The 115,343-nt window shown below is 68.2% G+C and carries 87 protein-coding genes (2 of these 87 running past the window's edge); 55 read left to right on the top strand and 32 right to left on the bottom strand.

Annotated elements, in window-relative coordinates; genetic code table 11:
- The 4 genes in view from G361_RS44625 to G361_RS47185 are tightly spaced (at most 16 nt apart) and all read right to left on the bottom strand, a layout consistent with a single transcriptional unit that may run on beyond the window.
- Nucleotides 1-144: the start of a YbaB/EbfC family nucleoid-associated protein gene (locus tag G361_RS44625; protein ID WP_019929541.1), read on the bottom strand. Its footprint begins 216 nt before the window's first position; only the first 144 of its 360 coding nucleotides appear in the window; it begins with the start codon at nucleotides 142-144; its stop codon lies beyond the left edge, outside the window.
- A gap of 11 nt (nucleotides 145-155) precedes the next feature.
- Nucleotides 156-647: a YbaB/EbfC family nucleoid-associated protein gene (locus G361_RS44620; RefSeq protein ID WP_019929540.1), complete on the bottom strand. Its 492-nt coding sequence runs from the start codon at nucleotides 645-647 to the stop codon at nucleotides 156-158.
- Between the two features lie 12 nt (nucleotides 648-659).
- The gene (locus tag G361_RS0123365) at nucleotides 660-1,331 is read right to left on the bottom strand and encodes a hypothetical protein (RefSeq protein WP_019929539.1); all 672 of its coding nucleotides are present in this window, start codon (nucleotides 1,329-1,331) and stop codon (nucleotides 660-662) included.
- Between the two features lie 16 nt (nucleotides 1,332-1,347).
- Nucleotides 1,348-2,727, bottom strand: a complete 1,380-nt coding sequence (locus G361_RS47185) for a hypothetical protein (protein ID WP_052172702.1) — start codon at nucleotides 2,725-2,727, stop codon at nucleotides 1,348-1,350.
- Nucleotides 2,728-2,928: 201 nt separating this feature from the next.
- Here G361_RS47185 and G361_RS47180 point away from each other — a divergent pair, with 201 nt between their 5' ends.
- From G361_RS47180 to G361_RS47170, 4 genes are all read left to right on the top strand, one after another.
- Nucleotides 2,929-4,191 carry a hypothetical protein gene (locus G361_RS47180; protein ID WP_019929537.1) on the top strand — a complete coding sequence of 421 codons (1,263 nt, stop codon included), beginning with the start codon at nucleotides 2,929-2,931 and terminating at the stop codon, nucleotides 4,189-4,191.
- A 152-nt stretch (nucleotides 4,192-4,343) separates the two neighbouring features.
- Nucleotides 4,344-4,691 (top strand): hypothetical protein, encoded by a 348-nt coding sequence (locus G361_RS0123345; protein ID WP_019929536.1) that lies wholly within the window; start codon nucleotides 4,344-4,346, stop codon nucleotides 4,689-4,691.
- A 12-nt stretch (nucleotides 4,692-4,703) separates the two neighbouring features.
- Nucleotides 4,704-7,838: a hypothetical protein gene (locus G361_RS47175; RefSeq protein ID WP_019929535.1), complete on the top strand. Its 3,135-nt coding sequence runs from the start codon at nucleotides 4,704-4,706 to the stop codon at nucleotides 7,836-7,838.
- A complete protein-coding gene (locus G361_RS47170; protein ID WP_019929534.1) occupies nucleotides 7,835-9,058 on the top strand; it encodes a hypothetical protein in 1,224 nt (407 codons plus the stop codon). Before G361_RS47175 ends, G361_RS47170 begins: the two co-directional genes overlap by 4 nt.
- 386 nt (nucleotides 9,059-9,444) lie before the next feature.
- Here the strand turns inward: G361_RS47170 and G361_RS0123330 are convergent, their stop codons facing one another.
- On the bottom strand, nucleotides 9,445-10,143 hold the full coding sequence (locus G361_RS0123330) for a hypothetical protein (RefSeq protein WP_196814534.1): 699 nt from the start codon (nucleotides 10,141-10,143) through the stop codon (nucleotides 9,445-9,447).
- Nucleotides 10,144-10,852: 709 nt separating this feature from the next.
- Between G361_RS0123330 and G361_RS44590 the strand changes: the two genes are divergently transcribed.
- The 5 genes from G361_RS44590 to G361_RS47165 all read left to right on the top strand — a co-directional run bounded on the left by G361_RS44590 (nucleotide 10,853) and on the right by G361_RS47165 (nucleotide 18,713).
- Nucleotides 10,853-11,248: a hypothetical protein gene (locus tag G361_RS44590; RefSeq protein WP_019929532.1), complete on the top strand. Its 396-nt coding sequence runs from the start codon at nucleotides 10,853-10,855 to the stop codon at nucleotides 11,246-11,248.
- A gap of 82 nt (nucleotides 11,249-11,330) precedes the next feature.
- The gene (locus tag G361_RS0123320; protein ID WP_196814533.1) at nucleotides 11,331-13,667 is read left to right on the top strand and encodes an Hsp70 family protein; all 2,337 of its coding nucleotides are present in this window, start codon (nucleotides 11,331-11,333) and stop codon (nucleotides 13,665-13,667) included.
- A 123-nt stretch (nucleotides 13,668-13,790) separates the two neighbouring features.
- Nucleotides 13,791-15,947, top strand: a complete 2,157-nt coding sequence (locus G361_RS0123315; RefSeq protein ID WP_026343399.1) for a nucleic acid/nucleotide deaminase domain-containing protein — start codon at nucleotides 13,791-13,793, stop codon at nucleotides 15,945-15,947.
- Between the two features lie 41 nt (nucleotides 15,948-15,988).
- Complete coding sequence (locus G361_RS0123310; protein ID WP_019929531.1) at nucleotides 15,989-16,375, top strand: hypothetical protein; 387 nt, start codon at nucleotides 15,989-15,991, stop codon at nucleotides 16,373-16,375.
- A 229-nt stretch (nucleotides 16,376-16,604) separates the two neighbouring features.
- Complete coding sequence (locus tag G361_RS47165) at nucleotides 16,605-18,713, top strand: serine/threonine-protein kinase (RefSeq protein WP_019929530.1); 2,109 nt, start codon at nucleotides 16,605-16,607, stop codon at nucleotides 18,711-18,713.
- A 33-nt stretch (nucleotides 18,714-18,746) separates the two neighbouring features.
- Here G361_RS47165 and G361_RS47160 read toward each other — a convergent pair whose 3' ends face one another.
- Nucleotides 18,747-20,807, bottom strand: coding sequence for a serine/threonine-protein kinase (locus G361_RS47160; protein ID WP_019929529.1), 2,061 nt, complete (start codon nucleotides 20,805-20,807; stop codon nucleotides 18,747-18,749).
- Nucleotides 20,808-20,945: 138 nt separating this feature from the next.
- Here G361_RS47160 and G361_RS0123295 point away from each other — a divergent pair, with 138 nt between their 5' ends.
- Nucleotides 20,946-23,315, top strand: coding sequence for an Hsp70 family protein (locus G361_RS0123295; RefSeq protein ID WP_019929528.1), 2,370 nt, complete (start codon nucleotides 20,946-20,948; stop codon nucleotides 23,313-23,315).
- A 16-nt stretch (nucleotides 23,316-23,331) separates the two neighbouring features.
- On the opposite strand, the gene G361_RS0123290 is transcribed toward G361_RS0123295, so the two are convergent.
- From G361_RS0123290 to G361_RS0123275, 3 genes are read right to left on the bottom strand one after another with little or no spacing between them, the layout of a single operon-like run.
- On the bottom strand, nucleotides 23,332-25,434 hold the full coding sequence (locus G361_RS0123290) for an Hsp70 family protein (protein ID WP_155981561.1): 2,103 nt from the start codon (nucleotides 25,432-25,434) through the stop codon (nucleotides 23,332-23,334).
- Nucleotides 25,431-26,198 (bottom strand): ESX secretion-associated protein EspG, encoded by a 768-nt coding sequence (locus G361_RS0123280; protein WP_196814532.1) that lies wholly within the window; start codon nucleotides 26,196-26,198, stop codon nucleotides 25,431-25,433. Before G361_RS0123280 ends, G361_RS0123290 begins: the two co-directional genes overlap by 4 nt.
- An 11-nt stretch (nucleotides 26,199-26,209) precedes the next feature.
- On the bottom strand, nucleotides 26,210-28,021 hold the full coding sequence (locus tag G361_RS0123275) for a hypothetical protein (RefSeq protein WP_019929524.1): 1,812 nt from the start codon (nucleotides 28,019-28,021) through the stop codon (nucleotides 26,210-26,212).
- Between the two features lie 251 nt (nucleotides 28,022-28,272).
- Here G361_RS0123275 and G361_RS0123270 point away from each other — a divergent pair, with 251 nt between their 5' ends.
- The 10 genes from G361_RS0123270 to eccB (G361_RS0123225) all read left to right on the top strand — a co-directional run bounded on the left by G361_RS0123270 (nucleotide 28,273) and on the right by eccB (G361_RS0123225) (nucleotide 35,372).
- The gene (locus G361_RS0123270; RefSeq protein WP_019929523.1) at nucleotides 28,273-28,650 is read left to right on the top strand and encodes a hypothetical protein; all 378 of its coding nucleotides are present in this window, start codon (nucleotides 28,273-28,275) and stop codon (nucleotides 28,648-28,650) included.
- A gap of 30 nt (nucleotides 28,651-28,680) precedes the next feature.
- On the top strand, nucleotides 28,681-28,980 hold the full coding sequence (locus G361_RS0123265; protein WP_231386980.1) for a YbaB/EbfC family nucleoid-associated protein: 300 nt from the start codon (nucleotides 28,681-28,683) through the stop codon (nucleotides 28,978-28,980).
- A gap of 94 nt (nucleotides 28,981-29,074) precedes the next feature.
- Entirely contained in the window at nucleotides 29,075-29,398 is a 324-nt protein-coding gene (locus G361_RS0123260; protein WP_063711819.1) for a type VII secretion target, read from the top strand.
- On the top strand, nucleotides 29,395-30,804 hold the full coding sequence (locus G361_RS0123255) for a hypothetical protein (RefSeq protein WP_019929520.1): 1,410 nt from the start codon (nucleotides 29,395-29,397) through the stop codon (nucleotides 30,802-30,804). The genes G361_RS0123260 and G361_RS0123255 overlap by 4 nt, the downstream gene beginning before the upstream one ends.
- A 26-nt stretch (nucleotides 30,805-30,830) precedes the next feature.
- On the top strand, nucleotides 30,831-31,157 hold the full coding sequence (locus G361_RS0123250) for a PE family protein (RefSeq protein WP_019929519.1): 327 nt from the start codon (nucleotides 30,831-30,833) through the stop codon (nucleotides 31,155-31,157).
- Nucleotides 31,158-31,168: 11 nt separating this feature from the next.
- Nucleotides 31,169-32,224 (top strand): PPE domain-containing protein, encoded by a 1,056-nt coding sequence (locus tag G361_RS47155; RefSeq protein ID WP_081635460.1) that lies wholly within the window; start codon nucleotides 31,169-31,171, stop codon nucleotides 32,222-32,224.
- Complete coding sequence (locus tag G361_RS0123240; RefSeq protein WP_019929517.1) at nucleotides 32,221-33,012, top strand: ESX secretion-associated protein EspG; 792 nt, start codon at nucleotides 32,221-32,223, stop codon at nucleotides 33,010-33,012. The genes G361_RS47155 and G361_RS0123240 overlap by 4 nt, the downstream gene beginning before the upstream one ends.
- Nucleotides 33,013-33,116: 104 nt before the next feature.
- On the top strand, nucleotides 33,117-33,416 hold the full coding sequence (locus G361_RS0123235; protein ID WP_081635459.1) for a WXG100 family type VII secretion target: 300 nt from the start codon (nucleotides 33,117-33,119) through the stop codon (nucleotides 33,414-33,416).
- A 42-nt stretch (nucleotides 33,417-33,458) separates the two neighbouring features.
- Nucleotides 33,459-33,755: a WXG100 family type VII secretion target gene (locus G361_RS0123230; protein WP_019929515.1), complete on the top strand. Its 297-nt coding sequence runs from the start codon at nucleotides 33,459-33,461 to the stop codon at nucleotides 33,753-33,755.
- A 96-nt stretch (nucleotides 33,756-33,851) separates the two neighbouring features.
- Nucleotides 33,852-35,372, top strand: a complete 1,521-nt coding sequence (eccB, locus tag G361_RS0123225; protein ID WP_019929514.1) for a type VII secretion protein EccB — start codon at nucleotides 33,852-33,854, stop codon at nucleotides 35,370-35,372.
- Nucleotides 35,373-35,456: 84 nt separating this feature from the next.
- Here eccB (G361_RS0123225) and eccE (G361_RS44570) read toward each other — a convergent pair whose 3' ends face one another.
- Both eccE (G361_RS44570) and eccA read right to left on the bottom strand, forming a co-directional pair.
- Nucleotides 35,457-37,202, bottom strand: a complete 1,746-nt coding sequence (gene eccE / locus G361_RS44570; protein WP_019929513.1) for a type VII secretion protein EccE — start codon at nucleotides 37,200-37,202, stop codon at nucleotides 35,457-35,459.
- A 29-nt stretch (nucleotides 37,203-37,231) separates the two neighbouring features.
- Entirely contained in the window at nucleotides 37,232-39,055 is a 1,824-nt protein-coding gene (eccA, locus tag G361_RS0123215) for a type VII secretion AAA-ATPase EccA (protein WP_019929512.1), read from the bottom strand.
- Nucleotides 39,056-39,207: 152 nt separating this feature from the next.
- Between eccA and eccD (G361_RS0123210) the strand changes: the two genes are divergently transcribed.
- From eccD (G361_RS0123210) to G361_RS0123195, 4 genes are all read left to right on the top strand, one after another.
- Entirely contained in the window at nucleotides 39,208-40,683 is a 1,476-nt protein-coding gene (gene eccD / locus G361_RS0123210; protein ID WP_019929511.1) for a type VII secretion integral membrane protein EccD, read from the top strand.
- Nucleotides 40,680-42,104: a type VII secretion-associated serine protease mycosin gene (gene mycP / locus G361_RS0123205; RefSeq protein ID WP_052172701.1), complete on the top strand. Its 1,425-nt coding sequence runs from the start codon at nucleotides 40,680-40,682 to the stop codon at nucleotides 42,102-42,104. Before eccD (G361_RS0123210) ends, mycP (G361_RS0123205) begins: the two co-directional genes overlap by 4 nt.
- 20 nt (nucleotides 42,105-42,124) lie before the next feature.
- The gene (locus G361_RS0123200) at nucleotides 42,125-46,153 is read left to right on the top strand and encodes a type VII secretion protein EccC (RefSeq protein ID WP_019929509.1); all 4,029 of its coding nucleotides are present in this window, start codon (nucleotides 42,125-42,127) and stop codon (nucleotides 46,151-46,153) included.
- 69 nt (nucleotides 46,154-46,222) lie between these two features.
- Nucleotides 46,223-49,909 (top strand): hypothetical protein, encoded by a 3,687-nt coding sequence (locus G361_RS0123195; protein WP_026343396.1) that lies wholly within the window; start codon nucleotides 46,223-46,225, stop codon nucleotides 49,907-49,909.
- Here G361_RS0123195 and G361_RS0123190 read toward each other — a convergent pair.
- The gene (locus tag G361_RS0123190) at nucleotides 49,895-50,515 is read right to left on the bottom strand and encodes a GNAT family N-acetyltransferase (protein ID WP_019929508.1); all 621 of its coding nucleotides are present in this window, start codon (nucleotides 50,513-50,515) and stop codon (nucleotides 49,895-49,897) included. The two genes, G361_RS0123195 and G361_RS0123190, sit on opposite strands and share 15 nt — an antisense overlap.
- Nucleotides 50,512-51,351, bottom strand: coding sequence for a GntR family transcriptional regulator (locus G361_RS44565; protein WP_052172700.1), 840 nt, complete (start codon nucleotides 51,349-51,351; stop codon nucleotides 50,512-50,514). The genes G361_RS0123190 and G361_RS44565 overlap by 4 nt, the downstream gene beginning before the upstream one ends.
- A gap of 188 nt (nucleotides 51,352-51,539) precedes the next feature.
- Between G361_RS44565 and G361_RS0123180 the strand changes: the two genes are divergently transcribed.
- Nucleotides 51,540-52,040 carry a DUF4254 domain-containing protein gene (locus G361_RS0123180; RefSeq protein WP_019929505.1) on the top strand — a complete coding sequence of 167 codons (501 nt, stop codon included), beginning with the start codon at nucleotides 51,540-51,542 and terminating at the stop codon, nucleotides 52,038-52,040.
- Nucleotides 52,041-52,062: 22 nt separating this feature from the next.
- Here G361_RS0123180 and G361_RS0123175 read toward each other — a convergent pair whose 3' ends face one another.
- On the bottom strand, nucleotides 52,063-52,902 hold the full coding sequence (locus G361_RS0123175; RefSeq protein ID WP_231386978.1) for a class I SAM-dependent methyltransferase: 840 nt from the start codon (nucleotides 52,900-52,902) through the stop codon (nucleotides 52,063-52,065).
- A 74-nt stretch (nucleotides 52,903-52,976) separates the two neighbouring features.
- Between G361_RS0123175 and G361_RS44555 the strand changes: the two genes are divergently transcribed.
- A complete protein-coding gene (locus tag G361_RS44555) occupies nucleotides 52,977-53,471 on the top strand; it encodes a helix-turn-helix domain-containing protein (RefSeq protein ID WP_019929503.1) in 495 nt (164 codons plus the stop codon).
- 19 nt (nucleotides 53,472-53,490) lie between these two features.
- Here G361_RS44555 and G361_RS51120 read toward each other — a convergent pair whose 3' ends face one another.
- On the bottom strand, nucleotides 53,491-55,260 hold the full coding sequence (locus G361_RS51120) for an AAA family ATPase (protein WP_019929502.1): 1,770 nt from the start codon (nucleotides 55,258-55,260) through the stop codon (nucleotides 53,491-53,493).
- Between the two features lie 2,896 nt (nucleotides 55,261-58,156).
- Here G361_RS51120 and infA point away from each other — a divergent pair.
- The 8 genes from infA (at nucleotide 58,157) to truA (ending at nucleotide 62,976) form a co-directional block, all read left to right on the top strand.
- Entirely contained in the window at nucleotides 58,157-58,378 is a 222-nt protein-coding gene (gene infA, locus G361_RS0123150) for a translation initiation factor IF-1 (RefSeq protein WP_003886926.1), read from the top strand.
- Nucleotides 58,379-58,510: 132 nt separating this feature from the next.
- Complete coding sequence (gene rpmJ / locus G361_RS0123145; RefSeq protein ID WP_011207363.1) at nucleotides 58,511-58,624, top strand: 50S ribosomal protein L36; 114 nt, start codon at nucleotides 58,511-58,513, stop codon at nucleotides 58,622-58,624.
- A gap of 203 nt (nucleotides 58,625-58,827) precedes the next feature.
- Nucleotides 58,828-59,199, top strand: a complete 372-nt coding sequence (rpsM, locus tag G361_RS0123140) for a 30S ribosomal protein S13 (RefSeq protein ID WP_019929498.1) — start codon at nucleotides 58,828-58,830, stop codon at nucleotides 59,197-59,199.
- Between the two features lie 6 nt (nucleotides 59,200-59,205).
- Nucleotides 59,206-59,619, top strand: coding sequence for a 30S ribosomal protein S11 (gene rpsK, locus G361_RS0123135; RefSeq protein ID WP_019929497.1), 414 nt, complete (start codon nucleotides 59,206-59,208; stop codon nucleotides 59,617-59,619).
- Nucleotides 59,620-59,640: 21 nt separating this feature from the next.
- Complete coding sequence (gene rpsD / locus G361_RS0123130) at nucleotides 59,641-60,246, top strand: 30S ribosomal protein S4 (protein ID WP_019929496.1); 606 nt, start codon at nucleotides 59,641-59,643, stop codon at nucleotides 60,244-60,246.
- A 128-nt stretch (nucleotides 60,247-60,374) separates the two neighbouring features.
- Nucleotides 60,375-61,433: a DNA-directed RNA polymerase subunit alpha gene (locus tag G361_RS0123125; RefSeq protein WP_019929495.1), complete on the top strand. Its 1,059-nt coding sequence runs from the start codon at nucleotides 60,375-60,377 to the stop codon at nucleotides 61,431-61,433.
- A gap of 50 nt (nucleotides 61,434-61,483) precedes the next feature.
- Nucleotides 61,484-61,987 carry a 50S ribosomal protein L17 gene (rplQ, locus tag G361_RS0123120; RefSeq protein WP_019929494.1) on the top strand — a complete coding sequence of 168 codons (504 nt, stop codon included), beginning with the start codon at nucleotides 61,484-61,486 and terminating at the stop codon, nucleotides 61,985-61,987.
- Nucleotides 61,988-62,070: 83 nt separating this feature from the next.
- A complete protein-coding gene (truA, locus tag G361_RS0123115; protein WP_081635545.1) occupies nucleotides 62,071-62,976 on the top strand; it encodes a tRNA pseudouridine(38-40) synthase TruA in 906 nt (301 codons plus the stop codon).
- Between the two features lie 233 nt (nucleotides 62,977-63,209).
- Here the strand turns inward: truA and G361_RS48490 are convergent, their stop codons facing one another.
- The 5 genes from G361_RS48490 to G361_RS48485 all read right to left on the bottom strand — a co-directional run bounded on the left by G361_RS48490 (nucleotide 63,210) and on the right by G361_RS48485 (nucleotide 70,770).
- Nucleotides 63,210-63,488 carry a DUF6881 domain-containing protein gene (locus G361_RS48490; RefSeq protein ID WP_081635457.1) on the bottom strand — a complete coding sequence of 93 codons (279 nt, stop codon included), beginning with the start codon at nucleotides 63,486-63,488 and terminating at the stop codon, nucleotides 63,210-63,212.
- A 263-nt stretch (nucleotides 63,489-63,751) separates the two neighbouring features.
- Entirely contained in the window at nucleotides 63,752-64,108 is a 357-nt protein-coding gene (locus tag G361_RS0123110) for a hypothetical protein (protein ID WP_019929492.1), read from the bottom strand.
- Complete coding sequence (locus tag G361_RS51490) at nucleotides 64,105-69,768, bottom strand: putative T7SS-secreted protein (RefSeq protein WP_019929491.1); 5,664 nt, start codon at nucleotides 69,766-69,768, stop codon at nucleotides 64,105-64,107. Before G361_RS51490 ends, G361_RS0123110 begins: the two co-directional genes overlap by 4 nt.
- A gap of 21 nt (nucleotides 69,769-69,789) precedes the next feature.
- Entirely contained in the window at nucleotides 69,790-70,377 is a 588-nt protein-coding gene (locus G361_RS0123100) for a WXG100 family type VII secretion target (protein ID WP_019929490.1), read from the bottom strand.
- Between the two features lie 3 nt (nucleotides 70,378-70,380).
- The gene (locus G361_RS48485; RefSeq protein ID WP_026343395.1) at nucleotides 70,381-70,770 is read right to left on the bottom strand and encodes an SseB family protein; all 390 of its coding nucleotides are present in this window, start codon (nucleotides 70,768-70,770) and stop codon (nucleotides 70,381-70,383) included.
- A gap of 226 nt (nucleotides 70,771-70,996) precedes the next feature.
- Here G361_RS48485 and G361_RS0123090 point away from each other — a divergent pair, with 226 nt between their 5' ends.
- Both G361_RS0123090 and G361_RS0123085 read left to right on the top strand, forming a co-directional pair.
- On the top strand, nucleotides 70,997-71,395 hold the full coding sequence (locus G361_RS0123090; RefSeq protein ID WP_019929488.1) for a hypothetical protein: 399 nt from the start codon (nucleotides 70,997-70,999) through the stop codon (nucleotides 71,393-71,395).
- 52 nt (nucleotides 71,396-71,447) lie between these two features.
- Nucleotides 71,448-72,272, top strand: coding sequence for an LLM class F420-dependent oxidoreductase (locus G361_RS0123085; RefSeq protein WP_019929487.1), 825 nt, complete (start codon nucleotides 71,448-71,450; stop codon nucleotides 72,270-72,272).
- A 24-nt stretch (nucleotides 72,273-72,296) separates the two neighbouring features.
- Here the strand turns inward: G361_RS0123085 and G361_RS0123080 are convergent, their stop codons facing one another.
- Nucleotides 72,297-72,629, bottom strand: a complete 333-nt coding sequence (locus G361_RS0123080) for a metal-sensitive transcriptional regulator (protein ID WP_019929486.1) — start codon at nucleotides 72,627-72,629, stop codon at nucleotides 72,297-72,299.
- A 116-nt stretch (nucleotides 72,630-72,745) separates the two neighbouring features.
- On the opposite strand from G361_RS0123080, the gene G361_RS0123075 reads away from it, so the two are divergent.
- Both G361_RS0123075 and G361_RS0123070 read left to right on the top strand, forming a co-directional pair.
- Complete coding sequence (locus G361_RS0123075) at nucleotides 72,746-73,552, top strand: S-methyl-5'-thioadenosine phosphorylase (RefSeq protein ID WP_019929485.1); 807 nt, start codon at nucleotides 72,746-72,748, stop codon at nucleotides 73,550-73,552.
- Nucleotides 73,553-73,667: 115 nt separating this feature from the next.
- Complete coding sequence (locus G361_RS0123070; RefSeq protein WP_019929484.1) at nucleotides 73,668-74,228, top strand: NADPH-dependent FMN reductase; 561 nt, start codon at nucleotides 73,668-73,670, stop codon at nucleotides 74,226-74,228.
- 5 nt (nucleotides 74,229-74,233) lie between these two features.
- Here the strand turns inward: G361_RS0123070 and eccE (G361_RS0123065) are convergent, their stop codons facing one another.
- On the bottom strand, nucleotides 74,234-75,877 hold the full coding sequence (eccE, locus tag G361_RS0123065; RefSeq protein WP_019929483.1) for a type VII secretion protein EccE: 1,644 nt from the start codon (nucleotides 75,875-75,877) through the stop codon (nucleotides 74,234-74,236).
- Nucleotides 75,878-75,990: 113 nt separating this feature from the next.
- On the opposite strand from eccE (G361_RS0123065), the gene eccB (G361_RS0123060) reads away from it, so the two are divergent.
- Nucleotides 75,991-77,487: a type VII secretion protein EccB gene (gene eccB, locus G361_RS0123060; protein ID WP_019929482.1), complete on the top strand. Its 1,497-nt coding sequence runs from the start codon at nucleotides 75,991-75,993 to the stop codon at nucleotides 77,485-77,487.
- Between the two features lie 377 nt (nucleotides 77,488-77,864).
- Here eccB (G361_RS0123060) and mycP (G361_RS0123055) read toward each other — a convergent pair whose 3' ends face one another.
- On the bottom strand, nucleotides 77,865-79,283 hold the full coding sequence (gene mycP, locus G361_RS0123055) for a type VII secretion-associated serine protease mycosin (protein WP_052172699.1): 1,419 nt from the start codon (nucleotides 79,281-79,283) through the stop codon (nucleotides 77,865-77,867).
- 2 nt (nucleotides 79,284-79,285) lie between these two features.
- Nucleotides 79,286-80,761, bottom strand: a complete 1,476-nt coding sequence (gene eccD, locus G361_RS0123050; protein WP_019929480.1) for a type VII secretion integral membrane protein EccD — start codon at nucleotides 80,759-80,761, stop codon at nucleotides 79,286-79,288.
- A gap of 170 nt (nucleotides 80,762-80,931) precedes the next feature.
- Between eccD (G361_RS0123050) and G361_RS0123045 the strand changes: the two genes are divergently transcribed.
- From G361_RS0123045 to G361_RS0123035, 3 genes are all read left to right on the top strand, one after another.
- Nucleotides 80,932-84,951, top strand: coding sequence for a type VII secretion protein EccC (locus tag G361_RS0123045; RefSeq protein WP_019929479.1), 4,020 nt, complete (start codon nucleotides 80,932-80,934; stop codon nucleotides 84,949-84,951).
- A 143-nt stretch (nucleotides 84,952-85,094) separates the two neighbouring features.
- Nucleotides 85,095-85,409 (top strand): WXG100 family type VII secretion target, encoded by a 315-nt coding sequence (locus G361_RS0123040; RefSeq protein ID WP_019929478.1) that lies wholly within the window; start codon nucleotides 85,095-85,097, stop codon nucleotides 85,407-85,409.
- Between the two features lie 45 nt (nucleotides 85,410-85,454).
- Nucleotides 85,455-85,766 (top strand): WXG100 family type VII secretion target, encoded by a 312-nt coding sequence (locus tag G361_RS0123035; RefSeq protein WP_019929477.1) that lies wholly within the window; start codon nucleotides 85,455-85,457, stop codon nucleotides 85,764-85,766.
- 66 nt (nucleotides 85,767-85,832) lie between these two features.
- Here G361_RS0123035 and G361_RS0123030 read toward each other — a convergent pair whose 3' ends face one another.
- The 4 genes from G361_RS0123030 to G361_RS0123015 form a co-directional block, all read right to left on the bottom strand.
- Nucleotides 85,833-87,353, bottom strand: coding sequence for a serine/threonine-protein kinase (locus G361_RS0123030; protein ID WP_026343393.1), 1,521 nt, complete (start codon nucleotides 87,351-87,353; stop codon nucleotides 85,833-85,835).
- Between the two features lie 71 nt (nucleotides 87,354-87,424).
- On the bottom strand, nucleotides 87,425-88,648 hold the full coding sequence (locus G361_RS0123025; RefSeq protein WP_019929475.1) for a hypothetical protein: 1,224 nt from the start codon (nucleotides 88,646-88,648) through the stop codon (nucleotides 87,425-87,427).
- A 4-nt stretch (nucleotides 88,649-88,652) separates the two neighbouring features.
- Nucleotides 88,653-89,894: a hypothetical protein gene (locus tag G361_RS0123020; protein WP_019929474.1), complete on the bottom strand. Its 1,242-nt coding sequence runs from the start codon at nucleotides 89,892-89,894 to the stop codon at nucleotides 88,653-88,655.
- A gap of 15 nt (nucleotides 89,895-89,909) precedes the next feature.
- Nucleotides 89,910-91,121: a hypothetical protein gene (locus tag G361_RS0123015; RefSeq protein WP_019929473.1), complete on the bottom strand. Its 1,212-nt coding sequence runs from the start codon at nucleotides 91,119-91,121 to the stop codon at nucleotides 89,910-89,912.
- 362 nt (nucleotides 91,122-91,483) lie between these two features.
- On the opposite strand from G361_RS0123015, the gene G361_RS0123010 reads away from it, so the two are divergent.
- Nucleotides 91,484-92,596: a metallophosphoesterase gene (locus G361_RS0123010; protein WP_019929472.1), complete on the top strand. Its 1,113-nt coding sequence runs from the start codon at nucleotides 91,484-91,486 to the stop codon at nucleotides 92,594-92,596.
- Nucleotides 92,597-92,599: 3 nt separating this feature from the next.
- Here the strand turns inward: G361_RS0123010 and G361_RS0123005 are convergent, their stop codons facing one another.
- Together G361_RS0123005 and G361_RS0123000 are read right to left on the bottom strand one after the other, a co-directional pair.
- Complete coding sequence (locus G361_RS0123005) at nucleotides 92,600-94,213, bottom strand: type VII secretion-associated protein (RefSeq protein ID WP_155981558.1); 1,614 nt, start codon at nucleotides 94,211-94,213, stop codon at nucleotides 92,600-92,602.
- Nucleotides 94,214-94,341: 128 nt separating this feature from the next.
- Nucleotides 94,342-95,478 (bottom strand): hypothetical protein, encoded by a 1,137-nt coding sequence (locus tag G361_RS0123000; protein ID WP_019929470.1) that lies wholly within the window; start codon nucleotides 95,476-95,478, stop codon nucleotides 94,342-94,344.
- A 224-nt stretch (nucleotides 95,479-95,702) separates the two neighbouring features.
- Here G361_RS0123000 and G361_RS51105 point away from each other — a divergent pair, with 224 nt between their 5' ends.
- Nucleotides 95,703-97,571 (top strand): FHA domain-containing protein, encoded by a 1,869-nt coding sequence (locus G361_RS51105; RefSeq protein ID WP_231386974.1) that lies wholly within the window; start codon nucleotides 95,703-95,705, stop codon nucleotides 97,569-97,571.
- A gap of 10 nt (nucleotides 97,572-97,581) precedes the next feature.
- Here G361_RS51105 and G361_RS0122985 read toward each other — a convergent pair whose 3' ends face one another.
- Nucleotides 97,582-99,030 carry a hypothetical protein gene (locus G361_RS0122985; RefSeq protein ID WP_019929468.1) on the bottom strand — a complete coding sequence of 483 codons (1,449 nt, stop codon included), beginning with the start codon at nucleotides 99,028-99,030 and terminating at the stop codon, nucleotides 97,582-97,584.
- A gap of 336 nt (nucleotides 99,031-99,366) precedes the next feature.
- On the opposite strand from G361_RS0122985, the gene G361_RS0122980 reads away from it, so the two are divergent.
- The 8 genes from G361_RS0122980 (at nucleotide 99,367) to G361_RS47140 (ending at nucleotide 111,991) form a co-directional block, all read left to right on the top strand.
- A complete protein-coding gene (locus tag G361_RS0122980) occupies nucleotides 99,367-101,964 on the top strand; it encodes an FHA domain-containing protein (protein WP_019929467.1) in 2,598 nt (865 codons plus the stop codon).
- A gap of 175 nt (nucleotides 101,965-102,139) precedes the next feature.
- On the top strand, nucleotides 102,140-105,022 hold the full coding sequence (locus G361_RS51100; protein WP_231386972.1) for a hypothetical protein: 2,883 nt from the start codon (nucleotides 102,140-102,142) through the stop codon (nucleotides 105,020-105,022).
- A gap of 169 nt (nucleotides 105,023-105,191) precedes the next feature.
- Nucleotides 105,192-105,635 carry a 50S ribosomal protein L13 gene (gene rplM, locus G361_RS0122970; RefSeq protein WP_026343390.1) on the top strand — a complete coding sequence of 148 codons (444 nt, stop codon included), beginning with the start codon at nucleotides 105,192-105,194 and terminating at the stop codon, nucleotides 105,633-105,635.
- Complete coding sequence (rpsI, locus tag G361_RS0122965; RefSeq protein ID WP_019929465.1) at nucleotides 105,632-106,174, top strand: 30S ribosomal protein S9; 543 nt, start codon at nucleotides 105,632-105,634, stop codon at nucleotides 106,172-106,174. Before rplM ends, rpsI begins: the two co-directional genes overlap by 4 nt.
- Before the next feature lie 155 nt (nucleotides 106,175-106,329).
- A complete protein-coding gene (gene glmM / locus G361_RS0122960; protein ID WP_019929464.1) occupies nucleotides 106,330-107,697 on the top strand; it encodes a phosphoglucosamine mutase in 1,368 nt (455 codons plus the stop codon).
- Between the two features lie 186 nt (nucleotides 107,698-107,883).
- Complete coding sequence (locus tag G361_RS0122955) at nucleotides 107,884-108,207, top strand: hypothetical protein (protein WP_019929463.1); 324 nt, start codon at nucleotides 107,884-107,886, stop codon at nucleotides 108,205-108,207.
- Nucleotides 108,204-109,592, top strand: a complete 1,389-nt coding sequence (locus G361_RS0122950) for a hypothetical protein (protein ID WP_155981557.1) — start codon at nucleotides 108,204-108,206, stop codon at nucleotides 109,590-109,592. The genes G361_RS0122955 and G361_RS0122950 overlap by 4 nt, the downstream gene beginning before the upstream one ends.
- A 1,244-nt stretch (nucleotides 109,593-110,836) precedes the next feature.
- Nucleotides 110,837-111,991, top strand: coding sequence for a hypothetical protein (locus G361_RS47140; RefSeq protein WP_019929460.1), 1,155 nt, complete (start codon nucleotides 110,837-110,839; stop codon nucleotides 111,989-111,991).
- Between the two features lie 65 nt (nucleotides 111,992-112,056).
- Here G361_RS47140 and G361_RS0122935 read toward each other — a convergent pair whose 3' ends face one another.
- A complete protein-coding gene (locus G361_RS0122935; protein ID WP_019929459.1) occupies nucleotides 112,057-113,697 on the bottom strand; it encodes an ABC-F family ATP-binding cassette domain-containing protein in 1,641 nt (546 codons plus the stop codon).
- A 99-nt stretch (nucleotides 113,698-113,796) separates the two neighbouring features.
- On the opposite strand from G361_RS0122935, the gene G361_RS0122930 reads away from it, so the two are divergent.
- From G361_RS0122930 to G361_RS0122920, 3 genes are all read left to right on the top strand, one after another.
- Nucleotides 113,797-114,120, top strand: a complete 324-nt coding sequence (locus tag G361_RS0122930; protein WP_019929458.1) for a DUF6802 family protein — start codon at nucleotides 113,797-113,799, stop codon at nucleotides 114,118-114,120.
- 160 nt (nucleotides 114,121-114,280) lie between these two features.
- Nucleotides 114,281-114,601, top strand: coding sequence for a type VII secretion target (locus G361_RS47135; protein WP_019929457.1), 321 nt, complete (start codon nucleotides 114,281-114,283; stop codon nucleotides 114,599-114,601).
- A 20-nt stretch (nucleotides 114,602-114,621) separates the two neighbouring features.
- Nucleotides 114,622-115,343, top strand: partial view of a hypothetical protein gene (locus G361_RS0122920; protein WP_020647646.1) — the 5' portion only. Its footprint extends 652 nt past the window's final position; 722 of the gene's 1,374 nt are visible here — the first part of the coding sequence; the start codon lies at nucleotides 114,622-114,624; its stop codon lies off the right edge, out of view.

The following is a 115,343-nucleotide window of genomic DNA, read 5'->3' as shown; positions in this document are numbered from 1 at the left end:
GTCGGCGTTGACCGTGACGGTGACCCGGCGGCGCTCGGCGGTGCCGATGCCCATCAGCCGCGTCCGTTCGTCCTGTAACCGATTGATTTCCGCGGCCTGCTCCCGGAATTCCGCAACATCAGCGGTGAAATCGTTGTCGGACAAGACATTCCCTTTCAGCGATCGAAGGTGCCGCGCTGTTGCGGCCGATATTCGACCGCGTCCTCGTATTCTGTTCGTACCGAATTGTTCTCCCGTTCACCGGGTGGCGTCAGCGGCGCCGGCGGCGGGGCGGCGATGCTCTGCTGCAGGTCGGGCAGGCCCTCGATGAAATCGCCCAGCTTCGGCAGGTGGGCCCGGGCGGCGTGCAGCGGGGCCAGCAGTTCGTCCGCCTTGCGCTTTACCTCGGCCGCGGCCTGCTGGGCAGCGGTCACCGTGGCCCGGGCGATCTGGCCGTAGCTCAGATCGTCGACGTCCTCGGTGAAGGTCGTGCGCACGATGGACCCGGATGCGTTCACCTCCACGGTGATTCGCCCGCGTTCCACACTCGCCGACGCGGTGAGCGCATCCCGGCGCTGCCGCGCGTCGATCATCTGCGCCATGACATCGTGGAAGGAATCCAAGAACTGGGCGAAATCCGTGACCAGTCGTTCGTTGGGTCGCGACACGGAATCAGTACATCACAAATCGGACAGCATCGTGAAGGTCCGCTCGATGCCGTCGGTGCGCACCGGCAGGCCGGTGTACTCGACCAGATACTCGAGCACCTCGGTGGCGTCGCGCTGTCCCTCGGCGTCCGGCAGCGTCACGACGAACCGTGCGGGGCTGGACCGGGACTCGCCGATGAGTGCGAGCAGCTGACCGCCGCGCAGCCGCAACACCAGCACCGGCGCGCCCTCGCGACCGGCCTCGTCGAACGTGGCCTTCACGGCGTGCTCGACCAGCGGCGCCGACAGCTCGATCCAGCCGATCGGCACCCCGGAGCCGGGGGAGGGCCACTCGTCCGAATCGACCTCCGCGAAAACCGGTTCCGGCCAGGGCCGGCGCCGCTCCAGCTCGGCCAGCAACTGCCGCAGGAAGGCCAGGATCGCCGGTTCGCCGTGCCCGCCCGCCCCCGCCAGCGCCGCCGGCGGCACCTCGGCGGCGGTCACGGCCCGGACGAACGCCGGATGAAATTCGTCGACGGTGGCCCAGTGACTGATGCGATCGATCAGATCGGTCGCGGCCCGGCTCACGAGTTCGGCCTCGTCGAGATCCGCGACTTCGCTCATCGCGGCACAGAATTCGGCCAGCAGGGTCTCCTGCCACTCGATCTCGTCGAACGACTCCTGTAGTGACGGTTCGGGATTCACGCTCCACCTTCCGGGATCAGGTGCCGGGGGGCTTGGACCAGCCCGACTGCTCCCAGATGCCGCTGCCGGTCTCGGGTACGGGCTGTTCCGGTTCGTCGGGGCGCTCCGCCTTGGCCGGCTTGCGCTTCTTGCGTTCGGATTCCGAGGATTTTGCGCCGGAGCCGCCGCCCGGGCCGCCGCCGGGCCCGTACGGCATGCCACCGGCCCCGGCGGCGCCCGCACGCGCTCCCGCAGCCGTACCGGCGGTGCCCTTCGCCAGTTGCTCACCTTGGAAGGGACCCTGGGGATTCGAGGAGCTACCCGCGGTGCCGCCACTGCCACCGGCGGTGCCGCCGGTCTGGCCGGATCCGGTGGGGGTGCTGCCACCGGTGGTCGCGGAGCGGCTCAGCGCGTCCTGGTATCCCGAACCGCTGCCACCGGTCCCGTAGCCACCGTTGGGGCCGCCCGCGGCGTACCCGCCGGTGAGGGGCAGCCCGTCGGGACCCAGCGGCGTGCCGTCGGGCGCATAGCCGTAGGGATCGGTGCCGGCCTTGGCCGCGGCGTATCCGGGATCGGTGCTGCTGTACGGGCCGCCCGAGCTGCCGTAGGCGCCGTCACCCGAACCCGTTCCGTCCGAACCGGTTCCGTTGCCACCCAGGCCGTCGGTGCCGAGGCCGTTCGTGCCGAGGCCGCTCGAACCCTGGCTGCCGGAGCCGAGTCCGTCGGTGCCGGAGCCGAGTCCGCTCGTGCCCGAGCCGAGCGAGCCCAGGCCGGAGCCGAGTCCGCCGGTGCCCGAGCCGAGGGAGTTCGGCGAGGTCGCGCCGGAGCCGAGTCCCGAGCCCAGCCCGCCGAGCGATCCCGCGGTGGGGACCGCACCGGCACTTCCGGCGCTCTGGCCGGTGCCCGCGGAACCGGCGCCACCGGAGCTTCCGGCGGTGCCGCCGCCACTGCCGCCGGAGGTACCGCCGCCGGTACCGCCCGAGTTTCCACCGCTGCCCGAACCGTTCGCGCCGCCGCTGCCGGAACCGTTCGCTCCGCCGTTGCCACCGCCGTTGTCGCCGTTACCGCCGCTGCCGCTGCCGCCGATCGCCGCGATGTACTTCTCGCCGAACGAATCCTCGTGTTTCTGGAACGCGTCGGCGGCGTCGACCATATCGGCACCGTATGTGCTGAACAGGTTTTCGTAGGAGGCGAAGGCGCCGTCCTTGCCGAGCAGGTCGTCCCGGGAAGCGATGTAGCCGCTGGCGCCCTCCGAGAATTTCTTGCCCATCTCGTCGTCGCCCCAGGGCTCTCCGAGGCTGTTGAGGCCACCGGTGAGGGTCGACACGATGGAGGCCAGCGTGTCCTTCAGGGCCTCGAAATTCTTTCCGGCGCGACGCAGATCGTCGATGTGGACCTCGAGCGGATCGCTGGACACGGAACCTCCTCGCGGGCAGGGCGGACACTGCCATCACACCACGAACACGAGGACTGCGGGCAACAAGCTGATGACGGCCGGGCGAACTCGCGATCGGACCGCCGTCATCGGCCCACCGGTCGCCGGGAGCTGCGTCATCGCTGTGTCAGGATGGCAAGAGCTGACACCGGATTCGGCACGCGGACGAGGAGATTCGGCGAGGTGACCAGTTCCGAGGGTGACACCCCCAGCGCCTTCTCCGGCGCCGCCGACGTGCCGTTCCTGCTCGGCGAACTGGGCGTCGACCCGCTCGCGGGCGAGCGTAGCGTCGAAGCGGTTGCCGTGCAAGAGGTCTCGTCGCCGCCAGTGGAGGACCCGGCGCCGGTGCGCGCGGCCGATCCCGAGCGGGCCGCTCGCCTGCGTGAACTCGGCGGCCTGATCGGCCGCGACCTGATCATGCTCGGCCCCGCGGGCTGGTCCCGGATGGAGGCGGTGTTCGCGCTCACCACGGCGGCCGAGGCGGGTTATGTCGGCTTCGTCGACGACCAGGGCCGGGTGGCCCGGGTGGAGCCCCCCGAGCGGATCCTGGCCGCGGTGCGCGATCATCGCCTCCTGTCGACGGCCGACGACGACGGACCGTGGTGGCGACTGCTGATCGAGGCCGAGGCCGGCCGCGGATTCGACGTGATCCAGGACGGTGGCGAGGAGCCCTTCCCCGACGACCAGTTGTTCGAGCCCGAGGCCTATCGGCAGGATCTGCGGGCCTTTCCGCGTCGGCGGCTGCCGGTCTGGCTGGCCGCCTACATCCGGCACGACGATCGTCAGGTGCGCACGCCCCGGCAGGCGGCCGAGGCCGTCCGATCCGCGCAGACGCCCGCGACCTCGGACTCCGCATTGCCGGATCTGCCCGCGCTGTGGGGGCGGTGGGCGATCATCGCCGCCGCCTTCCTGGCGCTCGGTTCGCCACAGGGGCCGGGGGTGACGCCCGCATTGGCCTGGTTCGAGGACGAATGGCGCAGTGGCTCATCGCTGTTCGTGCTGCCGGGGGGCCGGGCTGTACTGTCCGGGGGAGTGAGTGAGGCCCCGGAACTGTACGCCGCCTACAACTCCGGTGGTCCGCTGCCGGATCTCTATGCGGGAGCACCGGTTTGGGTCGCCGATCCGGTACTGGACCCACGCTCACGCGGTGGCCTGCTGTCGTTCTGCTACTGGTGGTCCGGCGGGAAGTGGTATCACAGTGGCGCAGTGAGCGATCCGGGCCCGGCACTGCCCCCGGTGCACAGCACCGCGGCGACCGTACTCGTGCTCACCGAACTGCTCGGCGCGCACACCCCGCCGCGGCCCGGCGCGATCTCGGCCCTGGTCCGCGCGGCGGAGGCAGGCAAGGTACGGCGCCCCGACCTCGCCGCGGTATTCGCCGGGGCCGACCACGATCTCGACAGCGCGTACTACCAGTTGATCATCGCCGGCGTCACGGTGGACTGAGCGCCGGGACCGGAAATCACACCGATTTAACGCCGCTGTCCCACCGCGACGATCCGGAATCGCTAGAGTCTGCGGAACTACGAGAGGTGACATCGAGATTGCCGTTGCAGCAATCTCGGGTGAATCACAGGTGAGTGATCGGAGCAGGTGTCATGACGAGCGGCGCGATCGTGGTGTATCCGGACCGACTGGCCGATGCGGGCCGCCGGCTCAGCGGCGGCGGATCCGGTTCCGCGCAGGGTGAACTCGCCGCGATCGTCGGCGAACTGACCACCCGGCTGCACGATTACGGCCCGCAGACCTGGGGGACGGATTCGTACGGAAGGCAATTCGCGGACGGCCGGGACGGATATGTCGCCGCGCGGGACAACCTGCTGACCGGTGGCACCCAGATGGCCACCGCGATCGGCTCGATCGGCCGCGGCCTGATCGACGCCGCCGGGAACTTCACTGCCAACGAGGCCTCCGGCCGCGAGAACTTCCGGAATCTGCGCGGCTGAACGGCTTCCGTCGTGTCGCTGTACCTGCCGGAGGGATTGCGCTGGCTGGGCTGGGTCACCGGCGCCGAGTGGCCCGCCGGTGACGAGGATCGCATGTTCGCGATGGCCCAGGCCTGGCTGGACGCCGCGGACAAGATCGAGCGGGAGGTCGTCCCGCTGCTGTCCACCGCGAGTACCGGCATCGCCCAGGCCTATCTCGACGGCGCCGCCGTCACCGCGGTCAACGAGGAGATGAAACAGCTTCTCTCCGGGGACAATTCGGTCGCCAAACTGGTCGCGGACTATCGGCAGATCGGGCATTCGACCCGGCACGCCGCGACCACCCTGGAACAAACCAAGATCATGATCATTATGGCGCTGACCATGTTGCTGGCCCAGATCATCGGAGCCTGGCTGTGGCCGCCCACCGCGCCCGGAGTCGAGGCCGCGGCGATCGGCTCCACCCGCGCCTTTCTCTATCGGATCACCAATACGGCGCTCGACGCGATCGAGCGGATCCCCGGAATCGGCGGATATCTGGTCAAGACCATCAAATTCGTCCCGGTCATCGGTGACCAGCCGGGCCGGGTCGCGGGCATCATCGCGAAACCGTTCACCGATCTGGTGGCGAAGGCGGCCCCCGGCCTGGCCGGTGCCGCAGGCAGATTGGGCGCCGACGAGGCACTGGCGTTGTCGCTGGCCAAGATGCCGGAACAACTCACGAAATTCCTGCTGGAGAAGGCCGTCAACAACACGATCTGGGCCGGCGGCCAGGACGTGCTGGTGCAGGGCATCCAGATGGCCGAGGGACACCGGGACGAATTCGACGCCAAGGAATTCGGGATGTCGGTCACGGCGTCGATCGGCGGCTGGTACGCGGGCGCGGCGGTCGCGACCTGGGCCGAGAAGGGCGCCGCCGCCTGGCTGAAATCGCTGGGAAAGGATGCCACCGGCGGTATCTGGGGCGCCGGGGCCGGCATGTTCGCGGGCGTCGTCTCGACCGAGGCCGCCAGCGTGGTGGGCGCCGGCATCGCGGCGGCCTGGACGGGCACCTTCGACGTCACCGGGCTGTGGCACGGCATGATCGGCGCCGCGGCGAGCAACAGCATCATGGGCGCTCAGCGCGGCTACATCGGGGAATTGGGCGCCGCCCCCGGAACCGGGGCGCGGTTCGACGCCGAGGCCCTCGGCCTGCATCCACACGGCGCGGACGAGATCGTCCCGCCGGTCCGCGCGCACGAACAGATCGGCTCGTTCGACGAGGTGCGCGAACAGATGCGGCAACGCCACAGCGAGGAACTGCGTGCCGCGGGCGACGACCGCGCCGCGGTCGCGGACCGGCAGCGCGTGGAGATGTTGCGCCTCAACCGTTCCCAGGTGGCGGAGAAACAGGCCGAACTGGACGTAGCCCAGGCCCGCGGCCGGGCGGTGGCGGCGGGTGCGGCGGCCCCCGAGGAACATCCGGACGTGGTGAACGCCAGGGCCCAGCTGACCGAGGCCCGCCGCACCGCCACCCGCGTCCGCGCCGACCTACAGGATGCCGCCGAAAACGCCGGCGCCGCACCGCGACCCGCGCCCACCGCTCGGGAACAGGTCGAGACCCGCGCGCTGCGTGGCCGCGGCGCGCTGACCGACGACGAGGTGCGGGTGCTGGCCCGCCTGGAACCCGAACTGCCGAACCGCTATCGGAACCAGGACATCGGCGCCCACCGCTATGTGCGGGACACCATCGACGAACTCGACCGCCGCACCGCGGAACTCGGCAACGCCGACGCCGAGGTGCGCCGCCGCTACGCCGCGATCGGCCCCGAACTCCACGAACTCGGCAACAATCGCGCCGCGCACGAGGAGGCGCTGACCGCCGCGAAGGACGAGCACACCGCTGCGATCGACCGAGTTCGTCAGCGGCAGGACGCATTGGACGCGGCCGGCGACGACGCCGCACGCGACCACGCCCGCCAACAGTTGCGGGCCGCGACCGAGGACCGGGAAACCGCCGCCCGGCAGGTCGACCGCGCCACTGCCCGTCTGGAACTGACCGACCGTCGACTGGCGGCTCTGCGCGGCCGCGACGATCCCGGCGGCGTGGCCGACCTGGACACCGTCACGAACCGCCAGTCCGCCGCCGCCGACCGCGCCGACCGAGCACGAGGCGAGCTCGATCAGGCACTGCGCCAATCGAATCGCCGGCTCGCCCACCTCCAGGACGAACACACGAATCTGGAGACCGAACGCCGCGACCTGCAGGACGCCCAGGCGAACACCCACGCCCGGATCCGCGACCTGGAGGACACCCGCCGCGCCGTCGACCTCGGGGATCGGGGCCGGATCGCACAACTCAACCGCCAGATCCGGGACTTGAACGCCGAATCCGACCGCCGAGCCACCGCGATCGCAGACCGCACAGCGGCTCTCGGCCGACTGGCCGAGTCCCGCACCCAGCTGATCGACGACCGTGCCCGTGCCCGCGCCGTGGTGGACCGTCTCGACAACCTGGGCCACGCCAGGGAAGACGTGCTGCTGCGCTCCGGCACCACCGAAATCCGCCTCCGCCGCGAACTGGCGGAACTCGACAAGAACCTCCGCTTCGAACGCCAACTGATCGACGGCGGCTACATGAGCGGTAAACCCAAGGCCCGCAAACACAAACTGGACCAGTCCATGCCCGACCCCTTCGTCGCACGCACCCCACCCCCGGAATCCTTCTGGCTCGACCCGGCCGGCACCGGACAACCGGGCGAACCCGATGGCCAGGGTCCGGGTGGGGATCCGGGTGGGAGCGGTTGGGGCGGCAGCGGTCCGGGTGGGAGCGGTTGGGGTGGGAGCGGTCCGGGTGGGAGCGGTTGGGGTGGTGGCGGTCCGGCTGGAAGTGGTTCGGGTGGTGGCGGTTCGGCTGGAAGTGGTTCGGGCGGTAGCGGTTCGGCCGGGAGTGGTTCGGGCGGTGGCGGTCCGGCTGGCAGTGGTTCGGGCGGTGGCGGTTCGGCCGGGAGTGGTTCGGGCGGTGGCGGTCCGGCTGGCAGTGGTTCCGGTGGTGGCGGTCCGGCCGGGAGTGGTTCCGGTGGTGGTGGTCCGGCCGGGAGTGGTTGGGACGACAGTGGCCCGGCGGACACCGATGGGGGCAACGGCGCGGACGACGGTGACCCGGATACGGAGGAAACCGACCGATGAGCGACAACGAGATCGACGTCGAGGCGCTGCTGATCGCCGGCGCGAGTCCGGATATCCCGTTCAGCATGGACACGTCGGCGGCGGCCGAGGGATCGGCGACCGCGACCGGCACGGCATACGATCCGCAGCCCGATATCCACGCGTACGCCGCCGAACTGGCCACCGACATCACCGACGTACTGCTCGGCGACGCCCCGCGGGGCTGGCAACAGCTGACCGTGGCCGCCACGGTCACCGTCTCCGCTATCGCGGCCGACGCGCTGTTCATTGATGCCGCAGGCGAATCCGTTCCGGCCGAGGTACCCGAGGCAGCGGCCGGTCTGCTGCGCCTGCTGCGCACCGTGACGACGCCGCTGTCCGAACATCCGTGGTGGCGAGTCCAGCTGCGACGCACCGCCACCGGACCGGCGGCCTACGAATTCGACTACGGCGACCGGCCGTTCCCGGTCAGCCAATTGCTGTCCCCGGCCGACTATCGCGCCGACCTCGAAGCCTTTCCGCGCGAGCGCCTCCCGGTCTGGCTCGCCGCCCACCTCGACGAACGGCGTCCGCAGTTGCGCACGCCCCGGCAGTCCGTGGTGCGGGCCCGCATCGATCGCGACGCGGGCACGGTCGCGGACCCGGTACGGCTGCTCCACCCGGACCTGCTGTGGTCCCGCTGGGCGACCATCGCGGCGACCGCCGCGGCCGTCGGCTCCGATTGGGGGCCTCGGATGCTCGGCGCCACAGCGGTGTTCGAGGCCACGAACGGCAGCGGCGCGACCCTGCACCGGCTTCCGGGCGACCGGTCGGTGCTGTCCGGCGGCGTGTGGAACGCTCCCGAACTGGACGCCGCCTACAACGACGGCGCCCCTATGCCCGATTACTTCGCCGGAGCGCCGGAATGGGTGTCGGCACCCGTGCTGAACCCGCGCGTGTTCACCGGCCTGCTGTCGTTCTGCTACTGGTGGGACGGCGCCGGATGGTATCGCGGCCGGTCACCGGCACCGGCCCGGATCGGTGCGGCGATCCCCGGACTGTGGACCGCCGCCACCGTCACCGACGTGGTGTGCGGGGTGCTGGGCGCGCACGCCCCCCGCTCCGCGATCGACGATCTGGTCGCCGCCGCCGAATCCGCCGCGGTCACCCGCGAAACGGTCGCGGCCGCCTTCGATCTCGGCGAGGACGCCGATCTGGTCGGCGCCTACGCCCAATTCGCGCTGGCCGGTCTCACGACCTGAGTCAGCTGGCCACCTGAGTGTCGTCGTCGGTCGGCCCGAACCGCGTGGACAGCCGGTAATGACCGGCCGCGACGAGCGTGTCGAGGGCCGCACGCCGGCTCGGGCACGAGCGTGGACAAGCGCGATGTACCTGCATCAGCCGATGCGCCTCCTCTAGATCCGCTGGCCGTACATCCGCAGTACAGATCTGATTGTCGGACACGGTGATCCACCTCCCCGCCGGAAGCTGAGCGTCACTGAACAGGACGCCCGTACTCCATGATCGCTCCATCCGGACGGCGACGCACAGCCGAAACCGACCCGTTACCAACTCTTTACGCGGTCACGGGTCGCCCGTTGCCCCGTGGTCGCCTAGGATTGCGGCCGCCGTCCACCGTTTCCGCTGCTCAGGTCAGCCGGAAGTTGTAGGAGGCGTAGCGGGGCTGGTCGCTGCCCGCATCCTCCCAGGAGTAGCCCTTGCGGCCGATGTGGTTCAGCCGGATCCGCGAATCCGCCAGGATCTGGAACCCGCTGCGCCGCGCCCGCTCACAGAACGCGTAGTCCTCGCCCAGGTACCAGTGGTTGTTGCCCTCCGGCAACAGCATCGGCAGGAAATACGGCACCGTCACCCGCCCGAACTGCTTGTTGCACCACGGCAGCCCCTCGTGCATCCGGATCGCCTCGTACACGCCGCGATGGGTGAACAGGAAACCCGTTGCCGCGTACTTGATCTCCAGTAGCCCGCCACCCTCACCGAACAGCACGTTCTCGGTGCCCGGCTTCAGGTGGCAGGCCAGCTCCCGCACGCCCTTCTTCACGTAGATACCGCAGACCAGCGGAAGATCGTGCGCGAGCAGCAGATCCACGGCATCGGCATCGAAACCGATATCCGAGTCGATCCACATGATGCTCTCGAACCCGTCCTGGAGGGCATCGGTGGCCATCTGGCTGCGCGCCTGATCGATCGCGGCGTAACCGGTCACCACCCGCACGGTGTAGCCGCGCCGCTCGAGTTCGTTGAGTCCGCGGCCGCACTCCGGCTCCAGGTACCCACTGCACGGGACCAGTACGACGCAGCGACGTGGATCCATCGTTGTCCACTCCATCCTCGAACCGTCGGTCCGCTGGGCGAATCCGCAGACAAGATCGTAAGCAGACCGGCGGGCAGGTGCGAACCCGCCCGTACCGCAACGCCACTCACCGCGACCGTCGTTTCCCGCACGACGGCATGATGGACAATTCCACCACCCTGCCGGACATTTCGAGATCCACCGCCGAAAAGTACTTTCCCACAAGCGCCTTACCCGGCGGCCGGGATTCGAAATCACGAAGTGCGCGAGTTCGGCGATTCCGACACGCATTCGGCGCCGAAAACGCGCTGCGAAAGAGACACGGTGCTGTCGTTTCCGGCCGCCGGAGAACTACCCGCGGCGACCCGCACATGCCCGGTGTCACAATCCGCATGCCCGGGGTTCACTCGTCGGGTACGGTGAAGCCAGGCATAGTGAAAAGGGGGCGTGTCGAGGTGGGCGGCACAGACATTCGAAAGCGCGGGCGATCGTACCGATGCGCTTCCGCGATCAGATGACAGCCATTGCCGGCGCGCATCGCCGGGCGGGCCCACCGCCCGCCGCGAACGCGCGCAACTGACCGGCATCCGGAGCGCCTCCGGAGCTGCCGCGGCAATGGGAGGGACAGCGGCTGGTAGTCCGCTGCTCGACCGGCGGGCCGGTGCACCCCTCGGCCCGGGTCCGCCGGTCGAGACTTTCCCGCTACCATCCATCACCGAAAAACACCGCACATATGAGGATTTCGATGACCGACCCCTATGCCGGTAACGGCGCCCCGCCCCTGCGCTTGGCGCGCGTGTACAACGGGCGCGACGACTCCGGTCGCCCGGTCGTGGATCGCCCCGCGATCGACTCGGAAATGCGTGAGGCGCTGCTGATCTACCTGGAATCGGCGCCGGTCGTACTGGCGGCCCGGAGTTTCGCCGTCGACGAGTTCACTCCCGGGGAGCGCGACGTCCCGATGAATTACCGCACCGACGGAACGTGGATCTGGTCCGGTTCGGTGTCGCACTATCTCCGCAAACACGGACTGTCCCCGGAACCCGATCTGGCCCTGCACATCCTCGACCGCAATTTCGACCTCGGCGAAGTCGACGACGCCACAAAGGATCTCGCGGCCTCGGTCATCACCGGCGGCTGAACGCCGCGACAGCCGGGTGCGTCGCCGCGCCGCCCGCGTTACGATCGGCCCTGCGTGCGACAGAGAGGCCGGCATGGTGGGCGTGGACTCATCGGGATGGTTGTGCGTGGACATCGGCACCGCGGACACCGTGGCCGCGATGGGCTACGGCCCCCACGGCGAACCGAAAGCGGTACCCCTCACCGACTCCGGCGACCTGCTGCTGCCGTCCGCGGTATTCGTGCACTCCTCGACGGCGATGGAGGTCGGCGGTGCGGCGTTGCACCGCTCCCGCACCGTACGGGACGGCGTCACCATCGCCCCCAAACAGCGAATCACCCACGGCGACACCAGCTTCGAGGTCGGCTGGAGCAGTGTCCCGCTACGGGCCGCCATCACCGCCCTGCTCCGCGCGGTGATCGCACGGGCCCAACAGGTCTCGCAACGCCCGGTGACGGGAATCGTCCTGACCCACCCACAACTGTGGTCCCCCCAACAGGTCCAGATCCTGTCCGCCGCCGCCGCGGACATCGGCCTGCCGCGACACCGCATCCGCACGGTCCCCGAACCACTGGCCACCGTCCGCTTCCATCAGCGCACCACCCCGATCGCACCGGGCCGCCGCGTCGCGGTCGTCGACTTCGGCAACGGCTCACTGGATGTCGCGGTCCTGATGGCCGCCGCCGACGGATCGTTCCCGCTGCTGTCGGCCCGCTCCGACGAAACCCTGAACCTGACCGTGATCGACGCGGCCGTCCGCCGCTGGATCGACGACCACCTCCGCGACATCGACTCGGACCTGGCCACCGCACCTGCCGGCGACCCCGAGGCCGACGACCCGTCCTTCGCCGACACCATCCGCCTCGCCCGACACCGACTGACCACCAACGACAGTGCGACACTGGTGATCTCCGCCGGCGCCGAGGACGAGAAGATCACCCTCACCAGAGACCGATTCGACACCCTCGTCCACCCGTTCGCGGTCCGCCTCGGCGACCTGGTACAGGAAGCGCTGCACCTGGCCGGCGTACGCGGCCGCGACGACCTGCACGCGATCTACCTCACCGGCGGCGGAACCCGAATTCCGCTGGTACAACACCGATTGCAGAGTTTCGGCCCGATCGCCCGCGACACGGAACCCGAGACGGTGACCGCCCGCGGCGCCCTGTGGCTCCCGGACTCACAGTCCGCCACCGCCGCACCGATCGGCACGCCACCCCCGGTGACCAGCCGAGCCCCCGATTCCAGCGGTCTCACCGGTCCCCTGCGCCGCCTGCCACCACTACAGGTGTGGCAGGCCGGCAGCGCCGGCCCGGACACCGCCGTACCGGAGCCCGCACCACCACAATTGAAGGAGGTGATGGCCAACCGCCCGGCCCCGGAGCGCATTCGGCGCCGCCTCCGGCCCCTCGTGCTCGCCACCCTCGCCGCGCTCCTGATCATCACGGTCGTCACGATCACCGTCCTCGCCACCACTCGCCCCCGCCCCCTGGCCGGCTCCGTCACCGGCACCCCCGTCGCCCCCTCCTCCATTCCGCCCGCGGCACCGTCGATCCGCGCCACCGTCCCGATCGGCAACAATCCGATCGACGTCGCGGTACGCTCCGGCTCCGCCTATGTACTCGGCGCGGACGCCACCGTCTGGATCGTCGACCTGAAGTCCCGCGCCCTACGCACGGTGGTCCCGCTCGGCCGCAATCCCACAGCGCTGGTGACGGATTCGCGATACCTCTACATCTCCGCTGCCGACAACCGAGGCCACGGTTTCGTCCTGGTGGTCGACGGCGCCGCCGGCTCGGTACAGGCCAGTATCCCGGTCGGCACGGATGCCCGCCGCCTGGCGATCGATCCCGATCGCCACACGGTGTACGTGACCACCTCCGACGACCGCGACGCCGAACTCGTGGCGATCGACACCACCACCCGCGCGGTCACCGCCCGCCTGCGCCCGGACGGTGGCGCCCGCGACATCGCGATCAACTCCTTCACCCACACGCTCTACGTGCTGCCCGCGCCCGACGCCCGCGATCAGGCCCTGCACATCGTGGACGGACTCACGCTCACCGCGACCGGCACCGTCGCCATCCCCGACGGCGCAACAGGTTTGGCGATCAACCCGAACGTGCACACCGTATACCTCACGGCTACAACCGGTTCCACCACCGACGTCACGGTCGTGGACACCACCTCCGCAGCCGTGGTCGCCACCGTCCGGACCGGCCCAGCCGCCACCCGGGTCGCCCTCGATACGGGTAACCACTCCGGCTATCTCGCGATCACCGACCCGAGGGCCCCGAGACTCACTGTCGTCGATACCGTATCCGAAAAGGTCACCGCCACAGTCCCGCTCGACAAGGCCGCGACGGCCGTCACCGTCGACCCGGCCGACCACACGGTCTGCCTGGTCGGTGACGGCGCGCTGTGGATCGTCGGCGACTGACGGGTTGGCGTCCGCCACGGCACCCTGCACAATGTGTGACCGAAGGCCCGGAATGCCGGGTCCCGCGCCGCTGGGCCTCCGACGGGATGCGCAGCGAGTACGCAACGCAGGGGGAGCGATCGAATGTGGCGTTCACGAACGGTATTCGGCAAGAGGCGAATTCGACGCGGGGCCGGATTCGGTACCGTCCTGCTGAGCCTGGCGGTCCTGGCCGGATGCGGCACCACGGTCTCGGGACATGCTGAGCCGCGCGCCGATACCGCGCCGTTCTATCTGGCTGTGGTGAATCTGCTGAGCCAGCCGGTGGCCCACTACACCGGCATCTCGGCGGACGGAAGTGCCAACTGGGACCTCCGCGCCACCGACAGCGGCGAATCGCTCGGCTCGCTGACCCGAGGTAACCACCGGACCGACCTCCTGACCGCGGGCAACCGCACCTACGCCAAACCACCACCGGACGCGCTGCCCACCCTGCCCGGCAGCGTCGGCCGTAACAACGTCGCGGGCCGATGGCTGACCGGCGCGGACGATCTCACCGCGGGCCTGCCGCGGGGCTCGTGGTCGTCCCAGACGGTCGGCGCGGCGTTGCTCAACGCCCTGGACACGACTCCCGAATTCCCGCGCATCGGCGACCCCACCGTGCCGGTGGGCAACGACCGGGCCGTCGAGGTCACGACACCGGTTGGCGTTCTGGATGTTTCGGCGACGGAGCCCTACCGCGTCCTGCAACTGAAACCCGCCCCCGAGGGCACGAGAGTGACCCCCGCCGTGCGCCCGGCGGCGGCGCCGTCCACCACCCCGGACCCTGAGGATCCGGACGCCCCGCACGGACCACTGCCGGTGAGCGAATCACCGCTGTCCGACGATGTCGGCCCGATCGTGTTCGTCCCCATGACATTCGCCGACATGGATCGGACCTACGACGACCTGATCGCACAGACGCGCACCCTGACGGACGCGATCGACGTCGGCATCGACTTCCACTTCGACCAATCGGGCGCACTGAGCTGCAACACCACCAGCTGCACCGTAACCGCCAACGCCACCACCTCGACCACGGCCACCCGACCAGCCACCCTGTCCGGCACCGTAACCGCGTCGATGGCGGCCACGGTCACCGTGAACGGCCGCCCCGCGGGCGGATGCGGTGACACCCGGGCTCTCCCGATCAACGGTTCCGGCACCTTGAGCTGCGTCGATCCCGAAGTGGCCGCGGTAGTTTCACAGATCAGTGCCGAAAACCAGGCCCAAGCCGACGCCCAGGCGAGAGCCGCCGGTCACAACGTCTCGGTTCCCTACACGATCAACTACAACGCCCACATCGAGATGACGGCCCTGGCCGGCATCCAGGCCGTGATCGATCTGGTGGTGGCCACCCAGCAGAACGAGCAGCGCGCCATCGAGAACCGTGCAGGCCCGTGCAGCCGCAACAGCTTCGTGGCCGGCACCGCCGTCCTGATGGCCGACGGCACCACCCGCCCCATCGAAACGGTCGCCGAGGGCGACGAAATCCGCAACGCCGCCCCCGGATCCCCTGCGACCCAACCCAACCGGGTCACCGCAATCCACCGCACCGACGAGGACCGCGACTTCGTCCGCGTCACCGTAGCGGGTCCGAACGGCACCGGAACCATCGAAACGACTGCGGCCCATCGTTTCTACGACACCACCACCGCCACCTGGACCGAAGCCGCCACCCTCACCCCCGGCGACCACCTCCAAACCACCACGGGCACAGCCGTAGTCGAAGCAGTAGACCCCTACACCGCCACTACCCGCACCTACAACCTCACCGTCGAAGGCACCCCCACCTTCTTCGTCGTCACCAACGGCACAGCCGTCCTGGTGCACAACTGCACCTACACAATGGTGCCGTACAACGGTGACGAGCTGAGCCGCGCGGCATACCGCGCACGCATGGCCAACGGACCGTATTCGCCGAAGCGGAATGTGGCGGCTGCGAAGGTTCCCGGCTGGAACGACCCGACCACCGGCGATATCGTGGTCGGATTCAGTAAGGGCAGGCAGGGCGGCACGGTCGTCCACGCCGAGGACGACATCATGAACACATTGAAAGCCAAGGGTGTCTCCCCGGATCGAATCACTGCGCTCTATACCGAGCGGCAGCCGTGCTCCGAGAAATGCGAACCGATGCTGGAACAGACCCTGAAACCGGATGCGGCCGTGACCTACTCGGTGCCATGGGGAGACGACCCCCTGCTACGACAAGCTGCTGACGAGCTACTCGCGAAGCTGATCGAGCAAGCGGGTGGCGGCTAGAGGCAAGTGTGCTACGAGACGCTCCCCGATAGGCTGACGTGATGGCAGGATTCGAGCAGGTTCCCGAGGACGAACTTGCGCAGCGCTGGGAACTGGCTGAACGGGTCGTATCCGAGCTGCGTCGCGCGGGGCTGCCGTCATCCCTGTTCGGTCGCGGCGAACCATCGATCGGCGCCGTGGTCGCAGTGGACAGCGGTATCGACACGCTGGGTGGCGTCTGGGTCGATTGGCGCGTCGGTGCCGACCTCTCCGCAGTGATCCACGAAGCTGTGCTGTCGCGTCGCTCGGATGAACCGGCCCTGCAACACTTCGGGAACATCACCCAAAATATGGCACGAGCGATTGCGGCGATCCTGCGATCAGCCGGCCTCCGTGCGGATACGGGTTCGAACGAGGAAAGTCCGAATTCGGTCTCGGTCGAGAATTGATGTCCTGTGACCACGGCCGGGTCCGGCCTGGCCACCGCCGTCACCTGATCGACTTGTTCGGAAACGGCTCGGACACAGATATTCTGGGCGCCCGATATCAACCGCCCCTCGCAGGCGCGACTGCCGACACCCGTGGCGCGCTGGGCTGAAGTTGGATGACGCGGCGCGGGCTTCCGCCGTCACGGTTAAACTCTCGTCCTGCTCGTACCGCATGTGGATGAGGGGGGACATGGCCGAGTTGGCCAAAGGTGATCGGTTCGCCGGTTACCTGATCGAGAATGTGCTGGGTCGCGGTGGGATGGGAACGGTGTACCTGGCGCGTCATCCGCGGTTACCGCAATGGGTGGCGCTGAAGCTGCTGGCACGGGAGGTCTCGTCGGATGCCGAGTTGCGCCGGCGATTCCTGCGCGAGGCGGATGTCGTTGCGCAACTGGATCATCCGGGCATCGTGACGGTCAGCGATCGCGGCGACGACAACGACCACCTGTGGATCGCGATGCAGTACGTGCACGGCAGCGATGCTGCTCGGCTGGATGCGCGAACGGTGGCGGTGGAGCGTGCGGTCCGGATAGTCGCCGATGCAGCCGCGGCGCTGGACTATGCACACAGCCGGAATATCCTGCATCGGGATGTGAAGCCGGCCAACATCCTCCTCACCGAGCCCGATATCGGCCGCAAGGAGCGCGCAGTGCTCACCGATTTCGGCATTGCCAGGCTCGTCGGCGCCGACACACATCTCACTGCCACGGGAACCTTCCTCGCCACATTGGCTTTCGCCTCGCCGGAGCAGTTGTCCGGAGAACCGGTGGATCATCGGTCGGATCAGTACTCTCTGGCTTGCACGCTGTATGCGTTACTCGCCGGCGCGTCGCCGTTCGCGGCCACATCACCGGGGCAAGTGGTCGCCGGGCATTTGACCAGGCCACTGCCTCGACTGCAGCAATCGCGGGGCGATGTGCCGGACCGGGTCGACGCGATACTGGCTCGTGCCACAGCCAAGTCCGCATCGGAACGATTCGACAGTTGCGGCGAATTTGCGAGCGGACTCGTCGATTCACTGCGGAATGCCCGAACCGTCGCCACAGCGACGCCGACGCTGGGCGGGAGCCTTTTCCGGACCCCGGTTCCTTCGGCGCATGCAGCCCGGTCTGCGGTCGGCTCGCAACCGCAGGCCACCCCACCGCCGGTAGGCCACAGCATCAGCGCATCCATCGGCGCACGTCGGCGTATTCGGAGCCGGGTGCCGGTCGTCGTCGCGGTACTGAGCGCACTCGCCTTGGCCGCGGTGGCGACGGTTGTCGCGGTCCGGCATTTCGGTTCGGACGATTCCGGGTTGGCGGTGCGCGCGACGGTGCCGATCGGCAACTCTCCCAGTCGAATGGTCGCGACCAGCAGTGACGTGTACGTACTCGCCGACGACGGCAAGTCCATCTGGACTGTCGATGTCGCGACCGGCACCGTCAGCGGGATTCGTCGGTTCGACATGTGGATCAACAGTATCGCCGCAGAAAATGGCGTCTACGTATCGACGACCATGAAGGACAACGGCGGTGCGGTGCTGGCGATCGACCCCGAGCAGGGCACTGTTCGGGCCAGGATCCCGGTCGGTCAGGAAATCGTGGACGACATGGCATTCGATGCACTCGATCGGCACCTGTATGCATTGTCGGCGGATGCCGGCGGCGGTTCAGCGAATGTGAATGTCATCGACACCGCGGCGAACGTCGTCACCGGTCGAATCCCACTCGATCAGGATGCCGGGATGATGGTCGGGGACCCGACTTCGCACAACGTGTTCGTCGGTACTCATGCGCACGGGAACGTACATGTCACCGACGAGATCTCCGTTGTCGACGGCAGTACCGGATCAGTCGTCAAGAAGATTCCGATCGGCGAGGACATTCTCGCGATGGTGTACAGCCCGGACGCCGAGGCCCTGTATGCCTTGAAGTCCACCCCTGCGTCCGTGTCGGCAGACCCGCTGAAAGCCATGCCTTCGAAACTGCTGGTGATCGATATTCATTCCGGTTCGATCGTGAACACCATCGACTCCGGTACCGGCGGAAGCGATATTGCTTTCGACCGGAAGCGACACCGACTGTATGTCGCGAACACGGATGCCGCCGATCCACGGGTGACCGTGATCGATACTGCCGCAAACAAGGTCGTGGCCTCCGTACGGACACCGGCCATGCCGACAACGACCACCCGAGCAGGCGTCGAGCAGGCGGTGGCGAAACCCGGCGCGGTGGCCGTGGAGCCGATCGAGGGCACTGTCTATGCCTTGAGCAGGAACAGTGCCGACTGGAATTCCGGCTTGCTCTGGAAGATCTCGTGACAATAAGTTCGAAAGGATTCGCCGTTCGCGGACTCACCGCCGCAGTACAAATACGGAGTCTTCTCCGGCAATGTACAGGGCGGCGGATTTCTGGTCGAAGGCCATCGGTCCCGATCCGTATTTTCCGGCATCGATGGATACCCGGTCGACAATGGACCTCGATGCCGTGTCGATCACGGTGAGGCGCCTTTGCTCGGGTGTCAGGACATACAGACGGTGGCGGGTGGAATCGACTACCACTTGATGTCTGTCCTCGGGTCCGGAAGGATCTCTTATGTGATCGACGATCCCGTTCGTTCGGGTATCGATCACGAATACACCCGACTTCGTTGCCGCGTAGGCCTCCTGTCGGTCGGAATCGAACGCGATGTCGAAGACGAACTCCGAGGATCCCGAGTCGTCGAGCGGCATGGTGATCGTGTGTGTGCCGGTACCGGTCAGATCGATGAGCGTCAACGATCTGAAGTAGGTATAGGCAATGTGTGAGGCCGGATCGATCGCGAACGTCGGCCCACCGAAATCCTCGTGGACAGGCACGAGACTACGGGACGCCGGATCGATACGGGACAGATGACCGGGCCTGTACTGATTATCGGGGCCGAGAGCGCCCGGTTTCGGTGCGATGTTCCGATCGAGGACGTAGGCGGTGTGCGACGACGTATCGACAGCGACTTTCGAGGATTCTGCGAACGTGGGTATCGAGGCCACCACGGACAGCGTATCGGTATCGACGATCACCACGGCGGCGGCATTGCCACTGCCCATACAGAATTGAGGGTCGGACAGGACGTATGCGAGATGGGTGCTCTGGTCGACGGCAAGAGAACACAGGTGCCCGGACACCCGGACCGATCCCCGCACGGTCCGGCTCGCCGTGTCCGCGACCGAGAGCATTCCGCTCTGTCCGTCGGCGATGTACAGCGTTCGGCCGTCGGAGTCGATCGCCAGCGCATCCGGTGAACCGATGCCGGTGATCGTCGGATAGGCCGATGCGGCGGCATCGTGCGGGCCGGATCGGCCGTGCACCAGGATCGCGATGGTTGCGATCACCAGAACCACCGCCATCACGGCGATACCGATGACCGCCGGCTTGCGTCCGTCCGGCCGACCATCGGAACGCGCATTCGCCGTGGAGAATTCGAGGTCGTGCCGGTTCGGCGGGCCGGTGTCGACAGGCGGTGGCAACGTGCGAACAGTGGTCGCGGCAGTATCCGGGGACGGCACATCGATGCGGGACGGCGGAACGGCAACCGGCCCACTGCGCAGTGCCGAGGTCAGAGCAGATGCGAATTCGCCACAACTGCGGAATCTTTCGTGCGCGGACTTCGCGGTCGCCCGTTCGAGCACCTTATCGAAGGCCGCCGGCAGGTCGGGCCGGGTTCGAGTGATCCAGGGTATCGGCCGGGTGAGATGTGCCGCGATCATCTGCGCGGGCGCTGCGGCGGTGAACGGACCGGAACCCGTGAGCAATGCGAACAAGGTGCAGGCCAGCGAATACTGGTCGGTGCTCGGATCGACCTGCTGACCGGAAAGCTGTTCGGGGGAGGCGAAAGCCAGCGTTGCCAGCACTTCACCCGCATCGGTCAGTTGCGTCGCGTCACGCAATCGCGCAATTCCGAAATCGGTGAGCGTTGCCCGCTCGCCACGTCCGACATCGGCGGGCGCCAAGAGGATGTTCGAAGGCTTGACATCTCGATGAATCACCGACTTGCTGTGCGCGTAGTCGAGTGCGGCGGCGGCCTCGCCGATGATACGAACCGCCCGATCGGCCGTCACCGACCGCGGATCCACACGCCCCGCGTCGGTTCCGTGCACATAGCGCATGGCGATCCACAGGTGCCCCTGGTCCTCGCCGCGGTCGTTGATCGGAACGATTCCCGGATGATCCAGCAGTGCAACGACTTCCGCCTCCCGGTGGAAACGTCGGCGCAATTTGTCGTCGGCCGACACCTCACGGGCCAGCAGCTTGAGAGCCACCGATTGTGGCAATCGCGGATGCCTCGCCAGGTAGACCGTTCCCATCCCGCCGTGCCCGAGAACACCGTCGATCCGGTAGCCCGCGAAGACCTGGCCGATGGACAACCGGCCCGTCATGACATCACCATTCTGCGAGACTCCCCCTGTCGCCTGCGATGAACCGGGCGAACGGCTGCACTGTATCCCATTCGCGCGAATCGGGCTGATACGGGGCCGGTTACACTCGGTCTGCGCCACGGGTCGAAAGGGGTTGTTGTGCAGGGGGTTGCATTACCGGGCTGGCTCGCGGTCGATTTCGGTACCGCGTGCACGGTTGCTGTCCTGCTGGACCGGAACGGAGCTCCGCATCAGTTGATGCTGTCGGACGACAGTCCGGAGATGCCGTCCGCAGTGTACGTCGAAACACCGATGCGGCTGTTCGCGGGAACCGCTGCAATCGAATACGCACGCGGAGCGGTGGACTGCCTCATCGCGCAACCCAAGCGAGAAATAGCCGCCGGGCACAAGGAGTTTCGTGTCGCATCGGGAGCGGTGCCGGCCGAGAGCGTCGTGGCGGCGATCCTGTGGGTGGCGGTGCTGCGAGCCGAATCGGCGAGCGGTGCGCGCCCGAGGGGAATTGTGCTCACCTACCCCTCCGCCTGGTCGATGGAGCAGATCGCGACGCTCACCGGCGCGGCGCGGCTCGTCGGCTTCGGCACCGATGCCGTACGAATCTCCTCCGAAGCGTCGGCCGCCGTCTACAGCGTCGGCGAATTGCCGTCCGGAACTCCTGTCGCCGTAGTGGATTTCGGTGAAGCGGCGGTCCGGGTCACGATCCTCGTCTGCGAAAACAGGGGACCGGCCCGCATACTCGTGACCCGGAGCAGTGCGGAATCGGGTGGCGAGGTGTTCGACGCGGCGATTCGCCGATGGACCGACATGCAGATGGCGCAACGGAACCCGGCGTTGTTCGATCTGCTCGGCGCCGGTGCTGGCACGCCCGCCGACCTTGCCGGTTTCCGGGCCGCCGTTCGAGTCGCAAAGGAACGGCTGTCGAGGGAGACGGTCGCGACCATCGAGGCGCGCGCCGGGGACCTGCAGGAAACCCTGGTGCTCGAACGCACGGAATACGAGCGCTCGATCGGGCCCGATATCGCTCGGGCGATGGGTCTGTTGCGCAGTGCTGCCGAGGAGGCTGGGGTTGTACCCGCCGGACTGCACGTCGTAGCGATCGGCGGATCGGTGCGAGCTCCATTGATCGCGAACAGATTCCGGTCCGCGGCCGACAGGATCGTAACCGGCGATCCGAAACTGACGGCTGTGTTGGGTGCTTCGGGTGCATCGGTGCCGAGTCCGAGCGGGCAGAGTGTCACATCATCTCGTGCTGCGCCCCTGGCCCCTGTTGCGCGCGGAGATGTTTCGACCGGTGAATTGTCCATCCCGGTAGCACCTTTCGCGGACAACCCGACGCCTACTTGGCTCGTCGGAGAAGATCCACACTCACCGACCGTCGCGGTCGAGGTACCGACCTTGCGATCGAGAGCTGCGAATCGGCCCCGGCGTCGGGGTGGAATCGTCCTTGTCGGCGTGCTGATCGCAACAGTCGTGGTTGTGCTGGCAGCAGGTGGATTGGTCGTTTTCGAGTCAGTTCGTGGAAAGCCGGTCTCGGCGCGCCCAGCAGAAGCGACTCGTCCGGCCGCAGCGGGATCCCCGAGCACGATGAGTGTCAAGGCGACGATTCCGATCGACACCACCGCGGCGGGGATCTCGGCCTCCGCTGACACTGCGTACGTGGTCGGCACCACACAGGTGTGGATCATCGACACGAGGACCGGCGCGGTTCGCGCGGTGGTCGACACCGGAAAATTGTTGTCCGCTATGGTCGTCGATCCTGCGACCGGACTGATCTATGCCACGGCGAGTGACTGGGCGTCCAACAGCACAGTCGAAATCATCGACCCGGCGAGGAAGGCGGTCGTCGCATCCGTGCCTGTGGGTCAGCAGGCGACGAATATCGCCCTGGATTCCGACCTGCACCGTATATATGTCTCGACTCTGGGTTTCGATGATCGAGCCGGGTTGGTAATGCTCGACACCACCAGTCATGCCGTATCGGGGTCGGTTCCGGTGGATACCCAGGTGGTCCGGATCGTAGTATCCCCGAACGAACACGCCGTCTATCTGGGAGTCGGGAAATCCGACCGCAACACCGCAATAGAGGTGCTCGATCAGCAGGGCAAGGTCTCGGCGAAGATTCCGCTCGGCCCGCCGATCAGGAGCATGGCCCTGGATTCTGCGACGGGCAGACTGTTCGTCGCCGACGAAACGGGCACGGGTGACCGCTTCGATACCGAGTTGAGTGTGGTGGATCTGCGGTCGGGTACCGTGACGGCACGGGTTCCGACCGGTGTTTCGGGCTACGACCTGGCCTTCGACCCGGCAGTGAACATGATCTACGTGGCCAATTCGCATGTGCCGGACGGGCAGTTGACCGTAGTCGACGCCAAGGCGGCTTCGGTCGTTTCGCATGTTCCCGTGAGCGCCGGTAATGGAGTCCGAGATCGTCCCGCATTCGTCACTGTCGATCCCGCGACGCATGCGGTCTATGCAGTGGGTGACAGGTCGGTGTGGGTGATCGCGCGTTGAGGAAATCCGCACTCGATCATCCGTGGATCACCGCCAGCGTTCCGTCACCGTTGTCGACATAGACCATATGTGTGCCGGTATCGATGCCCAGCGCGGCCGAAGCAGTCGTACTCGGCAGTGATTTCACCACCGAAAGGGTGGTCGTATCCACAACGGCGATCGTCGGCGTTGTTTCTCCGCCCACGTATGCGCGGTGGGCGCCGGGGTCGACGACAACTCGGTACGGAGTGAAACTCAGGGCGACGGACTTCAGCACGGAATTCGTTGCGGTACTGATGGCCGTCAGGCCGGAGGAGGTACCACCGGGGTTCTGCGCGGTGGTGGTGACGTAGGCCAGGTGCGCGGATTCGTCCACCGTGACGTCGTATGGACGACCTTCCAGCTTTATCGCCGCCTTCGGCGCACCCGATGTCGTGTCGAAGACTCGCAGAGTGTTGTCGGCCCCGGCGACATAGACCGAGCGCGCCACCGAATCCACTGCCGCATAAGAAGAATAGACTCCTGCCGCCACTGAACCGACGATGCCCGGCCCCGTCGGATCTATCGTGGTCAGGGCGCTCGACTGAGGATTGTGTCCATCGGTGTTTCCGACGTCGCTGTAATCGACGACGTAGGCGAGGTGGGTCTGTTGATCGACAGCGACTCCCCAGCATTGATCCGGCATCGAGATTTCCCTCGTCACCGCACCGATTCGAGTGTCGATGATCGACACCGTACTGTGATCGGCCTGGCCCGGGCCGGAATTGACGACATACAGGGTGTGACCTTCGCGATCGAGCGCCACGCCGCGTGGATAATCCCTGACCTTGATGGTTTTCGTGACCACCCTTCGGGTGGTATCCACCACCGATACGGTGCCGTCGCTGCTGTTTGCGAGGTAGGCGAGGTTGTCGACGCTATCGATCGCTATCGATCCGTCGACACCCGATCCGACCCCTGTCACCGTCGCTCCAGGGGGTACGGGATGACTATTGCTGCTGCCGACTACCACGACAGTCACTGTGACCACCGCGAGCACAGCGACGACCACACCCACGAGAATGGGCAGCAGTACCTTCGCTCGCCGGCCTGAGCGCCTGCGTCGAGGCGGCCCGAACGGAACGGCCGAGGTATTCGGGGTGTCGTTCGGCGGTGGCGGTGAGCCGGGCGGTGTCCGGGCATGGATGAGTGTGGAGGCACCACCGGCCGTCGGCGCGACCAATCCGCCTCGGGCGACCTGGGTGTCCGGTTGTTCCGGGAGGAAAACTTTTCCGAGACTGCCGAATATGGTTCGTACGAGTGGAGTCCGAGCGCATCCACCGATCAACAGGACGGACTCGATGTCGGCCACGTCGGTGATCCCCGACTGCTCGAAAACCATGCGTGCGATACCGGCGGCTCGCAGGACATCCGGGCGGATCAGGTTGTCGAATTCGCCGCGTGTCAGGGTCAGCGGGACGACAGCGCCACTGTGGACCCGGACCACGATCTCCGCAGTCGGCTGTTCCGAGAGCTTCTGCCTCGCAACGCGGATCGTATTCCACAGCTCGGCTGTGTCGACCGGGGTGCTACCCGGCGTATGAGTGTCCACCCATCGTTGGATGGTGGCATCGAAACTGCGCCCGGCGACCGAGGCATCGCTTCGTGCAGCGATGGGCTGCCATGCTCCGTTCGACGTGGCTACCAAGACGGCTACGTCGAATGTGCCTGCGCCGTAGTCGATCACCGCTACGCGGGTGCCGGGCCTCGGTGGTCCGGTCTCCCTGCTGTACTGGGCTATTGCCGCGAGTGGTTCGGGCACTACACGGATCTGCGAGGATGTGTATCCAACCTGTGCCGCCGCCGCAGCCAGTGCGTCTGTACGGTCCGGGGGCCACGACAGCGGACAGGTCAGCACAATACGATCGGGTCTTCGACCGGACCACGAATACACCAGCCGATCGGTCAAGGACCGGACGACGGCCATTGCCGATTCGCGTGTCGACGCAGCGCCGGAATTCGTAGTGAGATACGGTCCGATCGGTTCGATCAACTCTTCGGCCGCAGCTGGTGGCGAATTCGAATCGGTATCGACCGTTGCGGCAACCGCCGCGACCGTCGCGCTGCCCATGTCGATGACCACCCACCGTGACGAGTTCACCGGCGCTCGTCCTTGATGGCCCGGATGATGGCCGCTATCTCCGTATTTATCAACCCGACGAAGCGCTCCGGACCGCTTCCGTACGCCAGAATCGGACTCCCATCGACTACCACGTAGCGCCCGTCATCGAGATGGTCGCGCCAGACCAGGCCGCGCGCGGTCCTACCACGCGGGCCGAAGTGGGTGATGCCCTGGCTGATTTCGATAGTTCCGATCGAGCCTGCCCTGGCGCGAAGGAATTCCCCGACGCCGCCCGGACCGTCATCCATCGTGTCCCATACTGTCGACACCCCCGAGATCTCCGCCGCTCCATCGTTGTCGGGTACCGGTACGGCGATATCGGATATCCGTCCTGCCGATGTCACCGGAAGTGCCGCGACGACAACATCTGCGAGCCGGATCGGGTCGCATTCGACCACAGTGAACCCAGCGCTGTGCTCGACCGTTGCGCCGGGCAACTGCGACACGAGATATCCGCGATTTTCCCGGCGAGCCGCGAGTAGTCGAATCAGCTGCTTCGGATCGTCTGGATATCGGACGTCGCCGCCCTGCACGATCAGTTTGACATCAGGCGCTGTGATATCGGCGAGAAATCGGTGGACGGCGGGATCGGACGCGATCGGAGACTGTTCCCGGATGCGTCGCATCTCTCGTTGATAGTCGTCTTCGAATTGAATATCGGACAGGAAACTGAACGGCAGCGGAAGTAGAAATTCATCACGTGTCGTCTGCCACAATGCGGCGAATTCGTGATCGGTGAACATCCATCGCGGATTCATTTCTCCACCACCGGTTTGACGACTTGTGGCCCCTTCCCGAGAGCATCATCCAGATGTTCCGTCGAATCGAGGTACGCTGCGCGCTTGCGTTCCTTGCTCTGCTGTCCACCCGCACCGTGCGCCGCACCGGCAGGCATGCCGGGCGAGCCCGCACCGGCGGCAATCCCGGCACGCCCGGCTGTCGTCGAGGATTCGGCGGCCGCATTCGTCGCGGCGGCCGGGGTGGCGGCCCGCGGAAACAGCCGCGCCGACTGCGAGGGGTTGCGGGACGAGCTCGAATTCGGGCCTCCGATACCTGCCGTGCCGCCGCCGGCACCCGAGCCGGCACCGCCACCGAGGCCGGGTCCGGCCAGGCCGGGTCCGGCCGACTCCAGACCGATGGGAGCCAACTTCGATGCGGCATCCGTGACGTCGCCGCGGACCCCCTGCGCCGCTTGCTGTGCGAATTGAGCAGCTTGTTGCGCAAGTTGTTCGGCTGTACCGGCAGCCTGCTGTCCTGCCTGTTGTGCGGTACTGCCGAGTTGTTGTGCGAGGCTTGCGGCCTGTTGGCCGAGCTGATCGAGCGGCGACCGGGTGGAGGAGGGATCCGCGGGCTCGGTGGCTGGTGGTTTCGCCTGCAAATCGTCCTGAGGCGCAGGGATGTCGGAAGGAACGGCGGGTGCATCGCCGGGGCCCAGTGCCGTGCTGATCGGACTTGTCGGCGACACTGCGGTTCCCGGTCCCGGCCCGACCGGCACGACCGGTGCGGGCGGAACCGGAGCGCCCGGATCGAGTATCACCCCCTGATCCGACGGAATGCCGTTGAAGGCCGCGGCGGGATGTTCCAGCACCGGAATGTGCGCGCAGGTGAATTGCATGCCCGGTACGTAAGTCTTTCCGTACGCATCCGCGAGACGATTGCGGTACTCCACGTCACCGGCATAAACGCGGTCGTGGAATACGAGGTAGCTCGTTCTCATCTTGGTGCTGTCCACGTTGTCGAGTGCATTCGTGGTCGCTTCGATCCATCCCGCAGTGTACAACAGCGTCTTTCCGAATGCTGTCATATTGTCCTGGAGGTGGGCCGAACTCTTGGCGTAGGTACGGATCGATCGCGCGGCTATGGCGCCACCCGGGCCGGTCCAGGACTGGTCGGTGACCCGATTGGCCCGGCTGGCGAATTCTGCGAATATTCCGGCGAGTTGCGCTGCCATGCCGTTCCAGGTGTCGGAGAAATCCCGGACCCGCTCCGGTATATTGGTGGTTCCCCATCCGTAGAAGCTCATGAGGGCGTTTAATTTTTCCAGAGAGAGGCTGGCCGGGGTCTCGGGCTGGATCGTTACATCTTCGAATCCCTGTGCATTCTGCAGATCCTTGGGCTCGTCGTGTTCTCCGACATTGGGTATGGAGGTGGGACCGGGAATATCGACGAGTCGTGCCGGAGCCGGATCCTTGTTGATCGAATCGAAGACGGCCTGATTGTGCCCCTCCGCTTGCGCGTATGTTTTCGCGGCGGCTTGGACGGTATCGATCATGTCCGAGAGGATCGCGAGGTGATCGTCGCAGATCTGGCCGAGTTCCTTGCCTTTGGCGGAGAATTGCTTGGCCAGTTCCTGCCCCGAGACCAGAGAGGACAGTGGCCCGTCGCCGGTGACCCGCCCGACCTCCTGCTTCAACGCCTTTACGCCCGCAATGAGATCCGATATCGTGCCGATGAGATCGGACGCCACCGAATCGTCGAACTTCATGTTGAATCCGCCGGTGGCTATGCCTTTCAGCGCGGGCCACGGTGTGACCGGCGGCGCTGGTTGGTCGTCATGTCCGGTCATCCGGATCCCCCTCCTGAATCCCGCAATGTCGAGCGTCGCATCACACGCTACGACGCTCGTCGCGCATGACGCTACCCGTGCGGCGACGCAACGGTACTCGGCGAATCTCTACCTCGGCAAAGGATGGAGGTCGGGCGCGCCGCATGGCCGAGGTTCGGTACTTCCATGGCCGGACCACAGCCGAATCCCGCTGGCGCACATGAGCCGTGGGTGCTATACCTGTTTTGCTACACAGGAGGGGAGTAAGAAGCATGGGTGACCTGGACCCGCCGGATGAGGATTTCGCCGGCGAAGACTCGGATCGTCTGCCTACCTGTACCGCGGCCTCGGTGACCGGTTCGATCGTGGTGCGGACCACGGAACAGGGTCTGCCGCTGGGGATTCGGATCGAGGCTGCCGAGTTGTACGGTAAGGATCCGATGCAGTTGGCCGGTGAGGTCCTGCGGTTGTGTCAGCGGTCGGCCAATCGGGCCGGGCTGGCGCGACGGAAGCAGTTGGCGGAGGCCGGGATCAGTGCTGCGAGCCTCGCGCACAGCGGGTTGCCGACGGAGGCCGAGCTGGCTCGGCAGGAGATCGTCGAGGAGCAGGACTACGACACGGAGCCGCAGAGCTGGCTTCGGTCGATCTGAAATATCGAGGGGTGGGCAGTGATCGAGTCGATGGACGACCTGGAGGCTCGGGTTCGTCGGCAGTTGTATCGGATGCAGGGTTTCTCGGAGGATGTGGCGCGCGTTCGCGCGCGCGAGGTCTCGGAGGACGGCGCCATCGCGGTCGAAGTCGACGGTAACGGGGCTTTACGGAATCTCGAGTTCTCGGGCGATATTTCGCGTATGTCGCCGGAGGAGTTCGAGCGGATCCTCGTGGACACCGCGAATGCGGCTGCGCAGCAGGCATTTGCTCGCCTCTCCGAGCTGATCACCGAGTTCAACGGTGCTGCGGCGGATCGGGCCGGCGGATAATCCGTCGCCACTGCCGAAATGCGATGAGATTCTGGCGCAAGCACTTTCATCTCTGTAACGTCAATCGGATCGACACATCCGGGAGGGAAATCCAATGGGCGACCTTGTGAAAGCAGATCCGGCCGCTATTGCGGCGTTCGGTACCCAGCACGCCGGGATGGCGGGGCAGGTGGCGGGGTCCGCGGCTGCCGACGTGGTGGGTTCGCTGGCGTCGGCCGTGCCGGTGTTCGGGCTGATCGGGCAGGACTTCCTGGCCGCATTCGCGCAGGCGCAGTTCAGTTTCCTGCAGTCGAGCGCCGAGATCGCCGCTGTGCATGCCGGTATCGCGACGGGTGCGCTCGAAGGGGCTGCCACGTACACCGGTACGGAACTCGGCAACGCGAACTCGTTCATATCGAGTATCGCCGGCCTGCTGTGACGACACCGGCCGTGGGGGCGGTGGGCGGCCGACTCGATCCGACCGTGCTGGATGTGCTGCGCGGCAGCCCGATCGGGCCCATGCTGGATCGGCCGGTCTCGGATATGTTGCGGGACGCGGGTTTACCGCAACTGCCGGCGCTGCCACAGCTTCCCGCGCTGCCGCAGTTGCCGAATCTGCCGCCCCTGCCGAATATCGATCCGTCGGCGCTCATCCAGCCGGCGCTGCAACTGCTGCAGGCCTTCGGCACCGGCAAGCTCGGTGGCGGGGGCTTCGATCCGACGCAATTGTTGTCGTCGGTGGCGAACGCGCTGATGTCGACGGCTTCCCAGGGCGCGAGTGCGAATGCCGCGGTCGCACCGAATTGGAACAGTGACGCGTCCGACAAGGCGCAGCACAAGAGCGATCAGGCGCAACAGGACAGCGTCAAGGTCGCCGATCAGGGACAGCAGCAGAAGATGATCCTGCTGCAGGCCCAGCAGGTCGTCGCCGAGGGGGCCGCCGAACTCACCGGGGTGATCCAGAAGTTCATCGCCGAGGTCGTCGCGGGCGGTGTCTTCCTGTTCACGCCGGTGGGGATCCCGTTGCTGATGGGCATGGCCACCGAGGCCGTCGGGGAGGCGACCACGATCGCCGCGAAGACCCGCGGCGAATTGACGGTGCAGACCGCGCAGATGGCCACGGCCGGTTTCAAGATACCGATCGACGGGGTGCCCGACCCGGGAGAGATCTCCGGTCTGGCCGCACAGGCGGTGAATCTCGTTCAGCCGTACCTGCAATCGGGTGCACAGGCCGCGACCCAGGTGGCCTCGGTCGGCGAACAGGCTGTGAGCCAAGCGGTCTCGGCCGGCCAGCAGGCCATCAGCCAAGGCGCGCAGGCGTTGTCGAGCGCGGCGAGTTCGGTGCTGGGCACGGCGGGGCAGGCCCTGCAGGGCGCGTCCACCCAGGCGGTGTCCGCGGCCGAGCATGCGTCGGCGGACCTCGGCCTCGACAGTGCGGCGACCGGTGAGACGGCGGGCGGCGGCGGAGTCGCGGGTATCGGCGGTATGCCGCTCGGCGGGGCCGGTGGCGGGGCCGGCAGCCCCTGGCAGGGTGGCGTCCCGCGCGCGGGACTGCCGAATCTCGGGCAGCCGCACGTGCCGCGCACCGGCGGCCAGACCGAGGAAACCGAAACGGAGACAACGACAACGACGACAGCCGCGGCTCCCGGCATGATGCCGGGCGCGGGCCTGGCCGGGGCCGCGCGCCCCAGCGAGGGTGGATCCGACGGCGAACACCGCCCGAACCTCGTCACCAGCGCCCACGGCGACGAGGTCGTGGGCACCATCGAGGGGGTCTCGCTGCCGGTGGTCGGTGCGGCCGAACCGATGCCGGAACCACCTCCCGACAAAGAGCTCACGCTCTGAAAATCCGGTAGGAACAGGAGATTGTCATGGTCACGAGCGATTTCGACGGCGTGCAGTTCGACCCGGTGGCGGCCCGGCAGGCGGCCGCGCAATTGGACGGTCTGGCCGGTCGGCTGGCCGGTGATCTGCAGGACGAGCGGCCGCGTCTGACGGCCGCGCCGGCCGGATCCGACGAGGTCTCGGTTCGGGCGGCGCAGACGCTCGAGGCCGTGGCCGAGTCGTTCCGGAGCAGTGCCGACGCGGGCGTGCTCGAGGTGCGCAAACTCGCCGCCACGCTGCGCGTGCAATCGGATCATTTCGGACAGGCGGAAGCCGACAACAGCGCCGACTTCGGCGGCGTCACGACGGCCTGATCGAGGCAGCGATGGTAGTGGAGCCGACGAAACCGGGATTCACCGGGACGGTCTGGGAATCCAGGCCGCCCGAGCAGCTCGCGCGCGAACTCGTCACGGGTGCGGGTGCGGCGCCGACCGCCGAGGCCGGACTGGCCTGGGCGCGGCTGTCGGCCGGATTCGCCTCGGCTGCCGTCGAATACGAGCGGATCCTCGGCCTGATCGACTCCGCCTGGCAGTCCCGGGCGAGCCGGGACGTGCTCGATCGGATCCGCGCCCTGCGGGATTGGCTGGCCGAGGCGGCGGCCTCGGCCGCCGCGAACGCGGCACACGCCGAGACGCACGCCGCCGCCTACGAGATCGCCCGCCTGGCCATGCCGGATGCCGGTGAGGTCGAAGCGATCCACGCCATGCAGAAGAACCTGGAACAGGTGGGCACCGCGCTGGGCGCGCCGATGCTGGGCAGCCTGGCGCAGCTCGACGGTCAGGCCGACGCGGCAAAAGCCGTTGCGGCACGGGTCATGCGCACCTACGAGGCGACGACCGAGCCGCTGGCCACCCCGTGGGAGCAGGAGGCTCCACCCGTGGTGGCCACCGAGGCGGCCCTGTCGGCGGAGACCGGCGCGGCGGCGGAGGTAGCGCCGGCGGCCGCGCCGCCGATGCTGCCCGGCGGTTTCGCGGGTCTCGGGCCGGTCGATTTCGCGCGGCCGCTCACCGCCTACCGCTCCCGCAACGTGAACCGGACGTCGACCGAGTCCACCGTGGAAACCACTGCGAACGAACAGGTTTCGGTGCAGTCGGTCGGTTCGATGCCGATGGGCGGAGCGCCGATGGCCGCCGCGGGACAGGCCAAGCGACAGCACTTCCCGCGTGCCGCCCTGCCGGGCGAATCCGCGGCCGCGGCGGCCCAGCTCGATGTGGAGTCGGGAATGCAGGCGGCTCCGGCGGTGCTCGGTGGGCTCGATCCCGCCGCGCCGCGTATCCCGACCGGGATAGAAGTTGTTTCCGCACAACGACACTCGGACGCACAGGCCGCGCCCGAGCCGGCCGGGGAGCACCGGGCGACCGCAGGGGAGGCGCCGTCGTGACCACACTGACCAACGACAGTCTGCTGGCGCTGGCCGGGCATCTCGGCGTGCAGACGCTGCCGCTGGTGCTCGCGGCGTCGCCGCGGCAGGACACGTACGAGGCGTGGTCCGCGGCGCAGGCCCGGGCGATCGCGGAGCTGACCGCCGATCGCCTGATCGATCGGCACGGCGACGTCGAGCCGGAGATCGCCACCTCACTGTTCGTGCTGGCGCAGCCGGAGCGTGAACTCGTCGCCCGGATCATCGCCGAGGACAAGCAGATTCGGGTGTGCCTCGCTCGTCGCGGCGCCGCTCATACGCTGGCCGTGCGCCAAGGCGACAGTTACGACATCCGCCCGATCTGGGCGGACGGGTCCAGCGAATCGCTGGCCCGGCCGATCCTGGACGTGCTGGGGCCGTCGACGGCAGCGGACGTGGTGAACGTGAGCGCGCCGGCGACCGACCTGCGGGACCGGCTGGACGGCGCCGCCGGCTCCGCCGGATATGCCGACGCCCTCTACGGGCTCGGCGTCGAGGACCGGGATGCCACGGCGTACGGGCTGGCCCTGGATTCGTGCCACCGCCACACCGAGCTGGTGGCCTATGCGCACGCCGACGGCGTGATCGACCGATCACCGGCCGGCGTCGTGGTCTACGACACGGCGCGTGGCCGGATCGTCGCGGCCCCCGGTGTCGCCGCGGATCAGCAGATCTGGGCGACATTGGCACCGGGTACCGATCACCGGATCGGACAAGCGATTCGGGGGCTGATCGAGTCATTGCCCGGGGGGAGGTGGCTGACGGATTAATTCAGATGGCACGGCGATCGGCGAATGCGCGATCGCCGGGATTTTCCCGTTCGGTGATGACTCGCTGACAAACAATTCCAATTCGACCCGAAAGGTGAGACAACATGACTGATGGTGTGAAGTTCATTGCGGACTCCTCCAAGTCCGCGAAGGACGATCTGTCGGAGGCCGTCGACAATATGCGGGCGACGCTCCGCGCGATCGACCAGACCGTGACCAATGTGTCCGGTTGGTCCGGCGACGCGCAGGGCGCGTTCACCGGTGTGGGTGTCGCGTGGGGCGACCAGTCCCGCAAACTGCACGCGACGCTCGACGCCATCTCCCAGCATGTGGAAACCGGCTCCAACACCTACATGCAGCAGGAGCAGGACAACATCGATATCTTCAAGCACATCAACATCTGATCGATCGATCGCACAATTGCCGCTTTCCGGGAGGGAATGACAATGTCGAGTATGGAATACCACGCCGCATCGTTGCACGAGCTGGCCGAGACCTTGAACGGCCATCTGACCCAGCTGCAGCAGCACGGCGAGCAGGTGGGGACGGCCGCCAAGACCCTGGGCGTGGCCTGGGAGGGCAACGAGGGTCACGAGCAGTTCGCCGCCGTGCACAGCAAGTGGGATCAGAACCACAACGAGGGGATGGAAGTGCTGGGGCGAATCACCAGCGCGGTCACCGAGGCGCTGACGCGCATCACGACGGCCGACTCCAACGTCGGCAGTGGTTTCGGCGGTCTCTGACCCCCCGCCGCGTCTCATCCCCGCGCACCCCTTCGGAGTCGTCTTCCCGAGGGGGTGCGCGACTGTGCCAGGCCGACCAACAGTGACGGAGTTGCCATGCCGGCTCAACTGAGCACCCGCGCCCAGGTCAACGGGTATCGCTTTCTGCTGCGCCGGCTGGATCACGCGATGGTCCGCCGCGATATCCGGATGTTGCACGATCCGATGCGGTCGCAGTTGCGGTCGTTGATCGTCGGTGCGGTGCTCGCCGTGCTGCTGGTGGCGGGGTGCTCGATTCTGGCGTTCATTCGTCCGCAGGGCACGATCGGGGACAAGGCGAAGATCGTGATGGGCAAGGACAGTGGTGCGCTGTACATCGTCGATCGGGATCAGAACGACGCGAGCAGGATGACGTTGCATCCGGTGCTGAATCTGGCCTCGGCGCGGTTGATCACCGGGAGCAACGAGGCCCCGAAATCGGTGAAGGACGCCAAGCTCAACAATGTTCCGCGCGGGCCGTTGCAGGGTATTCCGGGTGCGCCGGCCGCGCTGCTGGGTTCCGGTCAGGGTGACCATTCGAATTGGACGCTCTGCGATACCGTGCGTACCGGCCGGACGGGTGCGGCGGGGCCCGCCGGCGGTGTGCAGACCACCGCGGTGGTGGGGAAACTCGATCTGAGTTCCCGGGTGCGGGCGGCGGATCGGGATGCCGCGTTGCTGGTGCGCAGTGGGGACAAGACGTATCTGGTCTACGACGGTAAACGCGCGCAGGTGGATACGCAGAATTCGGTGATGGCGCGGACGTTGAATCTGGCGGCGCAGCCGCCGCGGCCGGTCTCGCTGGGGTTGCTCGGTGCGGCGGCGGAGGTGCCGCTGCTGACGCCGCCGGTGATTCCGCACGCCGACGAGCCGGGGCCGGGCCGGTTGGGCAATATGCGGGTGGGCACCGTCATGCGGGTGGGTGGCACCGCCGAGGCGAACAAGTCCGACCTGTACGTCGTGCTCGACGATGGGGTGCAGAACATTTCGCCGTTCACCGCGCAGGTGCTGCGCAATGCCGACTCGCACGGGATGAGCGATATCCCGCAGCTGCCACCGGATGTGCTCGACGGGATGCGAATCGCCAAGGGGGATCTGCCCGTCGACGACTTCCCGGCCGAGGTGCCGAAGATCGTGCGGGTCGAGGACGCGCCGGTCGCCTGCATGGCCTGGTCGAAGGATCCGGGTACCGCGCCGGGGCGCAAGGATGCGGCGGAGGGGCCCGCCGATCGCGCGGGTGTCACCCTGCTCACCGGAACCCGTCTGCCGCTGCCGGATTCGGCCGCGCCGATGGATCTGGCCTCGGGCAACGGCGGGGGCAGCCGCGCGGACAGTGTGTATGTGCCGCCGGCCACCGGTGAGTTCATCCAGGTCACGGGGACCGAGGCGGGCAGCGTGCGCCGGGACGGGCTGTTCTATGTGTCCGACAACGGGATTCGCTACGGCATCCCGGATGTCGCGACCGCGGAGGTGCTGGGGCTGGGCCGGACACCGCGGCTGGCGCCCTGGGCGGTCGTGAGTCAGCTGGTGCCCGGCCCGATGCTGGACAAGCAGAGTGCGCTGGTCACCCGGGATGTGCTGCTGTACGACAAGCATTGAGTCACAGCGTCGGAAAGTACTGCGGGACAGCATCTTCGGGTGCTGTCCCGCGGTGGTTTCCGGGCGGATGACGATCTCGGCCGGTCAGCGCTGTGCCGTGCCCGCGAAATACCGTTGTTCGGTCGGCGTGGTCACCAGTTGCGCGGTGGCGGTGGCCGACGGGGTGATCACCGTGATCATGTTGGTGGGGTTGCGGTGCTGCAGGATGGTGACGTCGGCGTTGGGCTGCCATTGTGGCGAAACACCGGGATACAGCGTGAGAATCGTCGCCGAGCCGGGTGGGGCGGCGGCGGTGACGCCGTCGAACACCACCAGGGTGGCGGCGGGCAGCGGCAGCCGTCCGCCGGGAACGGTGTTGTGCCGCAGGCTCTGGGTGACCGAGGAGGCCAGCGACAGCGCGTGCTGGTTGCCCACGCCCGCGATCATCGCCTGCCAGGCGCCGGGACGGTTGGTGTACACGACCGCGGCCGCGCCCAGCGCGATGGCCCGCAGGATCACCTGTTGCGCGAGCATCAGGCTGCCGACGATATCGATGCGACGCGAGCCGGAACCGATGAGCGGCACCGCGATTCCGCGGCCGGTCTCGTCGGCACCGATGAGCTGCCCGCAGCCCGAGGTGGGCACCGCGAAGCCCTCCAGCGCCTCCAGCGGGCCGCGATAGCCGGCGATGCTCGCCGGTCGCACGCCGAGCGGCAGGCTGTCCAGCAGGGCCCAGGACTGTCGGCGCGGCAGTTCGTGCAGGCCCTCGATCGGCGGCTGATCCGGTACCCGCGGCAGGTCGTAGCGCACGCGCGCGTCGACTTCGAGGAGGGTGCGCGAACTTTCACCGGGTGTCCGTTCCGCCGGGCGGAGGCGGACCGCCACGGTGGTCGCCAGGCTGGGGACGGCCCACACCCGGGCCAGGCCGCGAGCGTTGATCAGCTCACTGTCGATGCGGTAGTTGACCAGGTGAACGCCGTTGAACTCCAGCGACTTCGCGGTTTCGGTGTATTCCTCGACCGGGATGCCGCGGGTCAATTCGCGTAGCGCGCTGTTCATTTCGCTCGCGGTCAGGACCGAGGCGGTGATCCCGCGGGCGGCGAGGCGGTTGGCGACGCGGCGGGTGGCGGCGGTGGCGGTGCGCAGTGCGCCGTCGGAACCGCCGCCGCGATTGCCCACGGCCTTCGCGTTGGCCAGCGGATCCAGTCGCAGCACGATCCAGACCGTGCGATGCGCGATGGCCGGCAGCGGCCCGAGGATCTCGTCGTACATCCGCGCCAGCGGCACCACGGTGGCCGCGTACCCGGACAGCACGGCTTCGTTGCTGGCGGTGCGGGTTCCGGTGCTCACGACATCGATGGAGTCCAGTTCGATGTCGAATTGCAGCAGGCAGCTCGCGATTTCGGTCAGCGGCAGCAACTGGTCGGTGCTCAGCGAGCCGCGGCGCAGCATGGTCAGCGTGTCCGGTGGCGGATCGATGCGCAGCATGGTGGTGAGTGAGGTTCCGTCCCACTGCAATCCGTAGCTGCCGCCCTCGGGCAGCGGCGCGTCGATCAGGGTGGGTTCCTCGGCGTCGCGGTGGCGCATCTGCCGCCAGCGGAAGGCGGTCCAGCGGCCCAGCCGCCGGCCGATCAGCAGACCGGCGACCGCCGGTACCGCGGCGGCCGCGGCCACGCCCCACCACGCGATGTGCAGGGCCACGGTCACCAGGGAGGCGGCGATCGCCACCAGCGCGACCGGAATGACCAGGTGCAGTGGCAGATAGCGGAACAGCCAGGGGTCGTCGGACCGCAGCGTCGCGGCGGGTGCGGCGGCGTGCCGGGCCGAGGGCGCGGTCGTGGATGAAGTCACGATGGTGTTGTCCTGCCGGATCGGTCGGGCTAGGCGAGGCCGAGCGAGGAGAGCACGTTGTCGAGCGCGGTCGTCATGTCCGGCGCCTCGATCCGCATGAGCACGGACGCGTCGGCGGCGCTCAGGTCCAGGGAATCGTCGTTGGCGAGCCGGAATTCGCGTTCCTCCTCGGCCGCCTCGATCAGGTTGCGGATGAAGCGGCCGTTGCCGGCGAGGTCGACCCCGCGGCGCGGCTGCCCGCTCTGATCGGTGCTCTCCAGCTGGTAGAGCCGCTCGCAGGCGGCCACCAGCTGGGTCAGCGCGCCCTCGGACAGTTCCGAATCACGGCTGCGCGCAATGACTTCGCCGATGCGGCCGAGTTCCTCGGCGGTGTAGGAGGGGAACTGCAGCCGCTTGGCGAAGCGAGACGCCAGGCCGTCGTTGGCCGCGAGCAGCCGATCGATCTCGCCGTCGTAGCCGGCGATGATGACGACCAGCCGGTCGCGGTCGTTCTCCATCCGGGCCAGGATGGTGTCCACGGCCTCCCGGCCGAACGCGTCGCCACCGGAAAGTCCCTGCTGGATCAGCGTGTACGCCTCGTCGATGAACAGCACGCCGTCCAGCGCGGAGTCGATCAGCTTGTCGCTCTTGATGGCGGTGGAACCCAGGTGCTCGCCGACGAAGTCGGAGCGCTTGGTCTCGATCACCTTGTCGGTCTTGATGATTCCGAGGCCGCAGTAGATCTTCGCGACCACCCGGGCGATGGTGGTCTTACCGGTGCCGGGCGGGCCGGTGAAGGCCAGATGCTGTCCGCGCGCGGCGCTGGCCAGGCCCTTCTCGGCGCGGATCTTCGCCAGCTGGGCACTCGACTGCAGCTTGGCCACCTGGGTTTTCACCGCGGTGAGACCGATCTGCCGGTCGAGTTCGGCGCGCGCCTCGGCGAGGATCTTCTTCGCCCGATCCTGGGCGTCGGCCTGCTCCTTTTCCTGCAACGAGGGCGCCGACGCCGGATCCCAGCGGTCGGTGCGGGCCTCGATGACCTCCTTGCCGGTGACCGTGATCCGGTAGGTGCGGTCCCGCATGGCCTCGGCGTTCTCGGCGAAATCCGGTGCCTGCGAATACACCTGCTCGAACAGGGCCTGGGCCTCGTCGGCGTGGCCGGTCTCGCGCAGGCACAGGCCGCGGCAGAACATCGCCGCCGTGCGCGCGGCCGGAATCGGGCCGCCCTCGGCCTGTTCCATCCGCCGGATCGCCTCGCCGAACAACCCGAGCTGCGCGCAGGCCGTGCCGACCATGACGTGTGCGCCTGCGGCCAGGTAGGGGTCCTCCCACTGCGCGGATCCGGCGAGTACGGCCATCACATCCGGCCAGCGCTGGGTGGTGTAGTGCAGCACGCCGCGGACGTAACCGGCTATGCGATCGTCGATCTCGCGTTCCGGATCGTCGGTGCGTTCGCGGCGCAGCGCGGCCAGCTCGTCGAGAACGCGCTCGGCCTCGTCGAAGTCGCGCACGGAAATCATTCGGGCCGCATAGGCGAGCCAGATCTCGGTGAAACTCGCCAGCGGATAGTCGATGTAGAGACCGGGCAGGAATCGGCCCGCGAGAACTCTTGGGGCCAAACCCAATCGACGTTGTTCCCGATGCAAACTGACGGTACTCGTCTTGTGCAGGTGGTGGAGCACATCGAGGGTGACCTCGCCGGCCGCGGCCCGGCCGAGCCATGCGTCGCACATCGTCGGATCCCATTCCGTCGCACGCGCAAAGGCGAGCTTCGCGTACTCGAGATCGCGGGTCGATTCCTGTCCGTCGATGCTCAATCCCAGGGACAGCACGCCGGCATCGAAAGCACGCTGTGCCTGGCGAATGTCGGTCATGTTCGCCGAACCCCGAATTCGGCTGTTCTGCTTACAGTTTGCCCCATGATTCCCACCCCGGATCGTACCGTCGCGCCGAAACCGGCTCTCCGATACATTATGGACGACGGCCCCTCGTGGGCAACCGAGACTTCACAGGAGCAGATCGACACGTGACAGCACAGTCGATCGGTGGCCGCGCTGCCGCCGAACCCGAATTGTGCCGAGTGTCCGTCATCGGGGGGGATACCCAGCTCGACGTCGGGCTTCCGGCTACCGTGCCCGTGGCCGCCTTCATCGGCGACCTCGTGGCGTTGATCGAATCGCGCAATCCACGATTGCCCGATCAGGAGGATGGGGGAGTACCTTCGCGTCCACAGCACTGGACGCTGGCCCGGTTGGGCCGCAACATGATCGCGCCCGGCCAGACGCTCGGCGAGGCCGACGTCCACGACGGCGAACTGCTGGTGCTGCGGCCGGTGGCGGCGAAGGAATCACCCGCGCTGTTCGACGATGTCATCGACGCGGTGGCGCGGCTGACGGCCGAGGAGTTCCGCGGCTGGTCCGCCGGGGCCGCGCGCTGGACCGGTCTGATCGCGGCGGTGGTCGCGATGCTGGCCACCCTGGGCCTGGCCGCCGCCTCACGCGCCACCGGTGATCGCTGGGTGGTGCCGTCCTTGCTCACCGGATTCGCCGTTGCCGCACTGGTTTCCGCCGTGATCGTGGCCCGCCGCTACGGCGACGAGCTGACCGCGACCGTGCTCACCGCGTGCATGCTGCTGTCGATCTTCGGCGGCGCGGCGCTGTTCGTCCCGGGTGCGCTGGGGAGTCCGCACCTGCTGCTCGGCTCGGCGGCCGCCCTGTTGCTGGCCGTGATCGGCTATCGGCTGATCGGGACCGGACCCTCGGTGGTCGCCGCGGTCGTCACGATGGTGACCTGCACGGGTATCGCCGCGGCGGTGTCGATGGTGTGGGATCCGGGCCTGCCGAAGATCGCCGCCGGCCTGTTGGTCGGTGCGCTGCTGTTGATTTCGCTGGTGCCGCGCATGGCGGCGGGCCTGGCCCGGCTGCCGGTGCCCCCCGTGCCGACCGCCGGTGGCGCGATCGATCCGGCCGATCACGAACCGCGGCCGACGATCGAGGGCATCGGCGCGATCGGCGCGACCGTGCTGCCGTCGGCGGCCGGTCTCGGACAGCGCGCCCGGATCGCCAACCACTTCCAGACCGGCATGCTGTTCGGCTGCGCCGTGCTGGCCGGGCTCGGCGCGCTGGGTTCGGTGGGCCGGTTCGGGGCGAGTCATTGGCAGGGTGCAGCGCTGGCTCTGGTCACCGCGATCGTGCTGTGCCTGCGCGGCCGCGCCTTCGCCGATCTGGCCCAGGCGGCCGTGCTGATCTCCGGCGGCGCGCTGGTATTCGTCGGGTTGAGTATCCAACTCGCCGTGGACGATTCGCGGCTGGTGCCGGTTTCGGTGGGGCTGCTGTTGCTGTTCGCGGTCGCCGTGATCGGATTCGGTGTCGTCGGACCGCATGTCGAGGTGTCGCCGGTGGTGCGGCGGTTCGACGAGATCGTGGAGTATCTGCTCATCGTGCTGGTGGTTCCGCTGGTGATGTGGGTCATGGACGTCTACACGGTGGCCCGGAACCTATGAGGCGCCGGGCCGCGTGGACGTGTCTGCTGTGTCTCGTCACGCCGGCCGTGCTGATGTCGGCCGGGCCGTCGCCTGCCGGCGCCGAACCGCTGCGGACCGTGGTGCCGCCGGTGATCGATCCGGGTGCGCTCGGCGCCGCGCAGGCGCTCAGCGGCAAGCCCGGCCCGCCCGATCCGACCGAGCCGGAACGGGTGTGCGCCAGGCCTTTTCTGCAAGGGCCGCCACCCCGGGATCCGGTGGTCGCGCAGCGGGTGCTCGATCTGCCCGCGGCCTGGCAGTTCAGCCGGGGGGCCGGGGTGAAGGTGGCGATCATCGATACCGGGGTCACGCCGCATCCGCGGCTGCCGCCGGTGCAGGCCGGCGGCGACTATGTGCAAGCGGGCGGGGACGGCCTGGCCGATTGTGACGGCCACGGCACCTTCGTGGCGGGCATCATCGCCGCCCGGCCGAGTCCCGACGACGCCTTCGCCGGGGTGGCGCCGGACGCCGACATCCTCAGCATCCGGCAGTCCAGCACCGCCTTCCAGGCCAAGAATCGCGGCGGCAACGGGCAGCCGGGCAATGTCGACGACGACGGCTACGGCAATGTGCTGACCATGGCCGCGGCCGTGGTGCGCGCGGTCGACCTCGGCGCGAAAGTGATCAATATTTCCCAGGTGGCGTGCACCCCGGCGGGATCCGATACCGCCGACGCGGCGCTCGGGGCCGCGGTGAAATACGCCTACGACAGCGGCACCGTGGTGGTCGCGGCGGCCGGTAACGCCGGTGGCGAGGGCCGCTGCAAGGATCAGAACGAGATCGGCGGCTGGGACGGGGTGACCACCGTGGCCAGCCCGGCCTGGTTCAGCCCGTATGTGCTGTCGGTGGGGTCGGTGGCGCCGGACGGCGGCCCGTCGTCGTTCACACTGCACGGACCGTGGGTGAGTGTCGCCGCGGTGGGGGAGGGTGTGGTGTCGCTGGACAACCAGCCCGGCGCCGGCGGTCTGGTGAACGCGCTGCCGGATTCGGAGAACAAGCCGCAGCTGTACGCGGGGACGAGTTTCGCCGCGCCGTACGTCTCCGGGCTCGCCGCGCTGATCCGCGCCCGGTTCCCGGAGCTGACCGCACAGCAGGTGATGGACCGGATCACGCGCACCGCGCACGCACCCGGTCCGGGCCGCGACGATCGGGTCGGCGCCGGGCTGATCGACCCGTTGGCCGCGCTGACCGCACAACTGCCGGATCAGCCGGCCGCGGCGGGTGTCGACCAGCCGCACGCGGTCGCGCCGCCGGGGCAGCCGGTGGGCCCGCCCGCGCTGCCGCGGCGCATCGCCACGATCGGTACGATCGCGTGCCTGGCCGCACTCGGAATCGGTTTGCTGATCGCGATTCCGTACCGGCGCAGGCGGATCGGCGACGAGCTGCCCGATTTCGATTCGTAGTGCCGGGGAGGGACTGTTTCATGGCCACCGAGGGTTTCGTTCGCCGTCCGCGCATCGCGCCGCCGCGCGCACCGGGCGGCGAGGTCGGATTGACGCCGCCGCCGGAGATACCGCGGCCGGTCTCCGGTCCGCTGCTGACGAAACTCATGCCGGTGGTCATGGTCGTCGCCGTGGTCGGCATGATGGCGATGTTCGTCATGATGGGCCGCAGCCTGCTGTCCAACCCGTACATGATGATGTTCCCGCTGATGATGCTCATGTCGATGGTCGGCATGATGGCCGGATACGGCAGGGGCGGTAAGAGCGCCTCGGAACTCGACGAGGAGCGCAAGGATTACTTCCGCTACCTGGACCAGATCCGCCGCGACGTCCGGCGGACCGGGGTCAAGCAGCTGGCGATGCTGGTCTGGAGTCATGCCGAGCCCGCCGATCTGCAGGGGCTGGTCGGCACCCGGCGGATGTGGGAGCGTCGGCCCAACGATCCCGATTTCGGGCATGTCCGGGTCGGGGTCGGCAGTCATCGGCTGGCCACCAAGTTGGCCCGGCCGGAGACCGGCCCGCTGGAGGATCTGGAACCGGTGTCGACGGTGGCGCTGCGCCGGTTCGTCCGGACGCATTCGGTCGTGCACCATCTGCCGACGGCCGTCTCGCTGCGCGCGTTCCCGGCCGTCAACATCGGCGGCCCGGCCGCGGACGCGCAGATGCTGGTGCGCTCGATGTTGATGGAGCTCACCGCATTTCACGGTCCCGATCATGTCGCCGTCGCCGTGGTCTGCGCCGATCCCGATTCGCCCGCCTGGTCGTGGGCGAAGTGGCTGCCGCATCTGCAGCACGCCGGCCAGCGCGACGGTATGGGTTCGGCCCGGATGATGTACCAGTCGCTGGCCGAACTGGAGACCGCGCTCGCCGACGAACTGCTGGAACGCGGCCGGTTCATGCGCAATCCGCAACCGACACAGGGCCGGATCCATGTGGTGGTCGTCATCGACGACGGTTACGTCAGCGGCAACGAGCGGCTGATCAGCGAATCCGGGCTCGATTCGGTGACCGTGCTGGACCTCACCGCGCCGGAGACCGGGCTGGCCGCGCGCCGTGGCCTGCAACTGGTCGCCGCCGGTGGGGACGTCTTCGCGAAAAGCGCTGCGGGAGTAGAGAAATTCGCGACCGCCGACACCGTGACCGTCGCCGAGGCCGAGGCGTACGCGCGTGCGCTGGCCCGGTATCGGATCGCCACCGCGGCGCAGATCGTCAGCCTCGGCGACAACACCACCACGACCGATCCGGGATTGATGGCGCTGCTGAAGATTCCGGACGCGGCGAATATCGATCCCGCCAAGGTGTGGCGGCCGCGGGTCGGCCGGGAACGACTGCGGGTGCCGATCGGCGTCACCCCGGACGGGGCGCCGGTCGAGATCGACATCAAGGAGTCCGCGGAGTGGGGTATGGGCCCGCACGGATTGTGTATCGGCGCAACGGGTTCCGGTAAATCGGAATTCCTTCGTACCCTGGTGCTTTCGCTGGTCACCACGCATTCACCGGATCAACTGAACCTGATCCTGGTCGACTTCAAGGGTGGCGCGACCTTTCTCGGCCTGGATCCGCTGCCGCACGTCGCGGCGGTCATCACCAACCTGGAGGAGGAGATCGCGCTCGTCGACCGGATGCGCGACGCGCTGGCCGGTGAGATGAACCGCCGCCAGGAATTGCTGCGCGCCGCGGGCAATTTCGCCAATGTCACCGATTACGAGAAGGCCCGTGCCACCGGGGTGCCGCTGGATCCGTTGCCGGCGCTGTTCGTGATCGTCGACGAGTTCTCCGAACTGCTCTCGCAGAAGCCGGATTTCGCGGATCTGTTCGTGATGATCGGCCGGCTGGGCCGCTCGCTGCACGTCCACCTGCTGCTGGCGTCGCAGCGGCTGGAGGAGAACCGGATGCGCGGGCTGGAGCACCACCTGTCCTACCGGATCGGCCTGCGGACCTTCTCCGCCAACGAATCCCGGGCCGTGCTCGGCATCACCGACGCCTATCACCTGCCCGCCGTGCCGGGTTCCGGATATCTCAAGAGCGACGCGTCGGATCCGTTGCGGTTCAACGCGACCTATGTGTCGGGTCCGTATGTGGCGCCGCGGTCGGTGCGGCAGGCCGCCGGGCAGGCGGTCGCCGAGGTGCCGCCGCGGCTGTTCACCGCGGCGCCGGTCGAGATGCCGGTGATACCCGAAGTGCCGCAGTTCGATCCGCTGGATCTGCCGCCGGCCCCGGCCGACGAGGGTATTCCGGACACGCTGTTGCAGGTCGTGGTCGGGCAACTGGTCGGCCACGGCCGGCCCGCGCACGAGGTGTGGCTGCCGCCGCTGGAGGATTCGCCCACCGTGGATATGCTGCTGCCGGACCCGGATTGGCGTTCACCGGTCAACCGGCACGGCCAGCTGTGGATGCCGATCGGCATCATCGACAAGCCGTACGAGCAGAAGCGTGACGTGCTGACCATCAACCTGGCCGGCGCCGAGGGGCATATCGCGATCGTCGGCGGCCCGCAGTCCGGCAAGACGACCGTGATCCGCACCATCGTCACCGCCGCGGCCGCGACCCACAGCCCCGAGCAGGTGCAGTTCTACTGCATCGACTTCGGTAGCGGCGCGCTGTCGAGCCTCAGCGGACTGCCGCACGTGGGTTCGGTGGCCCGCGCCAACGATCCCGACCGGATCCGCCGCACCATCGCCGAGATGACGACGCTGATGAAACAGCGTCAGGAACGGTTCAGCCGGTGGGGAATCGAATCCATCAACGATTTCCGCAGCCGCCGCCACGCCGCGCTGGTCGCCGGCGGCGGCCGGATCCTGCCCGAGGATCCGATGGCGGAGGACCGGTTCGGCGACGTCTTCCTGGTCATCGACGGCTGGGCGACCGTCCGCGAGGAGTACGAGGCGCTCGAACCGCAGGTGAACGCGCTGGCCGGCGGTGGTCTGTCGCTCGGTATCCACGTGATCCTGGCGGCCCGGCGCTGGGGCGAGATCCGGCCGGTGATCAAGGATCAGATCGGTACCAAGATCGAGTTGCGGCTCGGTGACCCGTCGGATTCCGAGATGGACCGGCGCACCGCCGCACTGGTGCCGGTGGGCCGGCCCGGCCGCGGCCTCACCCCGCAGAAACTGCACATGCTGATCGCCCTGCCGCGACTGGATTCGGATATGGATCCGGCGACCCTGGCCGAAGGCGCCTCGGCCTCGAAACAGGCTCTGGCGGAACTGTATCCGGGCCTGCGCGCACCCGAGGTGCGGATGCTGCCGCACAAGGCCGAGCGCGAGCACGTGGTGGCGCTGGCCCGATCGCGCGGCCTCGAACTGTCCCCGACCCGGATCGCGATCGGGGTCGGCGAGGCCGAATTGCAGCCGCTGGTCCTCGATTTCGGCGCGGATCCGCATTTCATGGCCTTCACCGATCGCGAATCCGGCAAGACGACGCTGCTGCGCAACATCGCGATGGGTGTCGTCGAGAATTCGACGCCGGACCAGGCCCGCATCATCCTGGTCGACTACCGGCGCACCATGCTCGGGGTGGTGCCCGAGGAATTCCTCGCCGGCTATTCGACCGGATCGCAGACCTGCGCCAACATGATCCGGGAGATCTGCGTCTACCTGTCGCGGCGGACACCCGGCTCCGACATCACGCCACAGCAGTTGCGCGAACGCAGTTGGTGGACCGGTCCCGAGATCTACATCATCGTGGACGACTACGACATGGTGGTCACCGCCGGTGGTGGCGTCAATCCCCTTGCGCCCCTGGTGGAATACCTGCCGCAGGCGCGCGACATCGGCCTGCACTTCGTCCTCACCCGCAATATCGGCGGCGTGTCCCGGGCCCTGTTCGATCCGGTGGTCGGCGGTATGAAGAATCTGAGCGTCGACACGCTGATCGGCAGTGGCCCCCGCGACGAGGGCAAGATCATCGGTGATGTCCGGCCGGAGAAACTCCCACCCGGCCGCGGCATCCTGGTCTCCCGCAGCCGGGGGCACGAGATGGTGCAGATCGCGTACCTGCCCCCGCTGTGATCATTCCTCGTACCGGGAATTCGCGGTACGGGGTGCGAAAATCGGCCACGGTAGGTGAGAGGAACGTGCGTGGCCGATTTTCCGATGGAGCTGGTGGAACCGGTCCTGGGCCCGCGACCCGACGGCCGTCCGGCGCAGATGCGGCAGATGGCCGATGCGCACGCCGCGTCCGCCGAGCGGAGCCGGGAACTGGCGCAGGGATATCGCGATTCGGCCGGGTCGAGCAGATCCGCGCTCGGCGGTGACACCGGTGCGCAGGTCGCCTCGTATCAGGAGCGGATCGCGACGGCCCTGGACAACCAGGCCGACTACTCCGACAGTCTCGCGCAGCAGCTCTACCAGGGCGCCAACACGGTCGAGGAGGGCCAGTTCACCTGGGAGGGTATGGGCGTCGTACTGGTCGCGCAGCTCGCCGCCGACGCGCTGATGCTGCAGGCCGGCGCGGTGAAATCCGTGGAGGATCGGGCGGCCGCGCGGGTCGGCTGGCGGCGCTTCCTCGGCGACCGGCTCACCGGACTGGTCACCTCGGGCCGCGCGTTCATGGCGACCCGGGCCGGAATGCTGACCATGGCGGGCGCGCTGGGCGCCGCGGCCGGTGCGGTGGTCCCGCTCGTGGCCGAGGAACGCCAGATCTGGGCGGGACATCGGCAGCACCTGGACGGGCAGACCATCGTGACCGGCATGGTGAGCGGTCTGGCCGGTGGTCTCGGCGGCGCCGCGGTCGCGTCGGCCGCCGCTCCGACAGTGCAACGCTGGCTGGGGCGGATGGTCCGTGGTCCGCGATTGTCAGCGGTCCTGGGGACCTTGACCCTGGGCGCGGCCGGTGGTGCGGGCGGCGCGATTCCGGGTGTGCTGGCGGGGAGTCTCACCACCGCCGCGTACACCGGGAAGTTCAGTTTGTCCGGGCGCGATCTGATGAACAATCTGACGATCGGCATCGCGGGCGGCATGGTCGGCGGCGTGACGCATGTGGTGCACGCGGGGCGGACATCGCACCCGCTCGTCGAATTCCCTGCGGCGCAACCGGTTCCGGACACTCTGGATGCCGCCGGATTGTCCGCGACCGGCCGGATGCCGAATTTCGTGCCGGGCCGCGATCCGGCGGCGAGATCGTCCCTGTCGGGGATCGTGTTCGGTTCGTCCGGCGAGATTCCCGGGGTGCGCACGTCGCCGAATGTGACGAGCGACGCGGTGGTGGGTGCGTCGGCCGAACCGATCGTGCGGCGGGCATCCGGCGGTCGCGTGCTGAGCGAGAGCGATATCGCCGCGCACCTGGCGAGTCGCGGCATCGAGACCGCGCCGTTCGATCCGGAGTCGGCCGCCCGGCACGAGGCAGATCGGATCGCCGCCGCGTCGACGGAGCGGGATCGGCCGCTGGTCTTCGACCCGTCGAGGGTGCCCGGGGCGAACCGGCCGGAGGTCACCACGGTCGGCCTCGGCCCCGGCGAACGAGTTCCGGTGCTGGTCGGTGCGGGCGAGACGCGGCTGGAAGGTACACCGGCACTGTCGGTCACGGACGGCCCGGCATCGGTACCGTTGGGCCGCAACGTGGACGGGCCGTGGGGGCGCACTCCGGATGGGCCGCTGGGCCGCACCCCGGACGGGTCGTTGGGTCGCACCCCGGACGGGTCGTTGGGCCGCACCCCGGAAGGGTCGATGGACCGCAACATGGATGGGCCGTTGGGCCGCACCCCGGACGGAACAGCGGAACCGCCTGGTAATCGGGCGAATACGCCACCGGTTCCGCCGAGCTCACCGGCAATGTCCGCGGGCGGCAACGGATCCGGTCGTCCGTTCGGTGAGTCCGGGCACGGCGGGTCGGAGCCCCACGAGACCGGCCGCGGCGGTGGTGGATTCGCATCCGATCGCAACGGTGGAGATTTCGCGACCGGTCGCGGTGGTGATTCCGGATCCGGTCGCGGCAGCGGGGATTTCGCATCGGGTCGCGGCAGCGGCGAATCCGGATCCGGCGGACGAGGCGGGGACACGGGCGGATCGGCCGCGAATGCGGGCGGTCGAGACCCCGGCGACCGCCCGCACGGCTCGTTCGAGTACACCCCGCATCCCGGTGGCGTCGAGAATCTTCCACCCGGTCTGCTCGCGGCGAGTGCGGACTTCGCCGCGGCGGCATACGGTTTCGGCGAACCGGCCCCCGGCCTCACCGAGCCGCGACCGCAACCTACGCGCCGGTCGAACCACCCGGACCGGGACGCCGCGCCGTCCGGCTCCGGGCCGTCCATCCGGGATCGTGGCGCCACCCATATGGTCGGCTTCAATTACCCACGCCACGAGCAGAATCGGGCCGCGTTGCTGTTGGCGCGGGCCGGATACGAGATCCGGCACCTGCCGTCGCGGGACGCCGCCGGGCGGCCGACCGGCGTCGCCTTCGACATCGAGGGACGTCCCTTCGGATTCCTCCGGGCGGAAACCTCGAGCGCCGCCAATATCGTGCGACGGTTGACGCCGCTGGGCGAGCGGGTCGTGGTGAGCCTGCGCGACTCTCCGCTGTCCCCGCGGGGCCTCGCCGAGTACCTGAACTACGTTCGGCCCGACCATGTTTCCGAGGTCATTGTCGTGGACGAGAACCAGGGTGTGGAGTTCGCCCGGCTGCTCTACAGCCGCGACATCCAGCCCTCGGTGGCGGGTGTCCGGGACGCGTTGACCCGGGTGGAGAACGTACAGCACATGGTGATCGACACGCAGGATCCCGCCGGCGGATACAGCTGGGGCGCGATCCGCCGCGCGCTGCCCGGCGATGCCCAGCCGGAACTGTTCACCCGGACCGGTTCGGTGCTGCGGCCCTCCTCACCGCACAACACGTTGCTGCGGGAGATGATGCGGGTCGATTCCGATTCCCGGTTCGGCAGCGGCGAGGTCACTACGGCGCTCGTCCTGGACGAACGGGAGGCAGGCCGGTCGGCGCAGTTGTCGACCATCAGCTATCTGGGCCGGATCCCCGGCGGCGCAAGAATTTTCGATATCGATGGGCATCTGGTCAACTACACCGGTGTGGACGAATTCGGCAACGAGCGTCTGGTCCGCGTCGACGGCGGTGCGGTGACCGTGGCGGAACTGACCGGGGCCCTGCCGGATTCGATCGAGACCACCTCGGCGGTGGTCCTGCACGGCGGTGCGCCGGTGCACGGACTCGGCCTCCCGTACGAGCCGGCCGACCCGATGGCGGTCGGCGGAACCACGACCCATGTCGAGCCGGTCACGCCGATGCGCGGCGAGGATCTGTTCAACCGGCTCGCCGACGATTACTCGCCGCTGTACGACCCGGAGCTGGTCCACATCGGGTCCGCTCACGGTCACGACAGGTGGCGTTTCGATCTGCCGAAGACCGGCGACGGTCGCTACGAACAGGTATGGGCCCCGACGACGGACGAGCGGTGGCTCGCGGCGCACGAGGACCCGGCGCATCCGGGGCACGTGGATCTGGCGAACACCGACTACTGGCACCTCCCGGCCGACGCCCAGCGCAACTGTCAACTCTCCGTCGAAGTTGCCCTCGAGGTGGCGGCACAGTTGCACGCCGCCGGCGTCGACCTGCGTGACCCGCAGGCGCGGGAGGCGATCTCCGACGTGGTGCACGAGGCGTGGATGTCCCGGAAGTACCGGACCGCGCGGCCGGACCAGCTGTTGCCGTACTGGCCCACGATCACCGATGAGACCCTGACCGAGGCCGAGCGGGACAAGGACCGGGTCTACGCCGACATCGCCATCGATCTGGTGCGCAGCTCAGTCCAGCCGTGAGGCCACCGCCGAGACGGTCAGCCCGGCGTCGCGGGTGGTGATCAGGATGCGCTGCGGAATTCTCGGCGGTTCGGTGGCCCGCTCCCAGGCATCGGCCCGCCGCTCGAACAGGGCCGCCGAGGGGCCGGGCATCGGCGATGCCGCGATCCGGACCAGGCGGAAGCCGGCGCGGCGGTAGTAGTCGTGCAGTGCGGGATTGGCCGTCCAGGCGTCGAGACGGACCCAGGTTCGGCGCCGGGCGCGGGCCAGGGCGGCGGCGTGCGCGAGCAGATTCGCACCCACCGCGCGACCGGCACAGCGCAGATCCACGATCATGTAGTGCACGATGACCGACTCGGTCAGCTCGCCCGGTGACCACAGCCCGGTGTCGGCCCGGTCGTTGACGGTGACGGTACCCACCGGTTCGCCGCCGACCTCCGCGATCCAGGACTCGCCGCGGCGCAGGGAATGGCCGACGGCGGCCGAGAAGACCTCGATCGGCAGCCCACCCGCCTGCCGCGTCCACTGATCCGAACCGCGGGCCGCAAGCCAGGCGGCCCGCTGGAGTCGAAGTCGACAGATGGTGCCGAGATCGGCCGGACGCGCCTGGCGAATGCGGATATTCATGATGAACCGGGTACCAGAGATATGCCGAAATAGTGTGAATTGCCCGGCGGCTGCGGCGTGCCGAGAGCGTTCCGGATGAGATCGATACCCGCGTCGTCGCCGAGTTCGTAGGCCAGGCGATTGCGGTTCGCGATCGACCGGTGCCGCGACACCCGGGTGATCCGGGTGGGATTGGCGCCGATGCGCAGATGGTCCAGCAGGATCGTGCCGGTGCCGACGGCCAGGACGGTGGCCTCCTCGGCGGTGGCCGGACGGGCCACGAGGGTGTCCCGGTGCGCGGTCTCGGCGTGCCCGCAGGCGGCGAGCCGGCGGGTGGTGCCCTCCGGAATGTCGTGCGGCGAGTCGATACCGGTGTGCTCGGCCAGCTCCCGGGGGTAGAAGCTCACCTCCCAGGACCAGGGCTCATTGTCCAGGTACTGCACCACCGTTCGGGCGACCACCCACGAATCCTTGGGCACCGCCAGCCAATTCGCGACGTCGGGACCGGCCGGCTCCATCCGGGCAGTGAACTGCTTGGACGGCTCCCGCCCGGCCGCGCGCGCGATCTCGGAGAAGATGTCGTTGCCGGCCATCGGACGATCCGGGCGAATGTGATGGGTGACAACGGATTCCAGCACCTCCTGGCTGCGCACGATGGTGCCGCGGGAAGTGGCTGTGTACAACAGGTTTTCGGTGACGAGAACCTGAATCGCGTTGCGTACGGTCGTTATCGATACCTGCAATTGCTCGGCCAGCTCGTTGTGGCTGGGGAGACGATCGCCGGGCCCCCAGCGACCGTCGCGTATCTCGTCCCGAAGCAGACCGGCAATGCGCTGATACCTCGGACCGTCCACCATGTGACCCCCTGCATCTCCGTGGAGGACGTTGTTTCTCGAGGACTCGGAGTCTACTCCGTCGAGATGATGGGCGTGTGACCCTTGACACACGGGTTCCGCAGTTTATTGTAATGAACTGTCCTGAACGAGGGTTGTAACGGCGAAGACGGCGAGGCAACGTGGCAGGTTCGGAGACGTATCAAACGGTTGTGGCGCTGCCCACCATTTCCCACGGCGGGGTGGCGGTGCAAACACTCACCAACGGCTTGGTGCCCAGCTCCGATCTACTACTGCGCGCCTGCCGGGGCCATCGCGTCATCGGTGGCCCGCTGCTCTGGTTCGCCCGCGACCTCGCGGTCCTGCACGAGCGCCGGCTCGGCGGCACCGGGGACAACGCGCCGGACCTGGAGCCCGCGGCGATCCTCGAGATCGAACGCCGTCGCATGGAGCTCGTCATGGCGATCGACGACTGGGTGTCGCGGGCCGTGCCACAGCATCGGCTCGGCGCCACCCTGCACACCGAGACCATCGGTTCGGTGATCGACCGCCTCGGCGAAGCGTCCGTTCGCGCGCATCATGCCCTGATGACGCTCGATGCCGACAACGAGGTCCTGCACGGCGCGTGGCATCGCCTCGCCGAACTGGCCGACGGCTACGACGACCTGCTCCGCGACGTGATGGCCGGCCGCCGGCGGCTGCCCACCTGGTAGCAGCGGCGGCCGACCGGCCGCGTCACGCCGCGCGGGCCTCGATCATCCAGCAGGCCGTGGGGTAGCGCACCCGATCACCGTGCACGAAGGGTTCGAGTGCGGCGCGGACGGCGCTCACCACCCGCTCCCGGGTCGGCTCGTCGACCGCCTGCACCGCGTTGCCGACCACTCCCATCCGGGAGATGTACCAGTTCAGGTCGGCCTCGGGCATGGTGCACTCGACGTCGATCGGCCGGAGGGCGACCTCGTTCCAGCCGCTGCCGTCCAGAATCGCGGTGACCCGGTCCCGGTCCGCGAGGGCGAATCGGCCGGGCTCGCCCGGATCGGGCAGCCGCAGATTCGGCAGCAGTGTCGCCGCGGTGCGCTCCGGCGTCGTCATGAACGGGTTCTCCTCCGGGCCGCGCCACACGATGCACCGCAGCGCACCACCCTCGGCGGCGGCCCGGCGCAGGTTGGCGAAGGCGATCCGCGGCTGCGCGAAGAACATCACCCCGAACCGGGAGACGACGGTATCGAACGATTCGGGCGGGAACGGGTGCGATTGAGCGTCGGCACAGAGGAATTCGACTGCGACCCCGGCCTTTTCGGCGCGAGCGCGGGCCCCCGCGAGCATCGGTTCGGAGATGTCGACGCCCGTGCAGTGGCCCGAGTCGCCGAGCCGCGCCGCGATCGCGACGGTCGTCGCGGCGGTGCCACACCCCACATCCAGTACGCGGTGCCCGGAGGTGGCCACGACCTCGTCCACGAGCAGATCCCGGAACGGCCGCAGAGCCCCGTCGACCACGTCCTGCGCCGCGACCCACGCCGCCCCCGCGGGCCCGTTCCAGAGCGTGGCCTGCGGATTCTCGGTCCGATTCGTCATATCCATCCCTGCTCCCGGCTGTTCGGTGATCGATGGCTCCACCGTGCCAGTTGAAGTCGACTTAAAGTCAAGCCATGACGCCGGATCGCACGGGCAGCGGAGACGGGCCACTGGATATCGCCGAGGTGGCGCGCCGGAGCGGCGTTCCCGCTTCGACATTGCGGTTCTACGAGCAGAAGGGGCTGATCGCCTCGATCGGGCGGCGCGGGCAGCGCCGATTGTTCGATACGGCGGTGCTGCAACGGCTGGCGCTGATCGCGATCGGGCGCGGCGGCGGCTTCTCTCTCGACGAGATCCGGCGCCTGCTCGAACCGGCCGGCGCCGCGGTGATCGATCGTGAGATGTTGCGGGCCAAGGCCGATGAACTCGATCGCACCATCGGCACTCTCGTCACGATGCGTGACGAATTACGGCACGCCGCCGACTGCCCGGCGCCCAGCCACCTCGAATGTCCCACCTTCCGGCGGGTGCTGCGCGAGGTCATGACCGGTACGACCGACGGGACCAGCGTGCTGGCGAGTGGACGAGCCGGCCGCGGCCGGCCTCCCGCCGAGCGCGGCATCCGCTGACCGCACGGCGGGGCCTCGCTCAGTACTGCAGGAACCGCCGGTGGTCGGTGGCGAAATCGTCGGCGACCGTGGCGGACAGTTCGACCAGTGCGCGTTTGGTGTCCTTGTTCAGGCGGGCCAGATCGATCTCCGCGCCTTCGGACAGATGCGAATCGAACGGGATGATGTGGACCGCGCGGCAGCGGGACAGGAAGTACTCGCGCAACTGCTGAATACCCACATTCGGCGAACCGGGCCGCGGCAGATTGATCACCACGACGGCATTGCGGACCAGATGATCGTGCCCGTGCAGCGACAACCAATCCAGGGTGGCCGCGGCGCTGCGAGCGCCATCGATCGCCGAGGACGAGATCAGCACCAGCGAATGCGCCAGATCCAGCACACCGGCCATCGCCGAATGCATGAGGCCGGTACCGCAGTCGGTCAGGATGATGTTGTAGAACCGCTGCAGGATCCGTGCCACCTGGCGGTACTCCTCATCGCTGAACGATTCGGAGGCGGCCGGATCACGTTCGCTGGCAAGCACTTCCAGGCGGCTGGTGCTCTGCGAGGTGTGTCGCCGCACATCGGAGTACGAGCCGATCGACGGGTCCAGCAGCAGATCGCGCACCGTCGACCGGGTCTGCAGGACCACCCGCTGGGACAGCGTGCCGAAGTCGGGATTCGCGTCGACGGCGATCACCCGGTCGCCGCGGATGGACGCGAAGATCGAGCCGATACCCATCGTGGTCGTGGTCTTGCCGACGCCACCCTTCAAGGACAGCACCGCGATCCGGTAGTCGCCGCGCACCGGTTGCCTGATGCGCGCGACCAATTCCTGCAGCCGCCGCTCCTCGGCGGACATCCCGGGATTGATGGCGCCACCGGACATGTGGTGCACCGCCCGGCGCCAGCCCGAATTCGACGACTTGCTGCGGGCCCGGCGGACCGGCACATCGTCCAGCGACGGTTGGATACCGCCCCCCGCGGAATACTGCTGCGCCGCGTAATTCGGTGTGCCCCACTGTTGTTGCGGCGTATCGGAGCGCCGGCCGCCCGGCCCGGCATTCGGCTGCCCGTAGCCGCCGTCGGGTGCCTGCGGGGGCTGCCCGGCCTGCGGCGCGGTTCCGTAACCGGGTGCCGCGCCGTCGTTTTCGTACTGGCCCGGTGCGGTGCCGAATTGGGACGGTGGTGCCTCGGCGGAAGGCGGCGACGTGAAGCGCGTGGTGGGCTCGAACTGCGGATCCGCGCCGGCGGGCCCGATTCCGTACGGCGGCCGGTCGCCGGTCTGGTCGCCCGAATCGTTCGTGATCCGATGGCGTCCGCCGGTCGCCGGTTGTTCGGGAGCCCAGGGTGCGTTCTGTGGTTCGGCCGATTCCGGGCCGCCGGGATGTCCGGGGAACGGGCCGTTGCCGGATGGTCCCGGCGGGAAGCCGGGCTCGCCGGGGCGTCCACCGGCGAACGGTGGCGCATCGGGCCGGTTGCCGCCGACCGGTGCCCCGTCGGGGGACAGCCGGGCGGGTACGCTGGGACCGGGCGGCGGAGCGCCGTAATCGAACCCGGGTACGCCCGGACGGCCCTGCGCCGCAGGGTTTTCGCCCGTGGGTGCCGGGTCGCCGGAGCCCGGTCGCGGGCCGTTCGACGCCGGTGGGCTGGTGACGTTGGCGGCGGATCCCGGTGCGAAACCGAAAGTCGCTGCGGCGGAGAGGGTTTCGTTGGCCGGTCGCCCGCCTCCCGGTGGAGCGGCGAAGGCATCGGGTGCTCGGACGTCACCGAAAGGGGTTGCCGCGGACGGGTCGCCGGGAGGCACGTCGCCGGTCGGTGCCCGGTGGGTCTCCGGTGACGCGGTGCCCGTGCCCTCCCGGCCACCTTCGGTCGGCGCAGTCCCGCCTGCGAACGCGTCGGTGTTCGCCCCCGACGTGGAGCCCGCGGGGAAGTTGTTCCCTCCCGGCGCGGAACCCGCGGGGAAACCGTTCTCTCCGGGTGCGGAGCCTGCGGGGAAACCGTTCTCTCCCGGCGCGGAGCCTGCGGGGAATTTCGCTCGACCCGATCCTGAACGGATACCGAAAGTGGCTGCCGCGGAGGGGTTCTCGCCGATAACCGGCTGACCGCCGGTCGGCGGGCGACCGCCGGATTCCGCGATGCCCCCGGAAGGGGCTGTCCCGGCGGCATTTTCGCCGATGTTCTGCTGAGTACCCGCCGGTGGGCGAGCGGCAGTGTCGGAAGCGGTTGGTGTGAAAGGATTTTCACCGGAGGGCTGCGGTATTCCGGTCGGGCCCTGGCCACCGGGCCCCACGGTCCCCTCGGGCGCGAATTCCGGAGATCGGTTCGCGCCGGGGGACGGCTGGACGCCGCTGTAGCCGGGGCCGGACTCGAAAGCGGTTGGTGCGGAAGGAGCTTCGCCGATGGCCGGATCGCCGCCCGGTACGTCTCCGGCACGCGGCGGCGGGGCGGGAAGTTCCGGCCGGACGGAACCGGGTCCAGCGGTCGGCGCCGCAGTGCCGTGCCCCGGGAACGGTGCCGCACCGGATCCGGGCCGTCCGACGCCGCCGGAATGCGCGGAATCGGGCGGCGCGGGAAGCTCCGGACGCGGCCCGGTGCCGGAAATCCCTGTGGTGGAGGGGTTTCCGCCGACCGGCGCGATACCGGGTGCCGGAACCGTGGGCTGCCGAGGTCCGGTCGTATTCGAGGGCCCGGGGCCGACCCCGGGTGCGATCGACGGATGACCGCCGGTGTGCCGGAAGCCTTCCGGCCCGGGCGCCGGGAAACCGGAGCCGGGATCGATCGGGTTCGAGCCGGTTCCGCCGGGCCGGTTGTGGCTCGGGGCGGGCGGGATGGTGAGGCCACCGGCGCCGGGCCTGCCCGAGTCCTGCCATTCGGGTTGCTGCTCGGACCCGAGCGCCGGGTCGGCGGCATGCGACGGGGCGGATTCACCCGGCGGTAGCAGCCGCGGGGGAGCGGTTTCGGGCCATTGCGGGGACAGCGGTCCCGCGCCGGTCGGCCGCGCCGCGTCGTTCGGGCTCGGCGGCTCCGGCAACGGCGGCAGGTTGGACGGCGACGGCGGCAGGTCGGGACGATGAGTGAGGCGTTCGGTCGGCTCGGCAGGACCCGGCCCGGCGAACCCTTGCGGTGCGGACCCGGCAAACCCCTGCGGCCCGGGTGGCATGAACCCAGGAATCCCCTGCGGGGCGAACGGCGCGGACCCGGGTGATCCCTGTGGTGCGGGCGGCGCGGATTCGAAACCCTGCGGAGCAGCCGGTGGCAGGCCGGGGAATCCGGGTGGAGCAGTCGGCGTCGACCCGTGGAACCCATGGGGGGCGCCGGATTGTGACCCGGAGAACCCCTGCGGTGCGGGCTGCGTAGAACCCGGGAAGCCTTGCGGGGTGCCCGGTCTCGGCTCGGGGAACCCCGGTGGTCCAGAAGTCGGGGATCCAGCGAACTCCTGCGGTGCAAGTCCAGGGAAGCCCTGCTGAGTGGGCGGCGTGGAACCCGAGAAGCCCTGTGGTGCTGCGGGCTCGGAGAAGCCTTGTGGCCCTGCAGTCGGGGATCCGGCGAACCCCTGCGGAACGAGTGGCGTGGAACCCGGGTTCCCGGGAGGTGGCGGAGCCGTGTCCGGGTGCAGGCCGAGGGCGTCCGGCGGTGGGAAACCCGTGGGTGCGGGGCCGTTGGTCGGCGGCACACCGGGATGGTTTGCGGGCAGCTGGAATTCGCCACCGGTACGCTGCGGCAGTGGCGGCAGGTCGGGCGGGGGCATTTCCGGCCGGAAATTGCCGTTCTGTTCCGCCTCGTACTGCGGTTCCCCCCACGGCTGCTGCTCCGGCGCCTCCGGCTCGCCCTTGTCCTTGCGGCGGCCCCAGCCGCGCCGCTTCTCACCTTCCGGCGCGGGCCGTTCGGGATCGGATTTGCGCCCGAATCGCCGTCGCCCGGACGGCTTCTCCGGGATGAGTTCCTCGTGCGGCAGATTCTGGACCGGGGCCTCGTAACCGCTCTCGGTGACGTCGTTCTCCGACAGCCACGGCGGCAACATGGGCAGACCGTCGTTGGGGCGGCTCACGATCGTGCCTCACTGGCGTTCGCGGTGCCCGGGTCGGGTGACGCCGCGTCGCTCGATCGCTCGCTGCGCTCCTTCACCGGGTCCCCCTGGGATCTCCTTGCCTACACAAACTGACAGCCGTAGTTTACGCGAGCCACCGCGAAGGCGACCCGTCGTGTGCCGGACTGTTCGCGGTCCCGATCCTGCCATGTCCGCCGTATTGCGCACCACGCGAGCCGCTTTGGATAGCGACGGATTTGCGGTGGCCCGGGATCGGTTGCGGGGACGGCTCGGCCGGTATCGGTATACCGCCGCTGATCTCGGCGGCGAGAGGTGATCGGCCCCGGCGTCGGGGCGTCCGCCGAATGTCGCGGTGGGGCCGGTGCCGGTCCGTGACGGCGGTCACTCGGACGGTGAGTGCGCCGAACGGCCTCCTGGCGGGCAGGTCGCGGAGTAGACTTCGACTGTTCGGCGTGCTCCGGTCAGGGGGCCGGGTTTCGCCATGGGCGAGCGGCGGGGTTATTTGGTCGCTCGGTAGAATGCCAGGTAAGATTGATCGGCGGTGCATCTACCTGCTGGTTCGCGCATGCTCTCGTGTGCGGTCGCCGGTGGAGAGACTGCTGGCCGATACAGCTGCAACCAAGCGGGTTCAGCCTAAGGGATCGCGGAGGATATGGCGAAGAAAGACGGGGCCATCGAGGTCGAGGGTCGAGTTATCGAGCCGCTGCCCAATGCGATGTTCCGGATCGAGCTGGAGAACGGTCACAAGGTTCTCGCACACATCAGCGGGAAGATGCGGCAGCACTACATCCGTATCCTCCCCGAGGACCGCGTGGTCGTGGAGCTGTCACCCTACGACCTGTCCCGCGGGCGCATCGTCTACCGCTACAAGTGAATCTTCCCGCCGGGGGCCTGGTCGGTCCCGGTCGGCGGGCACGGGGTTCGCCCCGCATGAAGCTTCCCCAGTCGGACGGCTGGGGAAAAACTGTGTTCACACCCTGTGAACCACAACACAGATTGGACGGACGTGAAGGTTCAGCCGAGCGTCAAGAAGATCTGCGAGAAGTGCAAGGTGATCCGCCGTCACGGGCGAGTCATGGTGATCTGCGACAACCTGCGTCACAAGCAGCGTCAGGGCTGAGCCTCTGCCGGGGGTGACCCCGGTCGCGCACCAGCCAAGCACCGAACGCAGTTCGGATTGGCAGAAGAAGTCCTCCCAGATCCAGTGGGTACCGACGAGCTCGAAAGGGCGGGTGCCCACCTACCCCCGGTACGGAGGCCGGGGCCCCACACGCGGGGACGGACAGGGAGCAGACCTCCGCAACAGAAAAGGACGTCACGACAGTGGCACGTTTGATGGGCGTCGATCTCCCGCGCGAAAAGCGCATGGAGATCGCATTGACCTACATCTTCGGGATCGGCCGTACCCGGGCCAAGGAGATCCTGGACCAGACCGGCGTCAGCCCGGACCTGCGTTCCAAGGACCTCACCGACGACGACCTCACCAAGCTCCGCGACTACATCGAGGCCTCGGAGTTCAAGGTCGAGGGTGATCTGCGCCGTGAGGTGCAGGCCGACATCCGTCGCAAGATCGAGATCGGCTGCTATCAGGGCATCCGCCACCGTCGCCACCTTCCGGTGCGCGGCCAGCGGACCAAGACCAACGCGCGTACGCGCAAGGGTCCGAAGAAGACCGTCGCCGGCAAGAAGAAGTAGGGATAAATGCCTCCGAAGAGTCGGGCCTCGGGCCCCAAGAAGACCCAGAAGTCGCGGCGCCGGGACAAGAAGAACGTTCCCCACGGCAACGCGCACATCAAGAGCACGTTCAACAACACGATCGTGTCCATCACCGACCCGCAGGGCAACGTCATCTCCTGGGCGTCGTCCGGCCACGTCGGTTTCAAGGGCTCGCGCAAGTCGACCCCGTTCGCTGCCCAGCTGGCCGCCGAGAATGCCGCCCGCAAGGCGCAGGAGCACGGCGTCAAGAAGGTCGACGTATTCGTGAAGGGCCCGGGTTCGGGTCGTGAGACCGCGATCCGATCGCTGCAGGCCGCCGGCCTCGAGGTCGGCACGATCTCCGATGTCACCCCGCAGCCGCACAACGGCTGCCGTCCGCCCAAGCGGCGTCGCGTCTAGCGGGAAGGAAAGTAGAGAAAAATGGCTCGTTATACCGGCCCTATCACCCGCAAGTCGCGTCGTCTGCGTGTCGACCTCGTCGGAGGCGACCAGGCGTTCGAGCGTCGTCCCTACCCGCCGGGCCAGCACGGCCGCGCGCGGATCAAGGAGAGCGAGTACCTGCTCCAGCTGCAGGAGAAGCAGAAGGCGCGCTTCACCTACGGCCTGCTCGAGAAGCAGTTCCGCCGCTACTACGAAGAGGCCAACCGCCAGAAGGGCAAGACCGGTGACAACATGCTCCGGCTGCTCGAGGCGCGTCTGGACAACGTCGTGTACCGCGCCGGTCTCGCCCGCACCCGCCGCCAGGCCCGTCAGCTGGTCTCGCACGGCCACTTCGTCGTCAACGGCGTGAAGGTCAACGTGCCCAGCTACCAGGTCGCGCAGTACGACATCATCGATGTCAAGGAGAAGAGCGCGCCGACGCTGCCGTTCCAGATCGCTCGCGAGACCTACGGCGACCGCCCGCTCCCGGGCTGGCTGCAGGTCGTGCCGAACCGGCTGCGGATCCTGATCCACCAGCTGCCGGAGCGTGCGCAGATCGATGTGCCGCTGAACGAACAGCTCATCGTCGAGTACTACTCGAAGTAAGAGCTTGCGCTCGGGCAGGGTTCGCCCTGCCGGAGCCGCTGTCCCGGCCGGGCCTCCGTATGGAGGTCCGGGCGGGAGTCCCAGAAACGGGCGTCAAATAGCGGGCGCCCCTGAAGGAGGAGATCCTCATGCTGATTTCCCAGCGACCGACGCTGACCGAAGAGATCCTGGCCGAGAACCGTTCGAAGTTCACCATCGAACCGCTCGAGCCCGGCTTCGGCTACACCCTCGGCAACTCGCTGCGCCGTACGCTGCTGTCCTCGATCCCGGGTGCCGCGGTTACCAGCATCCGCATCGACGGCGTGCTGCACGAGTTCACCACCGTCCCGGGTGTGAAGGAGGATGTCACCGACATCATCCTGAACCTCAAGGGCCTGGTCGTGTCGTCCGAGGAGGACGAGCCGGTCACCATGTACGTGCGCAAGCAGGGCCCGGGTACCGTCACCGCCGGTGACATCGTCCCGCCGGCCGGTGTGACCGTCCACAACCCGGACATGCACATCGCCACGCTGAACGACAAGGGCAAGTTGGAGATCGAGCTCGTGGTCGAGCGCGGTCGCGGCTACGTCCCGGCCGTGCAGAACAAGGCCTCGGGCGCGGAGATCGGCCGGATCCCGGTGGATTCGATCTACTCGCCCGTGCTGAAGGTGACCTACAAGGTCGAGGCGACCCGTGTCGAGCAGCGCACCGACTTCGACCGGCTCATCCTGGACGTCGAGACCAAGAACTCGATCTCCCCGCGGGATGCGCTGGCGTCGGCCGGTAAGACCCTGGTCGAGCTGTTCGGCCTGGCACGCGAGCTGAACGTCGAGGCCGAGGGTATCGAGATCGGGCCCAGCCCGGCCGAGGCGGACCACATCGCCTCGTTCGCGCTGCCGATCGAGGACCTGGACCTCACCGTGCGGTCGTACAACTGCCTCAAGCGCGAGGGTGTGCACACCGTCGGCGAGCTGGTCGCTCGTACGGAATCGGATCTGCTGGACATCCGCAACTTCGGGCAGAAGTCCATCGACGAGGTCAAGGTCAAGCTGCATTCGCTCGGCCTCTCGCTGAAGGACAGCCCGGCCTCCTTCGATCCGTCGAGTGTGGTCGGTTACGACTCCTCCACCGGAACCTGGAGCGACAGCGGCTCCTTCCACGACACCGATGCCGGCGAGCAGGACTACGCCGAGACCGAACAGCTTTAGGCAGTCGGGGCCCGCAGCCCCGGTGGCCTTCCCACAAGGAGATTCCCACAATGCCCAAGCCCAAGAAGGGTGCCCGCTTCGGCGGGTCGGCGGCGCACCAGAAGGCGATCTTCGCCAATCTGGCGACGGCGCTCTTCGAGCACGGTCGGATCACGACCACCGAGGCCAAGGCCAAGGCGCTGCGCCCCTACGCCGAGAAGCTCGTCACCAAGGCGAAGGCCGGCACCCTCGCCGACCGTCGCGAGGTGCTCAAGGTGATCCGCAGCAAGGATGTGGTCCACGAACTCTTCGCGAACATCGGACCGTCGTTCGAGGATCGCGCCGGTGGCTACACCCGGATCATCAAGACGATGCCCCGCAAGGGTGACAACGCGCCGATGGCGATCATCGAACTCGTCCGCGAGAAGACCGTGACCAACGAGGCCGACCGCGCTCGCCGCGTGGCCGCCTCGCAGGCCAAGGTCGAGGAGCCGGCCGAGGTCGTCGCCGACGAGGCCGTCACCGAGACCGCCGAGACCGAGGCGCCCGCCGCCGAGGACAAGGCCGCCGAATAAGTGATTCCCGCATCCTGCGGGAGACATCTTGCCGGGAAGCCGTGAAGGAGCCCGCCGTCCCCTCCGGGTCGGCGGGCTTTCTCATGCTAGCGAGAGGGACCGGATCCGTGTCGTTGGAACAGACTGGTGAGTCTGCTGAGAGTGTGCCGACGGTCCGCCGCGTCCGCCTCGACATCGCCTATGACGGCACGGATTTCACCGGCTGGGCCCGGCAGCCCGCGTTGCGGACGGTGCAGGGGGTGCTGGAGGAGTCGCTGTCGAAGGTGTTGCGGGAGAGCGTCCAACTGACGGTCGCGGGGCGGACGGATGCGGGGGTGCATGCGGAGGGGCAGGTGGCCTCGTTCGAAACCGCTGCCGCGGAGCTGGATCCGCCGAGGTTGGTGCATCGGCTGGCTCGGTTCCTGCCCAAGGATGTTCGGGTGCGGGACGCTCGGTTCGTGCCTGCCGAATTCGATGCTCGGTTCTCGGCTGTTCGGCGACATTACGCCTACCGGCTCACCACCGCTCCTTACGGGGCCGAGCCTCTACAGGCGCGGAGCGTTGTTCCGTGCCGGCCCGTGGATTTGGAGGCGATGCGTGCCGCTTCTCGAAACTTGTTGGGGCTGCACGATTTTGCGGCGTTCTGTCGGCGACGTGAGGGGGCGACCACGGTTCGGGAGTTGCAGCGGTTCGATTGGGAGTCGGTGCCGTTGGGAGACAACGCCGGTGCCTTACTGACGGCCTATGTCAGCGCAGATGCGTTCTGCTGGTCCATGGTTCGCAGTTTGGTCGGGGCGGTGCTGGCGGTCGGTGAGGGGCGCCGGGTTCCGGAGTGGACCACCACCCTGCTCGCCGAGCGTGCACGGTCCAGTGCGGTGATTGTCGCTCCGGCGCACGGGCTCAGCCTCATTGCCGTCGACTATCCGGTGGACGAGGAGCTGGCATTGCGGAATGCGCAGACCCGCGAGATGCGGGTGGTGCCGGGGGACGAAGGGTGTTGCGGGGGTTGAATTTTGCTTCCGGATATCGGCCGTCCCACGTCCCGGGCGGAAAGAGGAATTCTTTCTCGTGTGGTTCGGCGGATACTTTTCCACTCGTTTCCGGTGCTAGATCTGATTTTGAACAGAGTATTACCGCCGAGGATGGACCGGCGCCCACGGCTGGTACTGGTGAGCGCGGGCTCGGTGACGACCACGACCGGTCGGTAGCGTGCGAGCTCCTCCGGCAACAGTGGTAGCCCGGATCACCTTCCTCGAGCCTTCGACCACTCTCGTTCGAACTCGTTGTGGGTTATCTCTTCGGCATCGAACTCTGACTGTGAAGCAATTTCTGCTATGGATGTGATCGGTATTTCGGCTGTGCCGGCGGTGTCGGTCTCGTGGTTCTCATCGGCCCATTCTGTACGGCCGTCGCGGTAGACCTGGACTCTCCTTATTTCCCAATCATCGTCGCCTACTTCGTGAAAGTACATCACAGGGTCGTCATCGAAATCGTGATGCCAATACACTTTTATGTAGCGCATTGTCGGTTCTCTCCTGAACGAACTCTGCGACCTGCAAGGCAGAGGGGATGCTGTTTGGAATCGCGTACACTGCTGCCGTCCCATAGTACGGTGAGCTACTTTCCGCCCGGCGGATCTCCATGAACGCCTTCCGTGGTGGCAGTCCGGGAGACGTCTCCCGCAGCCGGTCGATATTTCGGCGCCGTGCGCGCTCAAATACGCGCGTCGACTTGGGAATATGTGAGCGCCGTCTGTGTGGCGTGCTGCCGGTCAGGGAGTCTGCTTCAACGGTGCCTGAAAGGCGCATACCACTCTTTGGGGTGATTTTCTATGGTTTGCAACTCGGCTATGTCATCGTTCACGATGCCCAAGCTCTTGAATGTGGGTGAGTAGTAGATTGCTGACATGGCCTGCTCATCAGTGAATACGAGTAATTCGCCCGATGTACCTTCGTGGGTCTGTAGCATCGCGCGAAATCCGATTGTTTCGTCGCTGAACACTTCGGTCGACTGTGCAGCCGGTGGCGCTGTGAAGGTCAGTCGCCAAACGGTTTTCCATCGTCCGTCGTCGAGCTCATGCAACTCGCCCCAGGTGGTCTTCTTGATCTCGGCTGCCGAGTAGTCGTGAGGCCCTGTGCTCATGGTGTTATCTTAGCAATCCATTCTATTTCTCGATTGAGGACCCCGAACGAATCCGGATGAAATATCGTTTCGAGTGGTACGCCCTCGCCGACGGGTCTGATCTGGATCAGACCGTCGCTCAGCAGCGATTGATAGATCGGCTCGGGAATTCTTCCAATTATCACCGTCGATGGTGAGTTCGGATCCACTCTCAAGCCCCATTCGTATGCCAATTGAATTCCGGGCGAGTTCGGTCCGTCGACCTCGTGTGTGAAGAAAGATCCCGGTCTGCTCATGCGTCCTCCATGTGTCCCGGCCCGTCCTGCATCCGCACTCAGTCCATTTTCTACGATATCATCGGCATGTGCTCGAGAGGTGCCGTGAGCGAAATCGCGGTATTCGCACTCTGCTGGTATGAGCCCGAGAGGATCTGTCCAAGCGATTGGGTTGTGGGGGTATGCAAATGGGTTCATCGAGGCGGCAACACCCAGCGGATCCGGAGTCAGATATCGACCGGAATCCGGGTCGTAGTAACGCGCTCGGTTGTAATGCAAACCATTTTCGCTGTCGAAAAATTGGCCTGGAAACCTCAGTATCGTTCCGCTAGTCGGCCCTCGTTCTCGGCCCCATAACTCGATATCGATCGCTGTCTTCGCTGTACCGGTAGTGTGATTCAGAAGATCTGTGGGTGTGCCAGACGAGTCGGTGACGACGACAAGGAACTCGGTATCGGAAGCAATACTGTCGATTGTTTCGACCAACGGCCTGAACGTTCCTGGCTGATAATGCCAGCGAGTCGTACTGTTTTCGGTGGTCTGCTCTGTGAGCTGTGCCGTATCCCAGGTGTAGTCGATACGTTCTACGCTTCTTCCGCTATCGAGGCGCTGTTTCGTGATCCGGTGCCCCAGGCCGTCGTAGGTGTAAAGCCAGTGCTGCCCGGCGGGAGTATGGATGTCGGTCAGTTGATCGAAGGCGTTGTAGCGGTACCGCCATACGTCTGCCTTGCGGGAACGTCGAGTGACGACTTTGTGTATCAGGCGACCGGCGGAATCGTAGTAGTAGCGCGTACGGTCTGCGCTTATCAGCAGGTTGTTGTGGTATTCGCGGTGATTGCCGGCCTCTGGCTCGGATCGGGGCGAACTGAACGGCTCGAGGCGAGGAAGAGCGGTGGTGATATTGCTCAGGGAGTCGTAGGTGTATGCCTCGCTGAGCAAGCCATCGATGTGGATGTCGGTGACTCGGCCGATGGAGTCGAGAGTGTATTCGCGGTCGATAGGCGCCGTGTCGAGACGGGTCTGGGCATGGGCGATGAGGTAGCCGTCGGGGCGGTAGGTGTAGGCGTCTCGGCGGAGTTGGTGGGGTGGGGGGCGATCGGGGTTGCGGTCGAAGGTGAGAGTTTGGGTGGGGAAGGCGATTACTTCTTGGGTTGCCAGGTAACCGGAATCTGTGAAGGTGCGGGTTATTGCTACTTCGCCGGTTCGCCAGGCTGTGGTTCGGCCGAGAAGGTCGTGGGTGAAATCTATGTGACGGTTGTCGGCGGACATGGTTCGGACTCGGCCGAGTTGGTCGTAGTTCCACGTCGTGATGCTGCCGGTCGGGGTGGTGCGGCGGGTGCGGCGGCCGGTGGGGTCGTATTCGTGCCGCATGGGGGGTTGGTCGTCCAGTTGCTGGGTGGCGAGGTGGCCGGTGGGGGTGTAGGTGAACCGCAGGGTGTGGGTGAGGGATTCTTCGGTGCCGGAGATCGCTGTGAGGACTCGGCCCGCTCGGTCGTGGGTGTAGTGGAGGTATTCGCCGGTGTCGGCGGTTACGGCTGTCAGACGGCCGAGGATGTCGTGGGTGTGGTGGCGGGTGATGCCGGTGGCGGGGGTGATTGTCGCGATCCGGCCTGCTGTGTCGTGGGTGTAATGGGTGGTGGCGCCGGTGTAGTCGGTTTCGGTGATCAGGCGACCGGCCGGGTTGTATTCGTAGGTCCAGCGGTGGCCGAGTGGGTTGATCACTGCTGTGAGGCGGCGTTCGGTGTCCCAGAGGTAGTGGGTTGCCGAGCCGTCGGGGGCGGTCTTCTTCGCGAGGAGGTCGAAGGGGCCGTAGGTGTAGGTGGTTGTGGTGCCGGCTTCGGTGGTGTGGGTTCGGAGGTTGCCTTCGCCGTCCCAGGTCCAGGATTCGGTGTGGCCGTCGGGGTTGGTGCGGCTGAGGGGTTTTCCTTCTGCGGACCATTCATAGGTTGTTGTGGCGCCCAGGGGGTTTGTTGTGGTGAGGGGGCGGCCGAAGCCGTCTCGGGTTATGTGGGTGGTGGCTTCGTGGGCTGTGATGATTCGGGTGGGGAGGCCTGCGGGGGTGGTTTCTATGGTGGTTGTCGCGCCTGTGGGGGCTGTGGTTTCGGTCAGGGCGCCGGTGGAACTGTAGGTGTATTCGGTGCGGGCGCCTGCTGGGTCCGTTGTCGCGGTCAAGTTGCCGGTGGGGGCCCATTCCTGGTGACGGGTGGTGCCGTCGGGGTCGGTGATGCGGGACGGGCGGCGGGCGGAGGCGTATTCGATCGTTGTTTTCGCGCCGTCGGGGCGGGTTATCTCGTGGATATCGCCTGTGGGGGTGTAGTGGTAGGTGGTGAGTGCGCCGTCAGGGGTCGTGACGGCGAGGGGGCGGCGGTCGGCGTTGTAGTCGAGGTGGGTATGGGCGCCGGTGGGGTCTACGAGGTCGCGGAGGCGGAGGTCGTTGTCGAAGCCGTGGGTTGTCTGTGCGCCTCGGGAATCGGTGACCGTTGTCAGACTGCCTGTGCCGTCGGGGAAATCGAGGTAGTCGTAGGTGCTGTTCAGGATGTCTGCGGTGCCCTGTTGGGCTACTACTCTGCCTCGGGGGTCGTAGGTGTTGAGCATGCGGTTGGCGTTGGAGTCGGTCCAGGACGTCATCCGGTGCTCGGGGTCGTAGGTGTAGGTGGTGGTGGCCGCTACGGCGTTGGTGGCTGCGACCAATTCGCCTGTGCTGTAGGTGAAGTCGCGGATCTTGATCGGGATGTCGCGGTCGATCACGTGGAGGGCCGTGATTCTGCCCGCTGTGGTTTCGATCAGGATTCGGTAGCCGCCGGAGTGGGTGATTTCGGTCGGGTTGCCGTCCCGGTCGTAGTGGAAGCGGATGCGATTGTGGTGGCGGTCGGTGATTGCGGAGATCGCATAGTTGCCCCGGCGGGTGTCGAATCCGGCGAGGGTCGGTTCCGGGGCGAAGTGGCGGATGATTTCTCTTGTCGGGTCCCGGATTTGGTAGGCGCCGGTTTCGGTGCGGGTGCAGGTCCAGCGTTGGCCGCCGGAGTGGGGGTCGGCGGCTTCGCCTACCTCGGCGTGGGGGTAGGCCAGCATGATGCCGTCTTCGCCCAGGAAGGTGACGCCGGTGTCTTCGACGACGATGCGCATGTCGAGGGTGGTGGACCAGGACGGGCCGAACCAGCGGCCGTAGCGGTAGTTGGAGCGATGGGTTCGGCGCAGGGTGACCGGGAGGATGCCGGGGAGGTCCAGATCGGTTTCGGGGAGAAGGAATTCGCCGGTGGCGATGTCGACCGGGTCGCGGTCCGAGCAAGTGTTGGCGGGGTCACGGTCGGATTCGGGGCCGGCTTCGGTGGCGTCGGAGTGGGCGCCGTGGTCGGCGTCGGCTCGATCCGCCGGGGTGTGGGCGGTGGGTTGTTCGTGTTCGGGAGTGCGTGGGTTTTCCGGGTGGGCTGGATCCGGGTGTGTAGCAGTGGGTTCGGTGCCGGTGTGTGGTGCTGTGTCGGTGGAGTGGGGGGCGTCTGTCGGGTGGGCCGGATCGGGGTGTGCAGCGGTGGGTTCGGTGCCGGCGTGCGTTGGCTCGGTAGGGCGTGGGGCGTCGACCGGGTGGGCCGGTGGGTGTGGTTGTGCGGCAGGCTGTTCCGGGTGAGCCGATATCGGTTCGTGTGAGGTGGTGGGGGTTTCGACGGTATGGGGTGCTGACTCAGCGCGGGGGCCGGCGGCTACGGGGGGTTCGTGGGGTGCTGTGTCGGTACCCAGGCCGGCGCGTGGCTCGGCGGGGCGGCTGCCAGGGTTGACGTTGTCGGGATGTGCTGGGTCGCTGGGGCGTGCGGTGTCAGGTGGTTGTGTGCTGTCTGCGGGATGAGTGGTGTCCGGAGGGTGGGGACCGTCGGCGGGCCGGGCACCGCTGTCCGGTTGTGCTGTGTTCGGGTGGGAACCGTCGGCCGGGCGGGCGCCGCTGTCCGGTCGTGCCGTGTCTGGGTGCGAACCGTCTGCTGGTCGGGCACCGTCGGCTGGGCGGGCGGTGTCTGCTGGGTGGGCAGGGTCCGGTCGTGTGGAGTCGGGGCGGGTGCTGTCGGACGGGCGTGCACCGTCGGAGGGGCGGGTGCTGTCCGGGCGGGTGCTGTCGGTGGGGCGCGTGCTGTTCGCGGGGCGCGCGTTGTCGGTGGGGCGTGCTGGGTCGGTGGAGCGTGAAGTGTCCGGTGGCCGTGCGGGTTCCGGTGGGCGGGGTGGCTCGGGAGGTCTCGGGGCTGTGGTGGCGCCGTCTCGGGCTGCTGTTGCGCCGTCTCGGGTGGCGGTGGCGCCTTGTGAGGCTGCGGTGGCGCCTTCGCGGGCGGCCGTGGCGCCTTCTCGGGCTGCGGTGGTGGCGGCTTCGGCGCTGCCGGCGCCGCCGGTGCCTACGGTCATGACGACCTGGCCGGTCAGGTTGCCGAGCCATTCGGCGGGGTCGGATCGTGCGCCGGACAGGAGGCCTTGGACGGTGGCTGTGGGGTCGGCCATTGCTACTACCAGGCCGGCGTCGAGGTCGGACATGCCTGCGAAGTAGGCGGCGGGGTGGGTGAGGTTGTAGGGGTCCATGGGGTCGACCTGGCGGACGAATTGGACTGCGCCGGTGAAGCTGGTCAGGAGGCCCTTGTCGAAATTCAGGCCCGCGAATTGGGCGATGTCGGCGGTGTCGGAGAGGTCGTCTCGCATGCGGTCGGTGAACGACGGGGTTTCGGGGGCCTTCGCGGTGGCGGCTTGTAGGGCCGATACCGCGAGGCCGGCGGCGGTGTCGCGGTCGGCGCGGGCTCGTTTCAGGATGGCTCGGGCGTCGTCTCGGATCGTGGTCCAGGTGTCGGTGAGGGCGGTTCGGCGTTGTTCGGCGGCGGACAGGCCGTTCCACCAATTCTTTCGGCGGCGTTCCTCGGTGTCTGCTTGTTTCCATCTGGCAATCGCGTCGGCGGCGTGGCCTTGGGCGGTGGTGACGGCGTGGGACCAGTCGGTCAGGGTGGTGGCGGCCTGGTGCATGGCGTCGGCGCCGTCGAACCAGAGTTTCGGTTGTTTGCCGAAGGTGGTGTGGAATTCGTTGGCGCCCTTGCCCGTCCAGTCGGCGACGTCGATGGTTTTCAGGGCCTGGCCGGTTTTGTCCACGGAGTCGCCCATTTTGCGGACCAGGTCCGCGGCGTGGCCGATGGCGGCGGCGTCGCCGTGGACGAGCTCCTTCGGGTTGTCGGTCTGGCCCAGTTGCTTTTCCGGGACTTCGGCGTCCAGGGCGTCGGCGGCCTCGTCGCCCCAGCGGTCGAGGTTCGCGGCCACGCCGTCGGCACCTACATCGCGGGCCAGGGAACCCAGGCCGTGCATGGTCGCGTCCACGGCTTCGCCGGTGGCCTGTTCCACGCGGTGTGCGAGGTGTTCGGCCGCGTCGCCGATATCGTCCAGCCAGCCCATGATCTGCCCCCCGGCTCGAAACTATTTGTCGTTCATGATCTGTGCGGCTCTGGCGGCGTCGCCGGTGTTCCAGCGTTGTGGGATCGGGCCTGCGTTCGCGAGGGCGTCGGGGGCGACCGTGGCGATGATCTTCCCGTTGCGCAGCATGTGGTCGAAAGCGTGGGAGAACGACGAGGCGCTGTAGTCGGGGTGGCGGATGTCGTTGTAGTTGTTGTCCGCCAGCGTGTGTGACCAGGAGCGGGCGTCGGCGTCCCGGTGGGACAGGTGTGGGTTGCCGGCGATGTCGGTGTACATCTCCTTGAACATGTTGGCGGCGGTCTGTTCCTCCTCGTGGTACCGGCCCGCCGCGAGGCCCAGGCTCCGGGCGATGGCGTCGGCGCTCTGCACCATCGTGCGTACGCCCCACGACCAGCGGTCGGTGAATGCCGAGAAGGCTTGGTGTACCGACGTTCTGCCGGCTTGCAGGCCGCTGAGCGAGATGAGGGAGAAGCCGCGGCCGGAGGCGCCGGTTTCCTTGGTTCCCAGGTCGGACAGTTCGCCGATGATGCCGTTGATTCCGTCGGCGGCGTTGGTCAGGACGGCGGGGTCCACCCGGATCGAATCGTTCACGGGTTACAGCACCCCTACGGTGTCGCCGTTCGCGGCCACCAACCGGGGCGGCAGGGCCATCGGGGTTTCGCTGCCCGGATCTATCACTATGCCGGTCGGATCTTCGCGTGCCGATGCGTAATCGGCGAGGCGGTGGCCGCGCAGGGTGTGGAAGTGGTGGTCCTCGGTCTGCGCGCCGCGGGCGATCAGGTAGTGGGACAACGGTTGTACTCCGGTGAATACGCAGATCCAGGCGATGCGGGCGTATCGGGTGGTGTACAGGCGGTCGTCGGTGGTGAGTGGCACCAGGACGGCGGCCTCGCGGAAGGCGGACAGCAGCAGAGCGGGTTGGCCGAAACCCGCTCGGAACGCGGCGATCTCCGCACGCAACGTCGAAAGCCCATCGGTGACCACGGAATACCCCCCTGCCGTGAAACCCGCAGTGTCGCCACGGTACCCGATCGTGGTGTACCGGACAACGACGGTTGTTGCTGCCGGGTCGGCGCGCGCACAGTACGCTGCTGGGCGTACCCGCGGGCAGCGGCGGCCGCTTCGGTCGACGGCTGTTCGTGCGCGGTGCATGATGAGGTGTTTCCGTGCCCCAGAACAGGAGTCGAGAGTGGCATCGTGGCGGGACCGAGTGTCCGAACCAGCGCAGGAGGATCTCGACGGGCTGCTGGACACGGCACTGACCCTGGCCGAGGGGCGACTGGAGACAACCGGTGCCTTCACTCCGTTCGCGCTGGTCGTGAAGGTGAACGGGGTCACCGACATGGTTGCGCTGCCGCCGATGACGGCCCGGCAGGCGCAGCAGATGAGTTACGAGGTGCTCGGCGGGATGCGGGCGGAGATCCGCGCGGCCGCGGTCGTGCTCGGGTCGGCGCTGCCGGAGTCGGGGGCCGAGGCGATCGACGTATTTCTCGAGCATGCCGAGGGCATCGCCCTCAATGTGCTGGAACCGTATCGGCTGGACGACGACGGTGACGTCGTCACCGACGGACTGGAAGCGCACACCGTGCGCCGTCGCATCTGGAATTGAACACTCGGTACGTCCGGAATAGCCCGGCGCGTTTTCGTGGTTCCATCGGGACATGAGCATTCATGGACGGTTCGCAGTATGGAGTTACTACGCGAGTTTCACCCCCGAGATCGCCGCTGAGCTGGAGGGACTCGGGTACAGCACGCTCTGGCTGGGCGGATCGCCGTCGGCTGATCTGCCGGTGATCGAGTCGTTGCTCGAGGCCACCGAGACGCTGACCGTCGGCACCAGCATCGTGAACATCTGGAGCGCGCCGGCCAAACAGGTCGCCGAATCCTTCCATCGGATCGAGGCCCGATTCCCCGGCCGTTTCCTGCTGGGCGTCGGTGCGGGCCATCCTGAGCAGGACGCGGCCTTCCGCAAGCCCTACGACGCGCTGGTCGAATATCTGGACGAGCTGGACGAGGCGGGGGTGCCGAAGCAGAGCCGGGCGCTGGCCGCGCTCGGGCCGCGGGTGCTGGAACTGTCCCGGGACCGCACCGCGGGTGCGCTGCCCTATCTGACCGTGCCGGAACACACCCGGCAGGCCCGCGAGATCCTCGGCCCGGACGCGCTGCTGGTGGCCGAGCACAAGATCACCATCAATACCGATCCCGACGCCGCGCGCGCGACCCTGCGGCCGCGGATCAAGTTCTATCTGAAGTTGCAGAACTACGTCGCCAACCTGCGCCGGCTCGGCTTCACCGAGGAAGACCTGGAGTATCCGGGCAGCGACGCGCTGATCGACACGCTCGGGCTGCACGGCACCGCGGAGGAGGTGGCCACGGGTCTGGTCGCACATCTCGAGGCGGGCGCGGATCAGATCGCGATCCAGGTCACCGACGAGGACTGGCTGCCGGTGCTGCGCACACTCGCCCCGGCGCTGGCCGGTCGCTGAGCGGGTCGCTCACGAAATCGCTGATCACGGATTGGCGCGGACCAGGCGGCCGATGGCCTCGGTGGCTTCCTTGATCTTGGCCTCGGCCTCCGGTCCGCCCCGGACTGCGGCGTCCACCACGCAGTGGCTGATGTGGTCCTCCAGCAGGCCCATCGCCACTGCCTGGAGGGCCTTCGTCATCGCCGCGACCTGGGTGAGGATGTCGATGCAGTACTTCTCCTCCTCGACCATGCGCTGCAGGCCGCGAGCCTGACCCTCGATGCGGCGCAGGCGTTTGAGGTAGTCGTCCTTGGCGGTGATGTAGCCGTGGCCCGCGTGGTCGGCGGCGGCCTCCGCGGCCGTCTGATCCTGACTCACCGATATCTCCTCGCTCGCGCCATCCGATACCCCCCTAGGGTACTCCACACTCCGTTGCCCGTCCTCAACTGGGGCGATACCGACCGGCGGCGGGGAATACGCGAGAATACGCAACCATGAGTTCTCCCCGTCCCGCGCTGGCCATCATCGGCGGCAGCGGCTTCTACGACTTCTTCGGCGACGACGCGACCACGCTCGAGATCGAGACGCCCTACGGCGCGCCCGCCGCGCCGATCACCGTCGGCGACGTCGACGGGCGGCAGGTGGCGTTCCTGCCGCGGCACGGCCGCAAGCACGAGTACTCCCCGCACACCGTGCCGTATCGGGCCAATATGTGGGCGCTGCGGTCGATCGGCGTGCGCCGGATCTTCGCGCCGTGCGCGGTGGGCAGCCTGCGCGCCGATTGGGGGCCGGGGACCGTCGCCGTGCCCGATCAGCTGGTCGACCGCACCTCGGGGCGGCCGCAGACCTTCTTCGACAACGGCGGGATCCACGTGTCCTTCGCCGATCCGTACTGTGACGAACTGCGCGCCGCCGCAACGAAATCCGCGGTGCCGGAACTGCCGATGAAGTCGGCCGGCACGATGGTCGTGGTGCAGGGCCCGCGCTTCTCCACCCGCGCGGAGAGCCGCTGGTTCGCCGGGCAGGGCTGGGAACTGGTCAACATGACCGGCTTCCCCGAGGCCGTACTCGCCCGTGAGCTCGAGATGTGCTATGCGGCAATCGCTTTGGTGACGGACCTGGACGCGGGCCTGGAGGCCGGCGAAGGGGTCAGTGCCGTGGCCGTTTTCGAGGAGTTCGAGCGAAACCTGGTGCCGTTCAAGAAGTTGGTGCGGCACGCCGTCGCCACCGTCGACGGCACCGACACCTGCGAGCACTGCCGGGTGCACGACGGCGTGACACTGCCGTTCGACCTGCCCTGAGGGTCAGCGCATCCGCACCGGGGCGAATTCGGGCGGACCGGAATTCGCCGGGCCGGGGGCCGGCCGTGCTTCCACCTCCCGGCGGTGCGATGCCGCTCCCCTTAGGCTCGCACCTATGAACAGCCTACTGCGTCTGGAGGTCATCGTCGGCAGCGTGCGACCGCAGCGGTTCGCGCCGGTGGTCGCGGACTGGTTCCTGCGGACCGCGCGCGCGGATCCGGCGTTCGAGGTGGACGTCATCGATCTGGCGCACACGCCGCTACCGGTCGAGCTGACGGAATCGCCCGAGGTCGACGCATATCGCGAACGGCTCTCCGGCGCAGACGCTTTCGTCGTGATCACCTCGGAGTACAACCACGGGTACCCGGCGGCGCTGAAGACCGCGCTGGATACCGCGAAGCACGAATGGCGGGGTAAGCCGGTCGGTTTCGTGGGTTACGGCGGGCTGTCCGGCGGGTTGCGCGCGATCGAGCAGCTGCGGCAGGTGGTGGCGGAGATCCACATGGTCTCCATCCGGGAGACGGTGAGCTTCCATCAGGCGAAGCGGCGGTTCGACGCGGACGGCAATCCGGACGACGGGGCCGCGATCGATGCGGCCGGTCGGCTGTTGCGCCAATTGGCTTGGTGGGGAAGGCATCTGCGCGCGGCGCGGGCCGCCGATCCCTATCCGGGCTGAACCGCCTACTGGTGGGCCAGCGGCCGGGTGCCGCGCGGCCGGTTGATGTAGGTGGTCTCACGGGGGATCGAGACCAGGGTGAGTTCCACCTGCGCTGTGCCGGTGCGGAGTACGACGTGGTTGCCGATCGCGCCGGGCTGATGGATCGACAGGTCCGGTTTGGCGGCGGGCCAGCCCATCGGATCGCCGGCCACGTAGATGGTGGTGACGCCCGCATGTGGTGCGGGGGCCAGTACGCCGTCGACGACCGCGGCGGTGTAGCCGGCGTCGCTCTGGTGGGTCTCCACCGCCAGGGCCAGCCGGTCGGGATTGCCGATCGTGGTGATCAGCTGTTCCCACGCCTGCGGCCGGTCGGTGCGGACCAGGATGCGCTCGCCGACGGCCAGCGCGCGGAACACCAGCTGCTGTGCGAGATACAGCTCACCCGCCACGTACACCGTCGAGATGCCCTGTCCGACAAGGCGGATCGCGACGCCGTTGCCCTGCTCGTCGGAGCCGATCAGCTGCCCGCAGCCCGACGACGGCAGATGCAGCGCGCCGATGACATCGATCGGGTACTCGGCCATCGGCACCGTGTCGTCGAGGCCGGGGATCCCGATCGGGAAGTGGGCGAGCAGGCTCTGCCGATGCCGGCCGTGCAGCGACACCATGTGCCGGTAGCGCAGTTTCTCCGGCAGGTCGCGGGTGGTCAGCCGCCAGGCGGCGCCGATGCCGACCGTCTCGGGCGAACTGCCCGGCCGCAGCCGCACCGAGACCGTGGTGCCGAGCGAGGGCGCCACCCACAACAGCGCCAGCAGATCCGTGCCGAGCTGTTTCGGATCGACCGCGCCGCCGATGTTCACGGCGCTGCCGAGTTCGGCGTGCTGCCAGCGGTGCCGGATCGTGCGCGGATCGATACCCGAACTGACCTGCAGCACAGCCTGTTTGATCTCGGGGGCGGTGAGGATACGCGAGGCGCAGTCGGCGTCCTCCAGCGCGCGCACGATGCGCTGGGTGGCGATGGTGACCGCCCGGCAGGCGCCCTCCGCGCCGCCGCCGCGCCGGTCGGCCGCACCCGGACAGGTCAGGGTGTCGAAGCTGATCGCCAGCCACACCGTGCGATACGCGGTGGCCGGCAGCGGGCCCAGCAGCGTCTCGTAGATCGCACCGGCCGGCGTACCGGACCGGCTGCGGTGACCGTGGCTGATGATGTCGATGCCGGACAGCAGAATGTCGTGCTGGGTCAGACATTCCGCCAGTTCGGGAAGCGGCAGCAGATGGGAGGCGTGCACGGACCAGCGGTCGATGCGGGTCAGCCCGCCGCGCGGCGGCAGCACCTCCACCACCGCGACAACCCGGCTGCCCTCCCAGTACAACCCGAGCGAACGCCCGTCGGGACCGCGGAAGTCGACGGTGTCGCCGATCGAATAGCCCCCGCGCGCCAGATAACGCCACCAGGTCGCGAGCCAGCTCGACAGCGTGCGCTTACCGATCGGGATCAGCAGCAACGCCCCGGCCACCACCGCGACCAGCAGCGCGTACCAGCCGGGTAGGCCCACCGCGAATCCGATGAGGCCGACCACCAGTCCGAACAGTTGTGCCGCCACCAGATTCGGTAGCGTGATGCGCCCGAGGAGCGGGCGGTTGCGTATGGCGTCGAATTCGGCCAACGTCGTCTCCCGGACACCTGGTGCACGGCCCGATCTCGATGGCCGAGCTGAACTTCACGTGGTGTGAACTGTACTGTGTGCAGCGAACCTGAGCACCGTCCGGGGGAGGACTCATGCCGTCCAAGCCGACCACCCGTTGGCAGATCAGCGGTTATCGCTTCCTGGTCCGGCGGATGGAGCACGCGCTGGTGCGCCGCGATGTGCGCATGTTGCACGATCCGATGCGCTCGCAGTCGCGCGCCTACATCGTCGGCCTGGTCATCGGCGCCGTCGCACTGGCCGGCTGCGGCGTACTGGCGTTGCTGCGCCCCCAGGGCACGATCGGCGACAACAAGATCCTGCTCGGCAAGGATTCCGGGGCCGTGTACGCCGTCATCGACGGCGTGGTGCATCCGGCACTGAATCTGGCCTCCGCCCGGCTGGCGGTAGGTGCGCCGGACAAGGCGGTATCCATCAAGGAATCCGAACTGGCCAAGAAACCCCGCGGCCCGCTGATCGGCATCCCCGGCGCGCCCGCCTCACTGAATTTCGGGACCGACGGCAAGGGCCGCACCTGGACGGTGTGCGACGAACTACGCAACGACGGCAGCGACGCCCTGACCACCACCGTGATCGCCGGCACCCCGGTGCTCGGCGACCGCGCCACCACCCTGGACAAGGGCAAGGCGCTGCTCGTGCAGGGCCGCGACGCCACCTATCTGGTCTACGACAACCAACGCGCCCGCGTCGACATGAACACCCGCGCGGTGGTGGACGCGCTGCGCATCCGCGGCTTCACCCCCCGCCCGATCAGCGAGGGCCTCCTGAACGCGATCCCGGAAGTACTCCCGATAGTGGCCCCGAAAATCGCCGATCCCGGTGGCGTGCCGATCAAACCGGTCGCAGGCCACCGCAACGGCGACGTGGTCTTCCTGGCCACCGAGAACCAGAACTACGTGGTACTGCGCGACGGTCTGCAACCGGTGTCACCGCTGACCGCCGACATCATCCGCAACTCCAACCCAGCGACCTCACAGGACGCCCAGATCACCGGATTCGATCGTTCCAACACGAATGTGGTGGATCAGTTGGCGGTCTCGAAATATCCGGACTCCGCGCCGCAGATCGTCGACGCCAAGGACCAGCCCGTAGGCTGCCTGTCCTGGAAGCCGCTCAGCGGCGCCGACAAGGCCGACAACAGCAGGCACGCAGACCTTTCCGTCTTCACCGGCCACGCGCTGCCGATTCCCGACAACGCCGTACCGGTCCGCTTGGCACAGGCCGACGCCGCGAATCACGGTGCGGAACAGTTCTATTCGACGCCCGGCTCCGGAATCTTCGTACAAACAACCGGAATCGAGCCCGACAGCGCGCGGCGCGACAGCCTGTTCTTCATCGCCGACACCGGCGTCCGATTCGGCATCAAGGACGCCGACGCCGCCAAGGCCCTGGGCATGGACCCCGAGCACGCCAAACCCGAACCCGCCCCCTGGCCGATCGCCGGCCTCCTGGCAGCGGGACCGGCCCTGGGCCGCCAGGAGGCGATGGTCGCCCACGACGGCGTAGCCCCCGACCCGAATCCGGCCCGCCAACTGGTGAAGTCGCGCCAAGACACCACCACCCCGAACTAGCCCCCACCCCCAGCTAACCCCCGAACCCGTCACCGATCCGCAGCTGAACGCGCCTTTCGTGCCCCCGCACACCCCGGTCCCGGTCACCAATACGCAGGCGTAACACTCCTGTTCGTGGCCCGGCCCGATCCTGGACTGACGGAGGCGGGGGAGCGAAGCGGAGGAGCCGGAGGAGGGAAGGATCGGGCCCGGAGGGCCGCGAACCCGCCGGAGCGAAGCGGAGGCCAAAAACACAGCCTGTCACCAACAAGCAGGCCCGACATTCAGCCCGCCACCCACCTAGATCCCGGACCCGACGGTTCACGAGACAGAAGCGGGCAGACAACAACCGAGACACCCACGAACCCGCCGGAACAAAGCAAAGCCCGAAACACACCTCAGTCCTCACGCACCCCGAACCGCCGCCGCAACGGGAACGAAGCGAGATAGCCGAGGACCAGCAGCACCGCAATCACCCCCGTGCCGATCAAAGCAACGTTACGAGCACTGTTGTCGGCCGCCCGCGGGGAGCTCGGCACCGGCAACTGCCAACTCTGAGCAGCATCGGACCGCTTGGGAGGCAACGTATTCGGCACCTCGGCAGTCAACGCCGCGACCGGATCAACAGTGCCGTACCCGAGATAAGGGTCCCACCCTTCCGCCGGAGCGTGCGCAGTAGCCTCGATCCGCTGGATAACCTCGAGCGCACTCAACTGCGGAAACCGCGCACGCACCAGCGCAGCCACACCGGCCACATAAGGCGTGGCAAAACTGGTCCCCGAAATAGGCGACTGCTGCCCACGTTTGGCGAAACCGACAGCAGTCCCCCGACTGTTCGGGTCGGCAAAGTTCACATCCAGCGAAGTGATGTTCTCACCCGGAGCAGCCACCCCGACCCACGGACCGGGCACCGTGAACTTCGACGGTTGCCCATTGGCATCGACCGACCCCACCGACAGCGCGTACTGATCGTAGCGGGCCGGCGACACGTTCATGGTGACCTTGCTCCACGGATCCGCACCCGGATCCACCGGATCCAGCACAGGATTAGTCCCGCGGCACACATCGTTGTTCCCCGCCGCGACCACCACCACCGCGTTCTTCTCCACCGCAGCGTACTGCAGCGCGGAACCGAGATCCTCGTCGTGCAGCGGCCCGGTGGGACAGGTGGTCTCGGAAACGTTGATGACCGACGCCCCCATATCGGCGGCGCGCCGGATCGCCCACGCCATGGTGTGAGTGTTGCCGTAACCGTCGGGCAGATCCTCCGGATTCTTCTGCTGCGAACGGCCTTTGGCCTGATAGAACTCGCTGGACTGCCGAATGCTCAAGATGGCAGCCTCCGGCGCGACCCCCGCGAACCCCTGGCCGGCCACCGCGGTGGCCGCGATCACCCCGGCCACCGCGGTGCCGTGCCCGTCGCAGTCCTCGGTGCCGTCGGTACGCGCGACATAGTCGCCACCGCCGACCAGACCAGGCAGCCGCGGATGCCGAGCCACCCCCGTATCCACCACCGCCACCAATTGCCCCGCCCCCCGCGAGAACTGCCAGGCACGATCGAGATTCAGAGCGCGCTGCGCAGCCGGGACAGCCGGCCCGTCGCCACCCGGAACGGTGCTCACACACGGCGCATTCGCCGGCTGCTCGGTGTCCTCCGGCGGCCCCATCGGCGGCCCCGGCGGCAGCAGCCCCGGAACAACCGCCGGTGGCCGGTCCGCCACCGCACCCCCGGCGCCGAACGCGATACCACAAGCCACCGCGACCGCCGCAGCAGTGAACCGAAATATCGTGCGGGCGTAGCACTTTCGGACCGACATCGTCACAGGGAACGAACCAGTGAATACAACTCGACCACCCAGAAAACCAGAGGCAGCACCGCCGCCACGAAGGCGTATTCGAGCAGTTCGATCGCGCGGCGCAGCGGTGGCGTCGCGGTCTGGTGCGGTACGGCGGTACCCATGATCAGGGCCGCGATCAGCAGCACCATCGCGGCGCCGAACACCGCCAGCGGCTGGCGCAGGGTGAACGCGGCGACGCACATCATGATCAGCAGTACGGCCGAACCGCCGGCCAGCAGCACCACCGCCTGCTCGGCGCCGGCGTAGGTGCGGCTGCGGAACAACAGCACCGCCGCGCACACCAGCGCCAGCGCGATCCCCGGCCAGTACGGGGTGGACGCGCGCGGATCGGCGGCCGCCATCGCCCCGGCGACCGTGACCAGGGAGGTCGCGGCCACCAGACCGGCCAGATACATCCGGGCCCGTTCGGATTTCGCGCGCAGCACATCCATGGTGGGCAGCGCACGATGGTCGTCGGGATCGTCCTCGGTGGGGTCGATCGGGGTGCCGGGAGAGGGCACCGGCGGCAGCGGCAGCTTGGCCAGCAGCATCGAGACCCGCGGCGCCACCGACAGCGCGCCGAGTGCCAGCGCCGCGGCCCCGGCGCCGATCGCCCGGCCCGGCTGGGTGGTCAGCAGTCCGACCAGTGCGGCCGGGACCGCGAAGACCGCCACCGTCGTCGCGCCGATGAACAGGGCCGATCCGGCCCCGCCGACCCGCCAGGCCAGTACCGCGATCGCGCCGACCAGCACCGCGCCGAGTAGTACGTTGGCCCAGCCGTATTCGCCGTGTTGCAGCGGCACGATCAGCATGCCCGCGCTGAACGCGCTGGGCAGCGCGCATCCGCCGAGGACCATCGCGGTGGTCGGGTCGGCGTACATGCGCGCGAAGACGATACCGGCGACGGCCAGCAGCAGCGCCACCAGCGCGGCCAGCGAACCGGTGATCCAGCCCGGCATCGCGGTCGGCGCGGCCAGCAGCCCGGCGCATCCGGCCAGCATGGCCGCCACCGCCACGATCGCGCCGGTGACCCGGGCGACCCGGGGTGACCAGGCGCGGAAGTGGTCGGCGTCGGCGATGGCGACGTTGTACATGATGTCGTCGAACAGCGGCGGCGGCGCGACGTGGTCGGCGTTCTCCAGCATGAGCAGTTCGCCGTCGCGCACCCCGTGCTCACCGAGGCTCAGCGAACTGGAGAACGGCGGCCGGCCGATGCGCGCGAGCACCCATTCGGCGGGCTCGAATTGCTCTCCGGTGTGGTCGAAGTCGTTGCTGCGACTGTGCTGCGCGACCATGTCGACGACGCTGGGGATGACCAGCGCGACCGGGACATCGACCGGAATCGCCATGTCGACCTGGGTGTGCTTGGCGAGGATGGTCACCCGGGCCAGATCCGGCGCCCGCACGATGCCGCGGGCCGGATCCCCTTCCAGGTGGTCCAGTCGTGCGTGCGTCACACCTTCCCCCAACTTCTGATCTACCTCGGGTTCTCGGCGGCGTCATACGTTGCGGCCGACCGGGGCTCACCTGCTGGATGCTGTCCGAACTGTACGTCATAGTGGCTGCTGCCACTACACTGAGTCCGCAGCACGGCAGCGGAAAAGGGGAAAGGGGGAACTTTCGTCCGATGAGCACTGTCCGATTCCAGCGCCGGCAGCGGCGGGAGGTTCCGCGCATTCCGGGCGGCGAGGTCACTCTGCAACCGCCACCGGAGATTCCGCGCGCCATTCCCGCGAGCCTGCTGTCCAAGTTGATGCCGTTCGTCATGGTCGTCGGCATGATCGGCATGATGGTGATCATGTTCACCCGCGGTGGGGGTATCGCCTCCAACCCGATGAGCATGATGTTCCCGATGATGATGATCTTCTCGATGGTCGGCATGTTCGCCGGTCAGGGTGGCCGCGGGCAGAAGGCCGCGGAGGCCAACGAGGATCGCAAGGACTATCTGCGCTATCTCGATCAGGTCCGCAAGGATGTGGAGGAGACGGCGCAGCAGCAGCGCGCCGCCGTCGAGTGGAGTCATCCCGAACCGGGCCTGGTCTGGATGCTGGCCGGTACCAGCCGCATGTGGGAGCGGCGCCCCGGCGACAAGGACTTCTGCCACGCGCGTATCGGCCTCGGCGGCCAGCGCCTGGCCACCCGGCTGGTCTCACCGGAGACGGGGCCGGTGGAGGAGCTGGAACCGATCGCCGCGGTCTCGTTGCGGCGCTTCGTCCGTACCCATTCCACGGTGCCCGACCTGCCCACCGCCATCGCGGTGAAGGGTTTCGCCGCGATCCAGCTCAACGGCGACCGCGGCCAGGCCCGGGACATGACCCGCGCGATGTTGTTGCAGCTGTGCATGTTCCAGGCCCCCGACCAGGTGCTGGTCGCGGTGGTCTGCGGTACCGACACCGCGCGCGAATGGGAGTGGACCAAATGGCTGCCGCACACCCAGCATCCGGAGAGTCAGGACGGGATCGGCACCGAGCGGATGGTGTACGGGTCGGTCCGGGAGATGAACGCGGGACTGGCTCCGCTGCTGCACAACCGGGCCCGGTATTCGCGTAATCAGCCGGCCAACCAGAATCTGGTGCACGTCCTGGTCGTGGTCGACGGCGGTCTGCTGGAGGCGGAGGAGGATCCGCTGCGGGAGTCCGGATTCGAGGGTGTCACCATCATCGATCTGTGCAATTACGCACCGCGCCTTGCGGTTTCGCGCGGTATCCAGATGGTGATCGAGAACGGCGATTGCGTCGGCCGCGGCGCCACCGGCAATATGGAGCGCTTCGCGATCATCGATCGCATCAGCGGACGGCAGGCCGAGCAGACCGCGCGGCGGCTGGCCCCGTATCGCGCGGCGGTACAGCGCGGTGACGAGGTCGTGGAGGAGAGCGGCGAGGCCATCTCCTCCTGGTCGCAGTTGATGGGTCTCGGGGATATCGGTGTCTTCAATCCCGAATCCACCTGGCGGCCGCGGTACGGCCGCGATCGGCTGCGGGTGCCGTTCGGCGTGGGGGCCGACGGGCTGCCGGTGTTCATCGATATCAAGGAGGCCGCCGAGAACGGGATGGGCCCGCACGGCCTGTGCATCGGCGCCACCGGTTCGGGTAAGTCGGAATTCCTGCGCACGCTGGTGTTGTCGCTGCTGGCGACGCATTCGCCGGATCAGCTGAATCTGGTGCTGGTCGACTTCAAGGGCGGCGCGACCTTCCTCGGGCTGGAGGGTGTGCCGCATGTCGCGGCCATCATCACCAACCTGGAGGAGGAGGCCGATCTCGTCGAGCGCATGCGCGACGCGCTGGCCGGTGAGATGAACCGCCGGCAGGAATTGCTGCGCGCCTCCGGCAATTTCGCGAACGTCAGCGATTACGAGAAGGCGCGCGCGGCCGGCGCCGAACTCGATCCGCTGCCGGCGTTGTTCGTCGTCCTCGACGAATTCTCCGAATTGCTCTCCCAGCACCCGGATTTCGCGGAGTTGTTCCTGCAGATCGGCCGGCTCGGCCGCTCGCTGCACGTGCATCTGCTGCTCGCCTCGCAGCGGCTGGAGGAGGGGCGGCTGAAGGGGCTGGAATCCCACCTCTCCTATCGCATCGGCCTGAAGACGTTCTCCGCCAACGAATCCCGTCAGGTGCTCGGGGTGCCGGACGCCTACAACCTGCCCGCCAATCCCGGCGGCGGGTATCTGAAGGCGGATTCCGGTGAGATCCAGCGGTTCCAGGCGGCCTACGTGTCCGGGCCGTACCTCGGCGCCGGCGCGCAGCGCGAGGTGACCCCGGCCGATGTCATCGGTGGCGAGATCGACGTCACGGCACGGCCGTTCACCGCCGATATGGTGAATTTCCGGGAGAGCGACCGGCTTCCGGTGCCCTCGGCGCCGGCGGTGGTGGAGGACGCGCAGGACGAGGGCGAGAAGATCTCCAACCTGCTGATGATGGTGTCCCGCATCCGCGGCCACGGCCGGCCCGCTCACGCCATCTGGCTGCCGCCGCTGGGTGCGGCGCCGACGCTGGACGCGCTGGTGCCGCGCGGAATCCTGACCGGTGACATCAACCCGGCGGCGTCGCTGCGGGCCGTCATCGGCATCGTGGACCGTCCCTTCGATCAGCGCCGCGATCCGCTGCTGGTGGATCTGTCCACCAACGCGGGCAATGTCGCGGTCGTCGGCGGCCCGCAGTCGGGCAAGTCGACGGTGCTGCGCACCCTGATCATGTCGATGGCGCTGACCCACACCGCGGAGCAGGTGCAGTTCTACTGCCTGGATTTCGGCGGCGGCACGCTGACCGCGTTGGAGGGCCTGCCGCACGTGGGTTCCGTGGCGACCCGGCAGGATGTCGACAAGGTCCGCCGCACGGTCGCCGAGATGACGACCATCGTGCGGCAGCGCGAGATGCGGTTCCGCGCACTGGGTATCGACCTCTCCGAATTCCGGCGGCTGCGGGCCCTGGATCCGGCGAGCAGCCCGGCGGCCGCGGGGGCGCACGAGGATCCGTTCGGCGACGTGTTCCTGGTGATCGACGGATTCGGTTCGATCCGTGAGGATTTCGAGGCGCTCGAGAGTCCGATCATGAACCTCGCCATCCAGGGCCTGTCCTACGGCGTGCACGTCGTGATCGCCCTGAACCGCTGGGCGCAGGCGCGTCCCGCGCTGAAGGACCAGATCATGACCCGGGTCGAGTTGCGGCTCGGTGATCCCATGGATTCCGATCTGGGCCGCAAGATCGCCTCCCTGGTCCCGATCGGCCGGCCGGGGCGCGGCATCACCCGCGACGGCCTGCACATGCTGACCGCGCTGCCGCGGATCGACGGCATCTCGGATCCGGCCAGTCTGGGTCCGGCGGTGGTCGCCGCGGTGCAGACGTTGGCGAGCGCGAATCGCGGCCGGCCGGCCGCGGCGGTGCGGATGCTGCCGGAGCTCATGGCCCGCGCCGAACTGCTGGAGTTGGTGAAATCCGCGCCGATCGACGGCGATCATCGGAACTCGCGAATTCCCATCGGCATCAACGAAGCGGAACTCGCACCCGTATTCCTCGATTTCGTCGAGAGTCCGCATTTCCTGGTGTTCGGCGACACCGCCTGCGGCAAGAGCACTCTGCTGCGCACGATCGTCTCCGGTATCTGCGCGGTGAACACTCCGGATCAGGCGCGAATCATCCTGTCCGACTATCGGCGCAGTCTGATCGATCTCGCCGGAATTCCGAACGAGGCGGCCTATGCCTCGTCGGCACAGATGCTGACCACCAATATCAACGATCTGGTTGGCGTGTTGCAGCGGCGGATGCCGGATGCGAACGTCACCCCGCAGCAATTGCGGGAACGGTCGTGGTGGAGCGGGCCCGAGGTGTACGTGGTGGTCGACGATTACGACCTGGTCGCCACCTCCACCGGTAATCCACTCGCGGTACTCGTCGAATTCCTGCCTCTGGCACGGGATCTCGGTCTGCACATGATCGTCGCGCGCCGCTCCGGCGGCGCCGCGCGCGCGATGTACGACCCGGTGATCTCCCGCCTGAAGGACTTGGCGAGCGCCGGTCTGATCATGAGCGGCAGCCGAGAGGAGGGGAATCTGATCGGAGGCGTCAGGCCCAGTGCCATGCCCGATGGCCGCGGCACGCTGGTGACTCGAAATGGAATTGATCTTATTCAGACCGCATGGACGCCGGCATGATGTGCGTATCCTGTGATACGAACGGCGCCGGAACGGTCCGGGCGCTTCGTGCGTCGAAGCATCTGTACGACAGATTCGGGTGACATCGCAATGCGTTCCGAAAAGGATCGGATGGATCCCGTTCGAAACCGTTAGGAGTAGCAATGGCCGGTATGAAGCAGACGGAACAGGTTGTCGGTCTCTCGACCTATATGGCCGACAAGCGGGCTGAGATCGACGGCCTGCTCGCGGCCCTCGAGGTCCAGAAGGAAAGCCTGGTGGCGAATTGGCGGTCCCCGGCCGCCCGGATGATCTTCGATCGGGTCATCCAGGAGTACCGGGATGAGGCGCACGCCATGGTGAACGCGTTGCAGCAGCACGCGGACAACGTGAAGGACGCGTCCGTCAAGGTCACCAATGCGGACAGCCTGCTGTCGGATTCGCTGAACAGCGCCGCGGCCTCGCTCAAGGGCCTGTAGAGAAACCACCGACAGTCGTACTCCATTTTTCGAAAGGTGCTGAAAATGACTGGAGAAGCTACCGGCGAGATCTTCCACAATTTCTCCGCGGTGGATACCCACTCGATCGACATCCAGGCCACGGCCGGAAAGATCCTGACCGCCATCGAGGAGTTGAAGGACAAGGTCACCTCGGTCGCCGGCACGGATTGGGACGGTTCCGCGAACGACGCCTTCAACGCGCTGCACTCGAAGTGGCAGGATCGGTCGAACCAACTGCAGGAGACGCTGCGCAAGCTCGGCGCCACCGTGCAGGAGGGCAATGCCCACATGCAGTCGACCGACAACGGCAACGCCCAGATCTTCATGGGTGCCTGATACCTCGGCGAAGGGGCCACGCGCACCGGCGATCTCGGTGCACGTGGCCCCTTCGTCGTATCCGGCCTACTTCACCGATTTGGCGATGGTCGGGACCATCCTGTCGGCCAGCGTCGAGGTCGACTGGTCGGTCCACACCTGGAACGCCTGGATGGTCGCGGGATCGTCCACCACCACGATCGTGGCCGAACCCGTCTCGAGACCCGCAGGCAGGCCGCGCAATCCACCGTTACCGGCCTGACTGTCGGTGCGCAGCACGATGATCACGTCGGTGTGGTTCGTGTCGACGGATCCCGAATACGACAGCTGCCGCGGTGATTTCTCGTCGCCGACCGCCTTGTAGGTGTCGTTGTACCGGAAACCGATGCCCTGCAGGAATTTCGACTGATCGCTGGGTGTGAGATCGACCGACAGCGTCGCATCCCCCAGATTGAATGCGGAGACGGTCTTCCCGTCGAACTGCGGATATTTGCTGCGGACCTGGCTGAGCGTGTCACCGCTGCCGGTACCCGGCGAACTCCCGCCGCTGCCCTGCACCGCGAAGAAGATGCCCGCCGCCGCGATGACCGCCACCGCCGCCGCGGCCCCGATGATCAAGGGGCGCCGCGATTTCGGCTGCGCGGGCGACGCGCCGGGCTCGGTCCGGGCCAGGCGGGCCGCGGTCTCCGGGGAGCGCGGCTGGAAACCGTTGATCGAGACGCGTGGATCGGTCCCGTATCCCGGCGGCGGCGAGTAGCCGCGCTGAGCGCCGTACATGGCCGCCTCGGCGTCCTGCACGAATTCGCGGCAGCTGCCGTAGCGGTCGGCCGGATGTTTCGCCATCACCCGCGCGATGACGTGATCCAGGGCCGGCGGCAGATCGGGGCGCAGCGCGCTCACCCGCGGCGGCGGATCGTTGAGATGACCCATCATGACCAGGGCCGGTGCGGTCCCGGGATAGGGGTTCTGCCCGGTCAGCAGCCGGAAGAAGGCGCAGCCGAGACTGTAGATGTCCGAACGGTAATCGAGCGGCTCGCCGGTCAGCTGCTCCGGTGACGCATACGCGACGGTCGCCATGAACTGGCCCGTCGTCGTCAGTTCCTGACCGTCCTCGGCCGATTTCGCGACGCCGAAATCGGTGAGGAAAACGCGCTCCTCCTCGTCGGTGCTGTGCGACAACAGGAAATTCGCCGGTTTCACATCGCGATGCAGCAGGCCGCGGCGATGTGCGTAATCCAGCCCCTTGCCCACTTCCGACACGATGCGCAGGGCCCGCTGTGCCGTCATGACCGCCGGGCCCTTGCGGGCCTCCTCGGCGGCGTCGGTGCCCTCGACGAATTGCATCGCGATCCAGAGCTGGCCGTTCTCCTCGCCGCGGTTGTACACCGCGACGATATTGGGATGATCAAGTCCCGCAGCGAGATTCGCCTCGCGTTCGAAGCGCGCGCGGAACTCGGGATCGACCGACAACTCGGCGCTGAGCACCTTCAGGGCGTCGCGCCGGGGGAGGGTGGGATTGCGGGCCAGATAGACGGTGCCCATTCCGCCACTGCCCAGCACCCCGAGCACCTGATAGCCACCCATGATCGCGCCGGGTTGCAACGGCATTCGGTCCTCCTCGTATTCACGTCAGACGCAAGGAATCTAGCAAGCTCGCCGGCGGGGCACGAGCGCGCAGTTCATTTGCCCGAGTGCCCGTAGGCGAGCAACTTGTATTGCGCCGCGGTGCGTTGGTAGAGCTCCTGGACATTCAATGCGTAGATCTTCGCGACGAAGCGGTCGTAGGTCACGAAGCAGGTCGGCGGTGCGGTCCAGTCGGTGGTGGTGCCGTCCGGCTGTTTGAAACACGCGACGCCGGGCATGTTCGGCGGACCGTCCATCGGGATCCAGGCGTCGTCGTGTTCCTTCGCCAGGGCGACGGCGAGCCGGGCCGCCGCGGCGGCGTCGCGGGTCCGGTAGACGTAGGTCGAGGCGGCGGCGACGGCGTCGACACCGGCATCGTCGAAGGCGGCCCGGATCAGGTCGGGTCGATTGGCGATGTGCAGGGCGGCCTGCCGCGGGTACACGCCCTGCGGGTCGATTCCGCCCGGTAACGTGTTCTTGTCGAAAGGAACCGTGCGACCGAGCATTCCGTCGACATCCAGGGGAAGCGAGCCGAATTTGTCGAGCGGCGTCTCGGTATAGGACTTGATCATCGCGTCCCATTTGTCGAGGGCCTTCTTCGCGATATCCGCCAGCGGCGCCACGTCGAAGGGGATGCTGACCGGATCGGACAACTGCACGATGAGCAGCAGGTCGTTGCGCTGATACCAGACGGTGAGGATGTTGGTGCCGAGCGTCGTGGTGGTGACATTCGCGGTGGCCGCCGGATAGCCGGATATGGTCGCGGGCCTGCCCGGCACCACGGCGGACATGTTCTTGACCGCGGCGGCGGCACGGTCGGCGTCGGTGAAGCGCAAGGTGTCCATATCGAACACCCGGCCCATGGTCTCGTCGAGGCGCCGCTGTCCGCTGGTGGCCCAGCCCACGACGAATCCCGGTGCGACGGAATCGAAATTGTCGTCGACCCCGATACCGGCGTACGACGGGTGATTCTTCACGGTGAGCGTGCGGGAGATGTAGGCCTTCGGTTCGAAGATGTATTTGCTGTCGACGTCCACCGCCAGCGGTACGGAATTCCCGATCCGGATGGATTCGCGCACATATCCCGAGGATTCGGTCCGGCTCTGCTCGAGGTCGACGGGTGTGCTGGGGAAGTTTCCGGAATCGACCTTCGCGACGTCGATGGCGGCCGGAGCGGGCTTGTCCTGGTGATGGTCTCCGCACGCGGTTCCGGTCAGTACGACGGTGACGGCCGCGGCGCAGGCGACGAGGGTGCGGGTGAGCTGCCTGATCGGATTCATCGGTTCACTCGCTCCTCGCCAGGATCGCGTACTGAGCGCCGGCGCGTTCGTACAGCGCGGTGGGGGTGGGCCGCGCGATCGGGAGGTGGTCGACCACCATCGCGACATAGCGGCCGTACACGACCACGCAGAACGCGTCGTAGCTCCGGTTCGAATCCTGCAGGTCCAGGCGCACGCATTTGGCGTCGGGCAGACCGGGCGGCGGATTCAGCAGGTCGTCGTCCTTACCGGTTTCGGTCAGCGTGTTCTGCAATCGGAACGAGGCGGCCAGATCGCGGGTCCGGTACAGCACCCCGGCCCGCCGGGCGACCGCGTCCACGCCGTCGTCCCGGAAGGCGTTGCGGACATCGACCGGATTGCGCTCGTAGTGCAGATCGGCCAGCGGATCGTAGGTGCCGAAATCGGCGGTGTCGAAGAAGGGATCGCTGTAGTCCTTCGCCTGCGGTGCGGCCCGGCGCATCAGGCCCGCGGGATCGGCGGCGAGGTCGAGCAGATCGTCGAGCGGGGTGGGCTGCAACGTCGCCATCGCGGCGAGCTGGAGATCGATGGTCCGCCCGGTCAGGCCGGACAACGCGGCCGGGTCCGGCGCCGGGACCCGGGTGCTGACGATGATCACATACGGCCCGTGGGCGATGAAGGCCGTCGCCGCGGCATCGTCGCCCGAACTGGCGTGTGCGTCGGGATGACCGGCGAGCGTGAGCGGGTGCCGCCCCGGGTTGGTGTCGTTCTCGATCGTGCCGAACTGATCCGCCGCGCCGCGGGCCGCATCCTCGGTGGGGAAGCGCAGCAGGCCGGCGATCACCTTCCTCCGGCTCCGGAGATTGCCGTTGGTGCGGGACACGTACACACCCGCCAGCACGTTGAACGTGTCGCCGATCGGAGCGAACACCTTCGGTATTCCGTCGTCCGAGGTCATATCCGTGCCGGAGGAGACGAGTTTCACCGTCGACGGGGCATTGTCGTCGGGATCCACGTCGAAGGGGTGCACGAGATAGCCCAGCATGCGCCGTGATTCGATCATCCGGAAGTCCGTCGAATTGCGGAATTTCGGCTTGTAGGCCGTCGGCTGCGCGAGGTACGAACCGGTCCGCAATGTGGTCAGGTCGACGGGGGTCAGGCCCGGTGCGGCATGTCCGGCGACGCCGGGTGCGCAACTCTGTACGGACAGCGCGATGATCACCACCAGCACCGCGAGAATCGCACCGGCGGAGAGGAATCGCTTGATCCGTGGTTCGGGTGAATTCACTGTTGCGGCCCCCGACTACGCGGCCGTCAGGAGAACGTATTGGGCAGTGGTCTTCTGGTGCAGGTCCTGCAGGTTCTTCGCCGCCGTCTCCGCGGTGTAGCGATCCACTTGGAGAATGCACAGATTCATGATCGGGTCACCCTTGTCGGTGAGATCCGTGAAGCATTCGACGTTGGCGCCCAGGCCTTTCGGCGGATCGGCCATGCGCCGGGTCGATGTGAGGTGGGTCGAGGGCTGTTCGTCCTGCCACAACGCCAGCGCGCCCTTCGTGGTGCGGCTGCGGAACACGGCGCCGTCACCGAAGGCGACCAGATCCAGATCGCCGGTCTTCAGGAAGTTCAGGCCCGCGTTCTGCATACCGCTGGCCGCGCCGCGGCCGACATAGACCCCGTCGACATCGGCGCGCAGGGGGTTTTCCGGATTCGACGGGAGTGTGCGGCCGAGCAGACCGCCGGGATCCATATCGATGTTCATGAGCTGATCGGCCGGTGTGGGAACGAACTTGTCCAGCAGCGGCAGTTCGGTATCGAGCATGGTGTCGGTGAAGGAGACCAGCGACGGCAGATCGGGAGCGGCGGTGCCGTCGACCACCTTGATGAAGACCACGTACCGGTCGTGCACCGTCCAGGAACCGATCGACGAGATCGCCGGCCGCCAATGTGCCTTGCCCTCGGGATGTTTCACCAGATCGACGGGTGCGTTGTCGATGTTGTAGGTGAAATCGTCGTGTTCCAGGGTGGGCCCGACGTCGGCGGCGATCTTCGCGCTGGGGAATTCGAGTACCGCGATGTTCAGGGTGCGGGCGTTCCCATTGGGATCCACCGGGGTCGACATGGCGTTCTGCCAGCCCGCGACCAGATCCTTGGCCACATCGTTGAACGTGTCGTTGATGACGAGTTTGCCCATGCCGTGGCGGTTCAGCACGACATGGGTGGACAGGCCCATGGCATCGTCGGTGTAGGCCGGATCGGCCTCCGAGGGCAGGGCGACGAAATCGGCCAGCCGCTGGGATTCCCGGGTGCGGGCCTGCTTCTGCGTCTTGGCGCGCCCGATGACCCGCTGCTTCGTCGGATAGTTCCCCACATCGAGATTCGCGGTGTCGGCGGCCTGGCGCAGGGCATGTCCGGGGACATCGGCGCCACAGGCGGCCGCGGCCGGCAGGATCAGCGCGGCGGCCAGCAGTGCGCCGGCCGCGCGGACCGCCCGGGACCCGGCAACGACTTTCATTTCCCTCCCCCCGTTCGCTCGGTCTCGCGGCATCCTACGACAGCGGAAGGGGCGGAATCGGACCGAGCGGTCGATTCGGATGCGGGTGCGCGACCCGGCCGGTGTGCGCGAATCGAGGGTTCGGCCTGGCCGACCCGATACGCGGCGTGCGCGCCGATGACCCGTCTGTCGTCACGATGTCCCCTCCCGTGCCCGGCCGGTGGGCCGGGTCCTCCGCGCCCGAGCGTAGCGAACCCGTGGGCAACGCGCTCGTGGTTATCACCATCGGTGGCGGGTGTGGACGGCTGTGCACAACTCGGCGGCGGCGACCGACCGGTCCGTGCTGCTATCGTCGAAATTCCCCCCTCGATGAGGATGACCTGGTGAAGTACGTCCCCCGCGTGTTGCTGTTCGTCTCGATTCCGGCGGTGTTGTTCGTCGTTCCCTGGTGGGTGCTGATCGGCGCCGCGGCCACCGGACCGGTGTTCTGGATCGGCTCGGCGTTGTTCCTGCTCGCCTGTGCCGCACTGCCCGCGGGCATGTTGCTCGGGCACGGCCCGGCGGAGTCGGATCCCGCCTCGCTGATCGGTGACACCCTGCTCGGGGTCGGGTGGGTGCTGTTCACCTGGTCGGTGCTCGGCCTGCTGGCGCGCGGTGTGCTGGCGCTGGCCGGGGTGCACGATACCGCCGGGCCCATCGCGTGGGCGGTGTTCGCGGTGGCCGCGGCGCTGGTGACGTACGGCGTGGCCGAGGCCCGGCGGGTGCCGCGGGTGCGGACGGTCGAGGTGCCGATCGCCGGGCTCGGCCGCGGGCTCGACGGCCTGCGCGTGGTCCTGCTGACCGACACCCACTACGCGGCGACGAACCGGCTGCGCTGGTCGGAGCGGGTGGTGGAGGTGGTGAACGCGCAGCGGCCCGATATCGCCTGCCACACCGGCGATCTCGCGGACGGATCGGTGGCGCGGCGGAGTCGCCAGGTGGATCCGCTGGGCAAGGTGTCCGCCGAATACGGCCGGTTCTACATCACCGGCAACCACGAATACTTCGGGGACGCGCTGGGCTGGATCGAGCACATGAGTTCGCTCGGCTGGCAGCCGCTGCACAATCAGCACGAGGTGATCGAGCGCGGTGGTGATCGGCTGGTGCTGGCGGGAATCGACGATCCCACCGGTACCGGGCTGGCCGGGCACGGGCCGGATATCGGTGCGGCGCTGGCCGATATCCCGGACGCGCCGGTGGTGCTGCTCGCCCATCAGCCCAAGCTGATCGGCGCGGCGGTGGAAGCCGGTGTGGCGCTGCAACTCTCCGGGCACACGCACGGCGGGCAGATCTGGCCGTTCCATTATCTGGTGCGGCTCGATCAGCCGGTGGTCGCCGGTCTGAGCCGGCACGGCGGCACCCAGCTGTACACCAGTCGCGGTACCGGGTTCTGGGGACCGCAGTTGCGGGTGTTCGCGCCCAGCGAGATCACGGTGCTGGTGTTGCGCAGCGCCTGAGGGTCATTCGCCGACGCGCAGTCCGCGCACGAATCGTTCGCACGCGTCGGCGACGGCGGGCCAGGTGTTCGACTCGTACTGACAGCCGACGCTGACCTGCACGCCGGAATCGACCAGCACCTGCCAGCGCACGGTCGTGCCGTCGCCGGGGAACTCCTCGTACGACAGGCCGGGGTGATCGCCGAAGACGTTGTCGTGCTTCAGTTCTCCGACGGTGCCGGGCGGACGTTGCGCGATCTGCCGGTCCAGGGTTTCGGCGACGTCGCCGAGCTTCGCACCGGGGGACAGCTGCCGTTGTGTCACGGTGATCCGTTGCCGCGCACCGTTGTCCGGGGTCAGGTCGACCCGGGCGTCGGTCCGGGTGTTCGGGTGCCAGCCCGGTGGAAGGTCGGCGCGGACCCGGTCGAACAATCGGACGGTCGTCTGTGGTGCGGGGGATATCCCCGACGGCAGTTGCGATCCCGATGCCGAAATGCTCGGTGCCGCAGGCAATGTCGTGAATGCGGCAGAGGGGCGGGCCGATTCGGGCTGTGGCGCCGCCGCGGCGGGGGTACGCGTAGGTTGCGCTGCCGTCGTCGAACTCGCGGACCGGTGATGTGCCACTGCCACCACCACGACGAGTGTGGCGACGAGCGCGACCGCCGGTAACAGGATGCGACCGGCTCGCGACCGGTGTCGCCGGACCGCGTACTCGTGCAGCGAGCCGCTCCGGCGCGCCGACAGCGGTGAAAAGCGTTCGGCCGCAGTCTGTTCGGCGTCCTCCGGTGGTCGTAGCAGATCGCCGCCGGATACGGTCCGGATATCCGCCGGGCAGCCCGGCAGTGCGGCCAGTGCCGTGTGCACCGCCGTTCGCGCGCCGGGGGTGTCGAGCCCGGTGACGAGGACGTGATTGGCCCGCTCGATATCCGGCAGCCGGCCCAGCACCGCGGCGATCGCCGAACCGTCGCGGCCGGGGACCAGATCGTCGGTACCCACGGCCGGTTCGTGTTCGCAGGCCTCGATCCAGGTGCGTGTCCCGGAACGGCCGACGAGGGTGGCGGTCGTGGTCAGCGGATTCGCCTCCAGTACCGCGATGCGTTGTCCCGGGCCGGTACTCGCGCCGAGTGCCACCGCCCGCTGGGCCAGTGACTCGAGCACGACATCGGCGGCGATGTGCCGCGCGGCGGATTCGACCGTCCCGCGCCGGCGGGTTCCCCACTCCGTGGGCACCACCACCGTCGACCGCCGGCCCGGTCCCGGCAGGCGCAGGTTCGCCAGGAGTGCGCAGAACACTTCACCGAGGGCTTCGGCCGGTGTCGGCATCGGCGAGATCTCCTGCGCCCCGATCGGATCGAAGGCGATCCGGTCGGCCGATGCCATCCGGACCACCGATACCGCCGGTGACGGTGGCCGCAGCGGCGCGCCCACCGCGAAGCCGTCACCGCTGGGCATGATCGACGGCGGTCCGTCCCACTGTGCCGAGTCGAAGTCGGGTGCGAATGCGGTGTCCCGCCCGGATTTCGGTGGGTGGCCTGGAGACGACGGCCGCCGGTAGCGGACCGCCGGATCGGTCGCCGGCGCCGGGTAGCTGCGGGCCCACAGCCGTGCGTCGGTGAGGACGACATCGATGTCCGGCACGTTCGACCTCCCCTCGTCGTCGGGCCGCCGGAGCGCGATGGCCACGCAGCATACCGGTCGCGCCGGATCTCACCCGCGGTTCGCCGGGGGCGGGTGTGGCGCGACCGTCTGCCGCCGGAGTCGATGGGTCAGAAGTTGTTGGCCAGCAGGGCGTACGCCGCGGCCAGCCGGTATCGGATATCGGCCGTGTCGTCGCTGCTGATCACCTGAACGTAGCGATGATAGGGAACGTAACAGCGGTAACGACTTTCGTGTGCGGCGTCCCCACGGGCGTTGAGCTGCAGGCATTTCGCGCCGGGAACGGTGGTGGGTACGTTCGTGCTGTCGTATTCCGTGCCCGCCGACGCGATCAGGCCGTCGACCAGCCGCCCGGTCGCGGACGGATCACGAACGCGCAGTACCGAACTGGTGTCGGCGACGGCGAGCGCGTCCAGGCCGGTCTCGTCCACCAGGCGCTGGCGGGTGGCCTCGTCACCGGAGATGTCCACCATCGCGGGGGCACCGTAGAAGGCGAACTTGTCCGGATCGGGGATGCGATCGGTGCGATCCGCCACCAGCGTCCGGGCCAGCAGGCCCTCGGGATCCACCGGCAGTGCGTTCAGCTGGTCCGGCGGGGTCGGCTCGAACCGGTCCAGCGCCGGAACCTGTGCGTCCAGGGTCTTCCGCACCCAGTCCAGCAGGTCGGATTCGGTCGGGGACGGCCGCTGGATGAACAGCGAGATGACGAATTCCTTCTGCGCCATGAAGGTTCCGATGCTGGCGACCCCGGGCCGGTAGTGGATGTAGGCGCTCGGGTATTGCGGCAGCGTCAGTTTGCGGTTCAGGTCCGGCGCGACACTGAAATCGGAATCCTCCAGCTGGGTCGCGGCCTGTTTGGCGGCGTCGGCATTCGGGAAGCGCAGTACCAGTGTGGTGACCGCGGTCGCACCGGGGCCCGGGCCGTCGGCGCCGGGGGCGTCGGGCCGGTCGGCGCCGGCGGTGACGTAACCGGTCACCAGCTTGTTGCGATCCAGCGCCGGTCGCGAAACCCCGGCCAGGAGATGGGCGGTGGCGTCGCGGCTGTCGACGATGACCCGGCCGCCCTGTCCGACCGTCAGCGACGGGTCGATGTGGACCGTCGGTACCACGGCGGCGGACATCCGCATGCCTTCCAGCAGCGCGCCTTTGGTGCCGCCGGTCTGGTCGTAGTGGTGCCGGTCGACCGGATACGGCCCGGCGTCGAGCGTGCGGACGTCGATCTCGCCCGGCGTCGCGGTGCCTGTCACCCCACAGCCGGATAGGAGTGCGACTGCGGCGACACCGGCCAGTACGAGTGGTGTACGAATCTTGCGGCCCATGGAACCGCCCCCGTTCCTGCTGTTTTCCTGCTGTAGAAATTTACCCGAGCGCGGGCGCCGACGGCGACCACTCGAAATCCGGCCACACCCCGATGCCCTAACCTGGTTCCTATGATGAGGACGGCACGCGCCCGCTGCGGGAGCTGATTCGATTGCTGGATCGGCAGGTCGAGGTTGTTCCGGGCAGGCATGTCGTGGTCCGCGTCGCGGGTGCGGTCGTGCTGGTGGCCCGGCACGAGCCCGGCCCGGTCACCGCGGATTCCACCGAGATGCGGGTGGCGGAGGCGCTGGCCCAACTGGTTTCGGAGGCGGCCGAGCACGACGCGGCCGGTCCGGGCCGTGCGGTGGCCCGCGCGGCGACGCAATGGCTCATGCGCGACGCCGATCAACTGTCCGGCGGACGGCCGATCAATCTGGGCATCCTGTCCCGGGCGGACGGCGACGGGCTCGCGATCTTCCTGCACGGCGCGGTGACCGCGCTGCTCGCCGGTGACCGTGGCATCGATCATCTGCGCGGGGTGGACGCGGCGTTCACCGTGGACCGGGTGGTGGCGTCGCCGCAGCAGGCCGCGGTGTTGTTCGCCGACGATCAGCCGGGCCCGTTGCCGGAACTGCCACCGCAGGGCATCGGTTCGCTCGTCGAGGGTGTGGCCGCGGCTTCCGCGGCGATCGTGTGGTTCGAGCGGGAGCGCTCCCGGGCTCGTGATCGAGCCCGGCCGGACGCCGAACTCGGGTCGGCGGAGCATCTCTCGCCGGCGGCCCGGCCCGTCACGGGTCAGCAGCCGACGATCGGTGAGCCGACCCCGATCGGGCAGCAGTCGGCCGGACAGTACGTTCCGACCGGTCAGCAACCGCTCGTAGGCCAGCAGCCGATGGGCGGGCAACATGTCTCGACCGGACAGTCGGCAGGCGGGCAGCCGCCGATGGGTGGGCAGTATGTCCCGACCGGTCAGTCGCCAGGCGATCAGCAGTCGGCGGGCGGACAGTATGTCCCGACCGGTCAGCAGCCCTTCGTGGGGCAGCAGCCGACAGGCGGACAATACGTTCCGACCGGTCAGCAGCCCATCGCTGGGCAGCACGTCCCGACCGGTCAGCAGCCGCTCGTCGGGCAGATTCCCACGGATCAGCAACCGCTGGCCGGGCAGTTCCGCACCGGAGAGCAGCCTGTCGAGGGCTCGTTCGGGCAGGCCGAACCGGTCGCTGCCGCCGATCAATTCGGGCCGGGCGGGAATTTCGGCACCGGTCCGCAGTCTCCGGTCGACCGGTTCGCCGCCGGGCCGCCGGACCAGCTGCCGCCGACCGGTCAACTGCCACCGGTCGATCAGTTGCCGCCGACGGCGCAGCTCGCCGAGGCCGACCATTTCCCGCCGACCGATCAGTTGCCGGAGGCGGCGGCGCAGGCCGGGCCCGCGTTCGATCCTTTCCTGGACCCGACCGAGCTGTCGGCGCCGCGACCGGTGGCCCAGCGCGGCACCAACCCGTCGCCGCCGCCGGATCCGAATCTGGAGCGGCGGATCGAGGAAACGGCCAAGGCCACCAAGCTGACCGCCAAGGTGCTCGGATTCACCTGTGCGCGAGCGCATCCCACCGATCCGCGGGCGGCCTTCTGCACCGTCTGCGGGATGCCGGTGGATCAGACGCAGCATCTGATCGAGGTGCTGCGGCCCCCGCTCGGCGTACTGGTACTCGACGACGGCACGACCTTCCCGGTCGCGGCCGACGCGGTCCTGGGCCGCGATCCGGAGAATTCGGAGCCCGCGCGACAGGGGTTGCTGCCGTGGAAGATCGAGGACGCCTCGGGTGGTATGTCCCGTGCGCACGCCGAGATCCGGCTCGCCAACTGGGATGTCACGGTCGTCGATCGCGGTTCCACCAACGGCACGCGCGCTCGGCTGCCCGGCTACCGGGATTGGATTCGGCTGCAACCGAATCAGCCGTTGACGCTGGTGTTCGGCGCGGAGATCCTGCTCGGCAACCGCATGGTTCGCTTCGAGCCGGCCGCACCGCCGCCGTTCGGCTGACGAATCCGGTTCAGGTGTAGCGGGATTCGCAGGTCTGCCGGCTGCCCAGCACACCGGCGCGGAAGGCGTCGACCCGGGAGAATCCGCTGGGCACCGTCCGGCCGTCCACATCGCTGGCCGCCAGGCCGTCGGCGAGCAGGCCCGAGACCGCCTTGTCCAGGTCGCCGACCGACAACGCGATGTCACCTTGGCTGGCAGCGCGTTTCGGGTCGGCGAGTTTCGCGGTGATCACCCCGGACAGGCAGGCGGCGCGCAGCGCGGGCTTCGGCCCGGCCAGTTGCTGATGCGCACTCTCCTGTACCGCCAGCGCGTATCGCGAGACCAGGACGACGTAGGCGTTGTAGTCGCCGCCGACATGGGTCGGGAACCCGTCCTGCGCAACGTCGTCCGGGGCGCCGCGGCGGGCCAGCGCGGGCAGGTCGATACCGATGGTGTTGGTCGCCGGGCAGTAGGTCACCGGTCGGGTGTCGGTGCCGTCGAGGCAGTGCAGGGTGGCGCCGTGGTAGTCGTAGGTGGGTTCCTTCGCGATCGGCAGGACCGAGGCCATCGCCTTGGTGAGTTCCACCAGATTGCTCTTGGAGACCTCGGTTTCGCCGGTGTCGTCGTCACCGAAGTTCTGCGGCAGGTTCTTCCGGCGGGCATTGACCTCGCGGATGTCGATCGCCTTGCAGCCCTTGGGCCCATCGGTGAATCCGATCTGCACGGCGGTGACCCGTTCGAAGGCCGAACCGTGCACCGCCTCGGGGTCACCGGGATTCGCGTCGCGGATGGCGACCGTGGCGGCCAATACCTTGTTGAGTCCGTCGGAGGTGTTGATCGTGAAATGCTTCGCGCCGCCCTCGGCGACGTGCCGCATGAACACCCCGGCGAAACAGTCCGCCTGCTGTTCCTTCACCAGTACCGGATCGCCGCCGGTGACCAGATGCGCCATGTTCTGCACGGCGTGGCCGTATTCGTGGGCGAGCACCATCACCACGGCCATCGGGCCGAACTGGTCGTTCATCATCGGCAGCAGTACGCCGCGATCCCAGCCGATCGTGTTGTCCAGGCGGCAATACGCGGCGTTGACCACCTGATAGGTGCTCTCCCCGCAGAACTGCTCGTCGTCGCGCTGCGGGGCCTTCGCGTCCCAGGATCGGAAGGTGGTCAGCGGTGTGAAGGAGCCGTCGAAATCGCGGTGGAACTCGTTGTTCCAGAAGGTCTGGATGTCGTCGAGGGCATCGAGGGCGAGCCGGTCCGGATCGCCGTGGTCGCCACCGGCGGCGGTCAGATCCGTATCCGGCACCCCCGGCCGGAGGCCGCTGGGCCCACTGGTGGTCGGCAGCCCGGCCACCTGGAACGGGTCGTCGTAGACCGAAACCGCGCGGCCGCTCACCGTCGACGTACAGCCGGACAGCACGGCGACCGCCGTGAGCAGTCCGGCGAGCGCCGATGTCACCTGGCGTTTCGCCACCTTCATCGATCCCCCGGGGCCGAACGTGTACCGATCACGGCCGCGGATCGGGGCGATCGGTTTCCACTCCGGACCGGGCCAGCGATCAGGCTACGACATAACTCCGCACTCGGCCCGTCGGCCCGATCCACCGCCGGCGGGTGATCTTGCCCTGGACCGTTAACTTCGGCGGCCGGAATCATGAAGAGTTAGGAGAGAGCCGGAAGTAACGCAAGTAGGCTCCACCTCGACTGGAACGTTCGCACCGACCAGCGATTTCGGGGAACTGCCGGCACCGGCCGGTGGTCATCACGAAATCGCTTGTGGCCTGCGGATATACACCCACTGATAGGCTTCGACACTATGTCACAACCGGGGGCGCCGAAGATCACTGTGCGCTATGAGGGAACGGACCGCACCTTCGACGGCGGTCAGCAGATCACGTTGGGCCGCGCACCGGAGGTGACGCTGTTCGTCGACAGTCCGCTGGTGTCCCGGGTGCACGCCACGCTCGTCTGGCAGGGCACTGCCTGGGTCCTCACGGACAACGGCAGTACCAACGGGGTCTTCGTGGACGCGCAGCGGCTGACCCGGCCCGTGTCCGTGGACCGGCCGATGCTGGTGCGGCTCGGCGATGCGATCAGCGGGCCGTTGCTGCATCTGGTGCCCCAGACGCCGGCCCGCTCGCCGCAGCGACCGGATCGGTCGGGGCCTCCTTCACAGCCGCAGCCGCACTACGCGCCCTCGGCAGGCCCAGGTCCGGCCACCCCCGCCCGGCCGATGCCGCCGCAGCGGCCGCAGTACGACCCACGGTCCGATCGCCTCCCGCGCCAGGATTCCCCGCGGTACCCGAATCCGCCGCAGCGGCAGCCGGTTCCGTCGGCCGCCGGCGCCTCGGGCCCGGAGAACGCCGTGCCGACCGGCATGGCCCCGAACGTCAACATGACGACGAAGGCCGACACCTCGAATCTGCCGCCGGTGCGGACGCGCAACTCCACGGCGCCGGTCGCGCGGGCGGACCGGATTCCCGCCGGCGGCCTGACCATCGGCCGTACCAGCGACAACCAGATCGTGGTCAACGATCCGCTGGCCTCGCGCCGGCACGCGCGCCTGATCCGCGGCGACGCCGGGCTGACCATCGAGGATCTCGGTTCGGCCAATGGCACATTTGTGAACGGCCGCCGGGAATCGCGAACAGCGTTGCGGGAACGCGACATCGTCACCATCGGCAACATCGACTTCGTCGTCACCGAGGGCACGCTGAAGCACCGGCAGAAGCCGGTCGCGGAACAGGGCCTGACCGTGCACGGCATCGGATTCACGGTGGAGGGCAACAAACAGCTGCTCGTCGACGTCAACATGTCGGCCGGGCGGGGCACCCTCACCGCGCTGATCGGACCGTCCGGCGCGGGTAAATCGACCCTGTCGAAGCTGATCGCGGGGGCCGTGCACCCGTCGGCGGGCGTGGTCACCTTCGAGGGCCGCGATCTGCACGCCGAATACGGCGCGATGCGCAGCCGGATCGGCATGGTGCCGCAGGACGACGTGCTGCATCGGCAGCTCACCGTGCGGCAGGCGCTCGGCTTCGCCGCCGAGCTCCGCCTGCCGCCGGACACCAGCAAGGAGGACCGTCGCGCGGTCATCGACGGTGTGCTGGAGGAACTCTCGCTGACCGAGCACGCCGACACCCGGGTGGATCGGCTGTCCGGCGGTCAGCGCAAGCGGGCGTCGGTGGCGCTGGAGCTGCTCACCGGCCCGTCGCTGCTGATCCTGGACGAGCCCACCTCCGGTCTGGATCCGGCGCTGGATCGCCAAGTCATGGTCATGCTGCGCGAGCTGGCCGACGCGGGCCGCACGGTGATCGTCGTCACCCACTCGGTGGCCTGCCTGGACATGTGCGATCAGGTCCTGTTGCTGGCGCCGGGCGGTAAGACGGCGTTCTGCGGCCATCCGGGCGCGGTCGGGGATTTCCTCGGCACCAACGACTGGGCGGAGATCTTCGCGCGGGTCGCCACCGATCCGGATCGGGCCTTCGCGATCTATCGCTCCCGGCAGTCCGCGGTGCCACCGCCGCCGCCTGCCGCACCGCGCGGCGAGGTCGGCCGGCCACCGAAATCCAGTGGCTGGAAACAGTTCTCGACGCTGTCGCGAAGACAGATCCGATTGATCCTGGCCGACCGCGGCTATCTGGCCTTCCTGGTGGTGCTGCCGTTCGTGCTGGGTGTGTTGTCGCTGGTGGTGCCCGGTAAGAACGGTTTCGCACCCGGACCGCTGGCGCCGCTGCCGGACGGCACGATGATCCGCACGGGCGGCGGGGAGACCCAGCAGCTGCTGGTGGTGCTGATCCTCGGCGCCTGCTTCATGGGATCCACCCTGACCGTGCGCGATCTCGTGGGTGAGCGGCCGATCTTCTACCGGGAGCGCGCGGTGGGCCTGCTGCCGTCGGCGTATCTGATGGCGAAGGTCGTGGTGTTCGGGGTGGCGGCGCTGCTGCAGGCGGCGGTGCTGGTGGCCATCGTGCTGTTCGGCAAGCAGCCGCCGGGTAAGGGGGCGTTGATCCCCTCGGGCAGCGTCGAACTCTACATCGATCTGGCGTTCACGTCCGTGACCTGTGTGGTGATCGGCCTGTTGCTGTCCACGCTGGCCAAGTCGAACGAGCAGGTGATGCCGCTGCTGGTCGTGGTGATCATGTGCCAGCTGGTGATGGCCGGCGGCATGATCCCGGTGACCGACCGGGTGGTGCTGGAGCAGCTGTCCTATCTCTTCCCGTCCCGCTGGGGTTTCGCGGCGGGGGCGTCGACGGTCGATCTGCGCGGATTGTTCTCGGCGGCCCAGCCCGACGCGCTGTGGCAGCACAAACCGGCGTTCTGGCTGCTCGACATCGGTCTGCTGCTGGTCATCACCGCGGTGCTGTCCGTGCTGACCTGGTCGCGGCTGCGACTGAAGAAGTCCGCGGCATGAGCGGACCGGCGGCGGCGGAGCCCGGCCACGGTGGCGCTGTGCGGATGCCCGATGATCATCACCTCGTGCGGCCGGTGCTTTTCCCGGCCCCGAGCGCATCCGCGCGGCAGCAGGCACACTTATGGCTGTGACGGCTCGAGTTGGGGCGGTACATCTCGGCTGGGATGTAGTGTCCGTGGCCGCAGGCGGCGGTGGTATACCGATCCGCCCGGTCCAGGTGGAAGGAACTTTTACGCCGCCGGCGTACCTGCTGGCGGATTCGACGGGACGCCTGCATACGGCGAGTACCGATATTCAGCGTCCCGACCTCGGGATCGCCGTCTCCGATGTGCGCGACATCCTGGGACATCTGCAGATCCGGATCGCCGGCGCGACCTGGCCCGCGGAACTGGTGTTCCGCGCCCGGCTGTACAACCCGCTGGCGGCGATCGGCAAACATCTGCGCGGTAAGCCGGACGTGGTCGCACTGCCGTTCCCGGACGACTGGCCCGACGGCAAGGTCGCCGAATACTGCCGCCTGGTCGAGTTGCTGGACGTGGAGACCGAGCCGCTGCCGGAGTCGGTGGCACTGTCGGGATATATGCGGGCGCTGGGACTGGTCGAGGCGCCGCAGCCCGGCCGGCCGGGGGTGGGTGCGACCGGCGTCTACTCCGACGGCCGCAGCTGCCTGGTCGTCGCGGTGCACGGCGACGACGAACAGCCGACCGAATCGGTGGGGGTGCCGATCTCGCCGGAGGCGAGCCGGGATGCGCACGCCGCCGACAATGTGGTGATCGAGGTGATGGCCGAGGCCCGGCGGATCGGCGCGGACACCTCGACCGTGCTGTTGTCCGGTAATGCGTGTTTCAACGACGCGCTGCGGCTGGCGTTCCAGAACCATCTCGGGCACCGGTTGCAGGTGGCCGATCATCCGATGCACGCGCTGGTGCTGGGGGCGGCGCATCTGCTCGTCACCGACAGCGAACGATCGGATGCTTTCCCGCCCGCCGGGCCGTCCGGCGGGGTGCCCCCGTCCGGTGGGACCGCGCCGACCGGCCCGGTGAACCGGCCCGATCCGGACCGCGGCACCGGGGCTCCGGGGCAGGCGGGTCCCGGCGGATACGGCCCGGCCGGGCCCACCGCCTTCGACGCGGGCCGGCCCACGGCGATCTCGAGTCCGGGCGCGATGGCGGCGATGCACGGTATGCCGATGTCGGCGCACGGATCGGTCGCCGGATCGAGTCATGCGCGCACGGTCCGGACGCCCACGCCGGCGCGGGCTGCCATGGGTGGCACCCAGATCGGTGCGCACGCCGGGGCCGTCTCGGATCCCACGGTGATGCTGGACCGCGCCACGCTCGGGCGGGTAGATCCAGCCGAGACGACCCGGCGGATGTCTCAGGGGCCGCGGCACGGCGCCACCGGCGAGTCCCGGCCGATCGGGACCATCCGGACCGGCGGTGGTGGTCGGCATGCGCTGCGGGAGCCGGATGAGCCGACACCGGATCCGGCGCCACCGGCACTACCGGTGAGCCGGTTCACGAGGCCGCCTGCCGTCGCGCCGGAGCCCATGCCCGCACCGCCTGAGTCCGCGCCTGTGTCGCTGGATCGTGCGCCCGCACCGCCAGAGCCCGCGCCTATGTCGCTGGATCCTGCGCCCGCACCGCCAGAGCCCGCGCCTGTGTCGCTGGATCGTGCGCTCGCGTTGCCGGAATCTGCGCCTGTGTCGCTGGATCCTGGGGCTGTGTCGCCGGAATCCGCGCCTGAGTCGCCGGCGCGTGTTCCCCTGCCGCCGGAGTCGTTGCTTGTCTCGCCGGAGTTGGGGCATCTATTGCCCCAGGAGCCGGTGGCCGTGGTGCCGGAAGACCTGGCGGCTCCGGTGGGCGATGAGCTGGCAGCCGCCGAGCAGCCGCAGCCGTTGTCGCTGTGGGACGAGGCACCGCCGTCGGCGTGGGAGGAGCTGTCGGCCAAGATGCCGGACAAGTTGTCGCCCGTGCCGCCGTTCGCACTGCTGCCCGGGTTATCGACTGTCCCTTCGGACGATGCATCTGCCGGGAGGTCCGACGAGTCGCCCGCCGTGCGGCCGGACCAGACGTCGGCCGTGCGGCCGGATGAGGTGTCGGGCCTGCCGTCGGGCGAGGCATCAGGCGCGCTGTCGGATGAGGCGTCAGGCATGTGGCCGGGCGAGGCGTCAGGCACGTGGCCGGGCGAGGCGTCAGGCGCGCGGCCGGGCGAGGCGTCAGGCGCGCTGTCGGATAAGGCGTCAGGCGCGCGGCCGGGCGCAGCGGCAGGTGCGCTGTCGGATGAACCTTCGGCTGTGCCGTCGAATCGGACGCCGACCGCGCGGCCGGATGAGACGTCGGGCATGCGGCCGGGCAAACCAGCAGGCACGCTGTCAGATGAGACGTCGGGCCAGGCCTCGGCCACGCGGTCGGATGATGCGCTGGACGTACGGTCGGGCGGGGTGCCGGGGTTGCCGCCGGATCAGGCGTCGGCTTCGCGGTCGGATGAGACATCGGACATGCGATCCGGCGAGTCGTCGTCGGGTGCGCTGCCGGACCACGCGTCGAGCATGCCGTTGGACCAGGCGTCGGGCCTGCCGTCGGACAATGGGTCGGGCCTGCCGTCGGCCGACGCGTCGGGCATGCCGTCGGATCAGGCGTCTGCCGGGTTGCCGGACGGATCGGGCGTGCGGTCGGACCAGATGTCCGCTCTGCCATCGGATGCGGCATCGGCCGTGCCGTCGGATGCGTCGCCGGGCATGGAGTCGGACCATGCGGCCGCTGGGCGACCGGATGCGGCGGTTGTGCCGCCGGATGCGGTGTCAGGTGTGCAGTCGGAGCAGGTATCGGCTGTGGCGTCGGATGAAGCGCAGGCAGTGCGGTCGGGCCAGGCATCGGCCTTGGGGTCGGATGAGGCTCAGGTTGTGCCGTTGGACGAGTCGCCCGAACCCCCGGACGAGGCAGCGGAGCAGGCGCAAGCTTCGGCCGAATCGGTCGAGTCCGTGCTCGATGTGGCGGCACCGGCCAGGAAGTTGCCGCCGCCTCAGGTCGGTCCGGGGGACCCGCACCGGCACTGACCGGGCGATTGCGGGTCGTGGCGGGCCGACTGGTATCGTCACCAGCTGGCGTGCGGTACGACGCGGTGAACAACTGTGTCGTCCCACGGGTCCCCGGGTCTCAACCGGCCGCCGGGATGGCTCGACCGTGCTCTCGGCCGGCAGTGAACCGACAGACAAGGGATCCACTGTGCCTACGTACAGCCCCAAGGCCGGTGACGTGACCCGTAAGTGGTACGTCATCGACGCCACTGACGTGGTGCTCGGCCGCCTTGCGGTGCAGGCTGCGAACATCCTGCGCGGCAAGAACAAGCCGACCTACGCTCCGAACTCCGACGGTGGCGATTTTGTCATCATCATCAATGCCGACAAGGTTGCCGTCTCCGGTAACAAGCGGCAGGACAAGCTTCTCTACACCCACTCGCAGTACCCGGGCGGTCTGAAGTCCCGGTCTGTCGGGCAGCTGCTGGAGACCCGCCCCGAGCGGGTCGTGGAGCGTGCCATCAAGGGCATGATCCCGAAGAACAAGCTCGGCAACCAGATCATCCGCAAGCTGAAGGTGTACGGCGGCCCGACCCACCCGCACACGGCCCAGCAGCCCATTCCGTTCGAGATCAAGCAGGTGGCCCAGTGACCACTCCCGAGGAAATCAACGAGACCTTCGAGGGCGACACCGCTGCCGAGGTCGTCGAAGAGGGCTACAGCTACGAGGCCGAGGCCGACACGGAGGCCGAGGGTGAGGCCGGCGCCGAGAGCGAAGCTCCCGCATTCGCCCCGATCGTGATCGATCGCCCGGTGCAGACCGTCGGCCGCCGCAAGGAGGCCGTCGTCCGCGTCCGCCTGGTTCCCGGCTCCGGCCAGTTCCAGCTGAACGGCCGCACCCTGGAGAACTACTTCCCGAACAAGGTGCACCAGCAGCTGGTCAAGTCCCCGCTGGTCACCGTCGAGCGGGTCGAGACCTTCGACGTGTACGCCCGTCTGGTCGGTGGCGGCCCGTCCGGTCAGGCCGGCGCGCTGCGCCTGGCCATCGCTCGCGCGCTGATCGAGGTCACCCCGGAGGATCGCCCCGCCCTCAAGCGCGCCGGCTTCCTCACCCGTGACCCGCGTGCCACCGAGCGCAAGAAGTACGGCCTCAAGAAGGCCCGCAAGGCTCCGCAGTACTCGAAGCGCTGACCTTGCCGCGTGCGGCTGTCTCCATCCGGCGTCCATGCGGCATCGGGTGGAGTACGGTCGTCACGGCACCTGTACGAGAGCAGGCCCCGGCACCGATATTGGTCGGTATCGCTGGGTGCCTGCTTTCGTGCTGTAACGACCTATAAGGCGAGGTAATGGGACGTTTGTTCGGGACCGACGGAGTCCGAGGACTGGCCAACGAGGGCCTGACTCCGGAGCTGGCACTGCACGTGTCGGCCGCGGCCGCGGAGGTGCTCGGCCGTGGTCGGCGGCGGGCCGTCGCGGTGGTCGGCCGCGATCCGCGCGCCAGCGGCGAGATGTTGGAGGCGGCGGTCACCGCCGGCCTCACCGGCGCGGGTGTGGACGTGTTGTCCGTCGGTGTTCTGCCCACTCCCGCGGTCGCCTACCTGACCGCGGTGTACGACGCCTGTCTGGGCGTGATGATCTCGGCATCGCACAATCCGATGCCGGACAACGGGATCAAGATCTTCGCGGCGGGCGGGCACAAGCTCGACGACGCGGCGGAGGACCGGATCGAGGAGCTGGTCCGCCGGCGCGAGTTCATCCGGCCCACCGGCGCCGGGATCGGCCGGGTGCTGAGTCAGTCCGGCGCGGACGGCCGCGTCGACGACCACTACAGCCTGGCCGGGACGCACGAACGATATGTGGAACACCTGATCGAGGCCACCGGCCGCGATCTGAGTGGGATCAGCGTGGTGGTGGACTGCGCGCACGGCGCGGCCTCCGATGTCGGGCCCGCCGCGTATCGCGAGGCGGGTGCGCGGGTGGTCGCCATCAACGCCGAGCCGAACGGCCTCAACATCAACGACCGCTGCGGGTCGACGCATCTGGACCAGGTCCAGCAGGCGGTGCGCGATCACGGCGCCGATCTGGGGCTCGCACACGACGGTGACGCCGATCGCTGCCTGGCGGTGGACGCCGCCGGCACGGTCGTCGACGGCGACGCCATCATGGCGATCCTGGCGCTGGCCATGCACGAGACCGGTGCGCTCGCCCACGACACGCTGGTCGCGACCGTGATGAGCAATCTGGGCCTGCACATCGCGATGCGGTCGGCGGGAATCACGATGCGTACCACCGCGGTCGGCGACCGCTACGTCCTGGAGGAGTTGCGCCGCGGTGGCTACGCCCTCGGCGGTGAGCAGTCCGGGCATGTGGTGTTCCCCGCGTTCGGCACCACCGGCGACGGCGTGCTGACCGGTCTGAAACTGATGGCCCGGATGGCGCAGACCGGCAGCAGTCTCGCGGAGCTGGCGAGTGTGGTGCAGACCGTGCCGCAGGTGCTGGTGAACGTGCCGGTCACCGACAAGGCCGTGGTCGCGGTCGCGCCGGATCTGCTGGAGGCGGTGGCCGAGGCCGAGCGCGTGCTCGGCGACAGCGGCCGAGTCCTGTTGCGCCCCAGCGGAACCGAGGATCTCATCCGGGTGATGGTGGAGGCCACCGACCACGATCGGGCACGCACCCTGGCCGACGATCTGGCGAAACGGGTCGCCGCGCTCTGAGCCGTGCCCGCGGGCCGCGCAATTGTGAACGCCCCCTTTTCAGCTGGTGGCCCGGGGAGTCCCGGCTGGATCGGGGGCGGGTTCGGTGTTCGCGACGTATGGTTGATTCGAATTATCAAGCGACAGCGCCGGCCCCGGACGCGGAGCCGGATCTCGCAAACACGGTTTCCGTGAGGGGGAACTACAGTGGATTCGCTGAAGCTCGATCCGGCGGCACTGGCCGCCTATACGTCCATCGCGGATTCCGTGTCACAGCAGCTGACCTCGGCGTCCGCTGTGGCCGCGGGTGCCGTGGACCCGCAGCGGCTCGCGGGTGAATTGGGTGTCGTGGGTGGTGAATTCGCCACCCGGTTCGCCGCCGCGGTGGCCGAGCACGCCCAGGCGTTGTCGACGGCGGGACAGCTGGTCGCTACCTACGGCCAGGTGTTGCGCGGGTACGAGGGCGCCGTCCGGCAGCGTGACGAGGAGACGGCCGCGGCCGTCGCGCACGCCGGGGAGGTGCTCGCGTGACCAGGACGGCCTCCACCGGTGGCGTGGGCTACACGGATCTCGATTTCGACCCGCCGATCGTCGCTCGCCTGGTGCAGCCGTTGCTGGCCTTGCGCGCCTCGCTCGGCAACGGCAGCGGGGCACCCGATCCGGCGACCGTCACCGCGTTGTCGCGGGCGACCTCGCAGGCCGCGGGTACCGAGGCGCCGCATCGCGACGGTATCCACGCGCTGGAGTCGTCGTGGAGTTCCAATGCCGCCGACGCGGCGGTTCCGGCGTTGCGCACCACCCAGACCCAGATCGGCGACATCTCCGATCGCGGCCCGGCCTATCTGGCGGTGCTGACCGCCGCGCACACCACCAGTGCCCGCGCCGCGAGCCGGGTCGACCAGATCATCGCCGACTTCCGCCGCGATGCGCGCACCATTCTGGACAGCGCGCATTCGGCGCCGGACACCGATGCGGTGATCACCCGCGCCACCCAGGCGCTGCGCGACGCCATCACCACGGTGCAGTCGGCCCAGACCGAGATGGACGGCCACACCCGCGCACTGGACGCGATGGGCCCGCTGACGGTGACGAACCCCACCGGCACGAGCACCGTCGGTTATCAGTCGGGGTACCAGTCCGGTTCGGGCCCGGGGTATCAGTACGGCAGCTCGGGTCCGGGCTACCAGTACGGCGGCCCCGATCCCTCGTACCAGTACAACGGGTCGAATTCCTATCAGTACGGCCAGAATTCGGTGACGCCGGCGCAGTACTACAGCGGTCCGCCGATGGATCCGGCGCAGGCCGCCCAGATGCAGTTGCAGCAGAACCTGATCGCGGCGGGTGTGCAGGTGGGCACCGCCGCCATCAGCGCCGGGGTCGACATCGGCACCCATCTGATCGACAAGATCGCCGAGGTCGGTTCGCATGCGATGGATGTCGTCGCGGGCGAGGTCGACAAGGCGCTGCCGGAGCTGATCCATCCGGGCAGCACCACCAACGGCGCCGGCACCGGGAACGCGAGTACCGGCGGCAGCGGCGCCAACGGTAAGCCGATCATCGACTTCGGTGGCGGTGCGTCGTCGCCGGTGACCCCGCCCGCGACGGGTCAGGGGCCGCTGGCCGGCTCCGGTGGCTACGGGCCGGACGATCCGCCGGCGTCGAGCGGTGGCGGCTCGAATTCGACTGCGGTGCAACCGGAACCGCGGGTTTCCAGCCCCGGCCCGGCCCGGTCGGCCGCACCCGAATCGGCCCCCGCACCGGGTCCCACCGGTGGGGTCGCCATGCCGCCGCCCGGCGGAAGTGGCGGCGGTCAGGATCACAAGTCGCGGGACGGCCAGCTCGGTGTGACCACCCCGGCCGAGGCGGTGATGGTCCCGGCTGCCGTCATCGGTGATTTCGGGGACGACGCGATCTGATGATCCGTCCCGACGACGAGCCCGGTGACGGGGAGGAGCCCATCGACGAGGAGGGCAACCCGTTCGACCTCGGCCTGCCGATGGTGCGCATGCCGTCCCGCCGTCCCTCCCGGCGGCGGCGCGGCGCGCGCCGGTCGACGCGGCGGCAGCGGCCCGACATCGTCGAGCCGGATCGGGTGTCGCCGGCGGATATCCTCCGCACCCACGATGTGGATCACCGCCCCGGCTCGGTGTCGATCCGTCCGCACGAGGGCGGTTGGGATGCCACGGAGGCCGATGTGCCGCCGCCTTACGAGGTTTCGTCGGCCCTTCCGAACGGCGCGGTGCTCGATCCGTCGGAGATGGGTGATTCCGGGACCGATAGGTGGGCGGAGGACCGTCGGCCCGGCGCGGTGCCGGACCTGCCGCCGGCCGAGCATCCGGGACTGGCTCCCGCACAGGAGTATTCGGCGGCGCGGCGCTCGGCGGCGAACCGGTCCGTGCCGTGGCATGCGAACATTCCCGGCGGGACGGCGAACCGACGCGGGGGCGACGAGGTCGATCGTGCGCGCCCGGAGGCAGTTCCGACACAGGGGTATCCGAGCTCTGAAGCGGTTTCTGCACAGAGCTACACGAGTCCCGGAGCCGTTCCAGCGCAGGAGTATGCGAGCCCGGAAGGCGTTCCGGGACAGGAGTATGCGAGCCCGGAAGGCGTTCCGGGACGGGAGTATGCGAGCCCAGAAGGCGCTCCGGGACAGGAGTATCCGAGCCCCGATGCGGTTCCTGGGCAGGGATACGGGAGCCCAGAAGCCGTTCCTGCGCAGGCGTATGTGGGCCCGGAAGCCGTTCACGGGCAGGGGTTCGCGAGTCCCGACCTGGTTGCTGGGCAAGGGTTCGCGAGTCCCAATGCGGTTGCTGGGCAGGGGTATATGAGTCCGGAAGCCGTTCCTGCGCAGGAGTATGCGGGTTCGGAAGCCGTTCATGGACAGGGGTTCGCGGGTTCGGAGGCTGTTCCTGGGCGCGGGTACGGGAGCCCCGAAGACGTTTCTGTACAGGAGTATTCGGCAGGTGAGCGGTCGGCCCCCGCATCGGCGAGCGGGTATCGATCTGCGGAAGAGAACGTGTCCGATGGGTCTGCGAACGGGCATCGGTCTGCGGGCGGGGGCCTGCCCGGCGGGCCGGTGAACAGGGGCGCGGCAGGCGATTCGGGCTACGCCTACCCGGACCATGGCGATTCGAACAGTGCTCCCGCGCAAGGGTATTCGGTGGCCGAGTCGTCGGCCGAGTCCGGGTACTCGGATTCGATGGGCACGTCGGCGAACGGTGACTCGGCTGACGGGTACTACTCGGCGGCCGGGTACGAAAGCGACTCTCCGGCATCGGGATTCACCGCGGGTTATCCGGAGGCATATCAGGGCGGTCCAGCCGGGACCGGGGACGGCTACTCGGCGCAGTACGACTACTCGCAGGTCGAGCCCGGCCCCGGTTATCCGCTGACCGGATCCCAGCACGGTTATCCGCTGATGGAGCCCGCGAGCGGCTATCCGGTGGACGAGGGTGCGAACGGGTACGCGGCAGGGGATTCCGGATGGGCAGAGGTCGGTCCGGGACATGCGGACGACGAGGAGCGGTCCGGGGATTGGGAGCAGTGGCTGGATGCGAGTGTGCCGCGGGCAGAACCGCATGCGCTCGCTCCGCACGTGCGGATCCGGGGTTACGAGGCCGACGAATACGAGGACGACGATCGGGTCGTGGCCCCGTCGCTCGTCGACCGGTCCGGCGGGAATGCCGGTCTGCGACTTCGGCATCCGCGCCGTGGCAATCGCAACTCGGAACGCAGCACCGGTGACAAGCCGATGGCTATGCTGATCATGGTCGGGCTCGCGATCGTCGTGGTGGCGGTGCTGCTCATCGTTATCCACACGGCACGGCACCGGACGCCGAGTACGGTCTCGGCGTCTTCGGCGCGGGTGCCGGCCGTCGTGAGTTCCGGCGCCGCGGGTACGTCCACCGTCGCCGCACCGGCCGGCGCGATCGCGGCCGACGGGTGCGAGCAGCGGCACAGTGCCGATGTGACCTCCGGCACCGATCCGGGCGGTACCGGCAGCGGGCCGGATGCCATCTTCGCGTTCGAGCGCGCCTACTACGTGCAGCGGTCGGGTTTCGCGGCGCGGGCCGTGGTCGCCGACGACGCCACCGTGCCGCCCGCCGACCAGATCCAGCGCGGCATCGATCAGCTGCCAGCCGGTACCCGCTACTGCGTGCAGGTCACCCGCGGCGGCGACGCCTCGGACGCCGGCCAGTGGGAGGTACGGCTCACCCAGCAGAAGCCGGGCGAACAACCGCGCACCTTCACCCAGATCATCACCACCCGCAACGCCGGCGCCCGCACGCTGATCACCACGATCGCCGGGGCCTAGGCGGTCAGTGTCATCACGATCGCCGGGGGCTGGGTGGTCACCACGATTGCCGGGGGCTGGGCGGGTCAGTGCGATTCGGTGAGACGCCCCCGGTCCAGGTGCCAGCGGCGGGTGGCGCGGATGCTGTCGAGCATGCGGCGGTCGTGGGTGACCAGCAGCAGTGTGCCGTCGAAGGATTCGACGGCCTGCTCCAGTTGTTCGATCGCGGGCAGGTCGAGATGGTTGGTTGGCTCGTCCAGCACCAGCAGGTTGACCCCCTTCGCCTGTAGCAGCGCGAGTGCTGCGCGGGTGCGTTCACCGGGGGAGAGGGTGTCGTCGGGCCGCTGCACGTGCGTGCCGCGCAGGCCGAATTTGGCGAGCAGGGTGCGCACGTCGGCCTCGTTCCGATCCGGGATCTGCGCGCCGAAGGTGTCCACCAGGGAGTCGTTGCCGCGGAACAGGTTACGGGCCTGGTCGACCTCGCCGATCGCGACACCCGAACCCAGCGTGGCGGTTCCGGTGTCCGGCTTCAGTTTTCCGAGCAGCAGCGCCAGCAGGGTGGATTTCCCCGAGCCGTTCGCGCCGGTGAGCACGATCCGGTCGCCCCAATCGACCTGTGCCGTCACGGGTCCCAGCGTGAACTCGCCGCGGGTGACCGTCGCCCCGGACACCGTCGCCACCACCGAACCGCTGCGCGGCGCGGCGGCGATCGACATCCGCAGCTCCCATTCCTTGCGCGGCTCCTCCACCGCGTCGAGCCGCTCGATGCGGCGCTGCGTCTGCCGGACCTTCGACGCCTGCTTCTCCGTCGACTCCTGGCGCATCTTCCGCCCGGCCTTGTCGGAATCCTTGGTCTTGCGGCGGGCGTTGCGCACACCGTGTTCGAGCCAGTTGCGCTGCATCGTCTGCCGGGCCTCCAGGCCGGACCGGGTGTCCGCGTACTCCTCGTACGCCTCACGCGCGTGCCGCCGGGCGATCTCACGCTCGGCGAGGTACGCCTCGTAACCGCCGTCGTAGACACCGACCTGCTGCTGCGCGAGATCCAGCTCCACGATGCGATTCACGGTGCGCGCCAAGAACTCCCGGTCGTGGCTGATCACCATCAGCGGCACCCGTACCGCGGTCACGAACTGTTCCAGCCGGTCCAGCCCGTCCAGGTCGAGATCGTTGGTGGGTTCGTCCAGCAGCAGAATGTCGAAGCGGGACAACAACACCGACGCCAGACCGGCGCGGGCGGCCTGGCCGCCGGACAGTGCGGTCATCGGGGTGTCCAGACCCTCGGGCAACCGGTCGGTGAGGCCCAGATCGGCGGCCACCTCCTCGGCCCGCTGATCCAGGTCGGCGCCGCCGAGGGCGAGCCAGCGTTCCAGCGCCGGGGAGTACTCGTCGTCGCCGCCCTCGCCGAGCCGCTCGGCCGCGGCGTCCATGACCTGCTGCGCGGTCGCGACGCCGGTGCGGCGGGACAGGAACTGCAGCACCGTCTCGCCGGCGATCCGCTCGGGTTCCTGTGCGAGATAGCCCACCGTGGCATCCGGCGGGCTGAGGGTGATCTGCCCGGTCCGCGGATCGTGCTCGGCCAGCATGCGCAGCAGCGTCGACTTGCCCGCGCCGTTCACGCCGACCAGCCCGATCACGTCGCCGGGGGCCAGCACCAGATCGAGGTCGCTGAACAGGGTTCGCTCACCGTGCCCGGCGGCCAGACCGTGTGCATGCAGTGTCGTGCTCACCAGAAGAGTCTGGCGGGTGACCACCGGTCGGCTGCGGGCGGGCCACGGGGATGTCACGATGGGACCGACATCTCGCCGTACCCACCGTGAGAGGGGCCCATGATCACCTCGGAGGATCTGTCCGGTCCGGACCCGTCGACCGTCGACGCGCACACCGACCTCGGCGGTCTCGGCGCGGTGGAGCTGCATCCGACCCAGGATCTCGGCGGCCCCGCCGATACGGAAACCGTCCACGGCGATCATTCCCTCGACATCTGGACCGATCTCGACCACGACGGCCTCGCCGACCACGTCACCATCGTCGACACCGACGGCGACTACTCGGCCTGGGAGTTCCACCACCACGCGGACGGCACTACGGAATGGGTCCGCACCGACCGCGGTCACCTCGGCGACACCGGGCAGGCGAACCGCAGCCGGTGAGTACCGGTTCGTGCGCAACGAGCCAGGCGGCCGTGCGCCGGCCGATCCGAGGTGTCGCACCGGCCGGGTGGAACCGTGGGCCCGCCGAGTGCGTCGAACGAGTAATCGGGCAGCCGGAACACGGCTCGCCGAGCGCACCGGACCGCGACGGAGGGCGGATATGAACGGCGGGAACGAGCTTCGTGTCGATCCGGCAGGGCTGCGACAGCTGGCGGATCGGGTAGGGCAGTCGGCCGAGGCGCTCGCGCGTTGCACGGAACCGTTGGGCGACAGTGGTTTCGGCGCCGGGACCGATGCGGGCCGTGACTACGCCGGGCAGGGGGCCGCGGTCCGCGCAGGGGTGGAACGACTCGCCGGCCGGCTGCGGCAGTGGGGCACGGCGACCGCCGCGACAGCGACCGCGATGCACGACGCGGCCGATTCATATGCCGCCGCCGAGCAGAACAATGCGCACGGTGTCGCGGGCACCGGCGACCACTGACGAACGCGCTGGAGAACGCGATGCCGAATCCTCATCGGGACCCGGGGCCCCAGGGCAGTGTCGACGACATCCTGGATTACGGGTCGTACGGACTGCGGTACTTCCTCGATTTCTACCCGCAGTATTGCCGGGTATTCGGGCCGATCCCGGAAATCGGTTCGGGCACAGCCGGATTCGAGCGAGTGTACGACCAGGAACGCGGTATGGACCTGGTGGGACTCGCCGGCCTCCAGCAGCAGCTGACCACCGCGCTGTCCGGTGCGAGTGAACAGTGGGACGTGCAGCGGCAACTGCTGAACGGGTTGCCGGACGTCTGGAGCGGTGGACGGGCCGCGGATACGGTGACGACCGGATGGTCCGATCGGATCAGCGCCGCCGAACAGGATCTGCGGCACGCGCAACAGGCCGCGGCCGCGATCGGCGCCGCCACGACGGCCCTGCGCTCGGCGGTGTACAGCAAGGCCGCCGCCACTCTCGAACTCCTCGAACAGGGCGAGGCCACCATCGGCGGCAAGACTCCCGAGGACGTCCGCGGGCTGGTCGACGAGTACCTCACCCGGCGGGCGGACGAGTGGCTGCGCAGCACATTCAAACCGGATGTCGAGAACAAGACCCGGATCTTCATCGAACTCTGCCGCCGCACCCGCGGCGCGATCGAACAGCACTACGGTCTGGTCGCGCAGGCCCTGAACGACCTGCCCGACCCAGCGGCGACCGTCGGTTCCTTCGCCGAGCGGCCCGA

The sequence above is a fragment of the Nocardia sp. BMG111209 genome, from assembly GCF_000381925.1.
Taxonomy (GTDB): Bacteria; Actinomycetota; Actinomycetes; order Mycobacteriales; family Mycobacteriaceae; genus Nocardia.
Note: the sequence above shows the minus strand (reverse complement) of the source record. Positions and strands in the feature narration are given on the sequence as shown.

Excerpts from the sequence above, each read along its gene's own strand:
- G361_RS0123030 (WP_026343393.1), bottom strand. The coding sequence starts at position 87,353 with ATGCCGTTGCAACCCGGCGCGATCATGGGTGGCTATCAGGTGCTCGGG.
- G361_RS44590 (WP_019929532.1), top strand. The coding sequence starts at position 10,853 with ATGACCGACCCCTATGCCGGTAACGGCGCCCCGCCCCTGCGCTTGGCG.
- G361_RS0123035 (WP_019929477.1), top strand. The coding sequence starts at position 85,455 with ATGACTGGAGAAGCTACCGGCGAGATCTTCCACAATTTCTCCGCGGTG.
- glmM (WP_019929464.1), top strand. The coding sequence starts at position 106,330 with ATGGGACGTTTGTTCGGGACCGACGGAGTCCGAGGACTGGCCAACGAG.
- G361_RS0123085 (WP_019929487.1), top strand. The coding sequence starts at position 71,448 with ATGAGCATTCATGGACGGTTCGCAGTATGGAGTTACTACGCGAGTTTC.
- G361_RS0123015 (WP_019929473.1), bottom strand. The coding sequence starts at position 91,121 with ATGAAAGTCGTTGCCGGGTCCCGGGCGGTCCGCGCGGCCGGCGCACTG.
- G361_RS0123045 (WP_019929479.1), top strand. The coding sequence starts at position 80,932 with ATGAGCACTGTCCGATTCCAGCGCCGGCAGCGGCGGGAGGTTCCGCGC.
- G361_RS0123125 (WP_019929495.1), top strand. The coding sequence starts at position 60,375 with ATGCTGATTTCCCAGCGACCGACGCTGACCGAAGAGATCCTGGCCGAG.
- G361_RS44565 (WP_052172700.1), bottom strand. The coding sequence starts at position 51,351 with ATGGTGGACGGTCCGAGGTATCAGCGCATTGCCGGTCTGCTTCGGGAC.
- G361_RS0123070 (WP_019929484.1), top strand. The coding sequence starts at position 73,668 with ATGAACAGCCTACTGCGTCTGGAGGTCATCGTCGGCAGCGTGCGACCG.
- G361_RS0123260 (WP_063711819.1), top strand. The coding sequence starts at position 29,075 with ATGGGCGACCTTGTGAAAGCAGATCCGGCCGCTATTGCGGCGTTCGGT.
- eccB (WP_019929514.1), top strand. The coding sequence starts at position 33,852 with ATGCCGGCTCAACTGAGCACCCGCGCCCAGGTCAACGGGTATCGCTTT.
- G361_RS47165 (WP_019929530.1), top strand. The coding sequence starts at position 16,605 with ATGGCCGAGTTGGCCAAAGGTGATCGGTTCGCCGGTTACCTGATCGAG.
- G361_RS0123250 (WP_019929519.1), top strand. The coding sequence starts at position 30,831 with ATGGTCACGAGCGATTTCGACGGCGTGCAGTTCGACCCGGTGGCGGCC.
- G361_RS48490 (WP_081635457.1), bottom strand. The coding sequence starts at position 63,488 with ATGCGCTACATAAAAGTGTATTGGCATCACGATTTCGATGACGACCCT.
- eccA (WP_019929512.1), bottom strand. The coding sequence starts at position 39,055 with ATGACCGACATTCGCCAGGCACAGCGTGCTTTCGATGCCGGCGTGCTG.
- G361_RS0123110 (WP_019929492.1), bottom strand. The coding sequence starts at position 64,108 with ATGAGCACAGGGCCTCACGACTACTCGGCAGCCGAGATCAAGAAGACC.
- mycP (WP_052172701.1), top strand. The coding sequence starts at position 40,680 with ATGAGGCGCCGGGCCGCGTGGACGTGTCTGCTGTGTCTCGTCACGCCG.
- G361_RS0123025 (WP_019929475.1), bottom strand. The coding sequence starts at position 88,648 with ATGAATCCGATCAGGCAGCTCACCCGCACCCTCGTCGCCTGCGCCGCG.
- G361_RS47135 (WP_019929457.1), top strand. The coding sequence starts at position 114,281 with ATGAACGGCGGGAACGAGCTTCGTGTCGATCCGGCAGGGCTGCGACAG.
- G361_RS0123310 (WP_019929531.1), top strand. The coding sequence starts at position 15,989 with ATGGCAGGATTCGAGCAGGTTCCCGAGGACGAACTTGCGCAGCGCTGG.
- G361_RS0123265 (WP_231386980.1), top strand. The coding sequence starts at position 28,681 with ATGGACGACCTGGAGGCTCGGGTTCGTCGGCAGTTGTATCGGATGCAG.
- G361_RS47155 (WP_081635460.1), top strand. The coding sequence starts at position 31,169 with ATGGTAGTGGAGCCGACGAAACCGGGATTCACCGGGACGGTCTGGGAA.
- G361_RS0123040 (WP_019929478.1), top strand. The coding sequence starts at position 85,095 with ATGGCCGGTATGAAGCAGACGGAACAGGTTGTCGGTCTCTCGACCTAT.
- G361_RS0123230 (WP_019929515.1), top strand. The coding sequence starts at position 33,459 with ATGTCGAGTATGGAATACCACGCCGCATCGTTGCACGAGCTGGCCGAG.
- G361_RS47170 (WP_019929534.1), top strand. The coding sequence starts at position 7,835 with ATGAGCGACAACGAGATCGACGTCGAGGCGCTGCTGATCGCCGGCGCG.
- G361_RS0122930 (WP_019929458.1), top strand. The coding sequence starts at position 113,797 with ATGATCACCTCGGAGGATCTGTCCGGTCCGGACCCGTCGACCGTCGAC.
- G361_RS51490 (WP_019929491.1), bottom strand. The coding sequence starts at position 69,768 with ATGGGCTGGCTGGACGATATCGGCGACGCGGCCGAACACCTCGCACAC.
- truA (WP_081635545.1), top strand. The coding sequence starts at position 62,071 with ATGCTAGCGAGAGGGACCGGATCCGTGTCGTTGGAACAGACTGGTGAG.
- G361_RS0123175 (WP_231386978.1), bottom strand. The coding sequence starts at position 52,902 with ATGACGAATCGGACCGAGAATCCGCAGGCCACGCTCTGGAACGGGCCC.
- G361_RS0123190 (WP_019929508.1), bottom strand. The coding sequence starts at position 50,515 with ATGAATATCCGCATTCGCCAGGCGCGTCCGGCCGATCTCGGCACCATC.
- G361_RS0123315 (WP_026343399.1), top strand. The coding sequence starts at position 13,791 with ATGTGGCGTTCACGAACGGTATTCGGCAAGAGGCGAATTCGACGCGGG.
- G361_RS0123200 (WP_019929509.1), top strand. The coding sequence starts at position 42,125 with ATGGCCACCGAGGGTTTCGTTCGCCGTCCGCGCATCGCGCCGCCGCGC.
- rpsK (WP_019929497.1), top strand. The coding sequence starts at position 59,206 with ATGCCTCCGAAGAGTCGGGCCTCGGGCCCCAAGAAGACCCAGAAGTCG.
- eccB (WP_019929482.1), top strand. The coding sequence starts at position 75,991 with ATGCCGTCCAAGCCGACCACCCGTTGGCAGATCAGCGGTTATCGCTTC.
- G361_RS0122980 (WP_019929467.1), top strand. The coding sequence starts at position 99,367 with ATGTCACAACCGGGGGCGCCGAAGATCACTGTGCGCTATGAGGGAACG.
- G361_RS44555 (WP_019929503.1), top strand. The coding sequence starts at position 52,977 with ATGACGCCGGATCGCACGGGCAGCGGAGACGGGCCACTGGATATCGCC.
- rpsD (WP_019929496.1), top strand. The coding sequence starts at position 59,641 with ATGGCTCGTTATACCGGCCCTATCACCCGCAAGTCGCGTCGTCTGCGT.
- G361_RS0123075 (WP_019929485.1), top strand. The coding sequence starts at position 72,746 with ATGAGTTCTCCCCGTCCCGCGCTGGCCATCATCGGCGGCAGCGGCTTC.
- G361_RS0123270 (WP_019929523.1), top strand. The coding sequence starts at position 28,273 with ATGGGTGACCTGGACCCGCCGGATGAGGATTTCGCCGGCGAAGACTCG.
- infA (WP_003886926.1), top strand. The coding sequence starts at position 58,157 with ATGGCGAAGAAAGACGGGGCCATCGAGGTCGAGGGTCGAGTTATCGAG.
- mycP (WP_052172699.1), bottom strand. The coding sequence starts at position 79,283 with ATGTCGGTCCGAAAGTGCTACGCCCGCACGATATTTCGGTTCACTGCT.
- G361_RS0123280 (WP_196814532.1), bottom strand. The coding sequence starts at position 26,198 with ATGTTCACCGATCACGAATTCGCCGCATTGTGGCAGACGACACGTGAT.
- G361_RS0122985 (WP_019929468.1), bottom strand. The coding sequence starts at position 99,030 with ATGAAGGTGGCGAAACGCCAGGTGACATCGGCGCTCGCCGGACTGCTC.
- G361_RS47160 (WP_019929529.1), bottom strand. The coding sequence starts at position 20,807 with ATGACGGGCCGGTTGTCCATCGGCCAGGTCTTCGCGGGCTACCGGATC.
- G361_RS0123235 (WP_081635459.1), top strand. The coding sequence starts at position 33,117 with ATGACTGATGGTGTGAAGTTCATTGCGGACTCCTCCAAGTCCGCGAAG.
- G361_RS0123345 (WP_019929536.1), top strand. The coding sequence starts at position 4,344 with ATGACGAGCGGCGCGATCGTGGTGTATCCGGACCGACTGGCCGATGCG.
- rplQ (WP_019929494.1), top strand. The coding sequence starts at position 61,484 with ATGCCCAAGCCCAAGAAGGGTGCCCGCTTCGGCGGGTCGGCGGCGCAC.
- G361_RS0123330 (WP_196814534.1), bottom strand. The coding sequence starts at position 10,143 with ATGGAGTGGACAACGATGGATCCACGTCGCTGCGTCGTACTGGTCCCG.
- G361_RS0123275 (WP_019929524.1), bottom strand. The coding sequence starts at position 28,021 with ATGACCGGACATGACGACCAACCAGCGCCGCCGGTCACACCGTGGCCC.